The sequence below is a fragment of the Erythrobacter sp. S259 genome, from assembly GCF_057364965.1.
Map to the genome: position 1 here is coordinate 285626 of NZ_CP200286.1, position 113492 is coordinate 399117.

Genomic DNA, 113492 nt, shown 5'->3' on the forward strand with positions numbered 1-113492 from the left:
GTCCCGTGGTGGATGAGGCGGCGGCCGGTCTCGCGGCGTCTGAATATGTGCTCGATATGACCGATCATGGTGAGCTGTTCGCGGGCGAGAATGACGGCGAACTGCGCGGGTCGCAGCCGCGCGATATTGTGATGATCCAATACACATCGGGCACCACGGGTTTTCCCAAGGGCGTGTTGCTGCATCAACATGGCCTCGTCCAATCGAACCGGGATATTTTTGAGCGGTGGAACATCGGTGTGGGCGACAAAGTGACCTGTCCTTTCCCGCTGTTCCACACGGCGGGCAGTGCGGTGTGCGTGCTGGGCACTTTCGCGCGCGGCGGTACATTGATGCTGGTCTCGCTGTTCGATCCGGTGGCGGTGGCCAAAGCGATTGAGCGCGAGAAACCAGAAGTGCTGGGCGGCGTTGCAACCATGCTCTTTGCCATCATAGAGGCGGCCAAAGCGACCGGCACCGATGTGTCGAGCGTGAAGACCGTGCTGTCAGGCGGGGCGATGGTGGCGCCAGAACTCAACCGGGAAGCGCAGAAGGTGTTCGGCGTGCCGATCCTGATTGTGTACGGCCAGACAGAGACCAGCCCAGCGATCACGGGCGCATGGCCAACGGACACGGGCGCGGAGTTGATGGAGACCATCGGCCAGCCGTGCAGCCATATGGAAGTCTCCATCCGCAATCCTGCCGACAACACGGTATGCGCCGTCGATGAGCAGGGCGAGATTTGCATGCGCGGCTTCAATATGATGGCGGGCTATAACGACAATCCAGGGGCCACAGCGGAGACCATCGACGAGGACGGTTGGCTGCATACAGGCGACTTGGGAAGTATTTCGGCCCGCGGTTATGTGAAGATTACAGGCCGCGTCAAAGAGATGATCATCAGAGGCGGTGAAAACCTCTTTCCCGCCGAAATCGAGGCCGCGATGATCGAGCACCCTGCGATTGCTGAGGTCGCCGTAGCCGGCGTGCCTGACGAAAAGTGGGGCGAGATTGTGGTGTGCTTTATGCGCCTGGCGGACGGTGCGCAGCGACCTACGGACGATAATCTCAAGGCCTTTGTACGCGAGCGTTTATCTCCGCAAAAGACCCCGGCGCATTGGGTTTGGATGACCGAGTTCTCGCTGACGGGTTCGGGCAAAATCCAGAAGTTCCAACTGGCTGAGGATTTTGCGAAAGTACTCGGTACATCAGCTTAGTTTTAGAGAAACGCGATGAAAATTCTGAAAGTGTTAAGCGGCACCATCCTCGGACTTGTGGTTCTTGGCGCGTGCGGCTTCTTTGTCCTTGGGCTCATGTCGCAAGGGGGAACTGCACCCGGCCTCGTTGATGGCCGTCTTTCGCCGTGCCCAGACTCGCCCAATTGCGTAAGCAGCGAGGAGGACACCCGCGCCGATGCCGCAACGCAGTCTTTCTCGCTCGCTGAGTGGGAGAAATTGCCTGCAGCTCTTGCAGCGCAGGGCGGGAGCGTGACAAACACCAGCGACAACTACATCTCTGCCGAGTTCAAATCTGCCGTCTTCGGCTTTGTCGATGATGCCGAATTCAGGCGCGGTGAGGCGAAGGTGCATGTGCGCTCTGCAAGCCGAGTGGGTTACTCCGATGCAGGAGCCAATGCGGCGCGGGTGGCTGCGCTGCGCACGGCTTTGGGCGAATAATCTATCTCAGTTCTCGTTTGTGAAACGCACTTCAATCCGCGCATCATCAAAGCCAGCAACTCCCAGCGGGACGGCAAGGTTCTGGCGCACTGCCTCGCGAGCGGCACTACGGGCAAGCGCCAGGACTTCTGGGTTCTTGGCAAACTCACTCGCCCGGCGCTCTGCCTGCTCGGAATTGTTTGAAGCGAGCTCTCGGGCCGCATCGCGTGTGACCCATACGCCTTCGGTGAAAATGCGCGCCTTGGCCTCGTCAAGGTTGGGCCGCGATGTTTGCAATTGGGGCAGAGTGACGCGCAGGGTCTGAGCCACTTCGTCCCATGCGAACGCACCTGCATCCATACCAGAGAGATCGAGCCGGTATTCGACACTTGCCGGGATGATCGCGGCCTGGCGTGTTTCGAGAAGGTCGACATTGACGCCCGCTACGCTGCGCGTGTTGACGCTTTCGGCCACCACTTCGAAGCGGCTTGAGAAGACTACGAGCGAATTTTGCTTCTCAAAGGCTAGCATGGCGCTCGCCACTGGATCGCCTTCCTCTTGATAGACGTAGGCGCGCCAGCCGAGGAAAAGCGTCGCGAGGAAGAGCACGACGGCGATCAGCGCGAGTGTCTTCTCCCCGCGCAAAGACAGCCTGCCGCCATCGGCTAGGACAGGCGGTGCCAAGGGTGCTGTTTCGGCGGCAATCGGATCGGCGGTTCTCAGATTGTCTGCCATTGCCCTGCTTTCTCGGTTACGAGCCCGCGCTTCTCAAGGTCGAGAAGGTGCGCAGTGACGCTCATCTCAGCGGCTCCGATAAGCCGCTCGTCCAGACCCTTGTACATATCGGGTATGAACTCGGCCACGGGCCGTGCGCGTTCACTTATCAGGCGCAGGATCTGGTTCTCGCGTTGGCGGCGGTGACCGATCATGCCGCGTACCAGTTGCTGCGGCTTGGTGATCGCGGCGCCGTGGGCTGAGTGGTAGACTTTGTCCTCTCGTGCCATAAGCTTCTCAAGGCTCGCCATATAATCGCCCATGTCCCCGTCGGGCGGGATGACGACGCTGGTGGACCAGCCCATGACGTGGTCGCCGGTGAAGAGTGAACCGCTTTCTTCTAATGCAAAACACAGGTGGTTGGAGGTGTGGCCCGGCGTCGCAACGGCTGTCAGGGTCCAGCCGGTCCCGCGCATTTGTTCGCCGTCTTCGAGGACACGGGTTGGTTCATAGGTCGGGTCGAACGCCTCGTCTGAGCGCGGGCCATCCACTTTGAGCACCAAGGGTGCACAGCCAACGATGGGCGCGCCGGTCTGCTGTGCCAAGGGCGCGGCGGCGGGCGAATGGTCGCGGTGGGTGTGGGTGCACATGATCGCGCTGATGGTGCGTTTTCCGACAGCCGCCAAAATCGCCTCGATATGCGGCGTTTCATTGGGCCCTGGATCAATCACCGCGCAATCTGGGCCGCTGGGGTCTCCCACCACATAAGTCTGCGTGCCGGTGTAAGTGTAGGGCGATGGATTGGGCGCAAGGACGCGCATCACAAGCGGTTCGACCGGATCAGCAAGACCTGTCGGCCAGGGCTTTGGGGGTATCTTTGCCATAGCGCTTTCATATGCCGTCATGGACGGTCTGTGTCGAGGGCAGGCCCACCCCGCTGCGACTAAGCACCGGCCAACTTCGGTAAGGTCTTGCCAAGTCTCGCTCCCCTCCCGCTTGCGGGAGGGAGTAGGGGTGGGTAAGCGGCTAAGAACCAAGGCTTGATAAGGGTTCGCCATGTCTGATTATGTTCTTGTCCTTGATGAAGGCACCACTTCCACCCGCGCTATGCTATTTGCAAGCGACGGCGTGCTTGTGGCGAGCGCTCAGGAAGAGCTGACGCAGCATTATCCGCAAGACGGCTGGGTCGAACACGAGCCGCAAGAGATTTGGGCAAAGACGTTGACGTGTGTGCAAAGTGTGATCCCTAAGGCTGGCGGCGCGGCAATGATCGCGGGGATTGGCATCACCAATCAGCGCGAGACTGTTGTTGCGTGGGATAAGGCAAGCGGTCAGCCGCTGACTAAGGCGATTGTCTGGCAGGATCGGCGCACAGCTCCATTTTGCGAGGAGCTGCGCGCTGCGGGACATGAACCTCATGTGCAGGCCAAAACCGGCCTTCTTCTGGACCCCTATTTCTCGGGCACCAAAATGCGCTGGATGCTCGACCATGTGCCTGCGGTGCGCGCGGCGGCGGATGCTGGCACTTTGGCGTTTGGCACGGTGGAAAGCTGGCTCACTTTCAAATTGTCGGGCGGGGCCTCGCATATTACCGATGCCAGCAATGCAAGCCGCACGCTATTGATGGGGCTTGCGGATGCAGGGTTCGATGAGGGCCTATGCGAATTGCTGGGAGTGCCAATGGGCGCGCTTCCCAAGGTTGTCGACATGTCAGGTGATCTGGCTCGGGCCGACGCCTCGCTATTCGGGCGCGAAATCCCGATCACAGGGCTTGCCGGAGACCAGCAGTCAGCGACTATCGGTCAGGCTTGTTTTGCTCCGGGCGAAACCAAAGCGACTTACGGAACAGGCGCATTTGTACTCACCAATCAGGGGGCAGAAATGCCCAAATCGGATAATCGCCTGCTGAGCACTGTGCTGATGCAGATCGACGGCGAGCGGACTTATGCGATCGAGGGCTCGGTCTTTGTTGCCGGCAGCCTCGTCCAATGGCTTCGCGACAGTTTGGGCATAGTGGGGGCCGCGAGCGAGACCGAGGCGCTGGCACGGTCTATTCCCGACAGCGGAGGCGTCACAATTGTTCCGGCGCTTTCCGGGCTGGGCGCGCCGCATTGGAACGCCGGCGCACGCGCTGTGATCACGGGGCTCAGCTTTGCCAGCGGTAAAGCGCAGATCGCGCGGGCGGCTCTCGAGGCGATGGCGCATCAGACGCACGATTTGGCGCAGGCCTTCGCAGCGGACGGCACAAGGTGGCAGACTTTGCGGATTGACGGCGGCATGTCGGCCAACGACTGGATGGCGCAGGACCTTGCTGACATGCTTGGCATCACGGTGGAGCGGCCCGAATTTGTCGAGACGACTGCGCTTGGCACAGCGATGTTGGCTGCGACTGGAGCAGGTCTATATCCCGATATTGGGTCCGCTGCGGATGCTATGCGCGGCGGGCTCACCACATTTGAACCCACTCTCAGCGGCGCGGTGCGTAAAGACAGGCTTGCGCGATGGAAGAAGGCGCTAAGCGCTGTTTAGGTCCCGGGCTTCATCGGAGCTGTCGAACCCTTGAGTGATTACATGGTGAGATCGCTCAAACGACGTTTAAGCCGCGAGTGGATAGCGCGGGCTGGAGACGCCATTTCGAACCCTGAACGCCATGCGTCATCAAGGCGCGAAATACGCTGGTGCAAAAGCTCGCTTTCAGCGATGAGATCGCATGTCGCAGGCTCCAAAATGGCAAGCGCTTTCTCATCGGAAGGACGGTCCGCTGGCAAAGTTCCGTGCTGGCGCACCTGCGTTTCGCTAAGCTCACCGGAAAAAAAGCTCTTTGATTGAGCAGCCATGCAAGGATATGCATCATGCGCGTGGTCGTCTTCAGGCCCTCGGTAGACAGCGCGAGGCGTGTCATCGTGTCTTCGCCGATCTCTGGCTCATGCGTGCCGCGCGCGAACACAGCTCGCACCTCATCTGCGAGCACGAGTGCTTCGGTGTAAAGCGCTTCCACAATCGGGCGCGAAAGATTCGTTGCTTGCGTCATCGCTTAATTCGCTACTCTTGCAAGGCCCTGCAATCCAGTGGCTTAAGGTTACTATCCCACTAAGATTTTCGCTTGTCTCGTTCAGGGACGATAAGCCTTCCATGCTTAGCCAATTAGGTGGTTCCTCTAGGTATTGCTACGCATAAGGAATTCGGCGTATAAATCGCCTGCGAACGCTGACGTGCGCTTAACCCGTTGCCAGTTGTTTCAAAGCTTTACGCGATGATATCGGGCAACAATGTGTCTTCGATGATCGCAATCTGATCCTTGAGGCGCAGCTTACGTTTTTTCAGGCGAGCAATCTGCAATTGATCGCTCGCTCCAGCCTCAACCAATGCCGCAATTGCTGCATCAAGGTCCCGGTGCTCTGTTTTTAAAAGCTCTAGTCGTTTCAGCAGCTCTTGCTCATTCATGACTATCTTTAGCCCGGTTCATAATTTTACAATTGTCATTCTAGTGCCTGTATGGCGCACACGGCTTCAATGAAGACTTCGTGGATGCATCGCAAGGCCTCGTTTATCATGGCTTTTGCGTAAGGGCTTTTCGCAGGTTGAAGTGGAACGGCCAGTCTTGGATAACTTTGGTGTCGTCGATTCACATCGGTGCGGGGACTTTGCAAGTCACCCAAGATGTGATTTTATCGTGACTGCTGCTCGTGCCCCAGCATCGAGTCGCCAACCGGGGGCAAACCCCCGACACCAACATAGGAGACCAAGTATATGGCAACCGCGCATTCTTCAGGCGTCTCATCCACCCATGTGGATGCTCTCCAAACCAAACACGCAGGGCTAGAAGCCCGTCTCCGCGAAGAGATGGCTCGCCCAGTTCCAGATGCGGCAGCGGTCCAGTCGATCAAAAGACAGAAACTTAAAATAAAGGAGGAGATCGCGCGCTGCTGACCGGCGGCGCATGATTTCTTTCCTTTAACGCAGGCGATGCGCGCTGAGGTCATGCATTTTGACGTGCTGCTCTGTGCGATTACCGCGCCGACTATCCTAAATCAGAGCGCTCACCTTGGCGTTTGCGCCTATGAGCGCTAAGGCCATAGCCTGTAATGACCGCCGTTGACGCAGCCCGCCAGATTCTCACGCGCCTTCACAATGTGATGGCCTCGCGCGCGCGGGCGCAGGAAAAGCTTGATCATGTGGTCGAGATCATTGGCGAAAGCCTATCGTCTGAGGTCTGCTCGATCTATCTCTTGCGCGAGGGTATGCTCGAACTCTTCGCAACCCGCGGCCTTAATAAAAGCGCGGTGCACGTTACCCGGATGGCTATCGGGGAGGGTCTTACCGGGAATATCGCGGAGAAGGCTGAAACGTTAAACCTCGCAGAGGCCAAAGCTCATCCCGACTTTCGGTATCGGCCTGAAACCGGCGAAGAGAAATTCCACTCCTTTGCAGGGGTTCCCATCGTCTACCGTGAGCGGGCGGTGGGCGTCTTATGTGTCCAGCATCTCGATCCCCGACGCTATGAGGCGGTTGAGATCGAGGCGTTGCAGACCACAGCAATGGTCTTGTCAGAGCTCATCACCAATGCGGAATTGGTTGACGAGGAAGAGGCACTGGGTCTCACCCGTGAACAGTCTGGGCCGCAGCTTATCAATGGCCTGGCCCTGGTCAAAGGTCTTGCCGCCGGGGTTGCCGCATTCCACCAACCGCGTGTGCAGATCACGCAAGTCGTGGCCGATGATATCGAGGCGGAACGGCAACGCGTCTACAATGCTTTTGACAAAATGCGTGAGCAGATTGACGGTCTTTCTGCGCAGGCCGATTTTGGTGTTGGCGGCGAGCATGAGGAGGTCCTCGCGACCTATAAAATGTTCGCCTACGATGAAGGATGGTCGCGGCGTATCAATGAGGCGATTGATTCAGGCCTGACCGCAGAAGCGGCGATCGAGCGGGTTCAGCAACACACCCGGATGCGCATGCGCGAGATTGATGATCCGCTGCTTGCTGACCGGATGCATGACCTTGAGGATCTTGCTAATAGGCTTCTTCGTATTGTCGCAGGCCAGCTTGGCACCGCCGCACAGCAGGGCCTTCGCAAGGATACTATTCTGATTGCCCGCAACCTGGGGCCTGCGGAATTGCTCGAATACGACCGCCGAAAATTGAAAGGCGTGATCCTTGAAGAAGGCTCGCTCACTGCGCACGTGGTGATAGTTGCGCGAGCCATGGGTGTGCCGGTGCTTGGCCGCGCAAACGATGGGAATGGCGGGCTTCGCGGGTGTGTGCGCGACGGCGATGAGATCCTGCTCGATGCGACCGCTGCGACGGCGACAATTCGTCCCGCAGCGCCTGTGGCCGAAGCCTTTGCCCAGCGTTTTGCCAAATCAAAAGAACGGCAGGCCGCCTATGCTGAGCTGCGCGATGTCGAGCCCTTCACCAAATGCGGCACCCGAATTCAGGTGATGATGAACGCAGGCCTTCGCGATGACATTGGATCGCTTGCTATGACGGGCGCAGACGGTGTGGGACTGTTCCGGACCGAGTTCCAATTCCTCGTCTCTGCCACTTTGCCTCAAAGAGAGCGGCAGATGAAGCTTTACCGCGATGTGATCGACGCGGCGGGTGACAAGCCAGTGATTTTTCGCACTGTTGATATCGGCGGCGACAAATCGGTCCCCTATCTTGCCTCCGATATGGCCAGCCAGGACGAAAACCCCGCGATGGGTTGGCGGGCGCTTCGCCTCGCGCTGGAACGCGAAGGTTTGATGAAAGCGCAGGCCCGCTCGCTTTTGGAAGCCGCCGCTGGACGCTCGCTTTATGTGATGTTCCCGATGGTCAGCGAAGTGTGGGAGTTTGACGCAGCAAAAGCGGTGTTTGACGAACAACTCGCCTTTCTGCGCTCAAAGAAGAAAACGGTGCCCGAGGCGATCCATTTCGGCGCAATGCTTGAGGTTCCTGCACTGGCAGAGGTGCTCGACCTCCTCTTGCCACGTCTTTCCTTCCTGTCGATCGGCACCAATGATCTGACGCAGTTTCTCTTTGCAGCTGATAGAGGCAACCCCGCGCTTGCAGAACGCTATGACTGGCTGTCGATTCCTATCTTGCGGTTTCTGCGCCGCGTTTCGCGGGAGACTGTCGGAAGCGGGGTGGATGTAGGCGTGTGCGGTGAAATGGGAGGCCGACGGCTCGAGGCATTGGCGTTGCTCGGAATTGGTTATCGCCGCCTCTCGATTACGCCAGCGGCAGTCGGACCGATCAAAGAGTTGGTGCGCAAGGTCGATCTGGCTGAAATCACCGAAGCAATGACACAGTGGCTTTTCAAACCAGAGACCAATTTGCGCAAGGAATTGAGCGCTTGGGCGGAGGCGCGAGAAATTGAAATCGACTAAAGCTGCGTTTTGAATCATCGCTATGTCTCAAACACGGCTCAGACCGCCGAAATTCGGGCGCTATTCGTCCTTGTCGCCAAAGTTTTCGCGCACCATCCCTTGACTCGCTTGCCAACGCAAAGCTTCTATGGCGCCATAACAAAACAAAACACTTGGGCGCGAATGTGAAGCGAGTTGATGGACACCGAAAACAACACGGCAGATGAAGCCGCCACCGAAGACTTAATAGATGCATCTGTTGGGAGCGCTGGTGACCGGTTGAGAAACGCGCGCGATACGCGCCGAATGGAACTGTCTCACATCGCCGCGGAAACTCGCATACCGATCCGACATCTTGAGGCGATTGAAGCAGGCGCGTACGATACGCTGCCCTCGCGCACATATGCGATCGGCTTTGCCCGCAGCTATGCAAAAACCGTTGGCCTTGATGAAAAATCGGTCGCAGATGCCGTGCGCGAGGAGCTTGCCGAAGGGGGGCTGCATCAACCAATGATGGCGGGCGGGATGGAACCGGGAGATGCCGCCAAGATACCCTCGCGTGGGCTCGCGTGGTTTGGGGCAATCGCTGCACTGCTTCTTGCTGCGGGCGTGATCGCCTTCGCCAGCACGTATTTTGGCCAGGGCGCTGAGTTACCCTCACTCATTGCGGATGCTGATGAAGCTGAAGCAGCCGTTGACGCTGGCGCGGATGAAGAGCTGGCCAGCGCTGAAACCGCAAGCGCGCCTGCAGCCGGGGGTCAGGTCGTGCTTACCATGTCAGGCGACGAGGCTTGGGTTCGTTTTTATGAGGACGGCGGTGAACGCTTGTTTGAGGGCGTCATGGTGAACGGCGATACATACGAAGTTCCGCTTGATGCAGACGACCCGCGTATCAACACAGGCCGCCCTAACTTCTTCAGCATTACAATCGGCGGACAGGCGGTTGATCCTCTGGCGACAGAAATGGTCCCGCTAAGCGATGGGCAGGTGTCAGCCGAGGCGCTTCTTGCAAGGAACGCTGAGGTGGCTAGCCAATAAGGTGCCCCGCGTCACTTCGCGCTTTTCGTTAGCTCAGTTCACCTGCTGAAACTCACAATTCCCGGTACATTCCCCGGTTTAGTGAAAGCATGGGCTCGACTTGGGGGCTGGGGTTAGGCAGGATTCGGGCCGTATTCATCTGCCCTGCGCCACACACTCCAAAGCGTTTTGGCAACAATGACCATAAGAATGATCATAAGGGAGCTACGATCTGTCATGAAACTGAGCCCGGCAATCACCCTTTTCAAAAAGGCCCCGAACAGAGCTGCGCCGGTATTGGCCGCTCTCACCGCTGCGGCAGTTACCGTGACCACCCCGATCCCTGCGATGGCGCAGGACAACACCGAGGCACGTCTGCGCAAAGCTGAAGCTGAAATACGCGCGCTGCAACGCTCTGTATTTCCAGGCGGTGATGGGCGCTTCTTCGAGCCCTCTATCTCACCCGATTCAGGCCCGTCGCCAACGCGAACCACGCCCAACACCTCCGCCCGTCCAACCACCACAGCGGTGACCGATATCTTGGCGCGGCTTGATGCAATGGAGCTTCAGCTCCAGCGGTTGACAGCAAAAACCGAGGAAAACGCCAACGCGATGTCGGCGCTCGATACGCGTATCACTGCGCTTGAAACCGGCGGCGCATCGCGCTCTGTTCCGGGCAGTGAGGGCATCACCGGGGGGGCGACAAACAGCAATCTCGATGCGATGACCGATTCTGGTTCCGATACAGGGGGCGGCACGAGCGCGGAAACCAATACTGGCACTGGCGGCACTCCGCAGGACACAGCGCCCAGCACTTCTGCCGCATCAGGTCCAAGCGCTGAGCGGGTTTCCGGCGTTCAGGCGATCACCAAACCGCAAACCGATGATGCGGGCGATGACGAATATTCGTATGGCTTTCGCCTGTGGAATGCTGGATATTTTCCCGAAGCGCGTCAGCAATTGGCGTCATTCGTAGAGAAGTACCCGAGCCATCCGCGTATCACATATGGCCGCAATTTGCTGGGCCGCGCGTTCCTTGACGATGGTAAGCCAGAAGAGGCCGCGCGCTGGTTCTTGCGCAACTATCAGGCGGACCGTACCGCCCGCCGCGCGCCTGACAGCCTGTTGTTTCTGGCCCAATCCATGATTGCAATGGACGATACGCGCCGCGCTTGTATCGCTTTGGCTGAATTCGGAGAGACCTATCCTGCGATTGCGACAGGGCGCCTCGCGAACCAGTATCAAAGCAATATCGAAAAGGTCTCTTGCGACAATTGAGCCCCGCTTGGGGCAAAAGGGGGCGCTCATTGATACCGCGATTAACCTTGAGGCAATTGACCCGGAACTGATTCAGCGTTTTGAGGACGCCCTTGCGCATCTGTGGCCGGTTGACCAACGCGAAGGGCCTCTTGGTCTCGCTGTATCGGGCGGCCCGGATAGCCTTGCCTTATTGCTCCTGGCTGCGGCCTCCATGCGTCATGAAATCACTGTCATGAGCGTAAATCACGGCCTTCGCAAAGAGGCGGGCGACGAGGTCGCTTTGGTTGCGCGCGTCTGCTCTGTTCTGAGTGTCCCTTTTACTCAAGCCACCGTCAAAGTTGCCTCAGGCAATGTGCAGGCCAAGGCGCGAGAGGCACGGTATGATGCGCTTGGTTCATGGGCGCGCGAGCATGGGGCAGGAGCGGTTGCGACGGCGCATCATATGGATGATGCCGCTGAGACTTTGTTGATGCGGCTTGCGAGGGGGAGCGGGCTTTCCGGCCTTGCCGGTGTGCGCGCGGTTGGCACTGTTCCGGGGCACGAAGATGTGACCCTTTGCCGTCCGCTTCTGGGGTTTCGCAAGGAGGAATTGGAAGCGGTTGTGGATGCTTGCGGCATCACGCCTGCAAACGACCCCTCCAACATCAACCCCGCCTTCGACAGGGTCCGTGTGCGCCAACATTTACGCGACCACGAATGGCTCGGCGCTCACGCTCTGGCAGCGAGTGCGCAGCATTTGGCAGAGAGTTGGCGCGCGCTTGAATGGTATGCGCAAATCGACTGGGAAGAGATGGTGGCGGCTGAGGAAAGCCACGATGGGCTCCCGCGATACCGTTATTTTTGCAATGTCCCTCGTGCCATTCAGGTGGAGACGCTCATGCGAATTGTCGCCGAGCTTGGCGGGCGGGTGACCCGCACCCAAGCGGGTAGGGCCGCTGACCGGTTGTGGCGCGGTGAGAATGCGTCTCTAGGCGGTGTGCTTTGCTGGTGCGACATCGAGAAAGTCGCGAAGGTCGGTGTTGAAATGCGTGTGTGGCGGTTCGCACCGGAACCGCCGAGGCGCGTGCATTAGCTAAGCAGCTTTGCACCCACGCCGACGATCTGGCCGCGTGTGATCACCACTTTGTCGCCGCGCTTTGCAATGGCAAAGAGCTTCTCGGCGAACTCATCCGGCACCCCGATGCAGCCGTGCGAGGCAAAGCCATTGGCAACGGGTGAACCGTGAATGGCAATGCCGTCCCATGTGAGACGCAGGGTCCATGGCATGGGAGCGTTGTCGTATTTCTCCGACACGTTGTCCTTCTCCTTGGTCAGGATTGGAAACGTACCAAGAGGCGTGGGGTGGCTGGTCGTGCCCAGCAAGGCGACCGCCGTACCAATTTCGTGACCATCACGGAAAACGCTGATTACGCGCGCATCAAGGTCGACGGTCATCACCAGCTTGCCCTTTGCAGGAGCGCGGCTTTCGTCCCAGAACCATTCGCCGTAACGGATGGTGCCCTCAATCGGCAGGATTGAGTTGATCACGAAAGGATCTTCGGAAGCCTTTTTCTTGGGTGCCTGAGCAATCGCAGGTGCAGGCGTAGGTGCCGAAACTGGAGGCGCAGTTGTTGGTGCGTTCTCCATCGCACGCGCCGTGATCTCAGCAGGTGCAGGCGGAAGCTCTGGTAGATCACCAGCTTGTGCTGGGATCGTGCGAGCAGCAGGCCCGCGAGGCGGGTCAATTACGCCCTCAGGCGCGTCTTGCAGCGTAGCAGGCGTCAATTCCGGTGATGCGGAAGGAAGTTCAGGAAGGCCATCGTTCGGTCCAGTGTAAGGCTCTGGCAGCGATGGGTCGATTACCAGCGAATCTCCGCCAGTTGTCGGGTCAATCGCGCGGATCACCTCTTCATTATCGAGGGCAAACCGCAGATCATCCTCGCCAACATCACCGTCAGACGGTTGTCCCACGACAAGAGTTGCCCCGCCGGTAAGCGCAACAAGCCCAATGACAGTAGCAAGGCGAAGTTTGCCGAAGGCCATAATAAGAAATCCCTTAATCATGCATCCATTATGCCGCTATTTGCCCTTAACCGCTAGTGACTAAGAAGTGACCGTCCCTTCCGGGGACGTCAATAGGCCGCAAATGTTAACATGTGCAGGCCTGATCGTGTAAAGCTTTGTGACCTTTGGCGTGCCAAAGTTCACTGCTATCCATGCGCTCCAAACTGGTTTGCGATGGCGACGGAAAGTCGCAGCATAAGGCCATAGGCACGCTCAATCGGGTCGATGTAATCGCGTGCAATCGCCCCGTATCCCCCGGTATCAGCGTCGGGATAATCGGCAGGCGCGTTCATCGCAAAATCGCTTGGCGAGGGGAACTTCACCGGGAAAGCCCGGCGCATTTGCGCCAAAGCATCGTCAATCCGGAGCGAGAACACCATTTCCAGCACATCCTCGCGGCTGATATCGTTGGCCCGGCTGAAGACCGGCACTGACACGGCACGCAGGAAGATGAACTGCATCAGTGCCAAACGCAGGGATTGGGCGGCACCGATCATGCGGCGCGTGTCCTGATTGAGTGCAACACGTTCTGCGGCTGGCAAATGGTCCAGCAGCCGGTGGAATTTGAGAGTGTCCACGCGCAGGCGAGAGGCGAGGCGGCGGTAGACACCGGTGCGGTCATCCTTCGTCAGATATTCGGCCAGGACCTCGCACGCGCCCGACAAATGCGGCTCTGTCCCTCGGTAAGGACGGCTTGCCCAATAGGCAGAGTTGAACAGCTCGCCATAGGCAGCAACGGTCTTAATGCTTCCCAATGCATTCGATGTTTGGGCGAGCCGCATGAGCTGTTGTCCGCGCTCGCTTGAGATGAGGAGCGCGGCCAATTCTTCGTAGTTTCCATCGGCTGCACTGCCGATCCCGGCGATGACGTTGACCGGGAAACCCAGCTGTTGAAGGATGGAATTGTGCGGGATCGCTCGGATTTGCCTGAGGTTCATATCGCGGTCAGCGCTAAGGTCGCTTTGACGGCGCGAGACGCGGCTGCCGGTGGAATTGAGGAGCCCCAGACCAAAGGCTGTGACGGCGCGGGAGTAAGTTTGGCTGCGCAAATGCGCACGTTGGTGGGCGCGGATAGCGCGGTAGAAATCGAGACTTAAATCGGTGCGGCTATAGAGTGGGTCGTCGCACACTTCGTCTGGCACGGGCGTATCGTTTATGATCCGGGTCAGCGTTGCGCGGGCGAGTGTAGGGTTTGCGAAAGGCAAATAGCCATCGCCCCCCTGGAAGCTTACCTCGGCCTCAAGCCCAATGCCATGACGATGAAACCGGCTGCGCGCCCACGGGCTGAGCGGCCACGTCAGCCGGTCGGCAAAAGAGGAAGGGTGGGCGCCGCGCCCCATGCTTTCGCCGTGGGTGTTGAAGATGAGCGCTGTGACATCGGTGAGCTTGTTGCGCTCCATCGCTTGGGCAAGGCGGCCTTGGAGGCGTTCGATGGCGAGACTTGCCGGGATTTGCCCGACGAACCGCCCCGCATCGGAGAAGCCTGTTTGAATGCACACACGGCCCCGCCCGCGCGCATATTCCTGATAGGCCTCTTCCTTGCACAATGCTTCGAGGAAGCGGCCACCGTGCTCCAGAGCCTCTTCGGTTTCAAACAGGGGTGAGACATCGACCTTGCCCTCAATCCCGAACAGCCTCGAGAGATAGAGTGCGGCGAGCACTGTCGAGGGTTGCTCGCACTCAGCGATAAGCATGCGGATCGGTGTGTCTGCGTCTACATGCTGCAAAATCTGAGCCATGGCGAGGAATTGCCGGGTGGCGGTCGAGCTTTCGATCGCGAGCGAGGCAAAGTTCGTGCGTTTGGGTTCCACCTGCGCAAGCATCCGGCGCAGCGTTGCAACGGCGCCTTTGCTTGCAAGGTCAAGCTCGGGACTTTCATGCAAGTGGATGCGGATCGCGTTGTGCAATTGTTTGGCGTTCACGCGGAAGTGGATATGCGCCATGCCCAAACCATCGGCGCGCATAGCAGCGGCAAGGGTGAGAAGATCGGCGGCTCTTGCGCTGTTTTCTTCGCCTCGCGCCTCTTCCTCAAGCTGCGCGATAATCCCCTCAAGGCTCGTGAGTTTAGCCGGATCATCAGCGGTCAGGCGGTTTGCGGCATCGGAGAGAGCCTCGGGCGCGGACAGGTCGCCTGCAAAGTCCTGAGCGCTCTTTGCGGCATGATCACCTGCGGTTTTGAGCCGTGCGATGAGGGCATGCCCTGAATCAATCGCGGCAAGTTCATCAGCATAGCGCGCCAGGCGCTGCGCCTTTTCGGACAATCGGAACCGGATTGAGGTGTACCATGCAATATCGGTGCGCCCGTCCATGTCATAGCCAACCCATGTGGCAAACCGGAACGGCATCGGGCGAAGCGCCTTCCACTCGCCGGGCCAGCAACCAAAAGCATGTTCATAAACCTCGCGCACGATCGCGTTGCGGGCTTCTTGCGCATGGGCAATCGCCGACATGACCTCGGCGTGTTCGTACTCAAGTGTCACTTGCGGGCGTTGCGCTCCGCTGAGCTCCGGCGAGGCGTGGATTTCTGTGCCAGTGCTTGCTGCATGGGCGACGGCGTTTGTCTGCGCAGGGGTCAGCAGGAAGGTCGGGTGCGCCGTGAAGACCGCGTGGAGGCGGGGGCTTCCCATCGTTTTTGGTAGGCCTCTAAGTCTTCGTCTGCATCACCTGCTACGAATGTCTGAGGGGCGTCGGGCTGGATCAACGAACGCAGCCTGGCGGTGCGAGCGTTGAGGCTCTTGCACTCAAGCTCTTCGACCAGAGTTTCAAGCGCATCAAGATCGAGTGAACTGCCCTCAAGCCCGCGTGATAAGTCGAGCCCAAGTTGAAACACGGGGTTGAACAAAGGGGTCTCGCGCGTGCGGGCATGGAGCTCTTGCAGGCGCTGGGAGAGATGATCGACGGTGTTCAGGGGGAGGGTCATTCGGTCTCCAAATTTGTTTGGGCAAAAGCGGCAGCCGCGCCGAGAAGGCCGGGCTGGGGATGGGTGATAAGCTTGACCGGAAGGCTCGCCATAAGCGAAGCAAAACGCCCCTTGGCACAAAAGCGATCTTCGAAGCCCGATGCAAGAAGCGTCTCGCGAATACGGTAGCCAAGCCCGCCAGCGATAACGACGCCGGATGCGCCTTGGACAAGTGCGATATCGCCTGCAACCGAACCAAGCGCGAGGCAAAAACGGTCAACGGCGGCGGCGGCGAGGGGGTCTTTGCCGCTTGTACCTGCGGTCCATATTTCAACGTCGGTCTTTTCTATGATCGCGCGGCCTTCAAGCGCAGCAAGGGCGGCGTAGATGTCGACGATGGCTGGACCTGCGACCACGCGCTCGTTTGAGACGCGGGTGTGACGCTGGCGAAGCCGTGCGAGGATGGCGTCTTCGATGCTGTCGAGCGGCGCGAAATCACCGTGGCCGCCTTCGGTTGCCTGCACGTGATAGTGGGCGGGGGAAAGCCGCTTGAAATGCGCAACGCCAAGACCTGTTCCTGGGCCAAGCACACTGATCGTGCCGGTGGCGGGCAGCGGCTCGTCGGGGCCTGCGAGATGAAGGAACTGGTCGCTGCCAGCGATTGCTGCGGCGTGAGCGACCGCCTCGAAATCGTTGATGACCACATGGTCGCCCGCGCCCAATTGCTCCGCAATCAAGGGCGGATAGATCACCCACGGGTTGTTGGTGAAGCGGATTAGGTCAGGCTTGATCTTGGCCGCCACGGCCATGGCGAGCTTGTCAGGAAGCGTGCCGCCTTGGACCTCGCGAAAACGCTCCCACGCGGTCTGAAAGCTTGCATATTCGGACGTGCGCAAGGTGGCCGGCTCGCCAAGGGTGATAGAGCCACCTGCGGCAATGTCTGCGATGGCAAAGCGGGCGTGGGTCCCGCCAACATCAGCAGTGACAATTTGTGTGCTGCCACTCACAGCCCTGCTGCCACCAGCATGGCCGATGCGCCTTTTTCTGCTTCGTCCGCTTGCAATTGCATCATGCGGAAAAGCTCGCGGCCAACACCCCATTCTTGCGGTGGGTTGGAGGCGGGGGTGCGCGTGCTGAGGTCGGCATCGGTACTTAGCGTGCCGCTTTCGGCGCACACTGTAACTACATCACCGTCCTGCAGAAGGCTCAGCGGCCCGCCGTCCATCGCCTCTGGAGAGCAGTGGATTGCAGCTGGCACCTTGCCCGAAGCTCCTGACATACGCCCATCGGTGACCAGTGCGACCTTGAAGCCTTTGTCTTGAAGCACGCCCAGTGACGGGGTGAGCCCGTGGAGTTCTGGCATTCCGTTGGAGCGCGGCCCTTGGAAGCGCACAACTACCACAACATCGCGGTCGAGCTCGCCTGCTTGAAAGGCTGCTTTCACCGCTTCTTGTGTTTGGAACACGCGGGCAGGGGCGGTGATGGTGTAGCGCTCTTTGGCGACCGCCGAGGATTTGAAACACGCGCGGCCAAGGTTGCCGGTGAGGAGCTTCATCCCGCCATCGTCTTGGAACGGGGCGGAGGCCGGGCGCAGCATGGTGTCGTCACGTGTTCCGGTGACCTGGCGATAGGCAAACCCGCGTTTTGCCACGAGATTGCTTTCGTCCTCTCCCTCGCGCGGCGCGGCGCGCTGATCTTCGACCGGCTCTTTGGTGTAGGCCTCGAACCCATCGTCCCAAACGGTGAGAATGTCCTCATGGGCAAGCCCTGCGTCGAGCAACTCGCTGATGACATAGCCCATACCGCCGGCTGCATGGAATTGATTTACATCGCCAGAGCCATTGGGATAGACACGGGCGAGCAATGGGACAGCGCTCGAAAGCTCAGCCATATCGCTCCAATCGAGCACGATGCCAGCAGCGCGCGCCATGGCGGGTAAGTGAATCGCGTGATTGGTTGAACCTCCGGTGGCCAAGAGGCCGATAACCGCGTTCACAATCGCCTTCTCATCGACGACTTGAGCAAGGGTGCGCTCCGTCGTACCCGACAATTCAGCAAGACGGTGCACCGCCGCACGGTCGAGCGCTTGGCGCAGCTTTGTGCCCGGCTGCACAAAAGCGCTGCCCGGAATGTGTAGGCCCATCATCTCCATCATCATCTGATTGGAGTTGGCGGTCCCGAAAAAGGTGCAAGTGCCCGGTGAATGGTATGACGCAAGCTCGCTTTCAAGCAGAGCATCGCGGCCCACTTCGCCGCTTGCATATTTCTGGCGCGTCGCCTGTTTCTGGCTGTTGGAAATTCCGCTGGGCATCGGGCCAGAAGGCACAAACAAGGCGGGGAGGTGCCCGAACCGTAACGCGCCCATCAAGAGCCCCGGCACGATCTTGTCGCAGATTCCAAGACACGCCACACCGTCATACATCTGGTGGGAGAGCGCAACGCCGGTCGCCATGGCGATATTGTCTCTGGAGAAGAGCGAGAGCTCCATCCCATCCTCGCCCTGTGTCACCCCGTCGCACATCGCCGGGGTTGCGCCTGCGACCTGACATGTCGCGCCCTTTTCCCGGGCGTAAATCTTCATCCTGTCGGGATAGCGGCCATAGGGTTGGTGGGCGCTGAGCATGTCATTATAGCTCGTCACAATGCCAATATTTGGGCCGCGGTTGTTCTTGAGCGCCTCTTGGTCTTCCAAAGCACCGGCAAAAGCATGGGCTAGCACCGAACACGATACGGCCGAACGCTCAGGCCGCCTGTCCGCCTCGCGCTGCATTAGCTCCAGATAAGCGCCGCGCGACGGCTTCGAGCGCTCGATAATGCGCTGCGTTACGCGTTCGATGACAGGATTGAGATTACTCATGCCAGCTTACTCCATCGCGTTCTGTCAAAGCCACCGCGCCCGAAGGCCCCCACGTGCCCGCCATATAGCCTTGCGGCTTTTTGCCGTCTTGTTCCCAGTTTGCGCGAATGCCGTCGATCCAGTTCCACTGCGCCTCCACTTCATCGCGGCGCACGAAGAGCGTTTGGTCGCCTTTGATAAGGTCGAGCAGGAGGCGCTCATACGCAATGCGCCGCTGCGCTTCGGCAAAGGCGTCGGGCATGGTGATCGCCAATGGCACTTCGCGCAGGCGCACGCCGTCTTCGTCGAGCCCCGGCACTTTGGCCATCAATGACAAAGTGATGTTCTCATCGGGCTGAATTTCGATCAGCAGCCGGTTGGGGTGGAGCGCTCCGCCACCTGTGCCCTCGAAAATCGAGTGCGGCACACTGCGAAATTGCACCAGGATTTCGGTCACCCGCTCTGGCAGGCGCTTGCCGGTGCGCATGTAGAAGGGCACACCTTTCCAGCGCCAATTGTCGACATGCGCCTTGATCGCAACGAAGGTTTCGGTGTTTGACGCCTCGCCCAGTTCTTCGTCATAGCCAGGCACCGCCGCGCCGCCGCTTGCCCCCGCACGGTATTGGCCGGTGACAGTTTCACCAGCGCTGGCCTGACGCAGCGCCCGCAGCACTTTCACCTTTTCATCGCGCACGGCGGTCGCATCGAAGGAGGTCGGCGGCTCCATCGCCACCAGCGCGAGCAATTGCAACATATGGTTCTGCACCATATCCCTCAAAGCGCCCGCATCATTATAAAAGCCAACCCGGCCTTCAAGCCCGACGGTCTCTGCCACGGTGATCTGCACATGCTCGATCACATTAGAGTTCCAAATGGGCTCAAACAGGATATTGGCAAAGCGCAGTGCAAGGAGGTTCTGCACCGTTTCCTTACCCAGATAATGGTCGATGCGGAAAATGCGCTCTTCCGGGAATGCGGCCGCCACTGCGTCATTGATCTCAGCCGAAGAATCGAGGTCCGTACCCAGCGGCTTTTCGAGGCACATGCGCACCTTCTCACCCGTCAGCCCCGCTTTTTCCAAGCCTGCGATGGTTGGCTCGAACAGTCTGGGCGCAGTGGACAGAAAAATTGCAAGGCCGCCATCAGAGGGACCCGCAGCTTCGATTTTAGCGGCCAGATCATCAAACCCGTCCAAAGTGCTCGCATCAAGCGCTTGATAGGACAGCCGGTTGAGAAATCCCGCCATTCCGCCTCGGCGCTCGGCGGGAAGGAACTCTTCCAAAGCCGCGCGCGCCATATCGCGAAAGCCTGCGTCATCAAGATCGCTTCGTGCGGTGCCGATGATTTTGAGGCCCCCAGGCAGCAACCCATCGGCATCCAGCGCGCACAGCGAAGGCAGCAATTTGCGCCGCGACAAATCGCCGGTTGCACCAAACAAAAGCAGCCGATCAGCAGCAAATTCGAATGCAGCCATGTGTTTTTCTCCTTGGAGCGGGCAATGATCTGACAAATTGCCCTACGCCCCTTAGCAGTATCTGCTAGATGTGGACCATAGATTGCATAGCTATTCAAATAGGCGCAGGCCTAAATTAAGGATGGCATTACCAACTTTCGCAAAAGGGTGCAGGCAGTGGACGATCTTCGCAGGAACGTGCGGGTCACCAGCTTTGATGTGGCAGAGCGTGCTGGCGTGAGCCAGTCAACCGTGAGCCGCGCCTTGTCTGGCTCAGCCGTCATCAGCGAAGCAACGCGCCTAAAAGTCATAAGCGCGGCCAGTGAAATGGGCTATTTTGTCGATGAACGCGCTGCTCGGCTCAGGCGCGGGCATACGGGCACTTTGGCCGTTGTGGTGATCTGCAAACTGGGCGAGCGCGCGCGCGATGTGAACCCGTTTTCTTACGCTTTGCTGGGCGGTATTTGCGCAGCGGCAGCGGACCAAGGCCTTGAAGTTTTGGTTTCGCTCCAAGCAGAAAAAGACAAGCTGTTTGGCCATTATGTCGAACGGGGCCAGGCCGAGGGGCTTATTGTTATCGGCACGACCGCCAACCGGGCGGCTTGGGATTACTTCCGAGGGGTTGGTGAAACAGCGTCAGCGACAGGCGCGCCGGTTGCTTTTTGGGGATCGCCTTTGGGCGACCTTGACCGGGTGCTATCGGATAACGAGGCGGGTGCCAAAGCTGCGGCGGATCATTTGACCCAGCAAGGGGCCAAGAAATTGGTCTGCATCGGCTCGCTGGGCAGCCCCCAGCGCCAGTTTGCCGAACGCGCTGAGGTGTTTTTGCAGCGGGCAAGAGCCAATGGGGCCCAAGCTGAGCTTGTCGAGATTGAGCCAGCAGGTGATCGGCGCGAAGAAGGGCGTTTGGCGGCCCGCAGACTCCTCTCGCAGCATGACAATTGCGACGGCGTGTTTGCTGTATGCGATGCGCTAGCGTTTGGTGTGATCGAAGAATTGCAAGCAGCGGGCAAAAGCATTCCAGACGATGTGCGGCTGGTGGGTTTTGACGGCATACCGGCAAGCGAAATGACCTCTCCAGCGCTCACGACTATCGAGCCGGACCTCGATATGGCCGGGCGAATGTTGGTCGAAGCGGTCGCGGGCGCTCTTAGCGATGGCACCAAATTGCCAAAAGTTCAGCGGGTGCCGGTGAAGATGGTGCTTCGAGCAAGCAGTTAACCTTTACGCCGGTGCCCCAATGGGGGCTAATCCGATGACCTTGTCACCTCGACCTCCAGAGAGCCGAAACGATTGGGTCCGAAGGTTGTCAGGAAACTCACATCCGCTGCATCACGGCCCACACCGATCTTCACCGCATCATACGAGGAGGCCATGCCGGTTGCATCGACCAATTGCCAGGCCCCTTTGCCCTTGCTGGCAGGGTCTGCAAGAAAAACCTCGGCGATGGCGTGGAAATCGGGAGGATTGACGCCGGGGGCGTAGCACGTGACATAGCGCGCCGGGATTGCCGAGGCGCGCGCAAGGGCTATCAGTACGTGCGCATAATCGCGGCAGACGCCCCTTCGCTGGATGAAACTGTCTGCTGCATCAGTGCCCGGATCGCTCACCCCGGCTGTGTATTCAAAATTGGCGGCAATCCAGTTGTAAATCGCACAAACTCGAGCTCCGCCCGAAGTGCCGGAGAATTCGGTATCGACAAAATTGTGAAACTGGTCGGATGAGCAATAGCGAGAATCGAACAGGTACTGCACCGCCTCTCCAGGCAATTTGTGAGGGGGAGAGCTGCAAGACCGCCCAGATCGTGCCGCGCCCGGTTCAACTCGGCGCGGGCGGTGTATTCGACATCGAAGCGGCCCTCAGCACGGACCCAGAGGCGCTCTCCAATATCATCATGCGCAGCAATGCGCGCTATATTAGCGGCCTTGCTCAATTGCGTGTCGGATCGCAGCAGCTTCTGGTCGGCAAGGACTGCGGCCTCAAACTGCAAAAGGGCGTCGGTTGGCTGGTCCAACTCGAACGAAAACCGGGTGTGAATGTCGATAAGCATTGCTCTGGCCCCGCAAACAGGTCACGCCGAAACGGCGCTAGATTATGACGCCGAAAAGATCGTGTGCATCAGCGTCTTCGATTGCAACATCCACGATGTCACCAGATGCACATGCCTCAGGCACATTGCGAAGGTAGACCGCGCCGTCGATTTCCGGAGCGTCAGCCTGAGATCGTCCGGTTGCACCAATATCGCCGTCCTCATCGGGTTCGCCCACCTCGTCGATGATGACCGGCAAAGTGCGGCCCACTTTTGCAGTGAGTTTGGCCGCGCTAATCCGCTCGGTGACTTCCATCAGCCGGGCGTAACGCTCTTCCTTAAGGCTCTCAGGCACGGGATTTGGCAGGTCGTTGGCGCGCGCGCCCTCGACAGGTTCGAAGCGGAAAGCTCCCACGCGGTCTAATTGCGCCTCTTCGAGCCATTCGAGGAGGTATTGGAAGTCCGCGTCCGTCTCCCCTGGAAAGCCGACAACGAATGAGGAGCGTATGGCAATATCAGGGCAGATGTCACGCCATGCTTTGATGCGGCCAAGCACTTTTGCCTCGTTCGCTGGACGGCGCATGGATTTAAGAATGCTAGGTGCGGCGTGCTGGAATGGGATGTCGAGATATGGGGTCAAAAGCCCCTCAGCCATCAGCGGGATGACATTGTCGACATGCGGGTAGGGGTAGACATAGTGGAGGCGAACCCACGGCGCGCGGTTGTCGGAGATGCGCAATTGGCCAAGCTCGCGGGCGAGGTCGGTCATATGAGCGCGGACCTCGCGGCCCTTCCACTCTCGTGGGTCATGCTTGGTGTCGACGCCGTAGGCGCTCGTATCTTGGCTGATCACCAACAGCTCTTTGGTGCCTGCCGCGACCAACTTCTCCGCCTCGCGCAGCACTGCGTCGATACGGCGGCTGGCTAGCTTTCCACGAAGGTCTGGGATGATGCAGAACGAACAAGAGTGATTGCAGCCTTCGGAAATCTTCAGATAGCTGTAATGGCGCGGCGTGAGTTTCACATCGGGCTGGGGGATCAGGTCCACAAACGGCCCTTGGCTGGGGGGCGCGTGTTCATGCACGGCCTCAACCACTTGCTCATATTGATGTGCGCCCGTTACCGCCAAAACCTGTGGGTGAGCGGCGCGGATCGCATCGGCCTCCTCGCCCATGCATCCTGTAACAATCACCCGCCCGTTCTCGCTGATGGCTTCACCAATCGCAGCAAGGCTCTCTTCCTTGGCGCTGTCGAGGAAGCCGCAAGTGTTGACCAGCACGACATCCGCACCCGCATAATCGGGGCTCATCGCATAGCCATCAGCGCGCAGGCGCGTAAGGATACGCTCAGAATCGACCAACGCCTTGGGGCAGCCGAGCGAGACCATGCCGACTTTCTTGGCGTCTGGGAGGGATGTGGTTGCAGAAGTCATGATTGGCGCGCCTGTACACGTCTTGTTTTCGAAGCGCCAGAGCCTCCCGCGCCCTGCGACCGGCAGAGGAAAGGGTCCGGGGGACGTTTTCCCCCGGTTGGCCTTCCACCCGGAGCATTTTCGGATACAATCCGCGTCGAAGGGTGAAGGGCGCGGGAGGCTCGGAACTGCCCCGAACGGGAGGGATCTATGGACTTATTGGACGTGAATTGGATCGGTGTGGTCGCGGCTGCGCTTTGCGGCTTTCTGGTCGGAGGCATTTGGTACGGCCCTGTAATGGGCAAAAAGTGGATGGGCGCTGTCGGCCTTACCGAAGATCAAATCAAAGAGGGCAATATGGGCCTCATCTACGGCGGGGCTTTCGCCTTTTCATTGCTCGCAAGCTGGACGCTGGCGCATACGTTTCACACCTTCGAATTCAACGGGGTGGAGCTGTCCGTGACGGTCAAGGTGGTGACGGCTTTAGGGGTAGCGGTAGGCTTCATCATCCCCGCGCTCGGCACCAACTATCTGTTCAGCCAAAAGGGTAAGGCGCTGCTTTTTATCGACGCTGGTTACTGGCTGCTTTTCTACGCGGCGATGGGTTTTGTTCATGCCTACCTGCCTTAGGCGAGCAAAGGAGGACTAATACATGAGTGATTTTGCATTGTGGCCTGTCTTGGCAGGAACAGCCGCGTTCTTTGCGGTGGGAGCACTTTGGTACGGCGTGTTATTTGGCAAAGTTTGGCAACGCGAGGCCGGCCTTACGGACAAGCAGGTGCAAGGCGGAAATCCGGCTCTCATCTTCGGGCTTTGCTTCCTGTTTGAGATGCTGATTGCCATGGTGCTTTGGCATCTGATCGCTCGCACCAATCCTGCGCCCCATGTCGTGATCATGATGTCTGTGGGCTTTGCTCTGGGTGTAATGATCCCTGCGATGGGCATCAATTATCTGTTTCAGCGCAAAAGCGGCCTTTTGTTCGCGATAGACAGCGCCCATTTTCTGATCGGCATGGCTGCGATGGGCGGTGTTTTCCTGCTCTTCCTGTGACGCGGGTTAGCTGGTCCCATTGCTGCTTTCGGAAGGCACGATTTCGACGATGACGTCTCCTGGCTGAAGGCTTTTGCATTCCTCCTCCCAAAACCCGATCGCGCGGCCATTGCGGTAGATGCGAAGACCCCTGCCGCCAGTGCTAAGTTCACCGATGGAGCACCCGCATTCGGTTTCGGTGACAACCCGCTCAACCAGTTGGACGCGGCCTGAGACAGAGGCTAGGTCGGCCAAATAATCGGCGATATGCGGACCATTGGCAGAGCCTGCGAGCAGCAGGCCGGTAAAGCGCACCGGGTTGATGACGTTATCTGCGCCCGCTTGCCTTGCCAGCAACTCGTTATCGTCAGCACGCACCACCACGCTGATCGGTACGCGCGGCGCAAGGTGGCGTACAGTCAGGACGATAAGGATCGAGGTGTCATCGCGGCCCGCCGAAACAAGCACGTTCTGAGCCGTTTGTATACGCACCGCTTTCAAAGTCTCGTCCCGGGTCGCATCCGCAGCAATCACGTTTACACCGAGCTTCTCAGCTTCTCTGAGACGGTCCTCGCTCGGATCGACGACGACGATGCTGTCCGCCTTTGTCCCGCGCTCGATCAGCTCCTCAACGCTCTGAGCACCTGAAACCCCGTAGCCAAGGACGACCACATGGTCCGAGAGCTTATCCTGGATGCGAGCCATGCGCCATTTCTCCCAGCTGCGTTTGATGATGAAATTGTAGGCGGTGCCCACGAAGATAAAGAAAACCAAAAACCGGATCGGCGTCACGATCACCGCCTCTTTGAACCGGGCGCTGTCAGAAACCGGGGCAATATCGCCAAAACCGGTCGTCGTGATTGAAATCATGGTGAAATAGACAACGTCAAGAAAGCTGACATGATTATCGACATTATCGACCAGCCCTTCGCGGTCGAACCAATGGATCATAATCACGATAAAAATAAGGAAGAACGTTGCGAAAATGCGCAGCGATATATCGGCCCAAACTGGCAGACCTACCGCGCGGCGCAGGGGCCGCATCCGCTTTTGCGCAGGGTGGCGCCCACGCTGTTTTGCAAAGAGCCGGTCTACCTCGCCTTGTGCCATTGCGTGTGTGTTTTACCCCTCGAACCGGACAGCAAGATTGTCGATGGTGGGGTAATGCGTCAAGTCAAGTTGTAGCGGCGTGACAGTGACATACCGGTCGGCAATAGCTTCAAGGTCGGTCCCGTGATCCAGTGTGTGCTCAATCGGGTGGAGGCCAAACCAGAAGTATTTGAGGCCGCGCGGGTCCGTCCCTTCGACCACGCTGCCGCGCGAATAGTCGTGAAAACCCTGACGCGTGATACGGATGCCTTGTGCGCCCACAGACGGGAAATTCACATTGAGGAAGGTGCGATTGCCGAAGGGCGCATCAAGGAGCGGCTCAATCACTTTGGGAGCCCATTCCAGCGCCTGCGCAAATTCTGCGTCGGTGCCGCGCGTCTCTGGCGCAATCACTTGGCTCAGCGCGATGGACCGAATGCCCGCAAGCGCTCCCTCCATCGCCGCCGAAGCTGTGCCTGAATAGGTGACATCATCGCCAAGGTTCGCACCCCTATTGACGCCGGACAGGATAAGGTCGGGCTGTTTGTCAGGTCCCAGCACCTCGCGAAGGCCCATGGAAACGCTGTCAGTCGGCGTTCCCGTCACGGCAAAGCGCCGCTCAGAAAACTGCTGCAACCGCACCGGGCGATTGAGCGTTAGCGAGTGTCCGGCCCCCGATTGCTCTTCGGCAGGCGCGCACACCCATACATCGTCTGAAAACTGCCTTGCGATTTTCTCAAGCACGGCAAGGCCCGGTGCATGAATACCATCGTCATTGGTAAGCAGGATACGCATTAAGACACTGGCTCAAGCTTGGTCACGCCGCCCATGTAGGAATGGAGCGCTTCTGGAACCACGACGCTTCCATCCGCCTGCTGATAGTTCTCGATCACCGCAACAAGCGTGCGGCCAACCGCAAGGCCAGAGCCGTTGAGGAGGTGGAAATACTCACTCTTCTTCGACCCTTCCGGACGATAACGTGCATTCATCCTCCGTGGTTGATAGGTCCCGCCATTTGAGCAAGAGCTGATCTCACGGTAAGCGCCTTGCCCTGGCAGCCACACCTCAAGATCATAAGTCTTCATCATTGATGCGCCCATATCGCCAGAACACAGTGCCATCACTCGGTAATGGAGGCCCAGTTTCTGCAAGAGCCCCTCGGCAATGCCAGTGATGCGCTCATGCTCCTCGGCCGCCTGATCGGGCGTTGCGGCAACGATCATCTCGACCTTTTCGAACTGATGCTGACGGATAAAACCGCGCGTGTCGCGCCCAGCTGCGCCCGCCTCAGAGCGGAAGCATGGGGTGAGCGCGGTCAGCCGCATGGGAAAATCGCTTTCAGCAAACAATTGCTCGCGGAATGAATTGCCCAGAACCATCTCAGATGTGGAAATGAGAATACGGTCGTCCTTGGTCCAGAACAGGTCTTCGCCAAACTTGGGAAGTTGCCCGGTGCCGTAGCCTGCCTGCTCATTAATCAGCAGCGGCGGATTGCATTCGGTAAAGCCATGCTCACGCGTGTTGGTATCGAGCATGAACTGCCCCAGCGCCCGGTGGAGCCGCGCCATATCTCCGCGCAGGAAAGTGAAACGCGCGCCCGAAATCTTGGCGCCTGTTTCGAAATCCATGCCGAGAGCGGGCGCCATATCGGCGTGCTCTTGGGGAGTGAAATCAAAGTCTGGCTTCTCGCCCCATTCGCGAAGGTATTGGTTGTCATCCTCGCTCTCCCCATCAGGAACAGACGGGTCGAGAAGGTTGGGTAGAGCCAGCAACACGTCTTGTAGCTTTGCACCAAGCTCACGTTCGTTTTCTTCCAGGGCAGGCATAGACTGCTTAAGCTCAGCGACCTCCGCCTTCAGGCTCTCGGCCTTTTCCTTGTCGCCTTGACCCATCGCCATGCCAATGGCTTTGGAGGCTTCATTGCGGCGCGATTGCATCTCTTGTAGTTTGGTGGCGAGAGCGCGGCGTTCCTCGTCAAGCGCAAGTATCTGCGCCGAAACAGGGTCTGCTCCGCGCCGGGCTAGAATGGCATCAAACCCTTCCGGGTCGTCTCTGATCAGGCGGATATCATGCATGGATCACGCCTATGCCCTCATCGCTTTGGTAAGGGAAGGGGCGATCAACTTGCTCCAAGTAGAACGCCTGCTGATGCGCCAGAAAGCGCGGCCTGGTTCGCATTGAGGCTCTCAGGGCGCTCGACGCTGGGGTAGGCTTCTGCCAGCAGAGCAAGTGCGCTCTCGATTGAAGCCGCAAGGCCCGCATCTTCCCCGCGGATTGCCTCTGCCGAGCGTTCAAAAGCGCTTTGAGCGGCTTTGTAGAAACCGTAGCCATCCAGATAAGGCCCGTAATTGATCTCTTGGCTGGCCTGCGCATACATGCCCACCGCGCGTTCAATCTGGTCAGCGATAACGCCAGCGGCAACTTTGCCATGCGATTTGTCTGAAGTTGGCCCTTTCGCTTCGGCATCGCGGAGGGCGGCGATGATTGTATCGGCCTCAGAGGCGATTTCCTCAGCGCTCGCCCCGCCAATCGCTGCCTCGGATGCTCCTGCGAACAGCGGTGAAAGGTCATCCACCCCTTGCGCCTGGAACACCGGTGCCATTTCAAGCAGAACCTCGGACACAGGATGCGCGAACATCTCCGCGCCCGCCTCGGTTTTGCCAGCAGCATAAGCATCGCGCGCGGCGATCACATGGGCCTCGGCCACGGCGAGTGCTGAGCCATAGATGACAGGGTCATTGCCAGCAGCCGCAATATTGACGCCGCCTTCGCCGCCCTCTCCAGCTTCGCCGCCTTCACCTTCTCCGCCTTCACCTTCTCCGGCCTCACCCACTTGCTGTGTCGCGGTGCTTTCGCCGGTTTCCCCGCCTTCACCCGCTTCTCCAGAGCATCCTGCAACAGTAAGTCCAATCGCGGTTGCAACGCCGAGCTGGGTCCACGTTTTGAGTTCGACTTTCATGATTGAGTGCTCCAAATCAGCAAGACTTCACGCCAGCCATAAGGTGGCGGCGCTTCTTTGCAAACGATTATCAAAAAGGCTGCCCATGATACTCAATATTGCCGCAATTACGGACAGCGATAAGCTTGAAGAAATCCGATCAGGGCTCGCCAAGCTCGAATGGCAGGACGGACGTGCAACGGCTGGAAAAACAGCCGGACGGGTGAAGGACAATGCCCAAGCGGTGATGAGCAATGCAGCAGGGCGCGCGATGAGCCAGATGATTATGCCGTTCATCACCCAGAACCCCATCGTGAAAGCGGCAGCGCGGCCAAGCCGGACCTCAAACTTGCTCATCAGCAAGACGCAAGATGGGGGCCATTACGGCGCGCATATCGACAATGCGCTGATGGGGAAGGGCGATGCTCAGCTGCGCACCGACATCTCATTCACGCTCTTCCTAAGCGATCCGGCGGATTACGAAGGCGGCGAATTGGTGGTGCAGACCGCCGGTATGACGCAGACGACAAAAGGCGAGGCGGGGCATTTGGTGCTTTATCCCTCATCAAGCGTGCATGAAGTGACCCCCGTGACCAAAGGCACGCGGATGGTAGCAGTGGGTTGGATTGAAAGCCACATCCGCGATGTTGGTCAGCGCGAACTATTGTTCGATCTGCAAAACACACGCGCGTCTTTGGCCGCGAAACTTCCTGCCGGTGCGCCGGAGCTTTTGATGATCGACAAGACCATCGCAAACCTTATGCGGATGTGGGCTGGCCTTTAGCGGGTTGGGCTTGGGCGGCCTTGCGGGGCTTGGTCTTGCGTTTGGCCTGAAGCGAAAACCCGATGATCAGGGCAACACCCACTGTGCTTGGCAAAGCCCAGACGAGCGGGTTGAACACATGCTCTGGAATATAGCGGATTAGCCCCACCGACATGAAAGCAGTGTAGGCAGAAATGCCCATACCGATGAGCGCCCGGAAATGCTCACCCACGTAAGAGCGCGGGGTCGGGGGTGCAGAGCGCCAGATATAAAGCTGCTGAATGCTCATCGCGGCAATGCCAAGGCACGCCACCGCCATCATAAGCGCCTCCCCGATCCCGAAACCGAACCAGAAGCAATAGGCGGCCGATAGCAAAACGGCGGCGATCACGATCTGATAGCGGCCTCCGCGCAATGCGGCACGGTCGCGAGAGTGTTTGACCACCGCAAGGCCATAATCGGCAAAGCCAATCGTGAGGATGCCAAGGTAAAGCATCATCCAGCCAAAGAGCCCCTCAAACAGAACGCGGTCCGTTACGGAGGGAAGCCGCTCTTCGGGCCCGAATAATGAGATCAATGCCATCACGACGGCAAGCGAGCCAGCACCGATAAAGCCGTAGCAACAAATGCGCCCCCAGCGGCGGTGGTTCACTGCGCCCTTTTTGGCGATGATCGGCACCCAAAAGGCGATAAGCCCGGTCGCGCCGGTGATCACATGCAAGACAATGAGAATCTCAAACAGGTGCATGACTTGCTGTGTACAGAAAACTGGACGGTTTGAAAATTGGCGAGGCTTGCCGGTCAGGTGGCTGCCTTAGTGAACCCCTCGCTGTGGCTCGCCGTCTGCGGCTGGGTGAGCAGGCTCACAATAATCAATACGGGGATATGAACCATGAGGCCGAGCATCCCTTCGTGCAGATCGTAAGGGCGCAAATCATTGCCGAAATAACCGCTGAGGAAGAAGAACGCCGCCGTTAGCGAGCCGCTTGCAAAGCCCGCGATGACGCCTGCTGTGGTGGCGCGGCTCCAATACATGGCGGCAACGATAGGAGGGGCAAGCTGGCAGATGATGCCGTACGCGGTCAGCAGCAGCACCACGAGAGAGACGCCGTCCAGCACTGCAAAGGCATAGGAAAGAGCGCCGACCACCAAGACAAGCGCTTGGATCAAACGTCGCCGGGCATTGTCCGACATCTCTTTGTAAGGCTTAATCCCATCCTCAACCGCCACCGATGCAGCGGCATGCATGAGCGAGTCCCCCGTAGACATCGACGCTGACAAAGCGCCTGCGCAAAACAGCCCCACGACAATAGCGGGCAATTCTGCGTTGAGGATCATAAACGGCAAGATGAAATCAGATGATGGTGGCGCTTTTGGATAAAGCACCCCGGCAAACCCGATTAGAAACACTGGAATAAGAAACAACTGAAAGGTCGGAAACAGCACTACGGTTTGGCGCAAAGTGTTGTCCGAGCGCGCGGTAAAGGCCTTCATAAAAAGGTGCGGCCACATCATCAGGCCCACAGCAGAGACTATGATCGCGCTCGAATACCCGCCCCAAGACCATGGCTGACCGCTCGCAGTGAGCTCGGGCATTGTGAGCAAATCAGGCCGCTCTGCCATGATCTGCGTGAACATCTCGCCTACACCGCCATAGAGCGAAATCGGCAGATACAGCCCCAGCGTCCATGCGATGGTGAGCATGAAAATGCCTTGGAACGTGTTGGTCCAGCCGACGGCTGCGACCCCTGAAAACAGGACGTAAATGAGAACGATCCCGTAAGCGACCAAAGCTCCTGCCCAAAGCGGCACATTGCCCTCTGTCACTGCCTCAATCACGATCCCTGCGCCGCGCATTTGCAAGGTGATGTACGGGATGAAAGCCGCCACCGTCAGTACCGCGATCATTACCGAGAGCGCGCGCGATGGGAAACGCCCGCAGATCAGCTGGCCCTGTGTCACATAGCCAAACTTGCGCCCCAAGGCTGCGGCCTTGGGGCCGATAAAGAAATAGGGTGCAATGCCCAGTACGCCGTAGCACAGGATATAAAACGCAGCCGCTCCCCGGCTGTAGGCCCAACCAGGGCCGCCCAAAAATGCGAAGGCGGAGAAAATCGACGCACCAAGCACGAAATACATGACCAGAAGGCCAAAATCCCGGTCTCCTGCGACATATCCAGCAACGCTTTTTGAGGCTCGGCGTCCGGACAAAAGACCGATTGCAAGGGTAAGAGCCAAATAGGCAGCGATCACAAGCGCAATAACGTGCCAGCGTTCCATCAAGTTTCAGTCCTGCGGCCGCGTTTCGCTGATGTAGAGCGCAGCCAAAAGGGAAAGCGCAACACTGATAAGCAGCGCCAAAATAAAGAGGTTAAATGGCAGTCCCAAAACCAAGGGGGTTGGCGTGTTAAAGAGGCCTGCCCCCGGCCAGGTTGTAGCTAGGAGAAAGATCAACAGATAACCCGAGGCAATCGCCCTCATTGTCGCTTTGCTCAAAGATGCGCACTCCCCTTTAGCCCGTATTTAAAGCCAGAAATATGTGTACCCGAACCTGCCCTTGCTTCAAATGGATTGTTGCAACCTGACAATACTAAGCGCCATTCCGGGGGTGTTTTTCGCGCGGTCACAACGCACTTATTTGTAATCTTTGTTGACATTCCAACCGTTAGGTATGGATAGCAATTATGGGCCTGCAATTCTCAGGGGAGAGGGGATGCACTTCACGGTAGCTTTGGTTTGGCCTGCGCTTGCGCTAGTCTTCGCTGGGGCGTTTTTCAGTCTCTGGTACGCTGATCGAAAGCGTGCTCATCTGTTTGGCTTTGGCGTGGGCTTTACCACTCTGTTTGTTGTCATGACGGCGATCATTGCGTTTCCTTGGCTGCGAGACCCATGGTTGATGTCGGCCCTTCATGGACTTTCTTGTATCAGCGTGATCGCAATCGTTTGGGGAGCGACAAGGCGCCTGAACCAGAGAACGCCTTTGATTGGGATGAGCGCAGTTACACTCATTTCGTGCGGCTTGCTCTTCATGTCGCTTCACCAAGCGGAGCATCCGGTTGCATTGCTTGTGCAGAACGGGACAAGCGGGCTCTTGTTTGGAATTGGCGCTGTCTTACTCTGGACGGCGCGCTCGACGAGTGTTCTCGACCGCGTTCTTGTCTGGACAATGGCGTTGCTTGCCGGGGTGAGCTTAGTGCGGCCACTGCTCATCCTTTATCTTCACATCGAGCTAGCGCCGCTTTTTGAGCGCACGATCGAAATTGCTGCGATCAATGTCGTAATTCTAACCGTCCTGACCGCTATATTGGGCTTGTCGCTTATCGTAATTGCGATCCAGGACGCCCTTGAAATCCGCTACGGTAAGGACCGGTCTGATCCTATCTCCGGTTTTCTGGATCAGCGTACCTTCGAGCAGGCTTGTGAGACCGCTGTTGCTAAATCACACCGCTTGAACATGCCTGTCGCATTGGCCATCCTGCAATTCGATTGGTTTGAAAATATCAAGGAGAAATGGGGCCCTGATACCAGCGATATGGTCGTGCGCGAGATTTCTGATGTGGTCAGATCGTGGCAGCGCGACAGTGATTTGATCGGCCGCGTTGGGGAAGATCAATTCGCGATCCTGTTTGTCGGCGTAGGGGCTGATTCCGCACAGAAAATCATCGGCAAGTTGCGTGCGGACGTTGATCACGTCTGCAACGAAAAGATGAGCGGCGTTCTCAAATTCACGCTCAGTTCGTCGATCAGCCGTGCACCATCAGGAATGAGTTTCAAAAATTTGTTCAGCAATACCCTCAAACCTTTGATGCAAGCACAAAGCTTGGGCGCTAATGTGAGTTTCATCAATGGCGCTGAAACAAGGACGTCCGGTCTAGGCTCGCCGCGTGATGGAACTTTCGTTACCCATGGTTAGTACGTTAGCTAAGAGGGCTGCATCTTCAATGCAGCTTGGGGTTAACAAGGCTGTAGAGAATCATGGATCCGGCACACTCGCCGAACGCTTCAAATCTCCTCGGAGAAAGGCGAACTCGCGCGGCCAGAAGGCTGTACGAGCAAAGGCGCATACGCTCTGAACATTTTCAATCCAGCGACCTTTTTGGGGAGCCGGTTTGGGATATTCTGCTTTATTTGTTTCAAGGTCACTCAAATGGCCGCGGGGTAAAGATTGAGAGCGTCGCCATCGCATCAGGATTGCCGTCGACGGCTGCCTTAAGGCGGCTGGAGTTGTTGGAGGCAAAAGGGTTGGTCTTCGCCTACCGTGGCGAGGAAAATGTGTCTCAGATTTACCTTCGCCTCTCATCCAAGGGTTTGTTAGAAATGGCGGGCTATTTGGACCGGATCGCTGAGCGCGACACAAGGTCAGTCGTGCATAATAAGAGGTAATGAGTGAGGCAAACTGGGCTGGCTGAGCAGCATGTCTTTTTCGCTAAATTCAGGACATGCCCGTTTGCCAAATGTTGGGCGCGGCAAGGATTGATCTTGCGACCCCACCTGCGTGACGGGTGTGCTCTACCACTGCGCTACGCGCCCGCCTTTGAAAGCGGTTAAGAGGCGGCTTGCATAACCGCACGATGGTTACAATCATAACGGAACAGCGATAGTGGAAAAGGGGCGCATTTATTGAGGCCTGCTCTCGTGATCAAACGCGGCCTTTGCATTGCGACTGAGCGTGGATCCTCTAGCGGGTGAGCCAAGCACCAATCATCTGACCCAATCCGGCTTTTTCTTCGGCTGAGATGGGGCGAGGGCTGGCCGGACATTCTGCGCAATAAGCCTGCACGCCTTGGGTGCCTGAAAGCATCTTTGCATCGCTTGCCAATTGGGCGATCAGCACATCGCGTTGGCGCTTGGTCATGGCAAAGATGTCTCCGCCGCGCGCCCGAACATCAGGGGCGAAAGCATTGGTCACAAGCTGGCGAATGAGCGAATCGTAATTTCCCGGCTGGCTTCCAAGATACATCGCGCTCCAATCGTCTTCTTCAAGCCCGGCTTCGTTTGCCGCCCATTGCATCGCATCATCCAGTCCGCCGAACTGATCAACAAGTCCAAGCTGGCGCGCCGTGCCGCCATCCCAAACGCGGCCCTGCGCGATGGCGTCCACCTTGTCTGTGGTCATGCCGCGTGCCTCTCCCACGATTGTCAGAAAGTCGGAATAGGTGTCTTCGACGCCGGCTTGAAGGATCGCATCCAGCTCAGGCGTAAAGCCATCGATCAAATCAGGCTGACCCGATAGCGGCGTGGTCCGAAAACCGCCAGCACTCACGCCAATTTCTTTAGCCGTCCCCTCGAATGTCGGGATCACGGCAAAGACGCCAATAGAGCCGGTGATAGTCTCAGGCTGAGCGAAGATGCGGTCGGCCTTGGTCGCGACCCAATATCCACCGCTCGCTGCGACATTGGCAAAAGAAACCGCGACCGGCACATCTTTGTCCGCACGGTAACGCTCAACCGCTTGGCGAATGTCTTCTGAAGCCATAACCGAACCGCCCGGGGAATCGACCCGAACTACGAGACCTTTGATGCTCTCATCACTCAGCGCCTTATCGAGCAGACCCACGATCCGCTCGCCGCCTGCTGTGCCGGGGCCTGCTTCGCCGTCAACAATTATGCCCGCCACTGTGACTACGGCAATTTTGTTGCTGGAAGAACCTGTGCCGGGACCAACATCGGCCAAATAGGGGGTAAAATCGCTCTTGGCATAAGTACCTGGTTTTTTGTCAAAGGCGTCTTCACCAGCGATTTCGGCAATATGTTCGCCAAACTCTACCTTCGTGCCAATTTTGTCGACAAGTCCCGCGTCAAGGGCCGCCTTGGCCAGATCGCCAGAAGATGCCTTGACCCATGCAACAGGATCGGTTGTGACGCGCTCCAGATCAAGTGCGGGACGCGCCTTCTTCACATTGGCCTGCCACTCTTCCCAAAGCGCGCCATAAAGCGCGGCCAGGTTCTCCCTGCTTGCCTCTGAGGGGCCGTCCAAAAGGTAGGGCTCTACGGCGGACTTAAACGTGCCCACCCGGTACACGCGGACATTGACTTTCAGCTTGTCCAAAAGGTCAGCGTAATAAAGGCGCGCACCGCCCGGTCCAACGATCGTCGCGCCGCCGAGAGGGTCGACCCAAACCTCGCTTGCGTGGGAGGCCAGATGCATATGATCATCGCCGTATCCAAGCGCGTATGTGAGGACAGGCTTTTCCGCTTTGCGCACCCGGTCCATGGCATCGGCAATGGACTGCATGTGCACTTGCCCGCCGCCGATGAAGGCGCTCATGTCCATGACAACGGCCTTGACGCGGTCATCGCTTGCCGCTGCATCAAGAGCTCTTACAAGATCGCGTGCACGCAGCTCGACCGGCGGGGCAGAGCCGCTCAGAAGTGTTTGCAACGGGTCAACTTCGCTTTTCTCTTCAACGATGAAGCCAGACATATCAATGAGCAGAGCGCCTTCGCGCACTTGGCCTGGATTGGGCGCTGCTGAAAGGATGCTGAAAAGCGCGATGAAGAAAAGAAGCATGAAAAGAAGGACCAAACCGTCTTTAATCCCTACAATGATTTTCCATGCCTTACCCAAAAAGCTCATTACCGATCCCTTGTCATTTAACGCTTACCGCGCATGTGCCGAACAAACGCGCTCAGTGTGGCTGCGGTTCCTTGGCCTATAACTGGGCACAGGTAAACTTCTAGGGGAAGGGGCGTATTGATGGGTTGAGCAGCGCACAGGCTTCGACTAAGGGCTTGGCTTTAATGAACACGACGCCAAATCCACGCGCGAGCACCGGTCAAGGGCAAAGCTCCAGCGACCCAATCGGCACCCCTATTGGCAATGCTATTGGCACCTCTTTTGGTTCTGGGCGCTTTCCCGAAGGCCGCAGCGCTTTTCCTCACACTGATCTCACCGGCATCAGCCAGCTTGAACGTCACGAGATCCTCTATTTGCTGGCATCCGCACAAGAATGGGTGGAGCTTAACCGGGGCGCTGCGAAACGGGTGGAGCATCTAAGCGGGCTCACGATCATCAATGCGTTTTTCGAGAATTCTACCCGCACACTGCTGAGCTTTGAGATTGCTGGCAAACGGCTTGGTGCGGATGTTGTGAATATGCACGCAGCACAATCGAGCGTCAAAAAGGGCGAGACGCTGATCGACACAGCGATCACCCTCAACGCAATGCGGGCCGATGCGATAGTCATTCGCCACGGCTCAAGCGGCGCGACGCAGCTTATCGCGGACAAGGTCGATTGCCCGGTTTTGAACGCGGGCGATGGGCAGCACGAACACCCAACACAGGCGCTGCTCGATGCGCTTGCCCTTCGCCAGGCGCTTACCGAGCGAGGCGAGGCTAGCGAAGATTTTACTGGCCGCACGGTTCTCATCTGCGGCGATATTTTGCACAGCCGGGTCGCGCGCTCCAACATTCTTTGCCTTCAGGCTATGGGTGCAAGCGTGCGGCTTTGTTCACCGCCTGCACTCATGCCGCAGGGTGTGGAGCGAATGGGGGCTAAGGCATATCACGATTTCGATGCAGCGCTTCTGGGCAGCGATGTGGTCATGATGCTGCGTCTCCAGTCTGAGCGTATGTCGGGCCAATTCATCCCTTCGGCGCGCGAATATCATCACCTTTATGGACTTACCAAAGCAAGGCTCGATAGAGCTGCGCCCGATGCGCTTGTGATGCATCCGGGGCCGATGAACCGCGGCGTGGAGATCGACAGCGAGGTGGCTGATATGCTGGACCGCTCGATTATCACCAGTCAGGTCGAAATGGGTGTCGCTATTCGGATGGCCTGCCTTGATGTGCTCACCCGAAGTGCGCGCGGCGTTGAGGGGTGGGAGGCATGAAGCAAAAGCGCCCGCTCACAATCACCGGCGGAAAACTTGTCACCGGCGGCGGTGTCATCGAAGGCGCGGTGCGGTGCGCCGATGGCCTCATCGAGGCGGCCGGCGCCGATGTGACGGCGCAAGAGGGCGATAATGTCGTCAATGCAAAGGGTAAGCTCATTGCCCCTGGCATCGTTGATCTTGGTGTTTTTGCAATCGACAAACCTGCTTTTCACTTTGGCGGGATCACACGTGCAGCTTTAATGCCGGATCAATCGCCGCCGCTCGATTATCCCAGCCGTGTCAATTACATCGCAAAAAGCGGCAAGCCTGATCTTTGGGTGCATCCGCTCGCTGCGGCGACCAAAGGGCTTGAGGGCGCCGAACTTGCGGAAATCGCGCTAATGCGGGACGCGGGCGCTCGCGGAATTGCAACGGGCCGCCAATGGATCGCGGATAGCGGCGTCATGCTGCGGCTCATGCAGTACGCGGCGATGCTTGATATGGTGGTGGTCACTCATTCGGAGGACACAGGGCTGGTTGGTTCAGCGGCGGCAACCGCTGGCGAATTTGCAACCCGGTTGGGCTTGCCCAGCGCACCTGCCGAGGCCGAAACACTCGCGTTGGCGCGCGATATTGCTTTGGCCGAACTCAGCGGTGCACATGTCCATTTCCGGCAGGTCACAACCGCCGCCGGGTTCGATCTGGTAAGAGCAGCCAAGGCGAAGGGGACAAGGATCACTTGCGGGATTACCCCTGCGCATTTCATGCTTTCAGACCTTGCGACCGCCGATTTCAGGACCTTCTCACGCCTGTCGCCCCCTTTGCGCAGCGAGGCGGACCGCAAGGCGGCTCTTGCCGCGATTGGTGATGGAACAATAGATGTGCTTTCAAGCGGCCATGACCCGCGCGGGCCAGAGGACAAACGCCTTCCGTTTGCTGATGCAGAACCGGGTATGGCCGGCGCTGAAACGCTGCTGGCACTGGTGATGGGACTGGTGCGCGACGAAGTGATCGACATGGGCAAAGCCTTCGATCTTCTGTGCGCTGCTCCGGCAAAGCTTTTGGGTCTGCCTGCGGGCACGCTTGAAGCGGGGTTTGAGGCCGACATTGCGGTAATCGACCCCGATGCGCCATGGGTCGTCGACCGGCGTAAAATGGCTGCAACCGCTGATAACACGCCGTTCGATATGCAAGGTGTGCAGGGTCGCGTGCGCGCTTTGATCAAGGGCGGTGTGGTGATCGAACACTGATATTTGCAGAGGCAAAAAATGCCCCCGATGAGCATCTAAGCTCGCCGGGGGCAGTCTCGCTGAAGCTTGAAATTTCGCTAAAGCGGGGGAACTGATTAGCGTGCAGCAACCCGCACACCGCGCTTAACAGCGCCTGCTGGCGGGCTTGATTTGGCATATGCAAAGCAGCCTCCGCCTGATGCTTTGACCGACCCGCACATGGACCGTGCGGCGCGCTCACCAAAACCAGCGGCGGCAACACGGAAGAATGTGCGGCCATTAACCTGCGCTTCGGTGATGACAACATCGCGGCCTTTGAGGGCGGGATAGCGGCGTTGGAATTCGCGCCACTTTTGCTCAGCCACTTTGCGGCTGTTGAAGGAGCCCAGTTGAACCCGGTGTGTGTCGGCTGAACCCGAAGTGTTAGCGCGCTGCGCTGGGGCACTGGCCCGGCTTGGCGCAGGACGCGCCGCGACGACAGGTGCCGGAGTTGCTGGTGCGGAAACTTTTTGCACCATTTCGTTTGAAACAAATCGCTGGGCGGCCTGTGTCACTGGGCGCGGCGCTGGGCGTGCGGCATTGCTTGGTTTGGCAGATGGCGCAGGCACCGCCTGTGCTACCCGCGGTGCGCTAGCAGAGCTCACCGTCACTTCATCATCGAAGCGGCCTGCATTGAGTGCCATGCTCTCGCTTTGACGCAGCGTTGGCGCGCCCGCGTTAGGGGCCAGAGTTGGTTCCGCTTTCGCCATTTGTGCAGCTTCTACTGCCAGTTCAGGCTGTGATGGGAAATTGGCAAGAGCGAGGTAGGATGGCTGCCCATCGTCGTTCACTGGTTTCAGGCCAAGGAGGTTGGAAACCCGCAGCATGTGATCTTCAGGACGGGCGCTTGCGGCCCAATCTGAGAGGCGAGCATCGAGCTGTGCCGGCGGCACGTCTTCTGATGCCATCACGCGGGCCGCGCGCCAGTTTCCGGCCAATGCATAAGCATAGGCAAGGTTCTGACGGGCTTTTGGCGTGCCGTTTCCGCCGCGAATAGTATCGACAAGAATTTCAACACCGCGATCCGCTTCGCCGGCAAGCGCAAGTGCAAGGCCAAGATCGGCACGCGGAACGCTGTTCTGGCGCTCTTGGAGGATGCGCACCGCTGAACGCCCGTCGCCGAGCGCAATCTTTGCAAGCGCATAGCTGAGCACAGTGCGTCCTCGGTTGTCGCCGAGTTCGATGGCATCACCAAAGGCTGTGGCAGCAGAATCGTACCGGCCAGATTCGAGGTAAGACGAGCCGAGGACTGCGCGATATTCAGGATCACGCGGCCGGGCCAAAACCGCCGTTTCGGCGTGCTCGATTGCCTGGCCTGCTTTGCCCTTTTCAAGGGCGACTTCGGCCTTACTGAAAGAAACCTGAGCAGGCGGCGCAGTTGAAGCGCAGCTCGCCAGTGCTAGGCTTGCAATTGCTGAGCCCACAATGAGGCGGGCTTTGGGGCTGCCAACGCGTGCAGCGGATGCAGTTTGAATTCTGCGAGCCATTTGTCTTTCCCCTAAATTAATCTTGTTCTTGGGCTGCTTATTTGCCCAAAGGGTTAATATTCAGTTTCGTTTCATCCGGTTGGCGAGGGCATCGAGGTCTTCGATCTCACCAAACATTGCATCAATCGCTTCAGTGACGAGCGCTTGTGCGCTGACCCCATGCATGGTTGCTGCGAGGCGGAGTTTGAGGTGGCGGTCTGTATCCAGCCGAAGCGTAAAGGCAGCGCGCCGTTTTGATTTGTCAGAGGCTTTGCTTACCGTCAGCCTTTGCTTAGATGCGGTTTTCTTCGCCGATTTGGATTTTCTGACCGGTGAGGATTTCTGCTTCTTGCGCGACGGCTTGGCGGTTTCATCGCGCACCTCGCCCATATCGTTCCATCCCAGATCCTCAAGCGCATCGGTCTCGGCCAGCGCCATATCGGGAAGCGGTGCCAATTGCGGGCGCATTGCTGGTTTCGCCCCGCCTTTGCGCGCAAGCAAAGTCGGGCCAAGTGAGGCAAAGCTTGGTTCAGACGCAGATTTTGGTTGGGCGCGGCTCATTGCGTTTAATGCGCCACGCGGCGGCCAAACCCGCCTGCTGGACGCTGCACACCATTGGGCTGGGCTTGGTGCCCGGTGCCTGGTGATGCAAACACAGTGCGGCGGAAATTCTTCTCCAGCCGGTCTGAGATATATTTCCACAAGGCGCTGATCTCTGCAGAACTGCGACCCTCTGGTTCCACTTCCATCACGGTGCGGCCATCAATCATGGATGCAGCGAAGTCCGTGCGTTGGTGAAGGGTGATCGGTGCAACGGTGCCGTGCTGTGACAAGGCAACGGCTGCTTCTGAGGTGATTTTTGCCTTTGGCGTCGCCGCGTTGACGACGAAAACAAGCGGCTTGCCTGCCCGTTCGCAAAGATCCACAGTAGCGCCCACGGCGCGCAAATCATGCGGGCTTGGGCGGGTGGGCACAACAATAAGCTCAGCAACCGAAATAACCGATTGGATAGCCATGGTGATCGCAGGCGGCGTATCAATGACCGCAAGCTTGAAACCTTGCTGGCGAAGGACCGCAAGGTCGTTGGCAAGCCGCGAGACCGTAGTTTGAGCAAAAGCTGGATATTCCGCCTCGCGCTCGTTCCACCAATCGGCAAGCGACCCTTGAGGGTCGATATCAATAAGCACCACCGGCCCAGCGCCAGCGCGCTGCGCCTGCACGGCCAGATGCCCGGACAAGGTAGTTTTACCTGATCCGCCTTTCTGCGATGCCAAAGCTAATACACGCAAAACCGGTCCCCCTAAGATGTGACCATGAAATTCACCGCCATTCGCGGCCTCTGTACAAGGGGGATCGCAGACTACCCCTAATTTCCAGTTAACACGGGGCCATGCGCGTTGACGCGCTCGCATATAAATGGGGGCCTCGGGTGATGGATTACTGGCCAGATCAAACATTTCTGGACCCTAATCGCGAACGCGGGTGCATCTACAGTCGCAGCGTCAACGGTTTGCTAACCATTATAACGCTAGGAAACCCTCGTAGAACCCGGCGGACCGGATCAATCAGGGCCCGCCGCATGGATCATAAGGAACCTAGGCGCCATGACACGAGCCACCGTTTTTACACCGAGCATCCTCCGCAGTCTTTTGGGATTAGGAGCGGTAGCCGCCGCATTTTCAGCAAGTTCAGTTGCAGCTGACGTGAAGCAAGGTGTGGATGCGTGGAGCGCAGGTGACTACACCGCAGCGGTTTCACAATGGCAGCTTCCTGCAAGCAATGGAGATGCGGATGCGCTGTTCAATCTGGCGCAGGCTTACCGTTTGGGACGAGGCGTTCCCGCTGACATTGGCCGGGCCCGCGAATTATACGCAGAGGCCGCGCAAAAAGGGCATGTGAAAGCGGCTGATAACTATGGTCTCTTGCTCTTCCAGCAAGGACAGCAAGCAAACGCCATGCCATTGATCCAGGACGCTGCCGAACGCGGTGATCCGCGTGCACGTTACGTTCTTGGTCTTGCGCATTTCAATGCTGACTACGCGCAAAAAGACTGGGTTCGCGCCTATGCGCTTGTGACTTTGTCTAATAGCGCAGGTCTGCCTCAAGCTGCAAACGCGCTTCAACAGATGGACAAGCACATTCCCATGGAACAGCGCCAAATGGCTCAGTCGGTTGCACGTGAACTTGAAGAACGCGCAGCTCAGCGGCGTAGCGCAGAACTCGCAGCGCTCGACCTTGGGTCATCAACGCGCGGTGCACCTGCGACCAATGCACCATTTCCTAAGCAACCTACGCCTGCTTTTGTGGAACGCGCGCCTCGGGGTGCTCCCGTTTCTGCCGCACCTGCGGTTAGAACTGACCCTGTGCCAACGCGGGCCTCTGTCGCTCAAACGGCGCCCCAAATGTCATCGCGAACCGGAGATTGGCGCGTCCAACTCGGCGCATTTGGTGTTAGGACCAATGCAGACCGCCTCTGGTCCAAGCTTCAATCCAACCCAGCGCTATCCGGTACACGCAAAGACCTGGTGCCGGGCGGCAATGTCACCAGATTGCAGGCTGTTGGTTTCTACAGCCGGGCCGAAGCCCAGCGCGCATGCAACAGCCTTAAGCGCGAAGGGCAGGGCTGCCTTGTCAAAAAGCCTTGAGGCATGGCATCCCCTTCATAGGACCGCTTAACCACTGACCCATCCGGGTTCCCTCTTCCCCTAAGCCTCAGCACTGCTAGTGTTGTTAGCATTCAAGGCGCAGGGGATTTCCAGATGAATGCATCAGCAAGCTCAGACCAACCTGTTGGCAGTGAGGCTGAGATGGCGGATGCAAACGCTTCTGAACCGGGTCCTGAACCGAGGCCCGTGACTGCTGGCCCGGTCGTCGCAAAAGATCGCATTGAGACCCTCGATTTCATCCGCGGAATTGCCGTTATGGGCATTCTTGCCGCCAATATTATCGTCTTCGGACAGCCGTTCAATGCGTACACTTATCCCGGCGCGTGGATAGGACCCACCGGTGATCCTGATGGCTGGCTTTGGATTGCTCAGTTTGTCGCTGTCGATGGGAAGATGCGCGGACTTTTTACACTGCTTTTTGGGGCGGGCATGTACCTGTTCATGGAGCGCGGATGGGCCCGGGGCGACACCGCGAAGCTTCAAGCTTGGCGGCTCCTGATCCTCTTCATCTTCGGCTATATCCACTTCCTGTTTATCTGGATGGGCGACATTTTGGCGATGTATGCACTGATCGGCTTGCTCGCGCTCACATGCATCGGCTGGAAAGCCAAAACACAGCTTGCCGCCGGCCTTGCTGGCTATGGTTTTGGGGCCATGGTCTACCTCTTATTCTCCTTCCCCTATTTTGTAACCAATACGGCGCTCGGCGAGGCAGAAGGTATGGAAGAGGTTCGCGAAGGGATGGCTCAAGGCGTCGAGGAGGCGCTTGCCGATGACAAGATTGTTTCAGCGTTCAAGACCTCTGGCGATTACCTTGGTCTGATCCAGCACAGACTGAGCGAAGACTGGTATTTCCCGCTTGCCAACAGCGCTTTCTTCTTCCTTGAGACCCTGCCACTCATGCTTTTGGGCATGGGCCTGTACCGGCTTGGCTTCTTCAGCGGCGCGCTCAATCGCAAGAAAATGATGATCTGGGGCTGGGTCGGTGTCTTGGCCGGTGGGGCTGCGACTTTTGGAATCGGACTGATCGCAAAAGGGGCTGGGTTTGAATATTGGGCGAGCAATGCTGCCTTTATGGCATGGAGCCCGCTTCCGCGCCTCTCTATGGTTCTGGGAATTGCTGCATTGCTGGTCGCCTATTCCCCGGCATGGACCGGGTGGTTTGCAGAGCGGGTGAGAGCTGCGGGTAGGGCGGCATTCACGAATTATCTGGGTACCTCTGTTCTCATGCTTTTTGTGTTCCACGGATGGGCATTGGGCCTTTTTGCCGAACTCAACCGGCCGCAGCTCTATCTGGTCACAGCGCTCACTTGTGCGGTTATGCTCTTGTGGTCCAAGCCTTGGTTGGAGCGCTATCGTTATGGCCCGCTGGAATGGCTGTGGCGATGCCTGACTTATCGCCGGTTGTTCCCGAACAAGCTCTGATTAACCGCGCTCTTGCATCAAACCGGTGGATAGAGGGAGGCCCGTGGCCAAAAATTGGCTTGCTATTGCGATTAATTCGCATATTGAGGTTCTGCAAACGCTTCGCAGGAGAGATTCGAGAGCTTATGTACACTTGCATTTGCAACGCTATTCGCGAAACAGACTTACGTGCAGCTGCGCTAGAGGCTGGCGGTGATGCTGAAGCGGTCTATGCAAGCCTCGGCAAAAAGCCCAATTGCGGGCAGTGCCTTGAGAAAGCTCAGAAAACTATTGAGGAAGAGCGCGCCTTTGTGGCGAGCCTCGATCCGGCGCGCAAACTTTGCGAAGCAGTCGCATTATAAGGCCCGATGTCGCAATTGCGAGTGTTTCTCAAGCCACTGATTTAAAACATAAAATTTGATCACCCCTCTTGCCGAAGCTTGGGGTGTGCTCCTATATTGATGGCCAATCAGCGTCTTAATATAGAGGATATTTACCCATGAAGGGCGACCCCAAAGTCATCGAATTTTTGAACAAGGCTCTCACTAACGAGCTTACCGCGATCAACCAATATTGGTTGCACTACCGCGTGCTCGACGACTGGGGTGTGACCAAGCTCGCCGAATATGAGCGCAAGGAATCCATCGAAGAGATGGAGCACGCCGACAAGCTAGCGGCGCGTATCCTTTTCTTGAACGGGCTTCCAAATTTTCAGGCGATCCACAACCTTCGCGTGGGTGAGACGGTAGAGGAGATCCTCAAGGCTGATATGGCGCTCGAAGAAGACGCGATTCCGCTGCTTCGAGAGGCTGCAGAATATGCCAATTCGGTGAAAGACTTCACATCAGGTCAGCTTTTCGAAAGCATCCTGGATAATGAGGAAGAGCACGTGGACTTTCTTGAGACACAATTCGATATGATCGAACGCATGGGACTCGAAAACTACGTCCAGCTCAATTCAAAAGCTGTGGGCGAGTGAGTTTGCTCAATTAGAGTTACGGAAGGGCGGGGCAGGGGTGCTCCGCCTTTTCTGTTAGAGCGCTACTTCTTCCCGCTAATTTTTCTCTCGGGGGCTGTCGGCTGCCATGAGCGATTCCCGCAAGAAATAGGCAAGCCCCGTGATCAAAAGCCCGATCGTGGTGACCCAAAGAACCGCGACGAGCACACCGATATTGGGCTTTATAAACGCAGAGACGAACAAAAGCGCGATCACAAGGCTGATCACAGCGGCGGCTGCGGTTGAGAACTTGATCGCAATACGCACGAGCCGGCGGCGCTTGGACAGCCATTCCACTTCGACTTCAAACGGTAGACGGCTCAGAAAATCGGGAGTGGGCGAAGTGGAGTTGACGCAAATGCGTTCAATGCGTCCAGCAAGCCACACGAGCCGTTGCATCATAACATTGAGAAGCCCGCCGATCCCCACCAGCAAAAACGCAGGCGCAAGGCTAAGTTCCACCGCCTCGCGCACGCGCGATGTCGATGCAGCCTGCTCTAAGACCTCGCTTGCAACCCCGCTTGCCAAGACATCCAAAATCACGATTTCTGCGTCCCGCTTGAGTAATTGCCCCCGCCTCCGCGGTTGGCGTTGTAGGGGTTCTTAGGCGACTTCAACGTCACGCGCACGGGCACGGCTTCAAAGCCCAATTTCGAGCGGATGCCGTTGATCAGATAGCGCTCATAGCTTTTTGGCAAGTCATCGAGCCGCGATCCGAACACTACAAAGCGGGGAGGGCGGGTGCCTGCCTGTGTGATGTAGCGCAGTTTAATCCGCCTGCCGCCGGGTGCTGGCGGCGGGTTGGCAGCGAGTGCGTCATCGAACCAGCGATTGAGCGCCGCAGTAGGCACGCGTTTGGACCAGCTGTCGCGCAGTGTGAATGCCGCTCCCAGCATCGTGTCGAGGCCCTTACCGGTCTTGGCGCTGACAGAGAATACCGGAAGCCCGCGAACCTGCGCGAGGCCATCGTGAAGCGCTGCTTTAATCCCGTTGAAAAGCGAGGAGGCGTTTTCGGCCACGTCCCATTTGTTGATCGCAATCATCAATGCGCGGCCCTCTTCAAGCGCGAGCGCGGCAATCTTGAGGTCTTGGTGCTCGAGCCCCTGCGTCGCATCGAGAAGCAACACCACCACTTCGGCAAAATCCACCGCGCGCCTTGCATCAGCGACCGAGAGCTTCTCAAGCTTCTCAGTCACATTGCGCTTTTTGCGCATGCCTGCGGTGTCGATCAGACGGATTTCGCGGGCCTCGCCGGTCTTGGGATCACTCCACTCCCAATCAATCGCAATCGAATCGCGGGTGATCCCTGCCTCGGGGCCGGTCAGCAGGCGGTCTTCGCCCAGCAATCGGTTGATGAGGGTCGACTTGCCCGCATTAGGGCGTCCCACAATAGCGAGCTTAAGCGGGCCAAGCGGGGCCTCTTCGTCCTCTTCCAACGGCGCATTTGCAGCAGCCTCCGCCGCATCGGCCTTTTCACCGATGATCGGCCAGAGCCCTCCGAAAAGGTCCGCGATACCCTCGCCGTGTTCAGCGGAAACCGCGAGCGGCTCGCCGAAACCAAGCTCATAACTTTCCAAAACGCCTGCCTCGCCAAGGCGCCCCTCTGCTTTGTTGGCGACCAGAACAATTGGGACGTCGTGTTCGCGCAAATACCGCGCGATCTCATTGTCGAGCGGGGTGAGCCCGGCCCGCGCGTCCACGACAAACATCGCGGCATCGGCGCCCTCCAGGCTGGCTTCTGTTTGTTTGCGCATGCGTCCGGGCAAGGTGAGCTCGTTCTCATCCTCCCAACCGGCGGTATCGACAACCGTGAATTGAAGCCCCGCGATCTCGGCATCACCCAAACGGCGGTCGCGCGTGACGCCAGGCTGGTCATCGACCAGCGCAAGCTTCTTGCCCACGAGCCGGTTAAACAGCGTGCTTTTACCCACATTGGGGCGGCCGATGATGATGACTGTTGGCTTTTGGACGGATTTCATTGAACGGGTGCCTAATGGTGTGGCCGCCAAGTGGCCTCTCGCGGGCGAATAAGCAAGTTTTGTCGCCGCCCAGCCCATAAATGTCGCGCCCCGCACATGTCACGGCCTTTCGAAAAGCGAAACGTCGTAAACTCGGTATTAACCCTTATCCAAAGGGCCATATCAAGATTACCCCATCATTAGGGGTAATTATGAATTGCCACCTTAAACCTTTCATCGCTGCCAGCATTGCTCTGGCGAGCACATCTGTCGTTCTTGCACCTGCCCCCGCTGCCGCGCAAAGTTCGAGCTACTTGCAGTGCGTCCCTTACGCCCGCGAGTTGTCTGGTATCAAGATTTACGGCGACGCGCGTACATGGTGGGATCAGGCAGACGGCAAATATGCACGTGGCAAGCGCCCGCAAAAAGGCGCCGTCATGGTGTTCAAACCGCATCGCAATATGCGCCTTGGCCATGTTGCTTATGTCAGCGAAGTAATCGATTCTCGCACCGTGCGCCTGACCCACGCCAATTGGTCAGAAATTAACGGAAAGCGCGGACAGGTTGAGCGCAATGTGCCAGCGATTGATGTGTCGCCAAACAACGACTGGAGCCAGGTGCGCGTTTGGTACGACCCGATCCAGGCACCGGGACGCACCAAATGGCCGCTTGCAGGCTTCATTTATGGCGATGCTATGTCCAGGCCGCAGCATGCAATGCCGCGCGTGCGGGGACCTGTGAAAGCGAACCCGTCACGAGAATTCCAAAACGCCTTTGCGAAATTCGGCCGCTAAGGCATTTTCGCGATACTGAAGACGATCAAAGGGGCGCTTAGCCCTTTTTCGCGACAGGTGGTTCGTCGCCAAGGTCTTCAAACCATGCCTCGACCGGGCCGTTCAGCTTGATCGTCAAAGGATTGCCTTTGCGGTCGACGGTCTTGCCCGCTTGCACCCGGACCCAGCCTTCTGAGATCGAGTATTCCTCGATGTCGGTGCGCACCCGGTCCTTGAACTTGATGCCTACGCCGCGCTGAAGCACGTCTGCGTTAAAAGCGCTGTTTCGCGGGTTGACCGAGAGGTGGTCTGGCGGAACGTCATTTGCGTTATCGGTGTTTGGTGTTTCTTCGCTCATGCAATGCGCCCATAATCACCTCTGCATCACGAAACAAGCGTGCTTCGCCGCGCTCTTTGCCGCTTGCCCTTTTGTGCATGTGCCTATAGAGGGCCCGTCTGACGCGCGCGGGGAACCTATCCGGTTTGCCGCGCGGCTTCGTCTGGGCATGCGGGCGTGGCGAAATTGGTAGACGCGCCAGATTTAGGTTCTGGTATCGCAAGATGTGGGGGTTCGAGTCCCTTCGCCCGCACCACCTTCGCCCTTGTGTGGATGCCCTTTCGAACTACGAAATTCTTGCTCGCAAAGGCTAAAAGTAACAATCTCATGGCTATCAAGCAGACCACAAACGAAGGCCTCAAACGCGCCTATCTGATCACCATCACGGCGGCTGAAATCGCTGACAAGATCGAAGCTGAGATCAAGAAGATCGCGCCGCAGGTTAAGATGCCGGGTTTCCGTCCAGGCAAGGTTCCTGCAAATCTCGTTAAAAAGATGCACGGCGAGCAGATCCACGGCCAGACCGTGAACGACATGATTCGCGAATCGGTCGACGGAATGATCGCCAAAGAAGAGCTTCGCCCTGCGATGCAGCCTTCGGTTGCTCTTGGCGAGAATTATAAAGAAGGCAAAGACGCTGAAGTCACGGTTGAGCTTGAAGTGCTCCCAGTGGTTGAAGCGCCTAGCACTGATGGCTTGAAGCTTGAAAAGCTGATCGTGCCGGTAAGCGATGAAGCGCTTGAAGAGGCGATTGCGAACATCGCAGGCTCGAACAAGAGCTATAAGGATGCAGCCAAAACTAAAAAAGCGGCTGACGGCAACCAGCTGATCATCGACTTTGTTGGTAAGCTTGACGGCGAAGAATTCGAAGGCGGCAAGGCCGAAGACGCAGCGCTGGTCATTGGATCCGGTGCATTCATCCCTGGCTTTGAAGAGCAGCTGGTGGGTGCGAAGACCGGTGATGAGAAAACCATCACCGTCACCTTCCCCGAAGATTATCAAGCCGAAAACCTCGCTGGAAAAGAAGCGACCTTCGACATCACCGTGAAGGCGGTGAAGGTCGAAACCGAGACTAAGATCGACGACGAGTTTGCTAAGAACTTAGGCCTCGACAGTCTCGACAAGCTTAGAGAGATCATGTCGGGTCAGCTTGAGCAGCAGACCGCTGGTCTCACCCGTACGCAGATGAAGCGCCAGCTTCTCGATCAACTTGCCGCCGGTCACGACTTCGAAGTGCCGAGCCAAATGGTTGACGCTGAGTTTGAGCAAATCTGGGCTCAGCTCCAGCAGGAAGCGGCTAAGGAAGAGGATCCCGAAGCAGCGATCAAAGAGATCGAAGCTGAAAAGGATGACTATAAAACAATCGCTGAGCGCCGTGTGCGTCTTGGCCTCCTGCTTTCCGAGATTGGTCAGGCGAACAATGTCGAGGTCAGCCAGCAAGAAATGCAAATGCTGATCCAGCAAGCAGCGCAGCAATACCGCGAGGAAGATCGCGAACGCTTCATGCAGTACATTCAGCAGGACCCAATGGCCGCAGCTCAGCTTCGCGCGCCGCTTTACGAAGACAAAGTCGTCGACTTCCTCTTCGATAAAGCTGACGTGACCGAGCGTGAAGTGACCGTTGAAGAGCTTCAAGCCGCGATTGAAGCGGACGAAGAAGCTGAAGCGGCTAAGGCTAAGAAGGTGCCTGCCAAGAAGAAGGCTCCGGCCAAGAAACCGGCGGCGAAGAAAGCACCTGCTAAGAAGGCACCGGCCAAAAAGGCAGCTGCTAAGGACGCTGATGAAAAGCCAGCGGCCAAGAAAGCTCCTGCTAAAAAAGCTCCGGCGAAAAAGCCTGCTGCCAAAACGGCTGAGAAAAAGCCAGCTGCGAAAAAGGCGCCCGCCAAAAAGGCTCCAGCAAAGAAGCCCGCTGCTAAGAAGTAATCTTGCGTACCAAAGGTTAGAAATTCGAAAGCCCCGCACTGGGAATAATCCAGGTGGGGCCTTTTCGTTTTAGCCTTCCGGCGACCAGCGCTTGAAGCTTGGCTCCGGCAGCTTGGCGCTGCGAGCCCGCTCATACGCCGCGCCCACTTTGAGCACATCATGATCGGCCCATTTGGCTCCAAAGAAGCTGATCCCGACCGGCAAACGCTCTACTTGGCCCATCGGCACTGTGAGGTGGGGGTAGCCTGCGATGGCAGCCGGTGAGCCAAACCCGATCGAGCCATTAAACTGATCGCCCAGTACAAGGTCGCTCATCCAGGCGGGTCCGCGCGTAGGGGCGACGAGAAAGGCAACATCGTGTTTGGCAAACAGCATGTCGAGCGTCTCTTTGCCTGCGATCCGCACAGCCGTCTCGCGCGCCTTTTCGTAAGCCTCGCGGTCGGTCGTCATTTCTGCTGCCTGAAAAAGCCCCTGATCAAACCAGCGCATTTCAGTCTCGGCATTCTCTTTGTTGAATGCGATTAGATCGGCGAGTGAACGCGGCGCAATGTCGCTATCGGTTTCGCCGGGGCCGCCTCCAATGGCTGGAATGCTCTCAAGATATTTGCCCATCTCTTCGCGCAGTTCGTACAATAGAACGGTGAAGCTGTTGCCGAACATTTCGGTGTTCACTTCGTGTTCGATATCGACCAGCACCGCGCCAGCGCGTTCAAGGTCGGCAAGAGCAGTGGCGAACACGTCTTCGACCTGATCGTTGTCACCGATTTGACCCCGCATAACGCCCATGCGCACGCCATCTAGGGGATAATCGCCGAGGCCCGCCGTGTAGTCGCTCACCCGAACTGCATTCACGGTGGCGCTGTCGCCCGCGTCTTCACCAGCAATCGCAGTAAGCAGCAAAGCAGCGTCATACACTGTCTTGGTCATCGGCCCTGCGGTATCCTGCGTGCTGGATATCGGCACCACATGGGTGCGGCTTATAATGCCAACGCTGGGTTTGAACCCGACCACTCCGTTGATGGAGGCAGGGCAGGTGATCGAACCATTGGTCTCTGTGCCGATCGCACCCCAAGCAAAGCCTGCCGCAACCGCTGCCCCGCTTCCGGACGAAGAGCCGCAGGAATTACGGTCAATGGCGTGAGGGTTACGAGTAAGCCCTCCCACAGCGCTCCACCCGCTGGTTGAGCTGTTCGAGCGGATATTCGCCCATTCTGACAAATTCGCTTTTCCCAGAACCACTCCGCCTGCCGCGCGCATATTGGCGATCAGGGGAGCATCGCGGCGGGTGAAATTGTGACGCAGAGCAAGACTTCCTGCCGTGGTCGGAAATTCCTCTGTTTCGATATTGTCCTTCACAAGCACCGTGCGCCCGCGCAAAATGCCGATATCGGACATCTCGCGCGCTTTGAAGCCGGCGGTATAGGAATAGGTGATGACCGCATTGAGCCCGTCTTCACCGTCATTGTATCTCTTGATGCGCTCAACCTGCTCGCCGACTTCCTTAACCGCGTCATATTCGGGCGCTGTATTTTTGGGCGCTGTATTTTTGGGCGCTGTGTTTTTGGGCGCTGCCTCCTGCGCATTGAGAGAAACTGGGCCAATGGCGAGCGATATCGCGAGAAGCGAGACAAGTGATTTTTTCATGGGCGCGAACCTCGCACTTTTGAAGCTTTTGCCCAAGAGCAAAGTTAACGCCCTTGAACATTGCGGCCTTGCGCCCGACATAGGCGGCCAGGCCTTCTGGCAACACTTTGGATGAGGACACAATTCGATGATCGACCTGTTTGGCAATTCCGGCGAAACTTTCGGCTCGCAAGGCCAATTTGGACATGACCCAGTGACCGGCGCTTTGGTGCCGACGGTCGTCGAGCAATCTTCACGCGGTGAGCGCGCATTCGACATCTTCTCGCGCCTTTTGCGTGAGCGGATTGTGTTCGTAACGGGTCAGGTTGAAGACAACATGGCATCGTTGATCGTTGCACAGCTGCTCTTTCTCGAGAGCGAAAACCCATCCAGGCCGATCAGCATGTATATTAACTCGCCCGGCGGCGTGGTGACCGCTGGTATGGCGATCCACGACACGATGCAATACATTAAGCCGCGTGTCTCCACCGTGTGTATCGGTCAGGCTGCGTCGATGGGCTCGTTCCTGCTGGCAGCGGGTGAGCCGGGCATGCGTGTTGCTCTGCCAAATGCGCGGATCATGGTGCACCAACCATCGGGCGGTGCGCGCGGTATGGCGTCTGATATCGAAATTCAGGCCCGCGAAATCCTGCGCATTCGCACACGTTTGAACGACCTTTATGTGAAGTACACCGGCCAGAGCCTTGATGAGGTCGAGGCCAAGATGGACCGCGATACCTTCCTTGAGGCTGAAGAGGCTAAGAAATTTGGCTTGGTTGACAAGGTCTTTGAGACACGTCCTGAGGCTGGCGATGAAACCGGCGAAGGCAGCGTTGGAACAGATGACAAGGGTTCCGGCGGCGCACCAGAATAACCGGTAACCTTAGCCCGGCTCTGCGCCCCATTGCGGGACGTGAAGGCAGCAAATGGATGCCAAACTTAATGCCATGTCCATTATTTGGGCGCTAATATCGGCATTGCGGATCAAAAATACTGCGCCATGTGTTGATTCATGTGGACAGCTAGATACACTCGCCGAATCCGTTGGCGCGTCTTTGGTGAAGGCGAGCGCGGATTCGAGGAACTTTAGGAATGACCAAATTGAGCGGATCTGACAGCAAAAGCACCCTCTACTGCAGCTTCTGTGGGAAGTCGCAGCACGAAGTGCGCAAGCTTATCGCTGGACCCACGGTGTTCATTTGCGATGAATGCGTTGAACTTTGCAACGACATCATCCGCGAAGAAACCAAAGCCGGGATCGCTGGCAAGAAAGAGGGCGAGGTTCCAACCCCGTCCGAAATCTTCGCAACGCTTAACGATTATGTGATTGGTCAGAAATCCGCCAAGCGAAATCTGTCGGTTGCGGTTCACAACCATTACAAGCGTTTGAAGCACTCCGGTAAAGCGGGCGAAGTTGAACTGGCGAAATCGAACATCCTGCTGGTTGGTCCAACCGGCACGGGTAAGACGCTGCTGGCACAAACGCTGGCACGCACCTTTGATGTACCCTTCACCATGGCCGATGCAACCACTCTGACCGAGGCGGGTTATGTTGGCGAAGATGTTGAGAACATCATCCTCAAACTGCTTCAGGCGTCCGACTACAACGTCGAAAAAGCTCAGCACGGCATCGTTTACATCGATGAGATCGATAAGATTACGCGCAAAGCCGAAAACCCGTCCATCACCCGCGACGTATCGGGTGAAGGCGTGCAGCAGGCTTTGCTGAAGCTCATGGAGGGCACCACCGCATCTGTGCCTCCACAAGGCGGGCGTAAGCACCCACAGCAGGAATTCCTGCAAGTGGACACGACCAATATCCTGTTCATCTGCGGCGGCGCGTTTGCAGGGTTAGATAAGATTATCGCCGACCGTTTACAGAAACGCTCAATCGGTTTTGGCGCGCATGTCGCCGACCCAGAAAAGCGCCGTATTGGGGAGCTTTTGGAGAAGAGCGAGCCTGAGGATCTTCTGAAATTCGGTCTGATCCCCGAATTCGTTGGCCGTCTGCCAGTGATCGCAACGCTTCACGATCTTGATGTCGATGCGCTGGTCACAATCCTTCAAGAGCCGAAGAACGCCTTGGTGAAGCAATATCGCAAGCTCTTTGAGCTCGAAGATGTGGAGCTTAGCTTCACCGACGAAGCCCTAAAAGCCATCGCGGAGCGCGCGATTAAGCGTAAGACCGGCGCTCGCGGTCTTCGCTCTATCGTTGAAGGCATCTTGCTCGATACGATGTTTGACCTTCCCGATATGGAAGGCGTGACCGAGATTGTGATCGATGAGGATGTGGTCGGCGGCAAAAAAGACCCCGTGCGCGTTCACGGCGGCGAAGAGGCGAAGGAAGAGGCGGCTTAAAGCAGCAGAGGCTGTTGTTTCACAGAAACTTTACTGCCCAGTCGTAAGTACTGGGCCATGATCTCTGATTCTGTAGTTATTGGGGCCTTCTTTGTTGTGGCCGCGCTGTTCCTTTTTTCAGCGTGGGTGCAGCTTGCATTTGCGGAGCACCCAAGAATGCCAAGTCCATTCAGTATCGATATGGACAGCGCGAAAGAGCATTCTCGCTTTTTTCATGTCTGGCTTACGCCCATGGTTGCGCTTGGGATGATGGCATTTACAGGCTATTTGCTCGGCGGCTTGCCGAAGTACGATGAGACGTACGAGACTATGCGGTCAATGCTCGATATGTGGGCCATTCTCACCATCGCTGCTTTCGCTGTATTGCACGGTTTTACACTCTGGCGACTCAATCGTTGGGCGCGCTCATAACCCTTGGATCCTATGAAAACCATCGGCGTCATCGGCGGCATGAGCTGGGAAAGCTCGGCGCAATATTATGCTTTGATCAATCGCGGTGTGCGTGACCGCGTAGCGCCCGCACATTCAGCCAAAATCCTGCTGAATAGCCTCGATTTCGGTCCCATTGCTGAACTTCAGGCTGCGGGCGAATGGGATGAGCTAGCGCAGATCATGGCGGACAGCGCGCGCTCGCTTGAGGCGAGCGGGGCAGACTGCGTGGTCCTCGCCACCAACACCATGCACAAGCTTGCGGACGCGGTTGAGGGGGCCACGGACCTGCCGTTTCTCCACATCGCTGATTGTGCAGCGGACGCGGTGTGCGATGCCGGGATCACGAAGGTTGCGCTGCTGGGCACGGCTTTCACCATGGAAGAGCCCTTCTACCGCGAGCGCTTAGAGGAATATCACGGCCTTGATGTGATCGTACCCAAGGATAACGACTGTGCCGAGGTCCACCGCGTCATCTACGAAGAACTGATTGCGGGCCATGTGCAGGATGCATCGCGTGAGGCGTACCGCGACATTATCGCTCGGCTAGTGGATGAAGGGGCAAAAGGCGTTATCCTTGGCTGCACTGAAATCGGCCTGCTGATCGACCAGAGTGACAGCGCGGTGCCACTCTTCGACACCACCAAGCTGCATGCGGATGCGGCTGTAGATTTTGCGCTAAGTTAAACTCAACAAACAGCTGCTTAGCAGCCGCAAGCGTGACTGCGCGCCCGCAGCGGGTCCGCAGCGCAGCGGAGGATGTCTAGCGAGGATGCTCGCCCGGATGGGCGAGCGTAACCACTAAAAGCGCAAAACCCCGCCTGGCTCGTGGGGAGAGCCAGGCGGGGCAGATGCAAACGTCTCTTTTCTTCGGGAGGGGGACAGGAAAGAGCCGATTGCGGGTGTTGGGGGTAATGAATTAGCCCGGGAGGAACACTCCATCGGTTACGTGGATAACGCCGTTCGAGGTGCTCACATCGGCGGTAGTGACAGCGGCCGTGCGGCCTTTCGCGTCGGTGACCACGATGTTGTCACCAGAGAGCCGCGCTTCGAGGATGCCGCCGGCAAGGGTTTGAATTCGGGCAATCCCATCGCGGCTGTCGTCGATGTATCCAAGGATCATCTCGCTCGTGATGCGGCCGCCAACGACATGGTAGGTTAGTACGCCGGTGAGGGTTTCCTTGTTTTCAGGCTTCACGAGGGAGGTTACAGTGCCATCGGGCAATTTTGCAAAAGCTGTGTCGGTTGGGGCAAAAACGGTGAAGGCGCCCGGCGTGGAGAGTGTATCCACAAGACCTGCTGCTTGAACGGCGGTCACGAGCGTGTCGTGGACGCCGGTGCTTTGTGCGGTCTGAACGATATTGGGTGTTTCAGCAGCGCGCTGCTTATGTGCGGCGAGCGGGGTTGTGCTTGCTGCAACAATACCAGTGGTCGCGGCGACCGCAGCGAGAATAACTTTGCGGAAGGTCTTGAAATTCTTGGACATAAGGGATCTCCAGTTGATGCAAGCCCTCCCAGTCTTGCACTGAAAATTACGCAAGGCTTTTGATTGCGGATGCAACAACAGAAAATTTTTTATGAAAATTTCAAGAAATGGCTGGAATTGCGAGCATTTTTCTTTTGGGTATCAGGTGATCAAACCTGTTTCAAAGCGCCCTCAGCCACAACAGGCCCTGCGTCCATGCCTTCAGGCTTGCCGCCAATAGGCTCGCGAGTGAGCACGAGGCCGACGCCGTCACCCATGTTTGCGGTGATCTCGGCGGCCAACTCTTGGCTCAGCACTTCACCCGGCACCACGACGCCCAGAGACTGAAGATCGCCGCCATTGGCAGGGACCAGCCAAAGCTCATGATCGTGCACGCCGTCAGCGGTAAGACCGATCGCTCCTACCAAAAGCCGTTCGCTTTCAGGGATATATGTCACATCAAGGCGTAGGCCGGTGTCACCGATAGGAACCTGCGCGACAAGCGGATCGGAAGCTGCCAGCACAGGATTGTCCTGCGACGGAGCAATCGTACCCGGTTCGCTTCCAGGGCTGAACACCGTGACCGCTAGCATAATTGCCGCTGCTGCCGAAGTGATCCCGGCTGTCCACTGCCAGCGCCTAAGCCGCGCGGTCAGGTCAACAACATTGGAGCCCGCCGCCTCAGCGCCGCCGGGCGGTTGCATGGCTTTCATCTGAGCATCAATCCGCGCCCAAACCGCATCGCTTGGCTCGGCGCCGGCGATTTCATCGCTCCACGGCGCGAACCAATTGTCCCACCAATCTTTGCGGGCAGCATAGATGCCTTCGTTGGCGATTTTGCCGCGCGATGTAAGCAGTTCCTCGCCCTCAAGAAGGCCAAGCGCGTGCTCGGCGGCCCGCATCGGATCATCGCGCCCAGAATCGTCGAAGGGCGCATCCTCGAAGGGCGTATCCTCGAAGGGGGGCTTGTCGGTGCTCATACCGCCTCGCTCGCCTCCAAACAGGCGCGCAGTTTCTGCAAACCGCGGCGGATCCAGCTCTTCATCGTGCCAAGCGGAACGTCTGCCCTGTCTGCAAGCTCAGCATAGGTGAAACCATCGAGAAACGCGCTGCGGATGTGCGTTTGCGTGCGCTCATCAAGCCCTTGGATGCACTTGTGAATTTGCGCAGACTGTTCAGCATCCACCAACAAGGCATCAGCCAAAGGGGCGTTGTCGGGCAAAGGCAAGGCCTCATCCACAGGCACCGCGCCGCCGCGCACTTTACCGGTGCGAAGACGGTCAATCGCCCGGTTGCGCGCGAAGGTTGCGAGCCACGAGATTGGGCTTGCTCTCTCCGGATCATACCGGTCGGCTTTCTGCCAAAGATTGATGTAAACGTCTTGCAAGGCGTCTTCTGCTTCTTTCTGATCGCCTAAGATACGCAGACAAATTCCGAAAAGCTTCACCCGTGTTGCTTCGTATATCTCCTCTAGCGCGCTGCTCTCGCCATCTGCGAGGCGTGCCATTGCGGCGCGAAGACGTTCGCGCGCGATGTTCGCTGAGGGATCGTCGCGGCCATCAGCCATGGCTATGCCCTTTGACCGCGCCATAATTAGACAATGTTGACTGACATCGCACTGTGTAAACGTTCCTCACCTGGGCTCCTTGAGCACTGGGCGTGCTGAAGGTCAATCCTTGCGTCAATTGCAATTCGCCCATGGCTTAGAAGCGGTTAGCGTTTGAAAAGGTTCCTATTCATAGACGCATGCGGCGAGACCGCCGGCTTTGATATCGCCTATATCGCGCTCGATCCGGTTACCGTGCCGGGCGAGCCAGCCGCCGGGGTTTTTGACTGAGCGTTTTTTGGGCAAGGGTAGGGCAGCAGCCATTCGGCTGGCTTCATCAGGGGAAAGCCGCGCGGCTGAGTGCCCGAAATACCGCTGTGCGCCAGCCTCTGCGCCGTATGTGCCGATCCCGGTCTCTGCGACATTAAGGTAGACTTCCATAATGCGCTCTTTGCCCCAAACCGCCTCGATCCAGAAGGTGAACCACGCCTCAAGCGCCTTTCGGAAGTAACCGCCGCCTTGCCACAGGAACACGTTCTTGGCGGTTTGCTGGCTTATGGTAGAGCCGCCTCTAATGCGGCCTCCTTTGGCGTTCTCGAGGGCGGCTTTCTCGATGGCCTCGGTGTCGAAACCCCAATGTTCGCAGAACTTTGCATCCTCTGCGGCGATAACAGCATAGACCAGATTTGGGTCGATGTTGCCGAGCGCCTCCCAGTCTTTCGTGATCGAATGCTCATCCATTACCATGGTCGCAGTCAGCGGTACTGGGATCCATTTGAACGCGATAACCAAGAGGAGGCTCACCCCCACGAACCATAAGATGATCTTGGCCAAAATGCGGGCGGTGATGGTGCCGATGCGCTTCATGGGGGCAATTTAGGAAGCTTGGGGTGAACGCGCAATTGTACGGGCCAATTTGTATAGTCGGCCTTGCACCCGGCTTGGCGGCATGCTTGATGGGAGGAAACGACAACCGGGGAAATCATCATGACGCTTATCCGCACCGCCGCCGCCGCGATTGCCCTTGCGATTGCGGGCGCTTCTGCCACCGCAATCGCTGACGATCACGCGGTTGATCATGGGGCGATTAAAACGGCGGTAGAGGCCGATTTTGACAGCTATCTCGCCCCGCTTTTCCTGCACTTCCACCGCAATCCTGAACTGTCCTTCCTCGAGAACGCGACCGCTGCACGCATGGCGCAGGAGCTGCGCGATGCCGGGGTCGAAGTGACCGAGGGCGTTGGCGGAACCGGCGTTGTGGGCATGCTGGAAAATGGCGACGGCCCGCTGATCTTGATGCGGGCTGATATGGACGGGCTCCCCGTGCTGGAGAAATCTGGCCTCGATTACGCCTCGACCGCGACGCAGGTGGGACAGGACGGCAAAGAATATCCGGTTATGCACGCCTGCGGGCACGATGTGCACATCACCTCTCTCGTCGGCACCGCGCGCAAGCTGGTGGAAATGAAAGATAAGTGGTCGGGCACGGTCATGTTTATCGTACAGCCAGCCGAAGAACGCGTGGGCGGGGCCAAGGCCATGCTGGCAGACGGGCTTTATGAACGCTTTGGCACGCCCGATTATGCTCTCGCCTTCCACGTCACCTCGGTCCTGCCGACCGGCAAAGTGTCCGCTGCAGAAGGCATCCAATATTCGAGCGCTGACAGCGTCGATATCAAGGTGCCCGGCATTGGTGCCCACGGCGCAAGCCCGCATGCTGGGCGCGATCCGGTCTATATCGCCAGCCAAATCGTCACTGCTCTGCAATCCATCGTCAGCCGCGAGGTTCAGCCGCTTCAACCTGCTGTGATCACCGTTGGATCATTTCATTCGGGCTCAAAACACAACATCATCTCAGACCTTGCCGAACTCCAGCTTACCGTTCGCGCCAATGATGAGAAAGTGCGCGCGCAATTGCTGGAGAGCATCAAGCGCATCGCGGTGAACACAGGCAAGGCGCACGGGCTTCCTGAAGATATGCCGGTGGAGGTGACCGTGAGTGAGGGAACGCCGGTAACATACAATGACGTAGCCTTGGCAAAACGCCTCAACGGCGTGATGAAGCGCGATCTTGGCGAAGACAGCTTCCTTGAGTTTCGTCAACAAGGTATGGGCGCAGAGGATTTCTCATACTTCGTTGCCGAGGACATGGGCGTGCCGGGATATTACTTCGCTGTGGGCGGAACGCCTCAGGCCGCTTTCGATGCAGCGGCCAATGGCGGCCCTGCGGTGCCAAGTCACCACTCGCCGCTGTTCAAAGTCGCCCCGCGCCCCAGCGTCACTTTGGGAACGCGGGCGATGATTGCAGCGGTGCTTGATCTAGCGCCTTCAAGCTAAGGTTTAGAAACACGCTCGGCCCACAGTTCGGCCCAGACCACGCGGCGCAAGGGGCCGGGCGTGCTGCTTCCAAAAGGATAACAGGTGGTGAGGGCAAGCAGGCCCCCATCACTAAAGGCACGCCCGTCATGCGGGTGGGTAAACTCGTCCCAGCGCAGCGTCTCCATATGGGTAACACGGTAGCGGGCGCGGCTGCCGTCGATGCGTTCAAAGGTGATTACATCGTCCTTTCGCAGATCGCGGACAAATTCGAAATGCGTGTCCCGGTGAGCGGCTAAGACGGTCAACCCCCGAGCCGGGTAATTGACCAGCGCGGTGGGCCCGAATGCCATGGCCTCGCCCGATCCGCCTGAAAGCACCACCTCGCTTGCTCCGAGGCGCGGCACGGTAATGCGGGCGATTGGGGCGGTGTCGGCCCAGCTCCAGGGTTTGACCGGGGCGCCCGTTTTGACGCTTTGGTCAAAGGCGCGGGTGAGCAGCACCTGCGCAACTTCAGCCTTCAGCGGGATGTAGAGCGCCTTTGCGGTAATCGCAGCGCCGCTCAAGAACAGCGCTGCGATGATGATGAAGGGAAGGGGGCGCGGGAAAGCTCCTTTTTGATATACGCGCCCTTCATGGGGGACAAGTTTATGGGGGTGAGCTGCCAGCATCACACGCGCGCCAGTTGGAGGGGCTGACCTTTGCCCATGCTGGCCTTCATCTCCCGCCGCCACCAGACGGCACCGCCCAAACCGGCGAGGAGAAGGGCAAGGCCAATCGCCAGAGTGAGCTGATACCCGGTGAAGGTGTTTGGGAGCTCCAAGCGCTGACGCTCTTCACGCCCATGCGAAGGCATTTCGCGCGAACCATTAGCAAACTGCACGCTAAACAGCCGGTCAAAATCCCATCCTGCTGGCAGAAGCAGCGGCAGCTCTTCACGCAACAGCGGTGCACCATCAGGGCGGCTTGGCGTTTCATCAACCGCGATCAGGCTGGTGCGGCTGGTGACGAGGTGAAAGTCCATCCCCAGCTCCTCAATCGAAGCATCAGCGCGCTCATATGAGGTCTCGCCTGAATATCGTTCAGCCTCGACCTCCGCGATCCGGCGGCGAGCCCAAAGCTTGGCGACCACCTCACTTTGCGACGCATTGGTGAGATCGACACGCTTGCTCCAGCGTTTGCCATCGGTGGTCCCGCTGACCGTTAAAGTGCCTTGAAGATGCTTGGTCCGGCCCAGCAGAACCAGCGGCTCACCTGCATAAAGGTCAGGCAAATTGCGCGGGGTAAAGACGATATTACCTCCGGAAACGCTCGCAGTTATGTTCGTGGCAACGGGTTTGCTCAGACGATCAAGAAGGCGGTGCATCTGCAGTTCCGCCTCGCCGCCGTACCCCACATTGGTGAAGGTTCCGCGCCCTGCCTCTGCCATGCGGCTCATCAAGTAATTGTTGGGCGCAGAGCCGATACCGACCATGAACACACGGGAGTTGCCGCGGTTCTGACTGATCTCGCGCATCATGTCTGCTTCGTTGGACAGCCCGCCATCGGTCATAAAGATCACTTGGCGAAGATGCGTTTTGCTTTGAACTGCGTTCAAGGCTGCTCGCAATGCCGGAAGCATCTCAGTGCCGCCCTCTGCCTCAAGTCCATGGGTAAAGCTTTTGCCCAAAGCGATATTCTCTTCGTTTGCAGGCACAGCGCCCACAAACAATTCGTCCATCGTGTGGTCGAAGCGGATGATATTAAAGCGGTCCTGCGGGCGCAGGGTTTCCAGCGCATAAAGAAGACTGCGGCGAGCAGCGGGCATGGAATCGCCAGCCATCGAGCCTGAATTGTCGATCACAAAGATCATCTCACGCGGGGGGCTGCACTGGTCACACGTTCGACACTTGGGGGAGTTATTGTCGCCATCACATAGTCGAGGCTTCCATGTTTTTGCATGAACAGGCCGAGCTGCGGAGCCTCATCGCCCGCGCTCCAGCGCAGCTCGAAATCCTTATCGGCGGGCACTGCGCCATCTTTGAGTGTGACCGTGCGCGTCTTGCCTTCCCCTGCGACATTGACGGCGTGATAGGGGCTCGAGATATCCCGAGCGGTGAAACCGGGTTCAAGGTTTACGGTGATCGAAACGGGATTGAGCCCGCTGCCAGCCCGGGCGACCATCTTGGGATCAGCCGTGGGCGCTAGGACATCGCTCGAACCTGCAAGCAGCGCAGCACGGGCCAGAGACCCACCGCGCGAGCCGCCAGCATTTCCAGTGCCAGCGATATAGCGCGGGCCCACCACCAAAGGCATCCTCAGCGAATAGTCGCCCTTGATCTGTTTGATAGGCGCTTGGAATTCGATCTGCACCAGAACCGTCTCGCCGGGACCCACATTGGCGATGGAGTTGCGAAACATATTAGGCCGGTGCTGTTCGACAAGGCCTGCCTTCTGGCCGTTTGCCTTGGCTTCCTCATAGATTTCGCGCGCCTCTTCTTTAGGCTTGATCTTACCGGAGAAAATGCGGTCGCCGACCACCATTTGAAGCGTGTCGACCGCGCCGTCTTCGGGAAGAGGATAGAGGTAGGTCGCCTCCATCCAGTCCTGCGATGTGTTGCGGAAGGCCTGTGTCACGGTCACGCGGGCGGTCTGCCCTGAAACATCCGCGACAATATCTGTGCCCAGACGCACGGCGGGGACGTTAGTTGCAACGCCTTTGGCATCGGAGCTGCGCAGCATCAGGCCGCCTTCAGAGGTGGCAGGCGTGAAATTTGCCCGTTCAGCTTGAGGCAGCGTGGGCCCGCTATTACTGGCGCTACTGTGAGGGGCGGGGGCAGCCCCGGCGCGTGAACTCAGCGACACTGCCGTCACCGCACACAGCGCAAGCGCGCCCAAAACACCCATCACCACCACGGCATCCCGGTTTGGGAACACCTCAACACCAAATGCAATTCGTCGCATGTAAGCCTCCATTCATCTCAGTTCGCTATCTCCCATATGAGCGAGCAAAGGCGCTGCGCCATGAGCAAGAAAAGCCAGTTTCCGCCCATTTGTGCGGGAGGCGCAGCGAGGATGTGAGACGATGTGAGGATTTGTCCGGTTTTGTGAGACGTAAGAGCGGTAAGCAGGAGGAAATGATGGGGTATGCGGGTGTGATTGGGGAATTTGACGACGCAGTTGTGGCAGTGCGCCTGCGCGAAGAGATTGCCCGCCAGCGAATTTCGCGCGCTGGGCTGGCGCAGTCCGCGAGGCTGTCGGTCTCGACATTGGAAAAGGCATTGTCTGGGCGCAGGCGGTTTACCTTGGCCACGATTGTGCGGCTGGAAGGAGCCTTGGGCGCATCCTTGCGAGGGAGCGCGGTAGCTGAGCCCGAAGTTATTGCCCCCACCTCCATGCTAGCGCCTGCCGAGATGGGTTCTTACGCGCGCCCTGCTGTTCGCTGGATCGAGGGTGAATATTTGACCTTGCGTGCAAGCTTTGGCGAAGAGGGCGCGGTCTACGCCTATCGCACTGACATCCGCTGGGACGATGCGCAGGGGCACCTAGTGTTCTCTGAAAGCGACCGGCTCGACCCGAACTTTGAGCAAGCGGGCTTTGTCTCCATGCCCCATCTGTCGGGCCACACCTATCTGATGACGTCCGAGGCGGGCCAATACCGTATGATCATGCTGGGCAGAGCCACGCGCGAGGCTCGCATGTTTGGCCTCCTCTCAACGCTGCAAGTGGGGCAGGGCTCGCAATTGGTGCCGGTGAGTTGCCCAGTGGCGTTTCTACCGCTGGAGCAAATGGGGGAGCCGGTGTTTGGTCTTGTGCGAGAAGGCGATGCTCAACTTGTCGAATATCGGGAAGTGCTCAATACTGCGATGGGTGATGATTTTTGCCGGTTGAGGGAGTGAATACTGTATAATTATTGCCGTTACTCACAGCTTCTCTTGACGCAGAGCTTCGGTAAGTCTTTCTCTAGACAGCGAAACCCCCGGAGGGCCAAATGGCTGTCCGGGGGCTCTATCTAGTCCGGACGGCTTTACAGCCCCGACTCTCAAAAGTGGAATGACTGTTCTATGCCAATCCGTCAAGTAAATATCACAAGTCAGGTTTCGCCGCAGTTAATCCATTCCTTGCAGCGTTCTGTATCTCCCGAACGCTGGCACACATTTGAACGAGCAGCGGGCTATGACCAGACCCGAGCTCATGCATTGTACCTTTGGAATGCCTCTGTAGGACAGAGCTTTCATTATCCTTTGCAGTCCGTTGAAGATTGCCTCAGAAATGCAATTCATAGAGCATTTACAACTATATATGGGCTTGATTGGTGTAACGATGCAATCTGTCGCGCCGCCTTTCAGCCGCGCCAAGAGCAAGAGATCGCTGAGGCCGCTCGAAGACGGTTGCGGATGTATCGGTCTGCTGCAACCACGCCTCAAATCGTTTCTTCACTTACCTTCGGCTTTTGGATTGCGATTCTTCGCAAAGAATACAATGGGATCATCTGGAACCAAAACACACAGCTGGTTTTCCCCAACCTAGGGAACGGATTGAACATAAAAGACGTTGGACGTGTTGGCAGAACGATTAAGGAACTGCGAAATCGGATCTTCCATCAAGAGCCACTAATTGGTCAGAATTTGACTGCTGAATATGGAGCGATCCTACAAATGATCAGCTGGATTTGTAGTGATACAAAAGACTGGGTTCGTCAAAATACATCGGTTCCAACTGTCATTCGGACACGTCCTTGAGGTAAACCCTCCCCGGGATCAACCGAAGAGGGCACTAACAATCTCAAAAGGTATGATCAAGCCATGCCAGGCAATAGCCGCTCACCCGCGATCCGCTGCATTGCTTTTTGCAGCTTCTCAAACGCGCGCACTTCGATTTGGCGGATACGCTCACGGCTTACGTCGTAAACCTGTGAGAGTTCCTCCAGCGTCTGCGGGCTTTCCGTCAGGCGGCGTTCGGTCAAGATGTGCTGCTCACGCTCGTTGAGCGAGTCCATCGCCTCAACCAGCATTTCGTGGCGCACAGTGGCCTCTTCAGCGTCGGCAACGGTTTCATCCTGAAGCGGTGCGTCGTCGGTCAGCCAATCCTGCCATTCGCCGGCACCCTCTTCGCCGTTCCGCATAGGTGTGTTGAGCGAACCATCGCCGCCCATCATCATCCGGCGGTTCATATTGACGACTTCTTGCTCTGGCACGCCAAGGTCTGTCGCGATTTTGGTCACGTCATCGGGGTGCAGATCAGAATCGTCGTAGGCTTCCAATTGCTTCTTCATCCGGCGAAGGTTGAAGAACAGCTTTTTCTGAGCCGCAGTGGTGCCCATTTTGACAAGGCTCCACGAGCGCAGGATGTATTCCTGCATGCTCGCCTTAATCCACCACATCGCGTATGTCGCGAGGCGGAAACCGCGGTCGGCTTCGAATTTCTTGACGCCCTGCATCAGGCCTACGTTCCCCTCTGAGATCAGATCAGAGACGGGCAGGCCGTAGCCGCGATAACCCATCGCGATCTTCGCGACGAGACGCAGGTGGCTTGATACCAATTGCGAAGCGGCTTCGGGGTCTTCGTGCTCCTCATACCGCTTGGCGAGCATGTATTCCTGCTCGGCGGTCAGCACGGGGTATTTTTTGATTTCGGACAAATAGCGATTGAGGCTTTGCTCGCCGCTAAGTGCCGGAACTTTTGCTGTAGTGCTCACGTTATTTCCAACCTTTCTTGCGTCGACCTCGATGCATCGGACCCCTGACGGGCATCCGAAGTTACGGGCCACATGGTTACATATATGCGAGTTTGCTGCGTTTTGCAGCGCATTTCATCGATTAGAACAACCAAGTTCGTCGATTAGTTCCCTCAAGTCGCCGGGTAAATCCGCGTTAAAACGTAATTCTTGCCCGAGAACTGGATGTAGGAAACCTAGCTCGGCTGCATGAAGCGCTTGGCGCGCGAACCCCAGCTCAGCCAGCAAGGGTTTTAAGGGCTTCGGTGTCTTGCCGTACAATTGATCTCCTAATAGAGCATGGCCGATTGATGCACAGTGAACGCGCACCTGATGGGTCCGGCCGGTTTCAAGTCGGCATTCGACAAGCGCGCTCGATGAAAGCCTCTGTAGAACTTTGTAATGGGTAATGGCGCGTTTTCCGCGTGAGGAATTCTTGTCCAGCACCGCCATTTTCTTTCGGTTGTGGTCAGAGCGGCCCAATTTCTCGTCAATTGTGCCTTCTGAACGCTTCGGATGACCTGCGCATATGGCCAAATACCGGCGGTGGACGGTATGCTCGGCAAATTGCGCAGCGAGCCCTTCGTGAGCAGCATCCGACTTGGCGACCACGAGGAGGCCGGATGTATCTTTGTCGATGCGGTGAACGATGCCGGGACGGGCGACGCCACCAATGCCGGATAATGAGCCCTCCCCGTTATTGGCGCAGTGATAGAGGAGTGCATTCACCAGCGTTCCATCGGGATTGCCAGCAGCCGGGTGCACGACCATGCCAGCCGGTTTGTTGACGATGATGAGGTGTTCATCCTCAAACGCCACATCGAGGGGGATGTCTTGCGGCTTGGCCTCAGCCTCGGCTGCTGCTGGTACGGTGATGCGAAACTCAGCGCCCTGTGCGACCTTTGCGCTGGGGGAGGCGGCGGGTTTGCCATCTATCTTTACGCGGCCCTCGCCGATCAGCGCCTGAACCCGTGCGCGCGACAGTTCGGTTGCGTCCGCCAATGCCTTATCCAGCCGGCCAGGGGCCGCAATGGTGCCAGTGATCGTGTCTGTAATGACTTGAAGCTCGGACATGGCTAAACCCATGAGCGATGGAAACTCAGGTGACAAGTCAAGCGCTTGCTCAAATGCGCGCGGCCACGGTAGCAGCGGGCATGCGCGAGGCTTGCGGGATATTGCTGGGTGCAGGCGGTAAAATCACCCATTTCGCGGAAACCGCTAATGTCCATCAATCCCCTGAAACCCATTTCGAGATTGACCCGCAGGCGCTCATTGATGCCTACCGCGCTCACCGTGCCGGAGGAAGCGAAGTGATCGGATACTTTCACTCGCACCCCAATGGGCCCGCGGCGCCCTCGAAGACCGATCAAGAGATGGCAGCGCGAGATGGAAAAATCTGGGTAATCGCTGGAGAGGGCGAAGTTCGCTTTTGGAGAGATGCGGCGGCCGGGTTTGAGCCGCACTCCTACCGCGTGACGGAGTATTAAGGTGCTCATTATGCGGCGGGTAACAGCCAAGTATTTGAACCACTTTGGTGGAACAATCGCATGGCGGTGTAGCAGGATGAGATTTTTCGCCTTAAACAGTATGCTAAGTGTGCCAAACTTTTGGGAAACTAGGGCTTAATGACCTCACAAACCGATCTCGCCGCGCTGTTGTGCTCGCGTCTTTGCCATGATCTTCTCTCGCCTGTGGGCGCTTTATCCAACGGGATTGAGCTGCTCGCCGACGAGACCGATCCGGAAATGCAGAAACGCTGTGTGGAGCTGCTTGAACAAAGCGCGAAGACCAGCACCGATAAACTCAAATTCTTTCGCCTCGCCTTTGGTGCAGCGGGCGGGTTTGGCGAATATGTGCCCGTCGAAGAAGCGCAAGAAGTGATCAATTCGCTTGCCACCGATGCCAAGCGTGTTGAACTCAATTGGGCAATTTCTGATGCCAAGCTGCCAAAGGCTGCGATCAAGGTGATGCTTAACCTATCGCAGATTGCACTCGATGCATTGGTGCGCGGCGGGACGCTTGATATCGGTGCAGAACGCACTGGCGGCAATGTAGAGATCGTGGCGCGCGCGACGGCGGAAAAGCTCGCCTTTGACGAAACCATTGGCCTCGCGCTTCAGGGGCAGCTTGACGCATCCGAAATATCAAGCCGCACGGCTGCTGCTCATATGATTGCATTGTTGGCGGCGGATATGGGCGGAGGATTGCAATTTGCGCTCACCGATGGCGCATTGGTACTTGGCGCGGTCTTGCCTGAACCTGAAGGCATGATCGGGTGAGCGAAATGCTCCCACCGGTTCCGCCTCTGGGCGGCATTCCGCCGGTTGAGTGGCGCGATATGGAGGTGAGCGAGCTTGTTCACCGGGTGGTGCCTTCGCCCAATTGCAATGATCGTAAGCTGCCGATCAGCATAGTGGTGATCCACTATACCGAAATGAAACCGGTCGAGACCGCGCTAGACCGTCTGACCGATGCGGATGCTGGGGTCTCTGCGCATTACCTTATCTCCGAAGAGGGCGAGGTGATCCAACTGGTGAGCGAGGCGAAGCGCGCTTGGCATGCGGGCGCATCTTACTGGCGCGGCACAAAGGATGTGAATTCGGCGAGCATCGGAATTGAGCTCGACCATCCAGGCCACGACCCAGCCAACGGAGGCTACCGCGGCTTTACGGACGCCCAGTTCGAGGCGTTGGTGCCGCTCATCGCTAGAATCGTCCAAGACTACGACATCGCGCGCTCGAATGTGGTGGGCCATTCAGATGTGGCGCCCATTCGCAAAGTGGATCCGGGCGAGCTGTTCCCATGGGAGCGTTTGTCGGAATACGGCCTGTGCCTGCCGACGCCAGCGAAGTTCGAGCAGGCTGATCCGTTCGACAACGATGGTGCATTTCTATTGGCGCTCGAACGCTTTGGTTATGACATTACTGAGGGCACGAAGGCGATTGAGGCGTTTGAGAGGCGCTGGCGGCCGGAACGGATTGAAGGCCACGTCGACGCGCAATTGGGCGCGATCTTGTGGCAACTGCTGCTAGAAAGAGATCAAGGTTTGGTGAGATAGACCCGCCAAAGGGCATCAAAAAATCTGGATTTGGGGAGAACCTTCATGAGACAATTTCCAGTGATCCTCAGCATGTGCGCGCTGTTCGCGCTCATCAGCAACACACCCCGCCAAGCGGCGTAGCAAGCAAGGCGACCGCTGACCACAACGCCGGTGAGGCGCAAGGCCTTTCGCTTGAGGATCGCGAGGACTTTGAGAACGCGTAGCGCGGACTGCTCGCTCAGATTGAGAGTGACGGTATCACGACTGCCACCGCCGGGGTTTTCGCAGCGGTCGCAACAATTGACCTGTGCGATGCCTTAGCAACGCGGTTCAACCCTGCGAAAATGACAGGTGAGCCTGCTCTTTTGCAATTCACCTTTCCAGATACAGGGGAGGCGGTCACCGTCGATATGCGAGGCTGCGTGATGTATCCGCGCTCTGGCCCGGCTATGCACCTGAGGTACCGCTCACGATTGATCGCAGCGACTTCAATCTCCTGCTCGCGCAGCAGGCCGATATTCAAGCGCTTCTGGCAAGCGTTGATGCGAGCATTGAGAGCAATCCGATGGCGCTTTGGGCGCTGTTCCAATCGCTCGACCGGCCCGATCCGCAGTTTGATATTATCGAGCCTTAAAATCGCGCTTGGTCGCAATTTTACAAATGCTCACAGAAGTCGGGGAAAAAAGATGCTTTAATAGCGCAATACAAAGAACATGAAGGAGGGATCACACATGATGAAGAAACTTGGAGCCGAGTTCATCGGTACTTTCTGGCTGGTGTTTGGCGGATGCGGATCGGCTGTGCTTGCAGCCGGTTTTCCTGAGCTCGGGATTGGATTTGTTGGCGTATCGCTCGCCTTCGGTCTGACAGTGCTCACCATGGCATACGCGGTCGGCGGCATTTCGGGCGGGCACTTCAATCCAGCCGTTTCCCTAGGCCTTGCGATTGGCAAACGCTTTTCATGGGGTGAACTTGTACCCTACTGGGGCGCGCAGCTGCTCGGGTCTTTTTGTGCTGCTGGCATCCTCTACGTCATCGCAAGCGGCGCGCCTGGCTTTGAAGCGGGCGGCTTTGCCTCCAACGGGTATGGAGAGCTTTCACCCGGGGGCTATTCGATGACCGCCGCGCTGGTGGCTGAAATTGTCCTCACGGCTGGATTTCTGATTGTGATCCTGGGCGCGACCTCAGCTAAAGCGCCAGCGGGCTTTGCGCCTATCGCAATTGGCCTTGCCTTGACGCTGATCCACCTGATCTCGATCCCAGTGACCAACACATCGGTCAATCCGGCGCGCTCGACCAGCGTTGCCTTTTATGCCGACACGGCTGCTGTACCGCAGCTTTGGCTGTTCTGGGTTGCGCCGCTTGTGGGCGCTGCGATCGGAGCGATTGTCTGGGGCCTGATCTCACCTGATCAATCACTCGAAAATATCGGCGGAACCGAAGAATAGAGTGCACATGGCGATGCAAAAATGGGGGGGCTGGCTTTCTCAAAGTCGGCACCGAACCATCGCATAACAATCAAAGGGTCAGCTTCCGATTAGCTGGCCCCCATTCATCACATAACAATCAAAGGGCCAGCTTCCGATTAGCTGGCCCCCATTCATCGCATAACAATCAAAGGGCCAGCTTCCCATTAGCTGGCCCTTTGTGTATGCGCTGCACGGATCAGGGGGCTGAGGCAACCGCGTGTGTTTTCGGATCTCGCGAGGAAAGTCCGGGCTCCACGAAACAAGGGTGGCGGGTAACGCCCGCCGAGTGTGCGTTTTCGGACGCGCATTTAGGGAAAGTGCCACAGAGAGCAAACCGCCGATGGCCCGAGATCGGGCACAGGTAAGGGTGAAAGGGTGCGGTAAAAGCGCACCGGGGGTCTGGCAACAGGCCTCGCATGGTAAACCCCACCCGGAGCAAGGCCAAATAGGGGTCTCGCGCGCGTCGTTCGCGGCGGGCAGGGGTGTTTCGCCCCAGGAAGACCCGGGTTGGCTGCTTGAGCGCGCCTGGCAACAGGCCGCCCAGATGAATGGTTGCCGCCCCGTCAGGGGAAACAGAACCCGGCTTATGACGCCCCCTGATACTTTGCGCTGCGAACGGCCTTACCATTACGGTCTTACGCCCCGTTGTAGCGTTCGGCTCCGGACCCAGTTGCTGACTTGCCCAAGGAAACGCTGCACAAAGCGAAACCTAGATAGCTGACTAAGACTTACACTTCGTTCACGACCAAATGGTAGTGAACTTCGTTGGAGGGCAGGTTTTGTTGATGAACCTTAAGAGAGCAATGCCTTGGCGGCGCTGGGGTCTCGCTCTGTTTGCGCTCGCCTGGTTTTGGCTTGTGGCGTTGCAGGTGGGCACCGGATTTCTCGACCAATATTTGGCCAGCAATGACACGCGCCGGGCGGGCATTGTCACCATCGTTGATCGCGTGGTGGACCGGTTCTTGGTTGAGCCGCTTGGGCAGCCTCTTGCGGTGGTCTGCCTATTGATAGCGGGCGTTATAGCCTTTGTATTTATGCTTAAATTTAAGAAAGAAAAATGATGAGCGATCAGGTTTGGATTAGCGCTGCCATCAGTCATGCTTCCAACATGAGGCCGTTTAGCAACGAAAGGCCAAAATATCCAGGTGATGATGAGGAAGGGCAGTGGAGTATGACCGAAGCGAATAAATTTGGTCGTCCAATATCGGCGGAGTATTTCCCAAAGAACACCTGGCTGCACGAGGGGGCTGAGGCGTCAGATGTCAATCTCCCGCTGTTTTTTGTCGCCTACAGCATTCCAATCATTCATCAATCTTGCGCTGATGTTTTGTCGCAATTCGATTTGGGTGGCGGTGGACTCTATCCTGTGGAGGTCTTCGAAAAGGATCGCAAGACGCCGATTCCTGGCCCGTGGCTTTGCATCAATGTCGGCAACACCAAGAGCGCGTTTGAGCCGGATCAATCTCCCAGGGCGAAATATCGCAATATTCGGCCCGGAGGCGTCAAGGGTTGGAGGCCTCCTGCTCCCGTGAAGGACGGTGAAATTGCAGTCAACAAAGCGGCTTTGTCCGGCCCTGATATTTGGGTTGATGAGCGCGTTAGCAATTCAATCTTTTTGAGCGGGCCGCTGGGGGCGGCACTCAAGCATGCCAAGGCTGACAAGGGCTGGATGCTCAAGAAGTGCAAGGTTGTCTGAGATGTGCGGTCCATCCAAAATGGTGGTTAAGGACGCGATCGTTACTGAACAGAACGTCAGTCCCCCCCAATAATCGGTCATTTCTGGCGCTGCGTTAGATGGGCTGCGCCCGTACGCTTGAGCTCTCTTTTTCCGCGATCTGTAGATTTTTCTAAATCCGGGCAATGCTACTCGGCAGCGCATGACTGCGCACCATTTCCTCAATCTATCAATCGCTTTAAGCGGGCGATCTTTGCGCGCCTTTTGCGAGGTTTCGCCCTTGAGACAGCGTGCCAAGTGTGTGGAACCTAAGCAAAAGGGAGCAGCAGCTGAACAGAATGCCCCTCTCCTAGTAAGTAGCCGCCCAAAGAAAAACCGGGCCCTGCCTTGTGGCAGAGCCCGGTCTTCAAAGGTCGTAGCTCTAAGTCTTGAGCTTAGAAGCGCCAGCTCAGCGATGCTTGAGCCTGGTCGTTCGAGAGAACGCCGCGGCCCATGTCTGAGGTGACGGAGACAGAAGCTGAGAAGTTGTTACCCAGCAGCATCTCTGCACCCGCATTGACGCTCATCCATTGTGGATCAAGCGCGTTGCTGATCTCAAAGGCGTTGTCTGCAGCACCGAAGAAGTGAGCGGTCACTACGTCCTCAGTGTCGGCAAGCTCACGAGCATAAGCCACAGAACCAAATGCCTTGATAGCGCTGGTCTCGCTGGTTTTGATGTCGAAGCTTGCCATTGCGCCAAACTTGGCACCCACCGAGGTGAAGGTGCGATCATCAACGCTCAGACCGAAGGTGCCAGCACCCGTCTCATCAAAGCCGCCAATGCGGTTGTTGAGATAGTCAAGGCTAGCCACTGGGCCAACTTCCATGCCTCTGCCGAGATCGAAGGCGTAACCAAGACGCACACCGCCAAAGACTTGATCACCGTCGGATTGACCGGCCGCGTTGTCATAGACTGCGGCAAACTCACCGGCGGCCTGACGGTTTGCACCCAGGCGTTGGTCAGCTGTACCAGCGTAACCATCAGCGAAGAGACCACCCTCGTTATAGGTCGCGTAGAGTGCGACCGAACGGCTGTTGTCCTCTTGCTGCGGCTGGCTACCGGCAAGCGCCAGCTGGCTGTTACGGATGTTCGAGACCGCAACACCGAAGCTGAAGCCTTCGCTCAAACGGACGTCAGCACCCACGGTGATTTCGCCAGCCTGGCTCAGAGACAGCTGTTCAAACGCATTCGCGCCAACCTCACCGGTGCTAAGGCCGTTGACACCGAGTGCGCCAAAGCCAGCGGTGCCGTTACCGATCACGCTTTGCTGTTGCTGACCGCCATTGACGTAAGCGCCAGAAGCAGTGCCGAACATGCCGACTTTGCCGATCTCCGAAGGAGCGCCGCCTGCAATCGCGTAACTCGCATTACCAGCGGCGGTGAAGCCTCCAGCAGCCCGCGAGCCATCACGCAGAGCCAAGGTGCGCTGAGCGATTTGGCCAGTGAAACGGTGCGAGAAAGAGTTCGCAGTGAACGTCTGGTTGAAGGCGTTGACTGGGCTCAGCGATGAAAGCGTTGCGCCGAGGGTGTCGAAGCTTGCGCCATCGACGACATCAAAGAGACCAGCGAACTCAGCAAAGCGTGCCGAACGCAGACCGTCGAGCGCGCTGCCGAGCGATTCCATGCTGCTACCGCGACCCAAAAGGTCTTGCAGGCTACGAGCGGTGATCTCAACGATCACTTCATTGCCTTCAACGCGGCTTTCGGCTTGAAGCGTTGCCGAGTTGCTCAGAAGCACAGTCTGATCGAATGTACCATCAACTGCACCAGCGGTCAGAGCAGTGTACTCTGTGCCAAAACGTGGACGACGATCAGTGGTGCTTACGAGGAGTGTACCGCCCAGAAGAGCAGTGCCAGTCACTTCGTAAGTATCCGAGGTGATCGTGCGACGACGACCGCGGCTATAGTCAGACAGGATAGCGCCGCCAGAGGTTTGAAGGAAATCACCGTTGATGGTCATTGTACCAAACGAACCAGCACCGCCAGCATTCACGAGGCCAGCAATGTTCAGAAGGGCATTTGTGTTGACCGTACCGCCGTCACCACCAAGCTCACCAGAGAGCAGGAAGTAGAACGGGGTGTTGATCGTGCCATCATTCTCAACAAAGCCGCCGAATTGCTCGATATCTTGGATGAGCGTCAGGCTCTGCGCGTCGGGCACGAACACTTCGGCAAGGCCGTTGTTGATGACAAGCTTGTCGATCTCAACGTCGATGTCGACCGTGGTGCGGCCCTCGTTGTTCAGGTGAACTTCGAAGTACTGCGCTGGGTTTGCGAATGCGACGCCAATGGTACCATCGGTGTTTTGCGGAACAAAACCAGTGGAACCTGGGCCAAGCAATGCTGAGCTTTCCGGAACTGTAACGTCGAAATCCTCAAAACCAGGCGTGACATCAGAGTTGTTACCAGAGATGTCGACACCAAGTACGGTGCCCACCTTAGGTCCGGTTTCCAAAATGCCAGGCTCGTTGCCGGTTGGAACACCGTTAACGATTTCGCCAGATTCATTGATGACGAAAAAGCCCGGATCGAGGTCCTGTGTCCAGTGCGTTGGATCCGACCAATTGCCATCACCAGCATTCGCCGAGACATACTTGTAAGGTGTGTTTTCAGTGATGAACTCGAAGAACGGGAACAATGGATTGTAAAAGCTTACGTCGCCGAAAGCTGAGCCCAGACCGAAGAAGTCGAAGCCGCCCGAGAGGACACCGATGGCCAGCGGGAAGTCCGCAAGCTGATCGGCGACCAGTGGTGAACCAGAGTCGCCGGGGGCTGTGCCCGCTTCAAGAGGAAGCGCGTCGCCATCGAAATAGTCGATCGCGAGCACAGCATCGAGGTCGGTACAGCTGATCGTATCGCCAGGGAATTCGCAGCCTGCTTGTTGCTCAGGTGTACGATTAGGATTGTCGAAGTCAGTCCAATAGTAAGGCTGAGATTCGAAGCCAAGGACCTGTGTTGAAGGCGCAAAGTCCGAGAAGATCGGATCAATGTAGTCGCCAAGACTACCGATCAGGCCGAGTGTATTTTCGCCAACACGACGAAGGAATCGTGAACCGGCGTTGCTGCCACCGGTCAATCCAGTGCCGTTGGTGCCGTAACCCACTTGCAGAACATGCGTGAGCTCACTCAGCGGACTCAAAAGGATTGAAAGCGATGGCACGTCTGTGATCGGCGCGTCGACAGCGATAAGCGCGACGTCAGCCCATGGGAAGCCCAAGCCCCCGTTATCAGGGTTAGCTGTTGGATGAATGATAACGTCGGTACTAGATGCAACGCCGCCTTCGTCATATCCTGCACCTGTTGGCAGGTAAGTGAAGAGGCGATCTGCGCTGCTTTGGCCAGTAGCGATAAGCAATGTGGTCTCAGCGCCAGCACCCGGCAAGCCATACGTCTCTGACGAGGTTGTTGCAATGGGTCCATCACTACCGTTCACACAGTGTGCTGCAGTCAGGATCGTGCGTGGGTTAATGACGCTGCCTGAGCAGTTGAAGAACACGCCGCCATCAGAATTGCGTTGTTGGAAGATATGAACCGCATAAGGAGCGACATTGTCAGGATCACCAAAATCTACGCCCACATCATCGCGAACGATGAGTTCTTGATCCGGACCGGTGATTGATCCGATGAACTCACTGTCAGTGCGCGAAACACGGAAGTCTCTGGAAGCATCAAAGGTAACGCTGAATGCGCCTGTATCGATTCCTGAAAAAGTATTGAGCGGTACCACCGCACTACGTGCATCATTATCATCAGCAGTTTCGGTATCTTCGGCCACTGGGCCTACGAGGTCGGCTTCGACCCCGTCATTTGCATACGCGGGAGACGCAGCAAGAGATCCGGCGAGAGCGAGACTGCCCACACCAGACATTAGAATACGATTATTCATGTAAATGCCCCTATCTAGAAATTTCCCCTGCCAAAGAAGCTACATAGGCAGGGGGGATTCCAAGGGATATTTTTACATATCTTTAACTTTTCCGGTCTCCCGAGGGGAAAGCGACCTGAATCGCAAGTGAATGTGAATTCGTACACATGGTTAACGCGAAACCTTGCGACGATTGGCTGCGTGCTGAGCTGAAAAATTGGAATAAAATTACGCGACTCGCAGCGACTCGAAAATGGGTTCAGGCCCGGCCGATGCTCGCGTAAGTAAAGCCTCGGGCGCGCACGTCATCTGGCGAATAAATGTTACGTAAATCGACGAGGACTGGAGCGTTTGCGAGGGTTTTCACCCGGTCCAAGTCCAGTGCTCTGAACGCATCCCACTCAGTCACAATAACGGTCGCGTCCGCGCCCTCGATTGCGGTGTAGGGATCGTCGCACATTTTCACATCAGGCATTAGCGGCTGCGCCAGTTCCATACCTTCTGGATCGTACGCTGACACTTCTACCCCTGCATCCGTCAGTGTTTGCGCAACCGCAATTGCGGGTGAATCTCGCATGTCGTCAGTATTGGGCTTGAAGGTCAGGCCCAAGAGGGCCGCTTTCTTGCCGCGCGCCGCGTCTGCTCCGCCAAGCGCATCAAGCACTTTTCGGCCCATCGCACGCTTGCGGCTTTCGTTGACCTTGACCACCGCTTCAACGATGCGGGTGGGGCTGTCATAGTCCTCTGCGGTCTTGAGAAGCGCGAGCGTGTCCTTGGGAAAGCACGATCCGCCGTAGCCGGGACCAGCGTGCAGGAATTTGGCTCCGATCCGGTTATCCATGCCGATCCCGCGGCTCACATCTTGGACATTTGCACCGACTTTCTCACACAGATCAGCCATTTCATTGATGAAGGTAATCTTGGTCGCAAGGAAGGCGTTGGCGGCGTATTTGATCAGTTCGCTCGTTCGGCGCGAGGTGAAGAGAATTGGCGATTCGTTGAGGAACAGCGGGCGATAAACCTCGCTCATAACTTCGCGGCCAAACTCATTTTCAGCGCCGATCACAATGCGGTCAGGGCGCTTGAAGTCGCCAATTGCCGCCCCTTCGCGCAAAAATTCAGGATTGGAGACGACGGCAAAGCGGTGCCCTGTGCCGCTGTCGGCAAGGATGCGCTCAACCTCGTCGCCAGTGCCGACTGGGACCGTTGACTTAGTGACAATAACAGCCTCATTCGAGAGGCTCTCGCCGATCTCCTTGGCGACTGCGTAAACATAAGACAGGTCTGCGTGGCCATCGCCTCGGCGGCTGGGTGTGCCAACCGCAATGAATATAGCAGCGGCGTCTTTTATCCCCTCGGCGAGCGAAGTGGTAAAGGAAAGGCGGCCCGATTTCACATTGGTTTCAACCAGAGCGCCAAGGCCGGGTTCGTAAATCGGCATAATGCCGTCATGCAGAGCATCAATCTTGCTCTGATCTTTGTCGATGCACACCACATCATGGCCAAAATCGGCAAAACACGCCCCAGATACGAGCCCAACATAGCCCGATCCCACCATAGCAATCTTCATCGTCTCAGTCCTTTGGGCTTAACGTGTTCTACTCAATCAGGCCGGGCCTATAGCCTGGCATGGTTACACGAGTGTTGAGAGCGCGTTATTGCCCTTTTTCACCGTGGAATATTTCAACCGGGGCATCGCCGGTCTGGATTGTCTGGATGATCCTGCGCTGGTCCCCTTCAAGCACGAGCGCGCTCAGCACACCTGAGCGAAAAGCGCCAGTATCAATGCCAATACGGTTGCCGCAATCCATGACCCGGTCAAAGATTGTGTGGCCGTGAACCACGACCTTATCAAGAGCGCCCTCATGGCTAAGGAACCGGTCGCGGATCCATAGCAGATCGCTGCGCTTTTGCTCTTCGATTGGCACATTGGGATCAATTCCGGCGTGAACGAACATGTAATCGCCTGCGATGATGTACTCTTCGAAGGAGGCGATATAGTCGCGCTCTGAGGCGGAGATGAGTTTGGGCAATGTTTCAAACAAATCTTCGAGGGTCATTGCGTTAAACTGTTTTTTGGTCAGCCCATAGGACATGACCGTCTCACGCCCGCCGTGTTTGAGGAAGTGCCGCAAAATCTCGGGCTTATTGAATGCATCGAGCATCATTTGCTCATGATTGCCTGCAAGCACCCGCACACTGCGCTGGGTTTGCCAATGACGGGTTAAAGACACCACGCCCGCGCTGTCAGGCCCTCTGTCGACCAAGTCGCCCAAGAGGACGACCTGCGTATCGCGCGCCGCGCGCGAGGCATCATCATCTTCAATCGCTGCGACCATTGCTTCATAAAGGTCTAGCCGCCCGTGAATATCACCAATCAGGTAGTACCGCTCGCCGTCCGGTACGGCTGGCAATGGCGTTTGGGGCCTGGGTGTGAAGAAAGAGCGGATCGCGTCGAGCATTTTGCAGTCTTTGGGCCCTTACGCAGGCTTTGGTTTCGTCCTCGTAGCTTTATTAAGCTGCAGCACAATTGGCGAGGGGCTTATTATCTAGTGCCGCGCGGCCAGAACAGCAACCAAGGGCCAGGCACTGTTCTATTATAGTGCCTTGGTGGTCACACGAAGTGATGCAAAAAGTCCACAACCATACGCTTTGAGCACATCAATGGGGGTAATCCTACAAATTCCCTTGTGCGCTGCATCATATATGTGCACGATTATGTCGCGTTCGAATGAGACTGCGTCATAAATAAGCAGCCGGCGAACGTGCAGGTGGGACGAAGCAACAACAAAGTTAAAGGAAGTTGTAATGCTCACGTCCATCCGCGGCATTTCCGCCGCAACCCTTTCTATGGGTCTGTTTCTTACAGCAGCCCCTGCTCTTGCTGAAAATGTGTCTGACGCTGACGCAGGTGAACTGACCTCGATCAGCCCTGAGCTCGTGACCGCGTCTGCTGCACTTGATGCAGAGCAAGGCCTCTCCACACAAGATCGCGCCATCGAGCCAATTGATGAAGCGGCAGCCAATAAGATGGCTGGTGACACCGGTCTGAGTTTCTCAGCCAATGTTGCCTTCACAACAGAATACCGGTTCCGCGGCGTCAATCTGTCTGATGGCGAATTCGCTATTCAAGGCGGCTTTGATGTCAGCCACTCTTCAGGCGTCTATGTTGGCACCTGGGCATCAAATATTGACGAACAGACGGTCGGCTTTGGTTCAACTGAAGTTGACCTTTACGGCGGTTGGAGCGGCGACGTCTCTGACGGCATTTCGGCCGATGTGGGAGTGATTTACTATCTCTTCCCTGACGCGCCGGGTGTGGCGGGCAATACCGACTATATCGAGTTTTATGGTTCGTTGAGCTTCTCACTCGCTTCAGTTTCGGTCACGCCGGGCATCGCCTATGCGCCTGATCAAAGCTCGCTTGGTTCAACCGACAACCTGTATCTCTACACCGACCTAAGCGTTGGTATTCCCAATACACCTGTATCGCTCAATGCGCACCTTGGATATACGGATGGCTTCTTAACCTTCACCAATGACAGCAACGCATGGGACTGGTCAGTGAGCGCAGATTATGCACTCAGCGACACCTTTACCGTGAGCGCTGCATACATCGGCGTTGAGGGCGATGCCGCTAACGATCTGATCCAGCCAGACGGCGATTTGGTCTTCACTGGTGATGCGTTCGTAGCGACACTTTCAGCAAGCTTCTAAGCTCTCGCAGAAACGACTACCCGCGCTATAAGCGGGAGGAACGAGGGGCACAGGACCATTAGGTTCTGTGCCCTTTTCTGTTTGTCAACAAACGCCCGTGCGCACACACGCCGCAGCAACAGCGCTTGGCCGGGTATAGAGAAGCGGGGCCGCCGAACAGCGCCCAGCAAAGCAAAACCCCTGCGCGAAACCTTAGGGCAAACCCTGAGGAAAGGGCCCGATAAAACGGCCTGCGCTCGCGAAGATCTGCAAACCAAACTGCGCAATCGATGCGTTACAAAACTTTTGCGTTTGCTCGGTTTAGTCGCGTTGGTCGTTCCAATCTTTATCCGGGTGCGTGGTTGTCATGCGGAGCACCAAATAACCCAGAATAGCAGAGACCGCTGATCCAGCCAGAATGCCAATCTTGGCGGCATCAATCAATTGCTGGTCTTGGAATGCGAGAAGCCCGATGAACAGGCTCATCGTAAAGCCAATTCCGCACAGGATTGAAATGCCCCAAATCTCAGCCCAGCTCGCATTTTCAGGACGGGGAGCAAACCCCGTCTTGTCTGCAATATAGACAGTCGTGAAAATGCCGAGTTGCTTACCCACAACGAGGCCAGCTGCGACCGCCAAAGGAAGAGGTGCAAGAAGTGCTTCAGGGCCCATCCCTGCAAGCGCTACCCCGGCATTTGCAAAACCAAACACCGGCACAACAAGATACGCGCTCCATGGAGCAAGCCCGTGTTCCAACTTCTCAAGCATTGAGTTACCGTCTTTGCGGTGAAGCGGGATGGTGAGCGCGGCTAGAACACCTGCGATGGTCGCGTGGATACCGGTGTTCAGAACACAGAACCAAAGGACAATGGCCAAAAGGATATAAGGCCAAAACACGCTGACTTTGCGGTGATTAAGATATGCCATCGCCCCCAAGACAGCAGCTGAAGCGCCCATCCACATCAAGAAAGCCGTGAATGAAGCGATCTCGGTATAGAAAAACGCGATCACCAAAACCGCGCCAATATCATCGACAATAGCAACCGTGAGGAGGAAAAGACGCAAGGATGCAGGCACTCGGCTGCCTAAGATGCCCAGCACGCCCATGGCAAACGCGATATCTGTGGCCGCCGGGATTGCCCAGCCGCGGGTGAATTCCCCCCACCTGAAACCAGCATAAACACGATCGCAGGGACCGCCATGCCCGCCGCCGCAGCGATCATCGGTAAGCGCCGTGCTGCGGGACTGGCAAGTTGCCCCTGTATCATCTCGCGTTTTACTTCCAAGCCTACAACAAAGAAGAACACAGCCATAAGGCCGTCATTCACAATATAATGTAGAGAACTCAATTTGGCGTGTGGATACCAAGCAAACTTGCCGTTGATGAGCGTGTCATATTCATTGGCAAAGGTAGAGTTTGCCGCGAGCATTGCAGCAGCAGCAACTAATATTAGTAAGATACCAGCTGAAGCATCACCAACAAATAAAGCGCGTACCGGCGCAAAAACGCGGCGTAATGGGTTGGAAGTATTGTTGTTATTTTGAGACATCAATTAAAATCCATTTTGGACATATTTGAATAAGTTGCCTTACCCTTAGGGCAGTGTTAATCAGTTAGTAGTTCAAGGAAGCCGGAGGCCTTGGCTTATATGGCATCTGATGTTTGGCAATTCTTAGTTTTGATGCAATATGAACTGCTTCTGTTCGCAGGGGTGTTCTTTCTTATTGGCGCTCTCGATGACTTCGCTGTGGATCTTGCGTGGCTATGGCTGAAACTGACCGGACGGGCAAGGACTGCGAGAGTGGATCGCAGCGAACTGCAATCTCGACTGTTTAGCGATCCTGTGGCGGTGTTCATTCCCGCATGGCAAGAAGCCGAGGTGATCGGCGATACGATCCGCCATCTGCTTGATGTCTGGCCACAGAGTACGCTGCGCCTTTATATTGGGCTTTATCGAAATGACCCCCGCACGTTAGCCGCAGCTGTCGCTGCGGCGGGCGGTGACGCGCGGCTTCGTTTGGTCATTCATGACCGCGATGGCCCCAGTACAAAAGCGGACTGTCTCAACCGCCTTTACGAAGCAATGAGCGATGATGAGCACCGCTCCTCGATCCGCTTTTCCTGCGTCATTTTTCACGATGCAGAGGACATGGTGGACCCGGCGGGGCTGGGCCTTCTCGAATGGGCGATCAAAGAGGGGGCTGAATTTGCGCAACTGCCCGTCGAACCTCTGCCTCAGACCTCGCGCAATTGGCTTGGTAGCCATTACTGCGAAGAATTTGCCGAGGCGCATGGCAAGGCGATGGTCGTGCGAAGCGCAGTCGGCGCAGCTCTTCCAGCTGCAGGGGTGGGGTGCGCGATGTCGCGCGGCTCGCTTGACGGCCTGGCCGCCGCGAAAAGTGAGGGCGTGCCGTTTGATCCTGCCTCTTTGACCGAAGATTACGAATTGGGCCTTGCGATTGCTGAGCAAGGTGGCCGGTGCCGGTTTGTTCGAGCGCGCGGAGAGGATGGTAAGCTTATCGCGACGCGCGCCTTTTTCCCATCAACGCTGAACCAAATCGTCCGGCAAAAAACACGCTGGGTTCACGGCATCGCATTGCAAGGCTGGGATCGCACTGGGTGGAGCGGCGGAATTGCCGAGACATGGATGCGGGTGAGAGATCGCCGCGGGCCGCTTACGGCATTGGTCCTAGCGCTTGGATATTTGCTTTTGATCGTGACGTTGATTGTCTCGCTTGCTGGTGCATTCAACGTGTCAGCGCCGATTGCTGTCTCGCCTTTTGTGTATGCGCTTATCATCGCAAATCTCGGATTTTTCGCTTGGCGCTTGGTGTGGCGCTTCCTGTTTACAGCGCGCAATTACGGTGTGGCAGAGGGGATTTATGCAGTCTTACGAATGCCAGTCACAAATATCATCGCGATCATGGCCGGGCGCCGGGCTGTCATGGCCTACTGGCGCAGTTATTTGGGGCATGGCATTGAGTGGGATAAAACCGCGCACTCTCATCACCCCGCTCGCTCCAATCTGCCTTCGACCTGCGCGCCGTCAGAGGCGCAGCTGCCAAGTCAGCGTTCTGTCATAGTTAAAGGTGCTGTGCCTATACGAGGTAATATGAGATGACGCTGCGGGGGGCTCAATCGCAAGACGGGGTACACCGCTGGTGGTCCTGGCGGTTCTTGTCACAGGCTGGGCTGCGGTTCGCGCTGCGACCTGGGAAAATCCGCTTTCCTATACTGCCATGGCACAAACTCCTGCGGGCACGGCGCAGATCCTGCAAACCTCGCATGACGGCGAAGGGCTTTCCGCTTATTCGGCCTGGCCTGCTCCCCAGTCTCAGGCCTACGCTCAGTATCCGTCCTATTTGCCGTCTGCTTCCTATCCCTATCCGCCATACCCTCCTCCCGGGTATAGAATTGTTCCTGCCGGAGGGTATCATCCTGACCCTTCGGTTCCCGTGACCGGGCACAGGCGCATTCAACACCAAGCCGAGGTCTCCTTTGGCCCGGGCGGCTATCCTCAACCGGGCACTGCGCGCCGCCGCGCTTCACCGTACCCATTGGCGCCCGATCTTGTACCCATAGAGAGCCGACATCTGACCGAGAGCCTTTCATTAAACCGGCCCGCAGATGGGGCTCGGGCCGGCGCGCCAGCTGCCCTAGAATTTTCAGGCAAGCGTTACCGCACCCGTCAACAGGCTCGTCCGCCATTGGGCGCGCAGCCATTGCCCGCTCGCCCACCAGCGACAGATCGGTGGTTTCTGGATGCCTATGGCTTTTATCGGCAGGGATCGAGCGCCTTGTCGGTTACGCAAGGGCGCCGACCCATCTACGGGGCGAGCCAGCTTGCCGCCAATTTGCAGTGGCGGGCAAAACCATCCTCGCGCCATGATCCGCGCGTTTATGCAAGAGCTTATCACGCTCTGGTTCCCGGCGGCGAAAGCGAACTTGCCGCAGGTGCCTCCGCGCGGCCCATAGGGAAAGTTCCAGTTCGTCTTTTTGGGGAAGTACGCGCCGCGCGCAATCCAGCGATCACTGATGAGGGCGTATCGGCGCAAACAAGCTTTCGTCCTGCCGCTTTTGCCGCGACCGAAATTCCACCGTTTTCATTGCCCCTTGGGCTTGCTTTAGAGGCATATGGTGCAGGCGGCTATGTGGGCGGAAACGCCAGCACCTATTTCCTCGATGGACAAGCGATAGTCGCGCGTGATTTGGCGCGGATCGGAAGGCCTGGCATCGGTTCGGCCAATATCAGCGTCGGCGGCGGCGTTTGGGGCGGGGCTCAGGAAGGGGTGCACCGCGTCGATATCGGTCCAACTTTGCGATTTGACTTTGACCTTGGAAAGGTGCCCGCGCGCGTTTCGGTTGATTACCGCGAGCAGGTGGCAGGCGATGCTGAACCCGGTTCGGGGGTTGCTGCGACGGTTTCGACACGCTTTTGAGATAACATCAAAGAAGGGTGCAAACCTTCCTTCCCTCGCTAAGCGCGCTGAGGTAGTCGCTTAGGGATGGACGTTTATCTTCCCATTGCGAGATCTTTCAGTGAACGGTCTGTTCATTGTGTTTCTGGGCGTCCTGACCGGCATCTTGTCCGGGCTGTTTGGCGTTGGCGGCGGATTTCTCACGACGCCGCTGCTTATTTTCTACGGCATCCCGCCCACGGTCGCTGCGGCATCTGCCGCGACACAGGTTACAGGCGCGAGCATTTCGGGTGTGATCGCGCATGGGAGGCGCAGCGGTGTCGATTACCGAATGGGGTCCGTAATGGTCGCAGGCGGGGTGGTCGGCGCGCTCTTCGGCGCTGCTTTATTCCGCCTCTTCCAAGCACTTGGCCAAATTGATGTGGTTATCAGCATCCTATATGTCGTGATGCTTGGTTCCATCGGTTCACTCATGATGCGAGAGGCATTTGAGGCGCTTTCAGCCGGTAAAGATCAGAAAGACGCCTCACCGCGCAAAAGACGGCACCATCCGCTTGTCGCGGGGCTCCCCTTCCGCACGCGGTTTTATGCCTCGGGGCTATATATTTCGCCGATTGCACCGCTGGTCCTTGGTGTGATTGTAGGCGTCCTCACGATGCTCATGGGCGTTGGCGGCGGATTTATTCTGGTGCCCGCGATGCTCTATATTCTCGGCATGAGCGGGAACGTGGTGGTCGGCACATCGCTTTTTCAGATACTGTTTGTGACTATGGTGACAACTATGACCCATGCGCTGACGACAAAGGCGGTGGATATAATTCTGGCAGGCTTGCTGCTTTTGGGTTCGGTTATGGGGGCACAATTCGGAACCCAGATCGCGATCAAAGCGCGGCCTGAAATCTTGCGCTTTGTGCTGGCTGCAATCGTGATCGCAGTGGCACTTCGTATGCTTTACGGTCTCGGCGTTCAGCCCGATGAAATTTACACGGTAAGCCCCCTCTGATGGCGAAAGCGCGCTCTTTATTGTCGGCGCTGTGCCTGCTGATGGCCGCTCCTTTTTTGATGGGACAGGCAGAACCTATACTTGTCCCTGAGGTCAGCCAATCGCGGATTGAAGTGCGGCAAGGATTTACAGGCGCAAACCTCCTTCTTTACGGCGCTGTGATTGACCCATCTGGCTCCGGTGATGGACGTGATTTTGATATTGCTGTGGTCTTGAAAGGCCCCGCTGAACCCATCCGGTTGAGGGAAAAAGAGCGGATTGCCGGAGTTTGGATGAATTCAGGATCGAGCGATTTTCGCTCCGTCCCCTCTTTCTTTGCTGTCGCATCCTCTCGTCCGGTCACCGATATTGTTGATGAGAGAACGGCGGCCATCTATGAACTGGGGACAAAGTTCATCCAGCTTAGCCCAAGTGGTCAGATCGAACCCGAGGAGCAGACCCGTTTTGCAAGCGGGCTCGTGGAAATGCGCCAGCGTCTTGGCCTTTACCAAGAGGACCCGCAAGGCGTGAGGATCAGCGAGGGGGTCCTTTACCAAGCGCGGATTGCTCTGCCCTCCAATGTTACCACAGGCCAATACACCGCAGAAACCTTCGCAATTTCTGACGGGCGTGTGCTTGCCAGTGCGACCGCTGAGATCACGGTGGTAAAAGTAGGCCTTGAGGGAACCGTCGTCTACGCCTCGCAGCGATGGTCGCTTTTCTATGGGCTGGGCGCGATCTTCTTGTCGCTGGGTATGGGCTGGATCGCAGGGCAGGCCTTCGCCAAGCTTTAGGCTCAGTAAACCGTTTGCGCAGGCGCGAGCTACGAAGGTCTCCAGCGCAGCGTCGTTGACGTGATCTTAACTCTGATACCGCATTCTTTAAAGCTACGGTGGAAACCGAAAGCAGAAGCGCGCCAAAGGGTCAGGTGCGGTGCTTAAGCTTATGCAAGGAAACCCGCATGAACGCGATGGGGCAACAAGGTTTTGAGGCTGAGGGACACGCTCAAGGAAACGGGGCACCCTCGCCCGGCGGCGCAGACACACCTCAAAGCAACGGTGATCTTCCCATCGGCGTCGTGCTTGAAATTTCAGGCGCCGGATCACAGATCGCTCTCGACTTGCAGCGCCTCAATGAATGCATGGAAGACGCTGACCGCTCTGTCGCGCTTGCCGGGCAAGTGGGAAGCCAGATTAAAATCCGCGTGGGCGATGCTTGGCTCCTTGCCAACGTGCGTGACCAGCGCAAGGACCGGCGCGCGCAAAACGGCATTATCGCGCATATCGACTTTCTGGGTGAGGGCGCTGAAGAAAAGCTCACGGGGCGCATTCACGCCTTTAAACGCGGTGTGACGCGCTATCCTGTGCCGGGTGCGCTGGTCTACCCCGCGACCACCAGGGACCTTGAACAAATCTACGCCAGCGATGGCCGCGCCAATATCACAATTGGAACGGTTTTCCCGACTAAGGATATTCGCGCCGGGCTTTATATCGACGCGATGCTGGGCAAGCACTTCGCGCTGCTTGGTTCGACCGGTACGGGTAAGTCAACGAGCGCCGCGCTCATCCTCCACCGGATTTGCGAACATGCGCCAGAGGGCCACATCGTCATGGTTGACCCTCACGGCGAGTACTCTGCAGCTTTCCGCCAGACGGGCAAAATCCTCGACGTTTCCAACCTGCAAATGCCTTATTGGCTGATGAACTTTGAAGAGCATTGCGAAGTGCTCCTCACCAGTGACGGCAATGAACGCCAGGTCGATATGGATATTCTCGCCAAGTGTTTGCTGCACGCGCGTTCGAAAAACCGCTTGGCTGAGACGATGGGCAAAATCACTGTTGATAGCCCGATACCGTATCTGCTTTCGGATCTCTCCAACAAGATCCAGGATGAGATGGGTAAGCTGGATAAAGCAACCTCATCTGCGCCTTACATGCGGATCAAAGGCAAGCTCGAAGAACTCAAGGCCGATCCGCGTTACCAGTTTATGTTCTCTGGCATGCTTGTTGGCGACACGATGACCGACTTCATCTCCAAGGTGTTCCGCATGCCGGGCGAGGGTAAGCCGATCTCGATTATCGACGTCTCTGGCGTGCCTTCGGACATAACTTCCACCGTTGTCGCTGTGCTTTCGCGGCTGGTGTTTGACTTTGCCATTTGGGGCCGGGAAGAGAACACGCGGCCTATTTTGCTCGTGTGCGAAGAGGCCCACCGTTATGTTCCAAGCGAGAAGAACTCGGATGGCTCCTCGGTCGGTTCAATCCTTAGCCGGATTGCCAAAGAGGGCCGTAAGTACGGGATCAGCCTAGGCCTTATCACCCAGCGTCCCTCTGACCTTGCAGAAGGCGTGCTCTCCCAATGCGGGACGATCATCTCGATGCGTCTCAACAACGACCGCGACCAAGCGTTTGTGCGCTCTGCCATGCCGGAGGGTTCGCGCGGTTTCCTCGATTCGATCCCAGCGCTTCGCAACCGCGAGTGTATCATCTGCGGCGAGGGTGTCGCCATTCCCATCCGCGTGAACTTTGACAATCTTGAAGAGCACAAGCGTCCGGCGTCTGAAGATCCCAGCTTCTCCGAACTGTGGAACCGGGGTGGGGGCGAGGAAGAGCTTGTCGAACGCACCGTCCTTCGTTGGCGCTCACAGGGATAAAATTCCCGGTCTACTGCATGAGCGAACCCAAATTGCCCACCTCGCGCCAACGATCGCTCGATGGGTCATAGCTGACGTTGTAGAAGCGTTGCAGTCCGCCTGCATCGCCGGTGTTCTGTCCGGTGGAGTTGAAGAAGATGCGGCCCGTGACGCCGTTAAAGCTCCTTGAGCGCAGCACGGCGACCAATGCCTCAGCGGTGATCTCGCCTTCAATTTCGCTTGCGGCCTGTTTGACGATAACACCTGAATCGAACGCAACCGCTTCAAGCCGCCAGCGCGGGGAAATGGGACCGAAGAGGCTTTCAAACTGTGCGATCTCCTCCGGTTCATCGCCTGCGAACGAAGCGCTTTCAAACACGTCGGTCATGTCGATCAATCGGCCCGTTTGCAGCGCCGTCATCTCTGTCAACGCCTGTACATGGTGGCTGTTGTTCCAGCTTGCCAATATCGCTTTGCGCTCTGGTTGATCAGCGCGGAACTGGCCGCGCGCCAGGTCTTTGAAATCGCCGCTGAGGCCCATGATTACGATTAGCCTGTTCTGATCGAGGATTGCCTGCCCTTCAGCGGTGGCAAAGGCGTCATTGATTGCTCCGCGAGTGAAATTGCGCGTTTTTACCCGTCCGTCAGCTTTCAAATTTGCAAGGCGGGTCTCACCCAATTCCTCCGACACCCGCTTGAAAAACAGCTCGCCATAGGTCTTTGAATTTTCGTCGCTTCCTTCAACGGTTTCCACCATGAAGGTGATGCCAATCCCTTGACTGATTGCGCGCTCGGCAAGCACTTTGAACTGTGCTGCGCGCTCATCGACCCCGGATCCCACTCTGAAAATCGGCAGGTCGCTGTCCTGCCAGCCAAGGTCGGCACGGCTCCCCGCAGTGGTCAGCACAATTGCCGGACGCTGACCGCTCTCTTCAATCACTTTGAGTACTTGCGGAGTAAATTCGGTGATGGATGGGCCGACGATTGCAACCACATTGCGCTGTTCCAAGAACGCACGCAAATCTCTGATGACCTTAGGCGCATCACGGCCTTTCATGGCGTCAATCGGCGCATCGAGATCTTGCACCATAAGCGCAGGAAACCCATCGAGCGAGGCTTTGAGCCCATTGCTCTGCTGGATGCCAAAGCCTTCATTTGGATAGATGCCCAGCACGATCGCTTTGTCTTCTGGGACCCCGGCCAGCCTCCCGCTGTTACCGCCGCCAAGAACTCCGCTGAATTGGAGCGCGAGCATTCCAGCAATGAGAACGGTCAAAGCCGCCGCAGCCATTCCAATCGGACGCTTCCAGAAAGGCACATGATCCGCGCCGCTGTTTGCGATTTGCGCGCCTGTATCTGCTGGCTGCTGTATGCCAAATTTGGCCATCTCAGCAGCGCCAGCTTCCGCTCCCTGGCCTTCACCAGCGATGCTGCGAATGCTTGAGAGGAAGACTGGCCAATTCTTGCTTTGGGTAGGATTTGCTTTCGCATCCTGAAGCTCAGCGGCCTGAATCCGCCTAAAGCCTCGCGGGATGATCACCTCGTCGACAAGCGCCGGAACCAGCTTGTTGTCGAGAACGCCGTCTTCGGCCTCTTCCTTGACCCAATTGCTGTTAATTGAGGTGTCGGACCACACCACCACAATCACTTTGGATTCTTTGATGTGCCTGTCGATGACATTGTCGAACTCTTCGCCTGCGCGAAGGTCGCGGTCCCACCAGACCGAATAGCCCTCGGCTTCCAAAGCTCTGGCCATGAAATTGACGCGGTCACGGTCTCGCCGCGAATAGGAAATGAAGATATCCAACGCTTTTACCCCCGAGCCTTTATCCTAGGTCCCTCGCGTATCGCCGTAAAGGTGGATGTGCATTCGATCACTCATCCGATACCCCTTTTCAAGACACAGCGGAGCAAGCCATTGCTGGCGGCTACTTAATGTATTGGAATCAGTGCCTTCTGGCATCAGAAAGAGCCGGTCTTTTGGTATGCGGTATTGTTTTTGCAGTGCGTCAACCTCCTCCACATCGGAAGGGTCAGCGATCACGAATTTAAAAAAGGCGCGGCTGTCGCTTGCATAAAAGTCGAATCGCTCCTCGATTAGTGCGAGTTCCGGTGCGTTCCCCGAGTGGGCAAGCTTGGGGCTCACATTGTATTGATCCACGCGGATGTCGATGTGAGCAGCCGGGCGCACAGTGCCATTGGTCTCCAGCTCGACTTCGATATCGGGCAGGTGGCTGAGCATATCTGCCAAGGCGCCGCCCTGCATCAGAGGTTCCCCGCCAGTGATCACCACGCGTTTTTGCCCGAGGCCCTCAATCCGCTGCGCTGCTTCGATGGGCGAGAGCTTCACCTGATTGGCTTTTCGCTCAAAGTGCACGCTGTCGCGGTGTGGCCGCTTATCTCCCTCAAAACGCCAGGTGTATGCGGTGTCGCACCATGTGCAGGCAAGATTGCAGCGCGAGAGGCGGATAAAGGCGACCGGCATCCCCATGCTTGGACCCTCACCCTGAAGCGAGGCGAAAATCTCCGGTCCGCCGTCGTCATTGGTTGCAAGGACAAGGTCAGTCATCAGCGCTTCCTGCGCGGCCCACCATGCGTATGGGGCGTTTGGCGCACTTGGCAAACTGTTCGAGCGGCGAGACCCAACCGGTCACAGGTGTACGCATCAATCGGCTGAGGCGATTGAAAGCTGAGGGCAGGGTGCAGAACATATGCGCCCCATGGCACGAATTTGAGTTTTAGGACAATACCGAGGGTTAGACGCGCTTAGCCCCAAGCCGCCGGATCAAGCGCCAGAAGCTCAGCAAACTGCGCATAGAGTGCAGGTTCCTCGCGTCGAAGCTCATGCGGCCTTTCGAAGAACGTCACGATGCCTTCTGCAAAGAACTCTTGGTGATTGGTCGCACCATACGGGTCGATCAGTGTATGTTCGCCGCGCTCAACCCGGCTCAAATGGTCGTTATAGGCATCCAGCATAGCCCTCTCCCACCCCGCATAGGCCTGGCCTTTGCGAAGGACAGGGATGCCATTGGTGTGTCCTGAGAGGCTGTCCAATTGGTGGGCAAATTCGTGGATCACCACGTTTTCGCCGTCATGCGCACGAAGCCCGCCGTGAAGCGCGTGATCCCATGAGAGGATAACCGGCCCCCGGTCCCAGCTTTCGCCCAGCGTCCCGTGTCGATGCTCGTGAATAAGCCCCTCGTCATGGCTGCCGCGGCCTGTGTCAAAGACGCTAGGGTAGAGCAACACGTTGCGGAGCGTTTCGTACCACGCGGCGGTGTTGACGATGAGGAGGCAGGCCTGCGCTGCGATGGAAAGCTCCATCGCCTCGGTGACTTCGACGCCGTTCTTGCCCCTGAAGGTGACCTGATCGAGGAAGAGATTGATCTTGCCTTCGTGAGCCGCACGCAGATCCTTTGGCAGGAGTGTGACCAGTGGCACAAGCTGCTCGATCGTTTGGCGTTGCTCGGGGGTGAGGGGTGTCGCAAGCAGCTGCGCACGCCTGTTTCGCTTCGCCATATGGCGATAGATGAAGAACGCGGCGACGAGCAGCGGGACAAGAAGGAGAAGCCAGGGCGTCACTCTCTTAAGGTGGGGTCGCAAATGCCAGTTTTGAAGTGAGCGAAGGCTGCAATCCGAAAGAAGGCGTGCGGTTGCCGGCCCAGTTGCGGGCGTTGATAGAGCAAAATTTTATTCAATTCTAAATGTCGCGGGCCTCGGCAAGCCAATCAGCCCAACCGTTCGCCCATTGATCGAGTGGCAGCAGCAATTCAGACAAAGAAATCCCATGTTCGGTAAGCTGGTATCCTTGGGAAGTGTGCTCAACGAGCCCGAGTTCTCGAAGCTCCTTAAGGCGCTGGTTAAGGGATGTGGGCGACACCTCTTCGCATCTACCTTGCAAAGCCCGGAAAGTGCAGGGACTTTCTTTATAGAGCTCCCATATCATCCGGAGAGCCCAGCGCTTGCCGAGAGCGTCTAGCAACACCATCACAGGACGACCGTTCGCTGAACTCCTCATTGGCTGACCAGGAAGTTTGACCATACAAGACCCCTTGACGCTACACAAATAGTAACACATGACTGCTACATTCTTTGTAGCAAAAAGGTAAGATATGTCTACGCCGCTTGTACCGCTTGACCCACCATTCTCCGATGACGTCGCAGCTATCCTTGCGAATTACCCTCAGCAAGACGGCCACATCTTGTCTCTTTTCCGAACCTTCGCGAACAGTCCTCGCTTCCTAGCCAAAGCTGTGCCCAATCTCCTGGACAAAGATAGTCCTCTCAACCTCCGAACCCGCGAGATCGTTATTCTCAGAACGACAGCGAACCGCAATTGTGAATACGAATGGGGTGTTCATGTCGCCATCTTCGCCAAGGCAGCAGAGCTGACCAAAGAACAGGTGAATGCAACGGTCATCGACCATGCGGGATGCTGGTCTCCAATAGAACTTCGGCTGATAGAAATCGTAGATCAGCTTTGCGAACAAGCTACCCTTGAAGACAGGCTCTCAGCGCTATTCATAAAGGACTGGGATGCAAAGGCGCAGCTTGAAATTTTGGCGTTGGTTGGAACTTATACAACCGTCAGTCTTGTCGCCAATGTTGCGAGCTTGCCTTTGGAGCCATTTGCGGCACATTTCCCAACAACAGAATAGAGGTGAGCGAAAGTCCGCCCCCACCCCAAAAATTGACGTTCGCGCTCATGTGATTTGCGCTACCAACAGCCGCGATACAGGCTCACCCCAAACGCTCAAGCGCCGCTGTCAGCCGTTCGACCTCGCCTTGATGGTGGGCGAAATCGGCCTTGGCTTTCTCCACCGCTTCGGGCTTTGCGCGGAGGACGAAGTTCTCGTTGGAGAGCCTGCCTTCGAGCGATTTCGCTTCCTTTTGGCTTGCCGCGAGGGCCTTTTCGAGGCGGGCTTTCTCTTCCGCTATATCGATGATGCCTTGGAGCGGGATCACGACGATATCGCCCATCGCCGTCACCTGCATTGCGGGGCCAGCGGGGACTTCGCCACTGGATCACCGGGGTGAGGCGCGCGAGGCGTTCAATCGCCGCGCTGCTGCGGTCGATGGTGCTTGATGCGACCGCCGACGGTGCAGGGACATAGGCCGCCAACTTCGCGCCCTGTGAAATGCCAAGCTCGTTCTTGGCGCTGCGCACATTGGTGGTGAGGTCGATCACCCAGTCGATCGCTTGCGTCGCCTCTTTGGAAACCTCAGCGCGCGGGCTTGGCCATTTGGCGGTGATGAGGTCGTAGCTGCGCTCACCTTGTGCGTGCCAAAGTTCTTCGGTGATGAAGGGCATGAAGGGGTGGAGCATGACCAAGATCTGGTCGAGCGCCCACCCGGCGACCTCGCGGGTCTCGACGGCTGGCATGGCCTCTGGGTCAGCCCCTTCGGCGAAAACTGGCTTGATCAGCTCAAGATACCAATCGCAGAACTTGCTCCAAGTAAACTGATAGATCGCATTGGCGGCCGCATCGAAGCGCAGGTCTTCCATGGCGCTCTCGATTTCCGCACAGACCGCTTGGACTTCGCCGATGATCCATTGGTTGGCGGCAAGACGCGCTTGCGGTGCCTTTACGGTCGTTGATTTGCCGATGCCGTTCGACTGGCAAAAACGCGTTGCGTTCCAGAGCTTTGTTGCGAAGTTGCGGTATCCCTCGACGCGGCGTTCATCCATTTTGATGTCGCGGCCCTGGCTCTCCATCGCGGCCATGAAGAAGCGCAGCGCATCCGCGCCATATTGGTCGATGAGGCCAAGCGGATCGACGACGTTGCCCTTGGACTTGGACATTTTCGCGCCATCAGCGGCGCGAACAAGGCCGTGGAGATAGAGCTTAGGCCATGGGGCCTCACCCATATTGTAGTTCCCCATCATCATCATCCGCGCATCCCAGAAGAACAGGATGTCGAAGCCGGAGATGAGAAGCGAATTGGGGAAGTGTTTTTCGAGCAGCGGCTGGCCGTCCTCAGGCCAACCGAGTGTGGCGAAAGGCCAAAGCGCAGAGGAGAACCATGTGTCGAGAACGTCTTCGTCGCGTGTAAGGGCTACGCCTTCGCCTGCTTTCGCCTGAGCCTCTTCCTCGGACATGGCGACATAGACGCCGCCGTCGGCATCGAACCAAGCCGGAATGCGGTGTCCCCACCATAGCTGGCGCGAAACACACCAAGGCTGGATGTTCTCCATCCAGTTGAAAAAGTCTTCTCCCAAGACTTGGGCACGATTTCCACGGTACCATCGCGCACCTGTTTGATCGGAGCCTCGGCCAGTTTCGCTGCATCGACGTACCATTGATCGGTCAGCCAAGGCTCGATCACCACGCCGCCGCGGTCGCCGAAGGGGGTTGCGATCTGGCGTGGCTCGGCGTCCGAGATGACCTCCTCGCCTTTCTTGTTCTTGCTGACATGCGGGATGAGGAAGCCGTCGGCTTTGAGCCGTTCCACCACAGCCTCTCGCGCACCATCAACTTTGTCGCGGCGGAAGCGGTGGAGGCCGATAAATTCGTCTGGCACGAGGCCATCGCTCGTCTGGCAAACGTCGCCATTGCCATCGAGCATATTGAGCATTTCGCCCGCTTCGATCCCGGCGCGCTTACCCACGTCAAAGTCGTTGAAGTCATGCCCTGGCGTGATCTTCACCGCGCCCGAGCCAAGCTCTGGATCGGCGTGTTCGTCCGCGACAATCGGAATGCGCCGCCCGGTGATCGGGAGCACCACGTGCTTGCCCACGACGCTTTTGTAGCGCTCATCATCAGGGTGCACCGCCACCGCCATATCGGCGAGCATCGTCTCAGGCCGTGTGGTCGCAACTTCGATGTAATCGCGCCCATCCGCCAAGGTCACACCATCGGCGAGCGGGTATTTGAAGTGCCAGAAACTCCCCGGAATCGTCTGCGTCTCTACTTCAAGGTCGCTGATCGCGGTTTTGAGCTTAGGGTCCCAGTTGACCAGCCGCTTGTCACGGTAGATCAGGCCGTCATTGTAGAGGTCAACAAAGGTCTTGAGCACCGCCTTGGTGAAGTGCTCGTCCATGGTGAACTGCTCGCGTGACCAATCCATGGAGCAACCCAGACGCCGCAATTGTGTGGTTATGGTCCCGCCAGACTCGGCTTTCCATTCCCACACCTTATCAACGAATTCCTCACGGCTGTAATTGGTGCGTTTGTCCTGCCGCTCTTCCATCTGCCGCTCGACCACCATCTGCGTGGCGATCCCGGCGTGGTCGGTGCCCACTACCCACAAAGCGTCCTTGCCGCGCAGCCGCTCATAACGGATCACGATATCCTGAAGCGTATTATCGAGCGCGTGGCCGATGTGGAGCGAACCGGTCACATTGGGCGGCGGGTTCACGATGGTGAAGGCTTCCGCATCTGGGCGCTCAGGGCGAAAACCGCCCGTGCTTTCCCAATGGCTGTACCATCGCTGCTCAATATCGGCTGGGTTGAAAGTTGTTGGTAGGCTCATGTTTCTAGCTCGCTAGCGCCTTTGGAACAGGCGCGAAAATCTGTCGTTCATTGATCCCATGCCAAGCCATGGGTTGCAGTGCAACAACTCAGACAGGATCAGCTTAAAAGTGCGCCGATTTCCGCATTGGCATGAGCGCGCAACTGCCGCTTACAATCGAGGAAATGTTCGATCTTCTCTCCCACACAGGCCCCCATCAATGCGGCTCTTATGGCACCCGAACTGTGCAAGGGTTTAAGCCGAAGCTTGTGAACCAACCAATTTGAACGCATACCGTTTCTCGCAATGCTAGGGTTCGTCACCTACTCTTTGGAAGACAGCGAAGCGGGGTCCGCGCGGCTGGTGCTGTCTGGGCAAATGCTGGTCTCGTCAATCGGTGCGTTCGAAGCCGAGTTTGACGACCAGTCCCACGAATTTTCAGAAATCGACATCAGCGGCGTCGATGAAATGGATACCACCGGCGCGTGGGTGGTCTCGCGTCTGGCCTCGCACCATTCCTGTGCAATCATCGGTGCAAGCGAGACAGCAAGACATTTGCTTCAAGCTGTTGAAGTCGCGGGCGGCGACGGCGATCTGTCCCCGCCCGTGGTTCCTGTTTGGGAACGCGTCTCTTTGGCGCTGGGCGAGCAGGTTTACGCAGCGCGCGGCGGTGTCATGGGCGTCGTCAGCTTCCTTGGCGCGATCATCATGGGTTTTGGCACGATGATCCGTCGGCCTTCCAAAATCCCGTTTCGTGCAGTCGTGCGCCAGATGGAGACGGTGGGGGTCTCCGCTCTTCCTATCATCGGTCTGATGAGTTTTCTCATCGGGATTGTTATTGCACAACAAGGTGCCGCACAGCTTAAACAGTTTGGTGCAGAGACGCTGACAGTGAACCTCGTTGGCCGTATCACCTTGCGCGAATTGGGCGTCTTGATGACCGCAATTATGGTCGCAGGCAGGTCGGGCAGTGCGTTTGCTGCACAAATTGGGACGATGAAACTGACCGAAGAGGTGGATGCGATGCGCACCATCGGGATATCTCCGATTGAGCAATTGGTTATCCCGCGCATTGTCGCTTGCACCTTTATGATGGTGCTTTTGGGTTTTTACAGCAGCGTCCTTGGTATCGTTGGCGGAGCGGTGATCGGGCAGGTCGCCTTAGGCATCCCGTTCTTTACCTTCCTTGAGCGCATCCAAGAGGTCGTGCCGATCCACGATGTGTGGGTAGGCCTAGTCAAGGCGCCAGTGTTCGGGTTGATCGTGGCACTGGCAGGCTGTTACCACGGGATGCAGGTCCAGGGGAACTCCGAGGAGGTAGGTCTTCGCACCACCATGGCCGTTGTCTCTGCGATCTTCGCTGTGATCGTGCTGGATGCATTTTTCGCCGTGTTCTTTTCCGAAGTGGGTTGGGGGTAACGCGCATGGCATATGTTGAACCTGAAGCACCCCACGGGCGATTTTCGTCTGAGCCGCCGATCGTGGTCTCTGGCCTGGTCAATAAGTTTGGCGATCAGACCGTTCATGATGGGCTCGACCTAGAAGTTCGCCGCGGCGAGATTATTGGCGTGGTCGGTGGGTCTGGCACGGGCAAGTCGGTGCTGATGCGCTCGGTTATTGGCCTCCAAAAGCCAGCGAGCGGCGACATTGATGTGCTGGGACGGCGCATCACCGATACCGACCTTGATCAAAGGGTCGGGGTGCGGCGGCGCTGGGGTGTGCTTTTCCAAGGCGGGGCGCTGTTCTCAACGCTCACTGTGGGAGAGAACGTCGAGGTGCCGCTCAAAGAGTTTTACCCTGATATCAGCCCCAAATTGCGCCGAGAAATTGCACGCTACAAAGTGCTGCTTTCCGGACTTCCCGAAGAGGCGGTCTTGAAATATCCGAGCGAGCTTTCTGGGGGCATGAAGAAGCGCGCTGGGCTTGCACGCGCATTGTCGCTCGACCCTGAGCTTTTGTTTTTGGATGAGCCGACCGCTGGCCTCGATCCTATTGGAGCAGCGGAGTTCGACCGGCAAACGCGTGATCTGAAAGAAACGCTTGGGCTCACAGTCTTCCTGATTACCCACGACCTCGATACGCTTTACGAGATTTGCGACCGGGTGGCGGTTCTGGCGGACAAGCGCGTTATCGCGGTAGGCACGATCCCGGAGCTGATGGGAACTGGTCATCCGTGGATCGAGGAATATTTCAATGGCCCGCGTGGGCGCTCAGCTTTGGCGGCAAAACATGCGTGAAGCGTATAGACAGCCCTGCTGAAAGCCGCGCATAAGGAGGCGCAATGGAAACGAGAGCAAATCATCTTTGGGTGGGCGCGATAACGCTGGGGCTTTTGATCGCCCTGGCCGCTTTTATCGTCTGGATTGCGCGGCTTAATCAGGGCGCATCGAACGAATATGACATCTTTTATAAACAGTCCGTGGCGGGCCTCGCGAATGGCTCTCAGGTTTCGTACGCCGGTGTCCCTGTGGGCCAAGTGCGTGAGATTGCCCTGTCGAGCGAAGACCCTGAATTTGTGCGCGTGCGCGTGCGCATCCGCGATTCTGTCCCAATCTTGGTGGGTACAGAGGCAACCATCCAGGGGAGCTTCACAGGCGTATCCACAATTCTGCTTGACGGCGCTCGTAAGGATGCACCTTCGATCACTTGCGAAACCACCGCCTGTCCCGAGGGGCGTCCGGTCATTCCTCCCGGGCGCGGCGGTTTTGGTGAGCTTGTCGCCAACGCGCCGCTTTTGCTGGAGCGATTGGCAACGCTGACCGAACAGTTGAGCGTCATATTCGGGCCAGAGAATCAGGAGCAAATCTCCGGTATTCTTTCAAACACCAACCGCCTGACCGGCGAGCTTGCTGATGCATCGCCTCAGTTGGAAGGGACGATGGAGGAACTCAAGATTACGATCAAAGAAGCCGGTGAGGCGCTCGATGCTTTCGAAAAAGTCTCACTCACTACCGATGAGTTGCTGAACGCTGAAGGCCCGCGCCTGGCCGATGAGCTGAGCAACACGCTAGCATCTGCCAATCAGGCGGCGACATCACTTTCTGCAATGCTGGAAGATGCACGGCCCGCGACGCGCGCTTTGTCTGAGACCACTTTGCCAACGGTGGAGGCAACCTTACAGGACCTTCGCTCTACCAGCCGCTCTTTGCGTGCAATCACTGACAGGCTTGAGGCTGAGGGTGCTGGATCGCTGCTAGGCGGACGGCCGTTACCGGAGTATGAGCCATGAGAACTACTCGTATCGCTTTGGTGGCTGCGGCCAGCCTGATATTGACCGGTTGCGTCAGCTTTGGCGGCGGCGGTGATCCTCCCGAGAGCTTGTTCACCCTGACGCCTGCGACAAGTGCGCCTGCGGGCTCTGGGGTGGTCTCAGGGATCGAGGGAAGTGCGGCCTCTATCGCGGTACTGACGCCCGAAGTGCCAGCAAAACTTGATGTGGTGCGGGTTCCGGTCAACATATCGGACAGCGAAGTCGTCTATTTGCAGAACGCGGTCTGGATCCAGAAACCCGCGCGCTTGTTTCGCCGTCTGCTTGGTGAAACTTTACGCACGGCCTCTGGCGATCCGCAAACGCTTCTCGTACTCGACACATCGGACACGCCGCTTCGCCCGACCCAGACGCTGCGAGGTACGCTGATTGATATGGGGTACGATCCGGCAACCTCGTCTGTGGTCGTCCGCTTTGAGGCGGTGCACACCCTCGACGACGGCAGGGTGCTGTCACGCCGGTTCGAAGCGCGCGAAGAGGGCGTTCTGGCCGAAGCGGCCAGCGTTGGCCCGGCGCTTAACGAGGCGGCGAACACCGTTGCAAAAGACGTCGCAGCCTGGGTGATGAGCGCCGAATAAGGTTAGGGAGCAAGCGGGTTTATCCGCGCGCCAATTCCCAAAACTCGCGCGCTTTGAGGAAATCGCCCGTGCGCTTGTCGCGCCGTTCCTGCGCCTCTTCATCGCGGCCCCATTGTTCGATTTGCCAATCTTCTTCGAGATTCGCCGCATCCCAAAGTGCAGATGCATCGGCATCCTCCCGGGCGGCGCTAAGTCCGGTGATGAGCGAGGCGGCAAGATGGGTCATCATCTCGATCGCGGCGAGGGTAAAGGGACTTTGACAGGAGAGCTCTGCGTGCAATTTGGCAAGTGTTTCATCGCTTTGGGGGCGGTGAATAATGCCTGAAATGCGCACGAATTGCACGCCAATCCGCGCCTCCATGTCCTGCACAATCGGCTCCCACACCTCTTGCTGACGAGCGTAAAGCGCCTCATCGGGATCAGCGCGGTAAAGGAGGGTGTCTGTATCGCCATAAGCGACGGTCTTATCAATGAGCGCGGCAGGATCGGGCGCGGCCATATCAATCGCATAATCTGCCATATCGCGAAGCGGCATGGACTTCGGGTCGATCTTCTCGCCCTGTCCGTCCCATTCCGCCGCAAGCGCGTTTGCCAGAGCTTGTGTGGGCACAATTTGCGCCGCGCCTTGCACCGTTTTGATAGCGCGCCCATCGAGCGCAACCTGCCATCCGCCTTGAACAGCGCTGACAGACACCTTTTTGTAGAACCGCTTCATGATCCCCTGCGCTCATGTTCCTCGGCGCTGATTTTCGCCCGGTCACCCGCTTTCCAGCGCTTTGCCAGAAGCGGCGGGAGGAAGAAGAATGCCAAAAGCCCTGCGCCTGCTAGGGCAACGCTTAAGATGTAAGGCAGGCCCAGCATCCCCTGCGCGCCGCCAATTCCGGCCAAGACCGCGGCGATCCCGCCAATGCGCACCAGGTTCATCGCGGTGTAACGCTTTGCAGCAAGCACTTCTTCAGGGGTAGGGGGCGCAGTATCGGTCATGCAAACCGGTCCAATTCCTCGCGCAGCTCGCTCATGGTGCGCGCCACAAAATCCGCGCCATTTGCTGTTAGATCCTCTGCGCTGTGATAGCCCCATGCAACGCCGATCGCACGGACCCGGCCCGCGGCGGCCATCTGCATGTCAAAACTGGTGTCGCCGATCATAACCGCTTGCGCAGGGAGCGCCCCCGCCTCGAAAAGTGCGGCCTCTAACATCGCCGGGTGCGGTTTTGAGGGGTGGCGATCAGCGGTTTGAAGGGAGACAAACAGGTCGGTCAGGCCATGTCCTGCGAGGCACGCGGTAAGGCCCCTGTCGGATTTTCCAGTAGCAACCGCCAAGCTCCATCCATCATCATGAAGTCCATGCAAAAGTTCGGCCATGCCCTCATAGAGCGGCTCTTGCAAAAGTCCCTCTTCGCGCCTGGTGCGAAAGGCGGTTTTGTAGTTCTCGACCACCTCTTGCTGCTGGCGTTGTTCAGCGCTGGGTGCCAGTTCGCGCAAAACAACAGGCAGGCTTAGCCCGACGACGCGGCGGACCTGATTGGGGTCGGGTGAGGGCAGGCCTGCAAGCTCAAACGCGCGGGCCATCGCCCAGATGATGTCCGCCTGACTATCAACCAGCGTTCCATCGCAATCGAAAACGGCGAGCTTGGTCATTTGGAAAGCTCGCGCATTGTACGGGCTAGCGCCTCATTTCCGCAATGCTCAAGGCCTGCAGCAATTCGTGCGCGTTCTTTGGCGCTTTTCTTTTGCGAAAGTTTGATTGTGGGGCGGCGTTCCTCAACCTTGAGGGAAAAGCCTGCGATACCTTTGAAAAGGCTAGCCCAGACTTTCTCGCTAGATTCAGACGCTAGCCAAGGGTCGCCTTCGATCCGGCCTTCAAAAGTCGTGATCACATCGTGCAAAAGCGTTTCCAGATTGTCGTCCGAAAGGCGCTCAACAGAGCCTTCCATTTCCACGGCGACATAATCCCAAGTCGGCACGGTATTTCGGTTGTCATACCAACGCGGCGAAACATAGCCATCGGGGCCGTTGACGGTAACAAGAGCGCGTGCGCCATCCAGATGCTTCGTAAGCGCATTGCTACGAGCCAAATGGAACCGAATGTCGCCTGAGCCATAGGCAAGCAGCGGTACATGCGCCGCGCGCGGGCCGTCTGGTGTGGTCAGGAATATGGTTCCAAACGCGACATCGGCGACAAGCTTATCCAGCGCCGCCTGATCATCGCTGCGGAAGAGGGGATTTGGATGCATTACCCCCTACCTTTTGGTTTTCCGCCGCCACTGCGTTTTGGCGCTTTGCCCTTGGATTTCGCCGCTGCCTTCGCAGCCTTTTTCGTCGTGTGCGCGGATGTAGTCCGCCCGCGCCGCTCACCTCGGCGGTCTTTGCGATATTGTTTCGCATGGCGGCGGGCCGCCTGTTTCTTTTCCGCTGGTGTGCGCTCGGGTGCTTCATCGCGCACGGGCGAGGCATCGCTTTGGCTTTCTTCAAAGCCCAGCGCTTCCAAGCTGGCGGCAAAGTGTTCAGGCAGAGGAGCGGTCACATCAAGCTTGCCGCCACCGGTATTGGCGCCGGCCTTGTCACCGGCGGCCTTACGCTCCGGCGTGCCGATAATCAGGCGGCGCGCGTGGAGGTGCATTTTGCGGCTGATTGAGCCTGTGAGGAAGGCGTCTTGCCCTCCGTATTTCCCATCGCCCACAATCGGGTGGCCAATCGCGGCCATATGGACGCGCAATTGGTGGGTACGGCCCGTCAGCGGCTCCAACTCGACCCAAGACGCCCGAGTGCCAGCGCGTTCGACCACGCGGTAACGGGTCTTAGCCATTTGGCCCGCTTCTTCATCGACGTGCATTTTCTCGCCGCCTGTGCCCGGCTGCTTGGCGAGCGGTGCGTCAATTGTGCCCTCGCGCACATCCGGCACGCCAACGACCAGCGCCCAATAGACTTTGCGCGCGCTGCGCCCAGAGAACCGCTTTGAGTAGGCGGCGGCACTTCCCGGAGTGCGCGCGATCAGAAGAACGCCCGAGGTGTCTTTATCCAGCCGGTGCACAAGGCGCGGGCGGGGCTGATCTTCGCCTTCAACAAAGGCATCGAGCAGGCCGTCAACATGTTTGGTCGTCTTGCTTCCGCCCTGTGTCGCAAGGCCGGGAGGTTTGTTCAATACAATCGCGCTGGGGATCTCGCGGATCACCATATCGCGCGCTTGTGAGATTTCTTCCTCGGTCAGCGGTTTGCGAACCTTAGGCCCCTTGTGCCGTGCCTCGCCTCCGGGCGGTACACGCATGACCTGTCCCGTCTCCAAACGATCTTCGGGCTTAACCCGCCCGCCATCGACCCGGATTTGACCGGTGCGCGACCAACGTGAAACTGTTGCAAATGGGATTTCGGGAAGATTGCGTTTGAACCAGCGGTCCACACGAATACCGTTGTCATCATCATTGATGGTGAACTGGCGCACTTGCGCTTTGGGTTTATCAGAAGGAAGGGTCATGGCGCTGTTTGCACTCCCATCTGAACGGCGACAAGGCCGATGAGGAACACCGCCATCCCTCCAATTACCGAGACCGCGGCATAGAGCAGCGCGGTTGTCATATCTCCCCGGTGCAGCATGGTGACCATCTCTGCGCTAAAGGCGCTGAAGGTGGTAAAACCGCCCATAAGTCCTGCGATCAGGAACAAGCGCAGGTTCTCGCTATCCGCGCCGCCTTTCGCAAACCAGCCGAGGAGCGCTCCCATAATAAGGCTGCCCAAAATGTTGACGCTGAGCGTGCCCCAAGGAAATTGCGAGTGCGGTCCTGCAAGGCGTAGCATCAGGTTCCCGACCTGAAAACGCATCGCAGCGCCAACCGCGCCGCCAAGCGCCACAGCAAGGGTGGGCATGAGTGATGTGAGGTATGGTGAAGACATTTCGAGGGCTCTTTAGCCGCGCCCATGAAGATGCGCCACAGTTAAAGGCCACAGTTAAAGGCAAGTGTCATCTCAGTGCCTCCCTGCCTGGGCTCACAGCTTTGCGTGCTTGCCATTTTGCGTGTCTTTGGCTAGTGGCCCCTTCGTAGCCGCGCGCTCCATAAGGATTCGCGCCACTTTTAGCGTCAGTTTATAACGCACTCCCGCACAGAAACCGGCGGGCTCAGGCGTATTTGAAAACGAGGTAGTTGCCGTTTATGCAAATCATGGTTCGCGATAACAATGTCGATCAGGCCCTTCGAGCTTTGAAGAAAAAGCTTCAGCGTGAAGGTGTGTATCGCGAAATGAAATTGCGCCGGCACTATGAAAAGCCAAGCGAAAAGCGCGCCCGCGAAAAGGCAGCAGCCGTTCGCCGTGCACGCAAGCTTGAGCGTAAGCGCATGGAGCGCGACGGCATCAAGTAAGAGCTGAAGCGCGGTCGTTGCCGTGCATCGCTTTGAACAAAGTCGGGTACCGCAGGCCGTAGTGCTTGAAAGTCCCGCAATGATCAGCCATCAGGGCGCGGGAAATACCTCGCGCCCTTTTTGCTGAGCGCGCGATTTGAATGACGGGATAATTCATGACTGAAGTCACTCGCGTACCGATCCAGCCCATCGCAAAGGGCTCTTTGACAAAAATATGGCTTGGTGTGGTGATCGCCATCTTAATCGGTGCGGGGCTCGCGTGGGCAGCCGTTCCAAAAGGCTTTAGCATCGACACTATTGTCGCTGGCGAAGGGGCAACGCCGCAAGAGGGCGATATGGTCTTCGTGAAATACAAAGGCTCGCTCGCATCAAACGGCGAAGTGTTTGACGAATCGCAAGATATCCCGCTCCCCGTCGAAGGGATATTCCCTGAAGGAAGCCCGTTCCCAATCGAGGAAGGGCAAACAATTGAAGGCTTTTACAAAGGTCTCCAGCAGATGCAGAAGGGGGGCAAATACGAGCTCTATATTCCTTCTGATCTTGCTTACGGCGCAGAGCCGCCGCAGGGCGCGCCAATCCCGCCGAACGCTGACTTGATCTTCGAGATTGAAGTTGTCGATTTTATGGACCGTGAGACCTTTGATCGCAATCTGGGCATTCTACAGCAAGCGATGCAATCGGGTCTTGGTGCACCCGGCGGCCCCGAAGGCTCTCCACAAGCTCCTGGGCAAGCGCCTCCGGCGGGCCCTCCTCCAGGTGCTGCGCCCGGTCAATAGGGGTAAGTAAAAGTCTGCACTGCTTTCATCAGCGGTTCAACTGAGCTAGATGATCTGCCTTGTTCAGGAGGGATCAAATGGCCGAAAATCAAAGCATTGAGCATGAGCCTTTCGCTGCACAGGAGTGGCGAGAGCGTCCGTGGGTGCTCGCCGCAGTGCTCGGTCTTGCAGGGCTAATCGTTCACATTGCGACCGAAGATTATGGCGATGAGCCATGGCAAGCTGCGATTGCAGCGGCCTTCATTTTTGGTCCTCTTGCTGCTGCTTTCACCCTGAACCGCGATGATTGGCGCCCACCTGTCGTTTTCTCGATCGTTGTGGGGTTGGTCATGGCGGGCATCGCATGGCGCGCTACCTCGGCCGGAGATCGTTACTCTGACGAGGCGTTCTGGATCGCCTCTGGAGTGCTAGCGTGCACTTTGGCTTTGCCGCTGTTCCAAGCGGGCATTCACAAATTGCGCTGGCAAACGAGCTATAAAACCGCGCATTTTCACGTCTGGACCGATGCAATTACCGGGGCAGGGGCACTTGCGTTCGTTGGGCTATCTTGGGCTCTCATTATGGTCCTATCTGAGCTCTTCTCTGCAATCCAGATCGACTTGCTGCAACAGCTGGTGCGCGAGGACTGGTTCGCGCTTATGTTCTCAGGTGCATCCTTTGGTGCGGCACTTGGCGTTCTGCGCAATCAGCTCAAGATCATCGGAACGCTGCAAAATGTCGTGTTGCTGGTGCTTTCTATTCTGGCGGTCCCGCTTGCCATTGCTTTAGCCTTGTTTCTTCTTGCGGTGCTCGTCTCGGGTATTGATGTCTTGTGGGAGGCCACCAAGAGCGCAACACCGTTGCTTCTCGCCATTGCGGTGGGGTGTTTTGTGCTCGCCAATGCGGTGGTGCGCGATGATGATACTGACGCCAGCAATTCCCGCGTTCTTCGCATTGCAGGCTTTGCGCTTGCGCTTGGCATATTGCCGCTTTCCGTCATGGCAGCGGTGTCTATGGGAACCCGCATTGCGCAGCATGGGCTAAGCCCCGAACGGCTTTGGGCGCTGGTGGCGATTGCTCTGGCCGTGGCATTCGGGGTTGCCTATTTTGTCTCCGTTATTCGCGGGCGCAGAGAGGGGTGGCGCGGGTTTCTGCGGCAATCCAATCTCCATTTGGCAGTGATGACGACTGGTCTTGCTTTCCTTTTGGCGATGCCGATCCTGAATTTTGGTTCGATTTCCGCTTCCAACCAGCTCGCCCGCCTGCAATCGGGCGCAGTCAGCGTCGAGGATTTCGATTATGCTGCGCTTCGCTGGGATTTTGGCGATCCGGGCCGGGAAGCGCTTGAGGAGCTAGCGCAAAGCGAAAACCCCAAGATCGCGGAACTCGCACTGGCGGTACAGAAAGCGGAAAGCGCCTATGATTTTCGCCGCCGCAATGAACCCAAAGCCGTAGCGATCAACAGTGCGCCGATCGAAGTGGAAAACGATGCGGTGCGTTTGGCGGTGAGGACATTCCTGCAGTCGAGCCCATTCCGCTGCTCTGATGAGTGCCGCGTGATTGAGGTGGGTGTTCAGGACAGCATGCCGCTTATGGCGCTCCTTTCGAAAGGCCGTGACCCAGAACTGCTGATCTATGATGAGGCTGAAGAAAAGGTCTCTATTGCCATCATCAGACACGCACAGCTGAGGGATCAGAGCGTCTACGAAGTCCTCGAATTTGGCGAAGATTCTGTGGTCGAACTCCGCCCATTCACAGGGCAGCGGCTTTACATCGACGGCAAGCCGGCGAGCGGAGCGTTCGAATAGTGGCCGTTTACGCGTAACTCGTGCTTGAAGCGCTCCTTCCTGAGCGCTAAGCGGCAAGCATGTCTGTAGATAAACAAACAGTAGCGAAAATCGCTAGCTTGTCGCGCATCAAGATGGGCGATGATGAGCTGACACGCATGGTGCCAGAGCTTAACAACATCCTTGATTGGGTGGAGCAGCTTGGCGAGGTTGATGTGTCGGGCGTCGAACCGATGACGGCGGTTATTCCCAACACGCTTCGCCTGCGCGACGATGTGGTCGATGCCGACCCACTGACAGGCGGCGGAAAGCGCGATGCGGTGATCGCCAATGCACCTGCTGCTGAGCACGGCTTCTTTGGTGTGCCCAAGGTGATTGAGTGATTTTGAGCGTTCTATTTGTGCGTTCTCGCAAAGGCGGGAACCTCCATCAACTTAGCGATGCGCGTGCGGCAACAGGTCCCCGCCTTCGCGAGGACTCACGAAACATATGACTGACCTTACAAACCTAGGCGTAAAAGCGATCCGCGACGGTGTGGCAGGCGGCGACTTTACCGCTCGCGAGGTGGCGGAGGCGTTTAACACAGCTGTCGAGCAAGCGGCCTCGCTCAACGCCTTTATCGTGACCACTCCCGAAGCCGCATTAGAAGCAGCGGACAAGACTGATGCCAAACGCGCGAGCGGCGAGGAACTGGGCGCAATGGGCGGCGTGCCGATTGGCATGAAGGACCTGTTTGCATCGCACGGCGTTCAGACCACCGCGGCTTCCAACATCCTTGGCGGGTTTAAGCCTCAATACGAAAGCACCGTTTCGCAGAACCTGTGGAACGCGGGCGCAGGGATGCTGGGTAAGCTTAACCTCGACCAATTTGCGATGGGCTCCTCGAACGAGACGAGCGCTTTTGGTGATGTGAGTTCCCCTTGGCGCAAAGAGGGCAGCAATGCCGCGATGTCGCCCGGTGGTTCCTCGGGTGGTTCATCCTCCGCTGTGGCAGCACGCATTGCGCCAGCCGCGACCGGCACCGACACGGGCGGTTCGATCCGTCAGCCTGCCGCCTTCACTGGCATTTGCGGGATTAAGCCGACTTATGGGCGTTGCTCGCGTTGGGGCGTGGTGGCCTTTGCCTCCTCGCTCGACCAAGCCGGCCCGATGGCACGCTCGGTCGAAGACTGCGCGATTATGCTCGGCGCAATGGCTGGGTTCGATCCGAAGGATGCGACATCTCTGCAAATGGATGTGCCCGATTGGGAAGCGGCCTTGTCTTCGGACCTCAGCGGCAAAAAAGTTGGCATCCCCACCGAATACTGCATGGACGGCACCGACAAGGCGATCATGGACTCATGGGAGCAGGGCAAGGCATGGCTTAAGGATGCAGGCGCTGAGATCGTCGATATCTCTTTGCCGCATACCAAATATGCGCTCCCCGCTTACTACATCATCGCCCCTGCCGAGGCGTCGTCCAACCTCGCCCGTTATGACGGCGTGCGCTATGGTCTGCGCGATCTGCCGGAGGGTGCTGGCCTGCAAGATATGTATGCCGAGACCCGCGCGGCGGGCTTTGGCGACGAGGTCAAACGCCGCATTCTGATTGGCACCTATGTGCTCTCCGCAGGCTTTTACGATGCCTATTATACGCAGGCTCAAAAAGTGCGCGCTCTGGTTTCCAAAGATTTCGAGAAGGCTTGGGAGAAGTGTGACCTAATCCTCGCGCCGACAACGCCGACAGCAAGCTTTCCATTGGGCTCGCTCAATGAAGATCCGCTGACGATGTATTTGAACGATGTGTTCGCCGTGCCAGCCTCGCTTGCAGGGCTCCCGGCGATGAGCGTTCCTGCGGGCCTCAACCCCGACGGCTTGCCGCTGGGTCTGCAACTCGTGGGCAAGGCGTTTGATGAGCAATTGGTTCTGAACGCAGGTTTCGCCATCCAAGAGCGCGCCGGGTTTGACCACGCGCCGGAGCGTTGGTGGTGACCCCGTTTGAGGCGGCTATAGTCGCGATCCTCGCGCTGGGTTTTGTGATCCCGGCTTGGGTGTTCGCTTTCTCCTTTCGCGACCGCGCGAAGTCTGCGCCTGCTGAGGAACCCAACAAGCGGTTCTTCGCATACGCAGCACTGCTCCAGGGCCTCCATAACCAGCTCGATCCCAAATCGCAGCAGGTGCGCAACGGGCCGCTGTTCGCCGCGACTGTGCGCGAACTGGCAAACTATCCTGAGTATCGCAGCTTCAGCGTGCTTTTCCTCGAAGAGATCAACATCACTGGCACGCGCAAATTCGACAATGTCGTGCGCGCCGAACTCAAAGCCGTGGAAGCGAAGCTGTTGGAGGCGGAGGAACCTGCATGAGCTTCACCGCTTTCTTCGTGATGATCTTCCTCATCGCTTTCGCCATCCTTGGCGGGGTGGTGATGTTCCTCAGCAAAACCATCGACCACGGCGAAGCGCGCTTTGACCCTGATGGCAACGTCATTGAGGACAAAGAAAACAAGAACCAACCATCACCCTAGTGCTCGCTAGGGTCTATGGCGGCAAACGAATACGCAATTGGCTTGAGATCCCAGCTTTCTCTGGGATGACGAGGATAGAAATATGAGTGACTACCGTATCCAAGGGCAGACAGGTGAATGGGAGGTTGTAATCGGCCTCGAAGTCCATGCGCAGGTGACGTCCAAGTCGAAGCTGTTTTCGGGCGCGAATACGGAATTTGGCGCGGAGCCGAACAGCCAAGTGAGCCTCGTCGATGCGGCTATGCCCGGAATGCTGCCCGTGCCTAATCAAGAGTGCATCCGCCAAGCGGTGCGCACCGGCATGGCGATTGAGGCGCAGATCAACGCATGGAGCCGGTTTGACCGTAAGAACTATTTCTACGCTGATTTGCCCCAAGGCTATCAGATCAGCCAGCTTTACCACCCCATCGTGGGCGAGGGTCAGCTGCTCATCGAAGCCGATGAAAAACACGGCATTCCCGAAGACAAAGTGATCGGGATTGAGCGGATTCACGTCGAGCAGGATGCAGGCAAACTGATGCATGATCAGCACCCAACAATGTCCTATGTCGATCTCAACCGTTCGGGCGTTGCCTTGATGGAAATCGTCTCCAAGCCCGATATGCAATCGCCTGCCGAGGCGGGCGCTTATGTGCGCAAATTGCGCTCGATCCTGCGTTATGTGGGCTCTTGCGACGGCAATATGGAAGAAGGCTCCATGCGCGCTGACGTCAATGTCTCGGTCCGCAAAGCGGGCGATGAATTGGGCACGCGCACTGAGACCAAGAACGTGAACTCGGTCCGTTTTGTCATGCAAGTGATTGAATATGAGGCGAACCGTCAGGTCGATGTGCTCGAAAGCGGCGGCACCGTGGATCAGGAAACGCGCCTGTTTGACGTCGCCACCGGCACCACGCGCACCATGCGTTCGAAAGAAGACGCGCACGATTACCGCTACTTCCCCGATCCTGATCTGCTTCCTGTTGTGCTCGAAGATGATTTCCTCGAAGAATGCCGCGCGAGCCTTCCCGAATTGCCCGATGCAAAGCGGGTGCGGTACGAAACCGAGCTTGGCCTGACGCCTTACAATGCGCGTGAACTCACGCATGAGGTGGAAACCTTTGCGCGCTTTGAAACGCTGCTTTCGGCGGCTGCGAGCGCTATCGGCAAGTCCGAGGCCAAAGTCGCAACGCAGGTCGCCAACTGGGCGCTTTCGGTTGCTCCCGGTGTGATCAAATCGCTGGGTGATGAGGCCGATGCCTCTCATGCGACTGCTGAACGTCAGGCCGCGATCCTTGCGATGCAGGGAAAAAGCGAGATCAGCGGCTCACAAGCAAAGGAAATTTTCGAGATCGTCCTCAAAACTGGGCGTGAACCCGACGAGATCGCCGACACCGAAGGCCTCAAACAGGTCTCCGACACCGGCGCGATTGAGGCCGCCATCGACGATATCCTCGCCAACAACCAAGACAAGGTCGAGCAATATAAAGGCGGCAAAGACAAGCTCTTCGGCTTCTTTGTGGGTCAGACCATGAAGGCGATGCAGGGCAAGGCGAACCCGCAAGTGGTGAACCAGATCCTCAAGGACAAGCTCGCCTAGGACATGGTATTGCGGGTCGCTCTCTGGGGTCCGCTCCTTGTCGCTGTGCTGCTTGTTGGCGGGTATATCTACCTGCACGATCCCTTCGCGCGGGACGGGAAAGAGCTGTTGCAGGTGCCGCTGTCTGAGGATGACCCGACGCTCGACCGGGTGGGGGACCTCCAATACCTCGGCGGGCTCGATATCCCGCGCATGGGGCAGAATATTGGCGGGCTTTCCGGGCTTGAATGGGATGATAAAGCCGGTACGCTTCTTGCGATCACCGACGATGCGCGCTGGATCGTGTTTAACCTAAGGGAAGAAAATGATCGCCTCACAGGAATAACCAATCATACGATCGGGCCGCTCCTGGCCCCTGATGGAAAGCCGCTCGAAGGCAAAGAAAACGGCGATAGCGAGAGCCTCGCGCGCGAGAACAACGGCAATGTTCTTGTCGCATTCGAGCGCGACCATAGATTGCTGAGCTACGACCAAGGGCTTTCGCGAGGGACGGCGTATCGCGCTAAAATTGATCCTGAAGAATTCCTTGGCCCACTGGGTGAAAACAACGGCCTTGAAGCTGTTGCGGTTGCTAAAAGGGGCGCGTTGTTATGCGCTGAGCGCCTTACATCGCGCGACAAAGGCAACTGCCTCTTTCTCGATCATCGCGAGCTTAGTCTGTCCGAGTTTCGCGCCGACCCACCCGAAGCTTTGGCCGAATTTGGCGCTGTGCCAACAGGCGCCGACGCGCTCGCGGATGGCACATTTCTTATCCTCTTCCGCAGCTATTCGCCCGCGCAAGGCAACACTGCTGCTATTGTTGCCTATGCGCCCGATGGCACACGCCGCGAGATCGCAACCTTCCTGCCTCCTTTAACCCTCGACAACTTCGAAGGACTAACAGTGCGCGAAGAGGAGGGCCGCACCTTCCTCTACATCGTCAGCGACGACAATTTTTCTGGCGCACAGCGAACGCTGCTTATGAAGTTTGAACTCTTGGCTAACTGATCCCCGCGCAAACCGGTTTTTGCGGCCAAAAGCGCATGACCCGCGCAGCGCGTTACAATTTTTGCATTTACTAGAGACCGCAGCGCGTTAGTATTTCGCACGGGTGTAATACAAAAACGAGAGATCCACTATGAGGGGACTAACCAAAGCGCTGATTGGCGCTGGGGCTGCTTCGCTGCTTGCCGTAGGCACGCACTATGCAAGCGGCGCCGAAACTATCGACATAATCGAGGCTGATGCGAGCGCGGCTTTGGCCGATGCGAACGTACGCGGTGTGACGCTGTCCATGGCGCGCGATCCGCTGTCTCGCGGGGTGACGCTATCGGGGATTAGCGATCCTGACGAACGCGCGCGGATTGAAGGCATTTTGCGCGAAGCTGCGAATGTGGGCTCAATCACTTGGGAAGGTGAGCTTGATCTGTTTGATGAGGCGGCTCTTGCCACAGGCATTGAAGACCCCGCCGCTGTGACCGGTGCAAGCGCTGAGCAGATCGCTGCGTGTCAGGAGGCGCTGGATATCTTCAAAGAGGGCAAGACCATTCAGTTTGAGACGGGCTCGGCCGATTTGTCGGAAACCTCGCTCGACATGATCAACTCGCTCGCGCGGCGCATGAATGTGTGCACGGGGATGCGGATCAATGTGGGTGGTCACACCGATGCTACCGGCACGGATGAGGTGAATTTGGCGCTGAGCCAAGCGCGCGCCGATGCGGTGGCAGCGGAACTTGCCAATCGCAGCGTTGCCGATGTTCGGATCGTGCCAACCGGTTATGGCTCAAGCCAGCCGCTGGTCGACGATGCGGGCGAAAATGCGGCCAATCGCCGCATTGAGTTTACGCTGGATGATGCCGCAGCTGATCTGGATGACACGACGGTATCGGAAGAGGAGGGAGCATAACATGCCACTTTTGCTTGAAAGCTGGATCGGCTTGATGATCCTTTTCACCATTGGTCTTGGAATTGGCTGGCTCATTTGGGGCCGCAGTTAAGCGCTAGGAGAGACGATATGATTGATTTGTTGATCGCACATCCCATCCGCGCGCTTATTGCCGTGGCTCTTGGACTTGCCACCGCGTGGTGGATTTGGGGGCGTCTGGGCGAGATGGTAGCGGACACCGCTGGCAAAGCAGGTGATGCGGCCAAAGGCGCAGCGGATACCGCCGGAAGCGCTGCTTCTGGTGCTGCTGGTATGGCGAAGAGTGCCGCCAGCGCTGCGGGCGATGCGGCGTCGGACGCGGTGGATACCGCTAAAGATGCCGGCAAGGCTGCCGCAGATAGTGCCACTGTGGCAGCAGCTGGCGCTACGGCGGCGGTTGGTGCTGCGACGGATAAGACCAAAGACACCGTTCAAGGCATTGTTCAAGATGAAGCCGATAAGCCCAAGATTGAAGCTGCCGTGGGCGAGCCTGATGATCTCACAAAGATCAAAGGCGTGGGGCCGAAACTCAACGAGACCTGTCAATCGCTCGGCGTCTCACGCTTTGACCAGATTTCTCAATGGACCGATGCCGATATTGCCGAGGTGGATCAGTACCTCAAATTCAAAGGCCGCATTACCCGCGACAATTGGGTCGAACAGGCAAAATATCTGGCAGCTGGCGATACAGAGGGCCACAAGGCCAAATTCGGCTAAAGCCAAGACCAAGTTCGGCTAAAGCGCTAAATCACAAACTAGAAAGGGCCGCCCCAGCACTTTGCCGGGGCGGCCCAATTCTTTTGCCTCAAAATACTCAACGCTTAAGCGCGTACACCCGAAAGCGGCATTGCGCCGAAAGCGCCTGCATTGACGTTGCCGGTGATGGCATCGCCATCAATGGTCGCTTCGCAATCGAGGGTCATTGGCATAGGAACGGTCATGTTCATCGACCATTTGATTGTGTTGCCGTCAACAGTACCTTCCTCGATGTCCATCGAGCCCATGCCGCCAGACATGTTGCCTTTGAACGTGCCATCGCCATTGTCTTCAATGGTGAGCTTGCCGGATTGGTCGCCCATCGGGCTTTTCACTGTGGTGTCGAATGAACCTGATACAGACATTTATCGTCTCCTTGGACAGTGCGCCAAAGCTTGGGGCGCTTGTGATAATTTCAAAGAGCCAAAATCCTGTCGGGGCCCTTGGCTTGGCGCTGAGTTGTACACGTCGAACACGCGCTTTCAATACCTAACGTAGCGTCAATTAAGACGAAAAAGGAAGCGGGCGAGACCGCAGTGGCCTCGCCCGCAATTCTGTGTGACATCTTCCCACGCCGTGCCGTAACGTCGCGGTGGCAAGGGTGGGGCCCATAGTGGGGGCTTCCGCGATGGATTAGCCGCCCAATTGAGCGCCTTCCATTTCGCGCACTTCGACCGGAAGACCGAGCTGTTCAAGCTGCGGTGCGACTTTCTCCGCATCGCCAACGACCACCCAAAGGAAATCGTCGACGTTAAGAGCACTGCGTGCCGCTGCATTGAGGCTGTCAGTGGTCTGCGCTTCGTATTTGCCCACGAGTTCTTCGTAGTAATTGTCTGGCCGGCCATAGAGGGCGATTTGCTGCATCGCACCGAGGACCGCGCGCGATGTTTCAAAACGCCCTGGCAGGAGCCCAACCGAGTTTGCAACATTGCGAGTAAGCTCATCCTCAGTCACGCCGCTGGTGGTGAGGAATGCGCTGGTCTCGCGGATCATCTCCGCGATAGAATCGCCGGTACGGTCCGCCTGAACGCCGCCGCCGATCGCGTATACAACGGTCTCCTCGCGCGGCTGCGGTGCGCCGCGTATGCCGTAGCTCCAGCCTTTCGTCTCACGCAGGTTCATGTTGAGACGCGCGAGGAAGTTGCCGCCAAGCGAGTTGTTGGCGTTCTCAAAGTCCACATAGGCCGGGTCGCTCGCATCAAGCGGGGTGATTTGCCCGCCGAAAATGAAGCTT

The 113492-nt window shown here is 57.4% G+C and carries 104 protein-coding genes, 2 tRNA genes, 1 other RNA gene and 6 pseudogenes (2 of these 113 running past the window's edge); 61 read left to right on the forward strand and 52 right to left on the reverse strand.

The annotated features are described in order from the left end of the window. Together AC0V60_RS01225 and AC0V60_RS01230 are read left to right on the forward strand one after the other, a co-directional pair. Nucleotides 1-1196 carry the 3' portion of a class I adenylate-forming enzyme family protein gene (locus AC0V60_RS01225; RefSeq protein ID WP_486176742.1) on the forward strand. It extends 418 nt beyond the left edge of the window, so 1196 of the gene's 1614 nt are visible here — the last part of the coding sequence; the start codon falls outside the window, past its left edge; it ends in the stop codon at nucleotides 1194-1196. Nucleotides 1197-1211: 15 nt separating this feature from the next. After that, nucleotides 1212-1655 (forward strand): DUF1499 domain-containing protein, encoded by a 444-nt coding sequence (locus AC0V60_RS01230; RefSeq protein ID WP_486176743.1) that lies wholly within the window; start codon nucleotides 1212-1214, stop codon nucleotides 1653-1655. Nucleotides 1656-1661: 6 nt separating this feature from the next. Here AC0V60_RS01230 and AC0V60_RS01235 read toward each other — a convergent pair whose 3' ends face one another. Continuing rightward, nucleotides 1662-2369, reverse strand: coding sequence for a DUF4230 domain-containing protein (locus tag AC0V60_RS01235; protein ID WP_486176744.1), 708 nt, complete (start codon nucleotides 2367-2369; stop codon nucleotides 1662-1664). After that, nucleotides 2354-3232 (reverse strand): MBL fold metallo-hydrolase, encoded by an 879-nt coding sequence (locus tag AC0V60_RS01240; protein WP_486176745.1) that lies wholly within the window; start codon nucleotides 3230-3232, stop codon nucleotides 2354-2356. The genes AC0V60_RS01235 and AC0V60_RS01240 overlap by 16 nt, the downstream gene beginning before the upstream one ends. A gap of 172 nt (nucleotides 3233-3404) precedes the next feature. Here AC0V60_RS01240 and glpK point away from each other — a divergent pair, with 172 nt between their 5' ends. Then, nucleotides 3405-4877, forward strand: a complete 1473-nt coding sequence (gene glpK / locus AC0V60_RS01245) for a glycerol kinase GlpK (RefSeq protein WP_486176746.1) — start codon at nucleotides 3405-3407, stop codon at nucleotides 4875-4877. Nucleotides 4878-4915: 38 nt separating this feature from the next. Here glpK and AC0V60_RS01250 read toward each other — a convergent pair. Together AC0V60_RS01250 and AC0V60_RS01255 are read right to left on the reverse strand one after the other, a co-directional pair. Continuing rightward, nucleotides 4916-5379: pseudogene (locus tag AC0V60_RS01250) on the reverse strand (DUF1465 family protein). A 215-nt stretch (nucleotides 5380-5594) separates the two neighbouring features. After that, a complete protein-coding gene (locus AC0V60_RS01255) occupies nucleotides 5595-5792 on the reverse strand; it encodes a YdcH family protein (RefSeq protein ID WP_486176747.1) in 198 nt (65 codons plus the stop codon). A 306-nt stretch (nucleotides 5793-6098) separates the two neighbouring features. Here AC0V60_RS01255 and AC0V60_RS01260 point away from each other — a divergent pair, with 306 nt between their 5' ends. From AC0V60_RS01260 to tilS, 5 genes are all read left to right on the forward strand, one after another. Continuing rightward, a complete protein-coding gene (locus tag AC0V60_RS01260; RefSeq protein WP_486176748.1) occupies nucleotides 6099-6278 on the forward strand; it encodes a YdcH family protein in 180 nt (59 codons plus the stop codon). Between the two features lie 155 nt (nucleotides 6279-6433). Then, on the forward strand, nucleotides 6434-8716 hold the full coding sequence (gene ptsP, locus AC0V60_RS01265) for a phosphoenolpyruvate--protein phosphotransferase (protein ID WP_486176749.1): 2283 nt from the start codon (nucleotides 6434-6436) through the stop codon (nucleotides 8714-8716). A 177-nt stretch (nucleotides 8717-8893) separates the two neighbouring features. After that, the gene (locus AC0V60_RS01270; protein ID WP_486176750.1) at nucleotides 8894-9733 is read left to right on the forward strand and encodes a helix-turn-helix domain-containing protein; all 840 of its coding nucleotides are present in this window, start codon (nucleotides 8894-8896) and stop codon (nucleotides 9731-9733) included. Between the two features lie 216 nt (nucleotides 9734-9949). Continuing rightward, the gene (locus AC0V60_RS01275) at nucleotides 9950-10990 is read left to right on the forward strand and encodes a tetratricopeptide repeat protein (protein ID WP_486176751.1); all 1041 of its coding nucleotides are present in this window, start codon (nucleotides 9950-9952) and stop codon (nucleotides 10988-10990) included. Nucleotides 10991-10997: 7 nt separating this feature from the next. Then, nucleotides 10998-12044, forward strand: coding sequence for a tRNA lysidine(34) synthetase TilS (gene tilS / locus AC0V60_RS01280; protein ID WP_486176752.1), 1047 nt, complete (start codon nucleotides 10998-11000; stop codon nucleotides 12042-12044). On the opposite strand, the gene AC0V60_RS01285 is transcribed toward tilS, so the two are convergent. The 5 genes and pseudogenes from AC0V60_RS01285 to zwf form a co-directional block, all read right to left on the reverse strand. After that, complete coding sequence (locus tag AC0V60_RS01285) at nucleotides 12041-12994, reverse strand: L,D-transpeptidase family protein (RefSeq protein WP_486176753.1); 954 nt, start codon at nucleotides 12992-12994, stop codon at nucleotides 12041-12043. The genes tilS and AC0V60_RS01285 overlap by 4 nt on opposite strands. A gap of 167 nt (nucleotides 12995-13161) precedes the next feature. Beyond that, a pseudogene (locus AC0V60_RS01290) lies at nucleotides 13162-15935 on the reverse strand (phosphoenolpyruvate carboxylase). Next, on the reverse strand, nucleotides 15932-16921 hold the full coding sequence (locus AC0V60_RS01295) for a glucokinase (RefSeq protein WP_486176754.1): 990 nt from the start codon (nucleotides 16919-16921) through the stop codon (nucleotides 15932-15934). Before AC0V60_RS01295 ends, AC0V60_RS01290 begins: the two are co-directional and overlap by 4 nt. Next, complete coding sequence (gene edd / locus AC0V60_RS01300; RefSeq protein ID WP_486176755.1) at nucleotides 16918-18771, reverse strand: phosphogluconate dehydratase; 1854 nt, start codon at nucleotides 18769-18771, stop codon at nucleotides 16918-16920. Before edd ends, AC0V60_RS01295 begins: the two co-directional genes overlap by 4 nt. After that, nucleotides 18764-20224, reverse strand: a complete 1461-nt coding sequence (zwf, locus tag AC0V60_RS01305; RefSeq protein WP_486176756.1) for a glucose-6-phosphate dehydrogenase — start codon at nucleotides 20222-20224, stop codon at nucleotides 18764-18766. The genes edd and zwf overlap by 8 nt, the downstream gene beginning before the upstream one ends. 156 nt (nucleotides 20225-20380) lie before the next feature. Between zwf and AC0V60_RS01310 the strand changes: the two genes are divergently transcribed. Next, nucleotides 20381-21424: a LacI family DNA-binding transcriptional regulator gene (locus tag AC0V60_RS01310; protein ID WP_486176757.1), complete on the forward strand. Its 1044-nt coding sequence runs from the start codon at nucleotides 20381-20383 to the stop codon at nucleotides 21422-21424. A gap of 26 nt (nucleotides 21425-21450) precedes the next feature. Here the strand turns inward: AC0V60_RS01310 and AC0V60_RS01315 are convergent, their stop codons facing one another. Next, nucleotides 21451-21957, reverse strand: coding sequence for a transglutaminase-like domain-containing protein (locus AC0V60_RS01315; protein WP_486176758.1), 507 nt, complete (start codon nucleotides 21955-21957; stop codon nucleotides 21451-21453). 50 nt (nucleotides 21958-22007) lie between these two features. Here AC0V60_RS01315 and AC0V60_RS01320 point away from each other — a divergent pair, with 50 nt between their 5' ends. Then, the gene (locus AC0V60_RS01320; protein ID WP_486176759.1) at nucleotides 22008-22301 is read left to right on the forward strand and encodes a hypothetical protein; all 294 of its coding nucleotides are present in this window, start codon (nucleotides 22008-22010) and stop codon (nucleotides 22299-22301) included. Here the strand turns inward: AC0V60_RS01320 and rimO are convergent. Continuing rightward, entirely contained in the window at nucleotides 22291-23664 is a 1374-nt protein-coding gene (gene rimO, locus AC0V60_RS01325; RefSeq protein ID WP_486176760.1) for a 30S ribosomal protein S12 methylthiotransferase RimO, read from the reverse strand. The two genes, AC0V60_RS01320 and rimO, sit on opposite strands and share 11 nt — an antisense overlap. 189 nt (nucleotides 23665-23853) lie before the next feature. Here rimO and AC0V60_RS01330 point away from each other — a divergent pair, with 189 nt between their 5' ends. Then, nucleotides 23854-24273: a DUF1761 domain-containing protein gene (locus AC0V60_RS01330; protein WP_486176761.1), complete on the forward strand. Its 420-nt coding sequence runs from the start codon at nucleotides 23854-23856 to the stop codon at nucleotides 24271-24273. 22 nt (nucleotides 24274-24295) lie between these two features. Next, nucleotides 24296-24694, forward strand: a complete 399-nt coding sequence (locus AC0V60_RS01335) for a DUF1761 domain-containing protein (RefSeq protein WP_486176762.1) — start codon at nucleotides 24296-24298, stop codon at nucleotides 24692-24694. 6 nt (nucleotides 24695-24700) lie between these two features. Here AC0V60_RS01335 and AC0V60_RS01340 read toward each other — a convergent pair whose 3' ends face one another. The 4 genes from AC0V60_RS01340 to AC0V60_RS01355 all read right to left on the reverse strand — a co-directional run bounded on the left by AC0V60_RS01340 (nucleotide 24701) and on the right by AC0V60_RS01355 (nucleotide 28721). Then, complete coding sequence (locus tag AC0V60_RS01340) at nucleotides 24701-25717, reverse strand: potassium channel family protein (RefSeq protein WP_486179408.1); 1017 nt, start codon at nucleotides 25715-25717, stop codon at nucleotides 24701-24703. 78 nt (nucleotides 25718-25795) lie between these two features. Next, nucleotides 25796-26557, reverse strand: a complete 762-nt coding sequence (gene surE / locus AC0V60_RS01345) for a 5'/3'-nucleotidase SurE (protein WP_486176763.1) — start codon at nucleotides 26555-26557, stop codon at nucleotides 25796-25798. Beyond that, nucleotides 26557-27837, reverse strand: a complete 1281-nt coding sequence (gene serS, locus AC0V60_RS01350) for a serine--tRNA ligase (RefSeq protein ID WP_486176764.1) — start codon at nucleotides 27835-27837, stop codon at nucleotides 26557-26559. The genes surE and serS overlap by 1 nt, the downstream gene beginning before the upstream one ends. Nucleotides 27838-27881: 44 nt before the next feature. Beyond that, nucleotides 27882-28721: a hypothetical protein gene (locus AC0V60_RS01355; protein ID WP_486176765.1), complete on the reverse strand. Its 840-nt coding sequence runs from the start codon at nucleotides 28719-28721 to the stop codon at nucleotides 27882-27884. A gap of 85 nt (nucleotides 28722-28806) precedes the next feature. On the opposite strand from AC0V60_RS01355, the gene AC0V60_RS01360 reads away from it, so the two are divergent. Then, nucleotides 28807-29484 (forward strand): Fe2+-dependent dioxygenase, encoded by a 678-nt coding sequence (locus AC0V60_RS01360; protein WP_486176766.1) that lies wholly within the window; start codon nucleotides 28807-28809, stop codon nucleotides 29482-29484. Here the strand turns inward: AC0V60_RS01360 and AC0V60_RS01365 are convergent. Both AC0V60_RS01365 and AC0V60_RS01370 read right to left on the reverse strand, forming a co-directional pair. Then, complete coding sequence (locus tag AC0V60_RS01365) at nucleotides 29459-30211, reverse strand: hypothetical protein (RefSeq protein WP_486176767.1); 753 nt, start codon at nucleotides 30209-30211, stop codon at nucleotides 29459-29461. The two genes, AC0V60_RS01360 and AC0V60_RS01365, sit on opposite strands and share 26 nt — an antisense overlap. A 53-nt stretch (nucleotides 30212-30264) precedes the next feature. Further along, nucleotides 30265-31743 carry a sodium:solute symporter family protein gene (locus AC0V60_RS01370; RefSeq protein WP_486176768.1) on the reverse strand — a complete coding sequence of 493 codons (1479 nt, stop codon included), beginning with the start codon at nucleotides 31741-31743 and terminating at the stop codon, nucleotides 30265-30267. A gap of 433 nt (nucleotides 31744-32176) precedes the next feature. On the opposite strand from AC0V60_RS01370, the gene AC0V60_RS01375 reads away from it, so the two are divergent. Continuing rightward, complete coding sequence (locus AC0V60_RS01375; protein ID WP_486176769.1) at nucleotides 32177-33376, forward strand: GGDEF domain-containing protein; 1200 nt, start codon at nucleotides 32177-32179, stop codon at nucleotides 33374-33376. 545 nt (nucleotides 33377-33921) lie between these two features. Here AC0V60_RS01375 and AC0V60_RS01380 read toward each other — a convergent pair. Together AC0V60_RS01380 and sppA are read right to left on the reverse strand one after the other, a co-directional pair. Then, nucleotides 33922-33993, reverse strand: a tRNA-Val gene (locus AC0V60_RS01380). Nucleotides 33994-34141: 148 nt separating this feature from the next. After that, nucleotides 34142-36040: a signal peptide peptidase SppA gene (sppA, locus tag AC0V60_RS01385; RefSeq protein WP_486176770.1), complete on the reverse strand. Its 1899-nt coding sequence runs from the start codon at nucleotides 36038-36040 to the stop codon at nucleotides 34142-34144. Nucleotides 36041-36204: 164 nt separating this feature from the next. On the opposite strand from sppA, the gene AC0V60_RS01390 reads away from it, so the two are divergent. Both AC0V60_RS01390 and AC0V60_RS01395 read left to right on the forward strand, forming a co-directional pair. Beyond that, the gene (locus AC0V60_RS01390; RefSeq protein ID WP_486176771.1) at nucleotides 36205-37299 is read left to right on the forward strand and encodes an aspartate carbamoyltransferase catalytic subunit; all 1095 of its coding nucleotides are present in this window, start codon (nucleotides 36205-36207) and stop codon (nucleotides 37297-37299) included. Next, nucleotides 37296-38531: a dihydroorotase gene (locus AC0V60_RS01395; RefSeq protein ID WP_486176772.1), complete on the forward strand. Its 1236-nt coding sequence runs from the start codon at nucleotides 37296-37298 to the stop codon at nucleotides 38529-38531. The genes AC0V60_RS01390 and AC0V60_RS01395 overlap by 4 nt, the downstream gene beginning before the upstream one ends. Nucleotides 38532-38626: 95 nt before the next feature. Here the strand turns inward: AC0V60_RS01395 and AC0V60_RS01400 are convergent, their stop codons facing one another. Genes AC0V60_RS01400 through AC0V60_RS01410 form a run of 3 tightly spaced genes read right to left on the reverse strand, consistent with a single transcriptional unit; the run spans nucleotide 38627 to nucleotide 41304 of the window. Continuing rightward, nucleotides 38627-40036, reverse strand: coding sequence for an SPOR domain-containing protein (locus tag AC0V60_RS01400; protein WP_486176773.1), 1410 nt, complete (start codon nucleotides 40034-40036; stop codon nucleotides 38627-38629). Nucleotides 40037-40096: 60 nt separating this feature from the next. After that, on the reverse strand, nucleotides 40097-40576 hold the full coding sequence (locus AC0V60_RS01405) for a type II toxin-antitoxin system HicB family antitoxin (protein ID WP_486176774.1): 480 nt from the start codon (nucleotides 40574-40576) through the stop codon (nucleotides 40097-40099). A gap of 5 nt (nucleotides 40577-40581) precedes the next feature. After that, nucleotides 40582-41304 carry an AAA family ATPase gene (locus AC0V60_RS01410; RefSeq protein ID WP_486176775.1) on the reverse strand — a complete coding sequence of 241 codons (723 nt, stop codon included), beginning with the start codon at nucleotides 41302-41304 and terminating at the stop codon, nucleotides 40582-40584. A gap of 315 nt (nucleotides 41305-41619) precedes the next feature. On the opposite strand from AC0V60_RS01410, the gene AC0V60_RS01415 reads away from it, so the two are divergent. From AC0V60_RS01415 to bfr, 4 genes are all read left to right on the forward strand, one after another. Beyond that, nucleotides 41620-42660, forward strand: coding sequence for an SPOR domain-containing protein (locus AC0V60_RS01415; RefSeq protein ID WP_486176776.1), 1041 nt, complete (start codon nucleotides 41620-41622; stop codon nucleotides 42658-42660). Between the two features lie 114 nt (nucleotides 42661-42774). Next, nucleotides 42775-44106 (forward strand): DUF418 domain-containing protein, encoded by a 1332-nt coding sequence (locus AC0V60_RS01420; RefSeq protein ID WP_486176777.1) that lies wholly within the window; start codon nucleotides 42775-42777, stop codon nucleotides 44104-44106. Nucleotides 44107-44231: 125 nt separating this feature from the next. Next, a complete protein-coding gene (locus tag AC0V60_RS01425; RefSeq protein ID WP_486176778.1) occupies nucleotides 44232-44447 on the forward strand; it encodes a (2Fe-2S)-binding protein in 216 nt (71 codons plus the stop codon). 137 nt (nucleotides 44448-44584) lie between these two features. Continuing rightward, nucleotides 44585-45064 (forward strand): bacterioferritin, encoded by a 480-nt coding sequence (gene bfr, locus AC0V60_RS01430; RefSeq protein WP_486176779.1) that lies wholly within the window; start codon nucleotides 44585-44587, stop codon nucleotides 45062-45064. A gap of 75 nt (nucleotides 45065-45139) precedes the next feature. Here the strand turns inward: bfr and AC0V60_RS01435 are convergent, their stop codons facing one another. Both AC0V60_RS01435 and der read right to left on the reverse strand, forming a co-directional pair. Next, nucleotides 45140-45625 (reverse strand): DUF2721 domain-containing protein, encoded by a 486-nt coding sequence (locus AC0V60_RS01435; protein ID WP_486176780.1) that lies wholly within the window; start codon nucleotides 45623-45625, stop codon nucleotides 45140-45142. Further along, nucleotides 45622-47061: a ribosome biogenesis GTPase Der gene (gene der / locus AC0V60_RS01440; RefSeq protein ID WP_486176781.1), complete on the reverse strand. Its 1440-nt coding sequence runs from the start codon at nucleotides 47059-47061 to the stop codon at nucleotides 45622-45624. Before der ends, AC0V60_RS01435 begins: the two co-directional genes overlap by 4 nt. A 191-nt stretch (nucleotides 47062-47252) precedes the next feature. On the opposite strand from der, the gene AC0V60_RS01445 reads away from it, so the two are divergent. After that, entirely contained in the window at nucleotides 47253-47834 is a 582-nt protein-coding gene (locus AC0V60_RS01445) for a CHAP domain-containing protein (protein WP_486176782.1), read from the forward strand. Nucleotides 47835-47871: 37 nt separating this feature from the next. On the opposite strand, the gene AC0V60_RS01450 is transcribed toward AC0V60_RS01445, so the two are convergent. Beyond that, entirely contained in the window at nucleotides 47872-48171 is a 300-nt protein-coding gene (locus AC0V60_RS01450; protein ID WP_486176783.1) for a DUF3297 family protein, read from the reverse strand. Nucleotides 48172-48321: 150 nt separating this feature from the next. Here AC0V60_RS01450 and AC0V60_RS01455 point away from each other — a divergent pair. Together AC0V60_RS01455 and tig are read left to right on the forward strand one after the other, a co-directional pair. Further along, nucleotides 48322-48406 (forward strand) — tRNA-Leu (locus tag AC0V60_RS01455). 71 nt (nucleotides 48407-48477) lie between these two features. Beyond that, nucleotides 48478-50073: a trigger factor gene (gene tig, locus AC0V60_RS01460; RefSeq protein ID WP_486176784.1), complete on the forward strand. Its 1596-nt coding sequence runs from the start codon at nucleotides 48478-48480 to the stop codon at nucleotides 50071-50073. 69 nt (nucleotides 50074-50142) lie between these two features. Here tig and AC0V60_RS01465 read toward each other — a convergent pair whose 3' ends face one another. After that, a complete protein-coding gene (locus tag AC0V60_RS01465; protein WP_486176785.1) occupies nucleotides 50143-51717 on the reverse strand; it encodes an amidase in 1575 nt (524 codons plus the stop codon). A 127-nt stretch (nucleotides 51718-51844) separates the two neighbouring features. Here AC0V60_RS01465 and AC0V60_RS01470 point away from each other — a divergent pair, with 127 nt between their 5' ends. The 4 genes from AC0V60_RS01470 (at nucleotide 51845) to AC0V60_RS01485 (ending at nucleotide 55170) form a co-directional block, all read left to right on the forward strand. Beyond that, nucleotides 51845-52570 carry an ATP-dependent Clp protease proteolytic subunit gene (locus AC0V60_RS01470; protein ID WP_486176786.1) on the forward strand — a complete coding sequence of 242 codons (726 nt, stop codon included), beginning with the start codon at nucleotides 51845-51847 and terminating at the stop codon, nucleotides 52568-52570. A 218-nt stretch (nucleotides 52571-52788) separates the two neighbouring features. Beyond that, nucleotides 52789-54054, forward strand: coding sequence for an ATP-dependent Clp protease ATP-binding subunit ClpX (gene clpX, locus AC0V60_RS01475; RefSeq protein WP_486176787.1), 1266 nt, complete (start codon nucleotides 52789-52791; stop codon nucleotides 54052-54054). Between the two features lie 57 nt (nucleotides 54055-54111). Beyond that, nucleotides 54112-54465 (forward strand): hypothetical protein, encoded by a 354-nt coding sequence (locus AC0V60_RS01480; protein ID WP_486176788.1) that lies wholly within the window; start codon nucleotides 54112-54114, stop codon nucleotides 54463-54465. A gap of 12 nt (nucleotides 54466-54477) precedes the next feature. Then, nucleotides 54478-55170: an aspartate/glutamate racemase family protein gene (locus tag AC0V60_RS01485; protein ID WP_486176789.1), complete on the forward strand. Its 693-nt coding sequence runs from the start codon at nucleotides 54478-54480 to the stop codon at nucleotides 55168-55170. A gap of 232 nt (nucleotides 55171-55402) precedes the next feature. Here AC0V60_RS01485 and AC0V60_RS01490 read toward each other — a convergent pair whose 3' ends face one another. The 4 genes from AC0V60_RS01490 to mtgA all read right to left on the reverse strand — a co-directional run bounded on the left by AC0V60_RS01490 (nucleotide 55403) and on the right by mtgA (nucleotide 58361). Then, nucleotides 55403-55969, reverse strand: coding sequence for a fasciclin domain-containing protein (locus AC0V60_RS01490; RefSeq protein ID WP_486176790.1), 567 nt, complete (start codon nucleotides 55967-55969; stop codon nucleotides 55403-55405). 149 nt (nucleotides 55970-56118) lie between these two features. Beyond that, nucleotides 56119-56928: an anti-sigma factor gene (locus AC0V60_RS01495; RefSeq protein WP_486176791.1), complete on the reverse strand. Its 810-nt coding sequence runs from the start codon at nucleotides 56926-56928 to the stop codon at nucleotides 56119-56121. After that, nucleotides 56925-57515 (reverse strand): sigma-70 family RNA polymerase sigma factor, encoded by a 591-nt coding sequence (locus AC0V60_RS01500; RefSeq protein WP_486176792.1) that lies wholly within the window; start codon nucleotides 57513-57515, stop codon nucleotides 56925-56927. The genes AC0V60_RS01495 and AC0V60_RS01500 overlap by 4 nt, the downstream gene beginning before the upstream one ends. Nucleotides 57516-57680: 165 nt before the next feature. Further along, entirely contained in the window at nucleotides 57681-58361 is a 681-nt protein-coding gene (gene mtgA / locus AC0V60_RS01505) for a monofunctional biosynthetic peptidoglycan transglycosylase (RefSeq protein WP_486176793.1), read from the reverse strand. A 120-nt stretch (nucleotides 58362-58481) separates the two neighbouring features. Here mtgA and AC0V60_RS01510 point away from each other — a divergent pair, with 120 nt between their 5' ends. Further along, nucleotides 58482-59831 (forward strand): amidohydrolase, encoded by a 1350-nt coding sequence (locus AC0V60_RS01510; protein ID WP_486176794.1) that lies wholly within the window; start codon nucleotides 58482-58484, stop codon nucleotides 59829-59831. Here AC0V60_RS01510 and AC0V60_RS01515 read toward each other — a convergent pair. Genes AC0V60_RS01515 through AC0V60_RS01525 form a run of 3 tightly spaced genes read right to left on the reverse strand, consistent with a single transcriptional unit; the run spans nucleotide 59828 to nucleotide 62753 of the window. Continuing rightward, on the reverse strand, nucleotides 59828-60481 hold the full coding sequence (locus AC0V60_RS01515; RefSeq protein ID WP_486176795.1) for a sortase domain-containing protein: 654 nt from the start codon (nucleotides 60479-60481) through the stop codon (nucleotides 59828-59830). The genes AC0V60_RS01510 and AC0V60_RS01515 overlap by 4 nt on opposite strands. Continuing rightward, nucleotides 60481-61653, reverse strand: a complete 1173-nt coding sequence (locus tag AC0V60_RS01520; RefSeq protein WP_486176796.1) for a VWA domain-containing protein — start codon at nucleotides 61651-61653, stop codon at nucleotides 60481-60483. Before AC0V60_RS01520 ends, AC0V60_RS01515 begins: the two co-directional genes overlap by 1 nt. Before the next feature lie 5 nt (nucleotides 61654-61658). Then, on the reverse strand, nucleotides 61659-62753 hold the full coding sequence (locus tag AC0V60_RS01525) for a VIT domain-containing protein (protein ID WP_486176797.1): 1095 nt from the start codon (nucleotides 62751-62753) through the stop codon (nucleotides 61659-61661). 143 nt (nucleotides 62754-62896) lie between these two features. On the opposite strand from AC0V60_RS01525, the gene AC0V60_RS01530 reads away from it, so the two are divergent. After that, a complete protein-coding gene (locus AC0V60_RS01530) occupies nucleotides 62897-63688 on the forward strand; it encodes a helix-turn-helix domain-containing protein (protein ID WP_486176798.1) in 792 nt (263 codons plus the stop codon). Between the two features lie 165 nt (nucleotides 63689-63853). Further along, nucleotides 63854-64531 carry a hypothetical protein gene (locus tag AC0V60_RS01535; protein ID WP_486176799.1) on the forward strand — a complete coding sequence of 226 codons (678 nt, stop codon included), beginning with the start codon at nucleotides 63854-63856 and terminating at the stop codon, nucleotides 64529-64531. 56 nt (nucleotides 64532-64587) lie between these two features. On the opposite strand, the gene rpoH is transcribed toward AC0V60_RS01535, so the two are convergent. Next, nucleotides 64588-65487 carry an RNA polymerase sigma factor RpoH gene (rpoH, locus tag AC0V60_RS01540; RefSeq protein WP_486176800.1) on the reverse strand — a complete coding sequence of 300 codons (900 nt, stop codon included), beginning with the start codon at nucleotides 65485-65487 and terminating at the stop codon, nucleotides 64588-64590. A 114-nt stretch (nucleotides 65488-65601) separates the two neighbouring features. Continuing rightward, complete coding sequence (locus tag AC0V60_RS01545) at nucleotides 65602-66579, reverse strand: RluA family pseudouridine synthase (protein ID WP_486176801.1); 978 nt, start codon at nucleotides 66577-66579, stop codon at nucleotides 65602-65604. A 29-nt stretch (nucleotides 66580-66608) separates the two neighbouring features. Here AC0V60_RS01545 and AC0V60_RS01550 point away from each other — a divergent pair, with 29 nt between their 5' ends. The 9 genes and pseudogenes from AC0V60_RS01550 to AC0V60_RS01590 all read left to right on the forward strand — a co-directional run bounded on the left by AC0V60_RS01550 (nucleotide 66609) and on the right by AC0V60_RS01590 (nucleotide 71710). Beyond that, nucleotides 66609-66992, forward strand: coding sequence for a M67 family metallopeptidase (locus AC0V60_RS01550; RefSeq protein WP_486176802.1), 384 nt, complete (start codon nucleotides 66609-66611; stop codon nucleotides 66990-66992). 138 nt (nucleotides 66993-67130) lie between these two features. Further along, nucleotides 67131-67784, forward strand: a complete 654-nt coding sequence (locus AC0V60_RS01555) for a histidine phosphotransferase family protein (RefSeq protein WP_486176803.1) — start codon at nucleotides 67131-67133, stop codon at nucleotides 67782-67784. Between the two features lie 59 nt (nucleotides 67785-67843). Beyond that, on the forward strand, nucleotides 67844-68563 hold the full coding sequence (locus AC0V60_RS01560) for an N-acetylmuramoyl-L-alanine amidase (RefSeq protein ID WP_486179409.1): 720 nt from the start codon (nucleotides 67844-67846) through the stop codon (nucleotides 68561-68563). Between the two features lie 239 nt (nucleotides 68564-68802). Next, nucleotides 68803-68973, forward strand: a pseudogene (locus AC0V60_RS01565) (alkyl sulfatase C-terminal domain-containing protein); the annotation flags it as partial. Continuing rightward, nucleotides 68964-69179 (forward strand): alkyl sulfatase C-terminal domain-containing protein, encoded by a 216-nt coding sequence (locus AC0V60_RS01570; RefSeq protein WP_486179410.1) that lies wholly within the window; start codon nucleotides 68964-68966, stop codon nucleotides 69177-69179. The pseudogene AC0V60_RS01565 and the gene AC0V60_RS01570, both read left to right, overlap by 10 nt. A gap of 97 nt (nucleotides 69180-69276) precedes the next feature. Then, the gene (gene aqpZ / locus AC0V60_RS01575; RefSeq protein WP_486176804.1) at nucleotides 69277-69993 is read left to right on the forward strand and encodes an aquaporin Z; all 717 of its coding nucleotides are present in this window, start codon (nucleotides 69277-69279) and stop codon (nucleotides 69991-69993) included. 218 nt (nucleotides 69994-70211) lie between these two features. Beyond that, an RNA gene (rnpB, locus tag AC0V60_RS01580) (RNase P RNA component class A) lies at nucleotides 70212-70617 on the forward strand. 182 nt (nucleotides 70618-70799) lie between these two features. After that, nucleotides 70800-71075: a hypothetical protein gene (locus AC0V60_RS01585; protein WP_486176805.1), complete on the forward strand. Its 276-nt coding sequence runs from the start codon at nucleotides 70800-70802 to the stop codon at nucleotides 71073-71075. Then, the gene (locus tag AC0V60_RS01590) at nucleotides 71072-71710 is read left to right on the forward strand and encodes a hypothetical protein (protein WP_486176806.1); all 639 of its coding nucleotides are present in this window, start codon (nucleotides 71072-71074) and stop codon (nucleotides 71708-71710) included. The genes AC0V60_RS01585 and AC0V60_RS01590 overlap by 4 nt, the downstream gene beginning before the upstream one ends. A gap of 413 nt (nucleotides 71711-72123) precedes the next feature. Here the strand turns inward: AC0V60_RS01590 and AC0V60_RS01595 are convergent, their stop codons facing one another. The 3 genes from AC0V60_RS01595 to AC0V60_RS01605 all read right to left on the reverse strand — a co-directional run bounded on the left by AC0V60_RS01595 (nucleotide 72124) and on the right by AC0V60_RS01605 (nucleotide 78056). After that, nucleotides 72124-75615 (reverse strand): autotransporter domain-containing protein, encoded by a 3492-nt coding sequence (locus tag AC0V60_RS01595; protein WP_486176807.1) that lies wholly within the window; start codon nucleotides 75613-75615, stop codon nucleotides 72124-72126. A gap of 238 nt (nucleotides 75616-75853) precedes the next feature. Further along, nucleotides 75854-77164, reverse strand: coding sequence for a UDP-glucose dehydrogenase family protein (locus AC0V60_RS01600; RefSeq protein WP_486176808.1), 1311 nt, complete (start codon nucleotides 77162-77164; stop codon nucleotides 75854-75856). An 85-nt stretch (nucleotides 77165-77249) separates the two neighbouring features. Beyond that, a complete protein-coding gene (locus AC0V60_RS01605; RefSeq protein WP_486176809.1) occupies nucleotides 77250-78056 on the reverse strand; it encodes a metallophosphoesterase family protein in 807 nt (268 codons plus the stop codon). A 346-nt stretch (nucleotides 78057-78402) separates the two neighbouring features. On the opposite strand from AC0V60_RS01605, the gene AC0V60_RS01610 reads away from it, so the two are divergent. Then, entirely contained in the window at nucleotides 78403-79311 is a 909-nt protein-coding gene (locus AC0V60_RS01610; RefSeq protein WP_486176810.1) for a TorF family putative porin, read from the forward strand. Nucleotides 79312-79611: 300 nt separating this feature from the next. On the opposite strand, the pseudogene nhaA reads toward AC0V60_RS01610, so the two are convergent. Beyond that, nucleotides 79612-80840 (reverse strand): annotated as a pseudogene (gene nhaA / locus AC0V60_RS01615) (Na+/H+ antiporter NhaA). Nucleotides 80841-80939: 99 nt separating this feature from the next. Here nhaA and AC0V60_RS01620 point away from each other — a divergent pair. The 5 genes and pseudogenes from AC0V60_RS01620 (at nucleotide 80940) to AC0V60_RS01640 (ending at nucleotide 87344) form a co-directional block, all read left to right on the forward strand. Continuing rightward, on the forward strand, nucleotides 80940-82412 hold the full coding sequence (locus AC0V60_RS01620; RefSeq protein ID WP_486176811.1) for a glycosyl transferase family protein: 1473 nt from the start codon (nucleotides 80940-80942) through the stop codon (nucleotides 82410-82412). Between the two features lie 40 nt (nucleotides 82413-82452). Next, a complete protein-coding gene (locus AC0V60_RS01625; protein ID WP_486176812.1) occupies nucleotides 82453-83730 on the forward strand; it encodes a hypothetical protein in 1278 nt (425 codons plus the stop codon). 66 nt (nucleotides 83731-83796) lie between these two features. Next, nucleotides 83797-84712: pseudogene (locus AC0V60_RS01630) on the forward strand (sulfite exporter TauE/SafE family protein). Continuing rightward, a complete protein-coding gene (locus AC0V60_RS01635; protein ID WP_486176813.1) occupies nucleotides 84712-85485 on the forward strand; it encodes a TIGR02186 family protein in 774 nt (257 codons plus the stop codon). Before AC0V60_RS01630 ends, AC0V60_RS01635 begins: the two are co-directional and overlap by 1 nt. A gap of 167 nt (nucleotides 85486-85652) precedes the next feature. Further along, nucleotides 85653-87344, forward strand: a complete 1692-nt coding sequence (locus tag AC0V60_RS01640) for an ATP-binding protein (RefSeq protein ID WP_486176814.1) — start codon at nucleotides 85653-85655, stop codon at nucleotides 87342-87344. A 10-nt stretch (nucleotides 87345-87354) separates the two neighbouring features. Here the strand turns inward: AC0V60_RS01640 and AC0V60_RS01645 are convergent, their stop codons facing one another. The 4 genes from AC0V60_RS01645 to AC0V60_RS01660 form a co-directional block, all read right to left on the reverse strand. Next, nucleotides 87355-89130, reverse strand: a complete 1776-nt coding sequence (locus AC0V60_RS01645) for a TIR domain-containing protein (protein ID WP_486176815.1) — start codon at nucleotides 89128-89130, stop codon at nucleotides 87355-87357. 24 nt (nucleotides 89131-89154) lie between these two features. Continuing rightward, nucleotides 89155-89892 (reverse strand): 7-carboxy-7-deazaguanine synthase QueE, encoded by a 738-nt coding sequence (locus AC0V60_RS01650; protein ID WP_486176816.1) that lies wholly within the window; start codon nucleotides 89890-89892, stop codon nucleotides 89155-89157. 197 nt (nucleotides 89893-90089) lie between these two features. After that, nucleotides 90090-90905, reverse strand: coding sequence for a M90 family metallopeptidase (locus AC0V60_RS01655; protein WP_486176817.1), 816 nt, complete (start codon nucleotides 90903-90905; stop codon nucleotides 90090-90092). A 118-nt stretch (nucleotides 90906-91023) separates the two neighbouring features. Beyond that, nucleotides 91024-91401: a winged helix-turn-helix transcriptional regulator gene (locus tag AC0V60_RS01660; protein ID WP_486176818.1), complete on the reverse strand. Its 378-nt coding sequence runs from the start codon at nucleotides 91399-91401 to the stop codon at nucleotides 91024-91026. 34 nt (nucleotides 91402-91435) lie between these two features. Here AC0V60_RS01660 and AC0V60_RS01665 point away from each other — a divergent pair, with 34 nt between their 5' ends. Beyond that, nucleotides 91436-91981: a carboxymuconolactone decarboxylase family protein gene (locus AC0V60_RS01665; protein ID WP_486176819.1), complete on the forward strand. Its 546-nt coding sequence runs from the start codon at nucleotides 91436-91438 to the stop codon at nucleotides 91979-91981. Between the two features lie 82 nt (nucleotides 91982-92063). Here AC0V60_RS01665 and AC0V60_RS01670 read toward each other — a convergent pair. Next, nucleotides 92064-94796 (reverse strand): annotated as a pseudogene (locus AC0V60_RS01670) (valine--tRNA ligase). A gap of 285 nt (nucleotides 94797-95081) precedes the next feature. On the opposite strand from AC0V60_RS01670, the gene AC0V60_RS01675 reads away from it, so the two are divergent. The 4 genes from AC0V60_RS01675 to AC0V60_RS01690 are packed head-to-tail and all read left to right on the forward strand — an operon-like array spanning nucleotide 95082 to nucleotide 98621. Continuing rightward, a complete protein-coding gene (locus tag AC0V60_RS01675; protein ID WP_486176820.1) occupies nucleotides 95082-96194 on the forward strand; it encodes an ABC transporter permease in 1113 nt (370 codons plus the stop codon). Nucleotides 96195-96199: 5 nt separating this feature from the next. After that, nucleotides 96200-97012, forward strand: coding sequence for an ABC transporter ATP-binding protein (locus AC0V60_RS01680; RefSeq protein ID WP_486176821.1), 813 nt, complete (start codon nucleotides 96200-96202; stop codon nucleotides 97010-97012). A 44-nt stretch (nucleotides 97013-97056) separates the two neighbouring features. Beyond that, nucleotides 97057-98004, forward strand: coding sequence for an MlaD family protein (locus AC0V60_RS01685; RefSeq protein ID WP_486176822.1), 948 nt, complete (start codon nucleotides 97057-97059; stop codon nucleotides 98002-98004). Then, nucleotides 98001-98621 carry an ABC-type transport auxiliary lipoprotein family protein gene (locus AC0V60_RS01690; protein ID WP_486176823.1) on the forward strand — a complete coding sequence of 207 codons (621 nt, stop codon included), beginning with the start codon at nucleotides 98001-98003 and terminating at the stop codon, nucleotides 98619-98621. Before AC0V60_RS01685 ends, AC0V60_RS01690 begins: the two co-directional genes overlap by 4 nt. Before the next feature lie 19 nt (nucleotides 98622-98640). Here the strand turns inward: AC0V60_RS01690 and AC0V60_RS01695 are convergent, their stop codons facing one another. The 6 genes from AC0V60_RS01695 to crcB are packed head-to-tail and all read right to left on the reverse strand — an operon-like array spanning nucleotide 98641 to nucleotide 102511. Then, nucleotides 98641-99336: an ATP12 family chaperone protein gene (locus tag AC0V60_RS01695; RefSeq protein WP_486176824.1), complete on the reverse strand. Its 696-nt coding sequence runs from the start codon at nucleotides 99334-99336 to the stop codon at nucleotides 98641-98643. Continuing rightward, complete coding sequence (locus AC0V60_RS01700) at nucleotides 99333-99605, reverse strand: hypothetical protein (protein WP_486176825.1); 273 nt, start codon at nucleotides 99603-99605, stop codon at nucleotides 99333-99335. The genes AC0V60_RS01695 and AC0V60_RS01700 overlap by 4 nt, the downstream gene beginning before the upstream one ends. Continuing rightward, entirely contained in the window at nucleotides 99602-100261 is a 660-nt protein-coding gene (locus AC0V60_RS01705; protein WP_486176826.1) for an HAD-IA family hydrolase, read from the reverse strand. Before AC0V60_RS01705 ends, AC0V60_RS01700 begins: the two co-directional genes overlap by 4 nt. Then, a complete protein-coding gene (locus AC0V60_RS01710; protein WP_486176827.1) occupies nucleotides 100258-100857 on the reverse strand; it encodes an FMN-binding negative transcriptional regulator in 600 nt (199 codons plus the stop codon). Before AC0V60_RS01710 ends, AC0V60_RS01705 begins: the two co-directional genes overlap by 4 nt. Continuing rightward, nucleotides 100857-102095, reverse strand: coding sequence for an RluA family pseudouridine synthase (locus AC0V60_RS01715; RefSeq protein ID WP_486176828.1), 1239 nt, complete (start codon nucleotides 102093-102095; stop codon nucleotides 100857-100859). Before AC0V60_RS01715 ends, AC0V60_RS01710 begins: the two co-directional genes overlap by 1 nt. Continuing rightward, complete coding sequence (crcB, locus tag AC0V60_RS01720; RefSeq protein ID WP_486176829.1) at nucleotides 102092-102511, reverse strand: fluoride efflux transporter CrcB; 420 nt, start codon at nucleotides 102509-102511, stop codon at nucleotides 102092-102094. The genes AC0V60_RS01715 and crcB overlap by 4 nt, the downstream gene beginning before the upstream one ends. Nucleotides 102512-102768: 257 nt before the next feature. Between crcB and rpsU the strand changes: the two genes are divergently transcribed. The 11 genes from rpsU (at nucleotide 102769) to AC0V60_RS01775 (ending at nucleotide 112219) form a co-directional block, all read left to right on the forward strand. Continuing rightward, nucleotides 102769-102975 carry a 30S ribosomal protein S21 gene (gene rpsU / locus AC0V60_RS01725; RefSeq protein ID WP_006834591.1) on the forward strand — a complete coding sequence of 69 codons (207 nt, stop codon included), beginning with the start codon at nucleotides 102769-102771 and terminating at the stop codon, nucleotides 102973-102975. Nucleotides 102976-103130: 155 nt separating this feature from the next. After that, nucleotides 103131-103751, forward strand: coding sequence for an FKBP-type peptidyl-prolyl cis-trans isomerase (locus tag AC0V60_RS01730; protein ID WP_486176830.1), 621 nt, complete (start codon nucleotides 103131-103133; stop codon nucleotides 103749-103751). Between the two features lie 77 nt (nucleotides 103752-103828). Further along, entirely contained in the window at nucleotides 103829-105538 is a 1710-nt protein-coding gene (locus AC0V60_RS01735) for a DUF4153 domain-containing protein (RefSeq protein WP_486176831.1), read from the forward strand. A 59-nt stretch (nucleotides 105539-105597) separates the two neighbouring features. Further along, nucleotides 105598-105900: an Asp-tRNA(Asn)/Glu-tRNA(Gln) amidotransferase subunit GatC gene (gene gatC, locus AC0V60_RS01740; protein WP_486176832.1), complete on the forward strand. Its 303-nt coding sequence runs from the start codon at nucleotides 105598-105600 to the stop codon at nucleotides 105898-105900. 106 nt (nucleotides 105901-106006) lie between these two features. Continuing rightward, nucleotides 106007-107488 (forward strand): Asp-tRNA(Asn)/Glu-tRNA(Gln) amidotransferase subunit GatA, encoded by a 1482-nt coding sequence (gatA, locus tag AC0V60_RS01745; protein ID WP_486176833.1) that lies wholly within the window; start codon nucleotides 106007-106009, stop codon nucleotides 107486-107488. Then, nucleotides 107485-107859: a hypothetical protein gene (locus AC0V60_RS01750; RefSeq protein WP_486176834.1), complete on the forward strand. Its 375-nt coding sequence runs from the start codon at nucleotides 107485-107487 to the stop codon at nucleotides 107857-107859. The genes gatA and AC0V60_RS01750 overlap by 4 nt, the downstream gene beginning before the upstream one ends. Next, nucleotides 107856-108020, forward strand: coding sequence for a glutamyl-tRNA amidotransferase (locus AC0V60_RS01755; protein WP_486176835.1), 165 nt, complete (start codon nucleotides 107856-107858; stop codon nucleotides 108018-108020). The genes AC0V60_RS01750 and AC0V60_RS01755 overlap by 4 nt, the downstream gene beginning before the upstream one ends. Nucleotides 108021-108102: 82 nt before the next feature. Next, nucleotides 108103-109599: an Asp-tRNA(Asn)/Glu-tRNA(Gln) amidotransferase subunit GatB gene (gene gatB / locus AC0V60_RS01760; RefSeq protein ID WP_486176836.1), complete on the forward strand. Its 1497-nt coding sequence runs from the start codon at nucleotides 108103-108105 to the stop codon at nucleotides 109597-109599. A 9-nt stretch (nucleotides 109600-109608) separates the two neighbouring features. Next, the gene (locus AC0V60_RS01765) at nucleotides 109609-110586 is read left to right on the forward strand and encodes an esterase-like activity of phytase family protein (protein WP_486176837.1); all 978 of its coding nucleotides are present in this window, start codon (nucleotides 109609-109611) and stop codon (nucleotides 110584-110586) included. 130 nt (nucleotides 110587-110716) lie between these two features. Then, nucleotides 110717-111484 carry an OmpA family protein gene (locus AC0V60_RS01770; protein ID WP_486176838.1) on the forward strand — a complete coding sequence of 256 codons (768 nt, stop codon included), beginning with the start codon at nucleotides 110717-110719 and terminating at the stop codon, nucleotides 111482-111484. Nucleotides 111485-111592: 108 nt separating this feature from the next. Continuing rightward, entirely contained in the window at nucleotides 111593-112219 is a 627-nt protein-coding gene (locus tag AC0V60_RS01775) for a hypothetical protein (protein WP_486176839.1), read from the forward strand. Nucleotides 112220-112323: 104 nt separating this feature from the next. Here the strand turns inward: AC0V60_RS01775 and AC0V60_RS01780 are convergent, their stop codons facing one another. Beyond that, complete coding sequence (locus tag AC0V60_RS01780; protein ID WP_486176840.1) at nucleotides 112324-112623, reverse strand: lipocalin/fatty acid-binding family protein; 300 nt, start codon at nucleotides 112621-112623, stop codon at nucleotides 112324-112326. A gap of 268 nt (nucleotides 112624-112891) precedes the next feature. After that, a protein-coding gene (locus AC0V60_RS01785; RefSeq protein WP_486176841.1) for a M16 family metallopeptidase crosses the window boundary here: on the reverse strand, nucleotides 112892-113492 show its 3' portion. 2267 nt of this gene lie beyond the right edge of the window; 601 of the gene's 2868 nt are visible here — the last part of the coding sequence; the start codon falls outside the window, past its right edge; it ends in the stop codon at nucleotides 112892-112894.

Coding starts and splice junctions, on each gene's coding strand:
- AC0V60_RS01525 (WP_486176797.1), bottom strand. CDS start 62,753: ATGCGACGAATTGCATTTGGTGTTGAGGTGTTCCCAAACCGGGATGCC.
- AC0V60_RS01500 (WP_486176792.1), bottom strand. CDS start 57,515: ATGGCTGATGGCCGCGACGATCCCTCAGCGAACATCGCGCGCGAACGT.
- zwf (WP_486176756.1), bottom strand. CDS start 20,224: ATGGCTGCATTCGAATTTGCTGCTGATCGGCTGCTTTTGTTTGGTGCA.
- AC0V60_RS01635 (WP_486176813.1), top strand. CDS start 84,712: ATGGCGAAAGCGCGCTCTTTATTGTCGGCGCTGTGCCTGCTGATGGCC.
- AC0V60_RS01715 (WP_486176828.1), bottom strand. CDS start 102,095: ATGACCCTTCCTTCTGATAAACCCAAAGCGCAAGTGCGCCAGTTCACC.
- crcB (WP_486176829.1), bottom strand. CDS start 102,511: ATGTCTTCACCATACCTCACATCACTCATGCCCACCCTTGCTGTGGCG.
- ptsP (WP_486176749.1), top strand. CDS start 6,434: ATGACCGCCGTTGACGCAGCCCGCCAGATTCTCACGCGCCTTCACAAT.
- AC0V60_RS01590 (WP_486176806.1), top strand. CDS start 71,072: ATGATGAGCGATCAGGTTTGGATTAGCGCTGCCATCAGTCATGCTTCC.
- AC0V60_RS01495 (WP_486176791.1), bottom strand. CDS start 56,928: ATGAGCACCGACAAGCCCCCCTTCGAGGATACGCCCTTCGAGGATGCG.
- surE (WP_486176763.1), bottom strand. CDS start 26,557: ATGCGTATCCTGCTTACCAATGACGATGGTATTCATGCACCGGGCCTT.
- AC0V60_RS01395 (WP_486176772.1), top strand. CDS start 37,296: ATGAAGCAAAAGCGCCCGCTCACAATCACCGGCGGAAAACTTGTCACC.
- mtgA (WP_486176793.1), bottom strand. CDS start 58,361: ATGAAGCGCATCGGCACCATCACCGCCCGCATTTTGGCCAAGATCATC.
- aqpZ (WP_486176804.1), top strand. CDS start 69,277: ATGATGAAGAAACTTGGAGCCGAGTTCATCGGTACTTTCTGGCTGGTG.
- AC0V60_RS01775 (WP_486176839.1), top strand. CDS start 111,593: ATGATTGATTTGTTGATCGCACATCCCATCCGCGCGCTTATTGCCGTG.
- AC0V60_RS01370 (WP_486176768.1), bottom strand. CDS start 31,743: ATGGAACGCTGGCACGTTATTGCGCTTGTGATCGCTGCCTATTTGGCT.
- AC0V60_RS01595 (WP_486176807.1), bottom strand. CDS start 75,615: ATGAATAATCGTATTCTAATGTCTGGTGTGGGCAGTCTCGCTCTCGCC.
- AC0V60_RS01490 (WP_486176790.1), bottom strand. CDS start 55,969: ATGTCCAAGAATTTCAAGACCTTCCGCAAAGTTATTCTCGCTGCGGTC.
- AC0V60_RS01285 (WP_486176753.1), bottom strand. CDS start 12,994: ATGGCCTTCGGCAAACTTCGCCTTGCTACTGTCATTGGGCTTGTTGCG.
- AC0V60_RS01260 (WP_486176748.1), top strand. CDS start 6,099: ATGGCAACCGCGCATTCTTCAGGCGTCTCATCCACCCATGTGGATGCT.
- AC0V60_RS01555 (WP_486176803.1), top strand. CDS start 67,131: ATGACCTCACAAACCGATCTCGCCGCGCTGTTGTGCTCGCGTCTTTGC.
- AC0V60_RS01405 (WP_486176774.1), bottom strand. CDS start 40,576: ATGAGCCGCGCCCAACCAAAATCTGCGTCTGAACCAAGCTTTGCCTCA.
- AC0V60_RS01600 (WP_486176808.1), bottom strand. CDS start 77,164: ATGAAGATTGCTATGGTGGGATCGGGCTATGTTGGGCTCGTATCTGGG.
- gatB (WP_486176836.1), top strand. CDS start 108,103: ATGAGTGACTACCGTATCCAAGGGCAGACAGGTGAATGGGAGGTTGTA.
- AC0V60_RS01375 (WP_486176769.1), top strand. CDS start 32,177: ATGCACTTCACGGTAGCTTTGGTTTGGCCTGCGCTTGCGCTAGTCTTC.
- AC0V60_RS01485 (WP_486176789.1), top strand. CDS start 54,478: ATGAAAACCATCGGCGTCATCGGCGGCATGAGCTGGGAAAGCTCGGCG.
- edd (WP_486176755.1), bottom strand. CDS start 18,771: ATGAGTAATCTCAATCCTGTCATCGAACGCGTAACGCAGCGCATTATC.
- rpsU (WP_006834591.1), top strand. CDS start 102,769: ATGCAAATCATGGTTCGCGATAACAATGTCGATCAGGCCCTTCGAGCT.
- AC0V60_RS01400 (WP_486176773.1), bottom strand. CDS start 40,036: ATGGCTCGCAGAATTCAAACTGCATCCGCTGCACGCGTTGGCAGCCCC.
- AC0V60_RS01610 (WP_486176810.1), top strand. CDS start 78,403: ATGCTCACGTCCATCCGCGGCATTTCCGCCGCAACCCTTTCTATGGGT.
- tig (WP_486176784.1), top strand. CDS start 48,478: ATGGCTATCAAGCAGACCACAAACGAAGGCCTCAAACGCGCCTATCTG.
- AC0V60_RS01640 (WP_486176814.1), top strand. CDS start 85,653: ATGAACGCGATGGGGCAACAAGGTTTTGAGGCTGAGGGACACGCTCAA.
- AC0V60_RS01240 (WP_486176745.1), bottom strand. CDS start 3,232: ATGGCAAAGATACCCCCAAAGCCCTGGCCGACAGGTCTTGCTGATCCG.
- bfr (WP_486176779.1), top strand. CDS start 44,585: ATGAAGGGCGACCCCAAAGTCATCGAATTTTTGAACAAGGCTCTCACT.
- AC0V60_RS01730 (WP_486176830.1), top strand. CDS start 103,131: ATGACTGAAGTCACTCGCGTACCGATCCAGCCCATCGCAAAGGGCTCT.
- AC0V60_RS01695 (WP_486176824.1), bottom strand. CDS start 99,336: ATGAAGCGGTTCTACAAAAAGGTGTCTGTCAGCGCTGTTCAAGGCGGA.
- AC0V60_RS01685 (WP_486176822.1), top strand. CDS start 97,057: ATGGAAACGAGAGCAAATCATCTTTGGGTGGGCGCGATAACGCTGGGG.
- AC0V60_RS01510 (WP_486176794.1), top strand. CDS start 58,482: ATGACGCTTATCCGCACCGCCGCCGCCGCGATTGCCCTTGCGATTGCG.
- AC0V60_RS01390 (WP_486176771.1), top strand. CDS start 36,205: ATGAACACGACGCCAAATCCACGCGCGAGCACCGGTCAAGGGCAAAGC.
- der (WP_486176781.1), bottom strand. CDS start 47,061: ATGAAATCCGTCCAAAAGCCAACAGTCATCATCATCGGCCGCCCCAAT.
- AC0V60_RS01420 (WP_486176777.1), top strand. CDS start 42,775: ATGAATGCATCAGCAAGCTCAGACCAACCTGTTGGCAGTGAGGCTGAG.
- AC0V60_RS01620 (WP_486176811.1), top strand. CDS start 80,940: ATGGCATCTGATGTTTGGCAATTCTTAGTTTTGATGCAATATGAACTG.
- AC0V60_RS01770 (WP_486176838.1), top strand. CDS start 110,717: ATGAGGGGACTAACCAAAGCGCTGATTGGCGCTGGGGCTGCTTCGCTG.
- AC0V60_RS01780 (WP_486176840.1), bottom strand. CDS start 112,623: ATGTCTGTATCAGGTTCATTCGACACCACAGTGAAAAGCCCGATGGGC.
- AC0V60_RS01450 (WP_486176783.1), bottom strand. CDS start 48,171: ATGAGCGAAGAAACACCAAACACCGATAACGCAAATGACGTTCCGCCA.
- AC0V60_RS01480 (WP_486176788.1), top strand. CDS start 54,112: ATGATCTCTGATTCTGTAGTTATTGGGGCCTTCTTTGTTGTGGCCGCG.
- AC0V60_RS01710 (WP_486176827.1), bottom strand. CDS start 100,857: ATGCATCCAAATCCCCTCTTCCGCAGCGATGATCAGGCGGCGCTGGAT.
- AC0V60_RS01605 (WP_486176809.1), bottom strand. CDS start 78,056: ATGCTCGACGCGATCCGCTCTTTCTTCACACCCAGGCCCCAAACGCCA.
- AC0V60_RS01470 (WP_486176786.1), top strand. CDS start 51,845: ATGATCGACCTGTTTGGCAATTCCGGCGAAACTTTCGGCTCGCAAGGC.
- AC0V60_RS01660 (WP_486176818.1), bottom strand. CDS start 91,401: ATGTGTTACTATTTGTGTAGCGTCAAGGGGTCTTGTATGGTCAAACTT.
- AC0V60_RS01335 (WP_486176762.1), top strand. CDS start 24,296: ATGAGTGATTTTGCATTGTGGCCTGTCTTGGCAGGAACAGCCGCGTTC.
- AC0V60_RS01445 (WP_486176782.1), top strand. CDS start 47,253: ATGAATTGCCACCTTAAACCTTTCATCGCTGCCAGCATTGCTCTGGCG.
- AC0V60_RS01650 (WP_486176816.1), bottom strand. CDS start 89,892: ATGACTGACCTTGTCCTTGCAACCAATGACGACGGCGGACCGGAGATT.
- AC0V60_RS01535 (WP_486176799.1), top strand. CDS start 63,854: ATGCCAATCCGTCAAGTAAATATCACAAGTCAGGTTTCGCCGCAGTTA.
- AC0V60_RS01675 (WP_486176820.1), top strand. CDS start 95,082: ATGCTAGGGTTCGTCACCTACTCTTTGGAAGACAGCGAAGCGGGGTCC.
- AC0V60_RS01700 (WP_486176825.1), bottom strand. CDS start 99,605: ATGACCGATACTGCGCCCCCTACCCCTGAAGAAGTGCTTGCTGCAAAG.
- glpK (WP_486176746.1), top strand. CDS start 3,405: ATGTCTGATTATGTTCTTGTCCTTGATGAAGGCACCACTTCCACCCGC.
- AC0V60_RS01330 (WP_486176761.1), top strand. CDS start 23,854: ATGGACTTATTGGACGTGAATTGGATCGGTGTGGTCGCGGCTGCGCTT.
- AC0V60_RS01690 (WP_486176823.1), top strand. CDS start 98,001: ATGAGAACTACTCGTATCGCTTTGGTGGCTGCGGCCAGCCTGATATTG.
- AC0V60_RS01415 (WP_486176776.1), top strand. CDS start 41,620: ATGACACGAGCCACCGTTTTTACACCGAGCATCCTCCGCAGTCTTTTG.
- AC0V60_RS01355 (WP_486176765.1), bottom strand. CDS start 28,721: ATGAAAGTCGAACTCAAAACGTGGACCCAGCTCGGCGTTGCAACCGCG.
- rimO (WP_486176760.1), bottom strand. CDS start 23,664: ATGACTTCTGCAACCACATCCCTCCCAGACGCCAAGAAAGTCGGCATG.
- AC0V60_RS01465 (WP_486176785.1), bottom strand. CDS start 51,717: ATGAAAAAATCACTTGTCTCGCTTCTCGCGATATCGCTCGCCATTGGC.
- AC0V60_RS01425 (WP_486176778.1), top strand. CDS start 44,232: ATGTACACTTGCATTTGCAACGCTATTCGCGAAACAGACTTACGTGCA.
- AC0V60_RS01735 (WP_486176831.1), top strand. CDS start 103,829: ATGGCCGAAAATCAAAGCATTGAGCATGAGCCTTTCGCTGCACAGGAG.
- AC0V60_RS01755 (WP_486176835.1), top strand. CDS start 107,856: ATGAGCTTCACCGCTTTCTTCGTGATGATCTTCCTCATCGCTTTCGCC.
- sppA (WP_486176770.1), bottom strand. CDS start 36,040: ATGAGCTTTTTGGGTAAGGCATGGAAAATCATTGTAGGGATTAAAGAC.
- AC0V60_RS01340 (WP_486179408.1), bottom strand. CDS start 25,717: ATGCGGCCCCTGCGCCGCGCGGTAGGTCTGCCAGTTTGGGCCGATATA.
- gatA (WP_486176833.1), top strand. CDS start 106,007: ATGACTGACCTTACAAACCTAGGCGTAAAAGCGATCCGCGACGGTGTG.
- AC0V60_RS01680 (WP_486176821.1), top strand. CDS start 96,200: ATGGCATATGTTGAACCTGAAGCACCCCACGGGCGATTTTCGTCTGAG.
- AC0V60_RS01230 (WP_486176743.1), top strand. CDS start 1,212: ATGAAAATTCTGAAAGTGTTAAGCGGCACCATCCTCGGACTTGTGGTT.
- AC0V60_RS01270 (WP_486176750.1), top strand. CDS start 8,894: ATGGACACCGAAAACAACACGGCAGATGAAGCCGCCACCGAAGACTTA.
- AC0V60_RS01515 (WP_486176795.1), bottom strand. CDS start 60,481: ATGCTGGCAGCTCACCCCCATAAACTTGTCCCCCATGAAGGGCGCGTA.
- AC0V60_RS01560 (WP_486179409.1), top strand. CDS start 67,844: ATGGAGGTGAGCGAGCTTGTTCACCGGGTGGTGCCTTCGCCCAATTGC.
- AC0V60_RS01705 (WP_486176826.1), bottom strand. CDS start 100,261: ATGACCAAGCTCGCCGTTTTCGATTGCGATGGAACGCTGGTTGATAGT.
- serS (WP_486176764.1), bottom strand. CDS start 27,837: ATGCATGATATCCGCCTGATCAGAGACGACCCGGAAGGGTTTGATGCC.
- AC0V60_RS01235 (WP_486176744.1), bottom strand. CDS start 2,369: ATGGCAGACAATCTGAGAACCGCCGATCCGATTGCCGCCGAAACAGCA.
- AC0V60_RS01360 (WP_486176766.1), top strand. CDS start 28,807: ATGATACTCAATATTGCCGCAATTACGGACAGCGATAAGCTTGAAGAA.
- clpX (WP_486176787.1), top strand. CDS start 52,789: ATGACCAAATTGAGCGGATCTGACAGCAAAAGCACCCTCTACTGCAGC.
- AC0V60_RS01665 (WP_486176819.1), top strand. CDS start 91,436: ATGTCTACGCCGCTTGTACCGCTTGACCCACCATTCTCCGATGACGTC.
- AC0V60_RS01255 (WP_486176747.1), bottom strand. CDS start 5,792: ATGAATGAGCAAGAGCTGCTGAAACGACTAGAGCTTTTAAAAACAGAG.
- AC0V60_RS01585 (WP_486176805.1), top strand. CDS start 70,800: ATGAACCTTAAGAGAGCAATGCCTTGGCGGCGCTGGGGTCTCGCTCTG.
- AC0V60_RS01275 (WP_486176751.1), top strand. CDS start 9,950: ATGAAACTGAGCCCGGCAATCACCCTTTTCAAAAAGGCCCCGAACAGA.
- AC0V60_RS01365 (WP_486176767.1), bottom strand. CDS start 30,211: ATGCACCTGTTTGAGATTCTCATTGTCTTGCATGTGATCACCGGCGCG.
- AC0V60_RS01545 (WP_486176801.1), bottom strand. CDS start 66,579: ATGTCCGAGCTTCAAGTCATTACAGACACGATCACTGGCACCATTGCG.
- gatC (WP_486176832.1), top strand. CDS start 105,598: ATGTCTGTAGATAAACAAACAGTAGCGAAAATCGCTAGCTTGTCGCGC.